This window comes from Streptomyces sp. NPDC044064 (genome assembly GCF_056434245.1).
Window position 1 is genome coordinate 57,672 of record NZ_JBWKFN010000022.1, and the last position, 99,771, is coordinate 157,442.

The following is a 99,771-nucleotide window of genomic DNA, read 5'->3' on the forward strand; positions in this document are numbered from 1 at the left end:
CGAAGGAGAGCCACAAGGTCCGCAGGCAGCGGATGCCCGAGCAGGGTGGCGCAGTTGAGCAGCGATGCCTCCGAGGCCGACGGCTGGAAGACCGCCGGGCCAGGCAGGGCGGTGACCAGTTCGGTCCACACGGCTGGAACGACCTCCATGAGACTGTCCGGCGATCGAGTGTTCAAGCGGCGCCGCCGCCGTGCGCTGGTGCCTCCTGTGTAGCGCGAGGCGCGACTCTACCCAATCGGACGGCAAGTCCGATTGTCGGCGCGTCACGTCACCGGCTTGGGATTCGCACCCGCGGCAGACATCCCCGAAAACCTGATCGAGCTGGAGCGCGCGGCCGAGACGGAGTGTGCCCGCATGGCCGGTCTCTCCGGCGAGGACTACGACGCGCAGTGGCGCCGCTGGCGGGAAGCATCGGAAGCAGCGCAGGCCACGATCACCGCTCACGCCGAGGAAAGCGGGGCCAGCCGCTACGAGTTGGAGCAGTCAGTGGAGAAAGCGGTGCGGCACGCTGGAGAGGGTCCGGCGGAATAGCAGCTCACTGCCCCGGCCCTCGACGGCTGGAAATCGCCCTGGGTAAAGCCGACGAAAAATGTAAGATCATCGGGCTTCTGTGGGGGGTGTGACGGCTGGGGGCCGGGAGCGACTGGGCGGCGCGCATCCCTTCCGTGTTCTCGGGGAGGATCACCTTGGTTCGTCGTGCCTTCAGTCATTCACGCGCGAGACGCGCGGCCGTCGTCCTAGCCGTCTCCGCAGCGCTCGCCGCAGGGTTGAGCCCGCTGCTTCCGTCGGCCTCGGCGACCGGCACACCGCAGGAGACGGTGGTGCCGGCGACGCTGCGCAACTCCTACACGACGGCCTCGCTGCTGTCGCCTTCGACGCACGGCGGTCACGACGGTGTGGGGACGCGAGGCGTCTTCCACCGGATCGAGGGCAGCAACGACCTGTGGTGGACTCCGTTCGGGGGCGGGGATCCGGTCCGCGTGCCGACCCGGACCGCCATCCTGCCGAGGGCCACGGGCACCGATGTCCTCGCCTACCAGCATGCCGATGGGAGGGTGGAATTCTGGGATGCAGTAGACGGCACGTTCCGCACCGTGCAGGTGCCGGACGGCCTTGCCTACCTGACGTCCTACGACAACCTGGTGCTCGCCTTCCGGAACACCACCGCCGAGGACGGCACGACCACGCACGTGATGCACCTGCTGACCCCGGAGGCGGACGGGACCACCCGGGACGTGACGGTGAACGGCGGGCCGGCAAACCTCAAACTCTTGATGCCGGTCGGTGCGGACGCCCGGAGCGTCTTCTTCCGCGCTGCCCTGGACGGCGGGACACGCATGGTGGCCGTCGACCGTGAGACCGGGCAGGTGCAGACCTGGACCGAGCCGCTTCCCGTCATCTACAGCGGATTGCTGGTCTCGCCGGACCACGTCATCGTGGTCGCCTATGACAAGGCCAAGATCTTGGTGCTGCCGCGCGCCGACCTCTCTGCGACCCCGGCCGAGGTCACGCTGGCCGGGACCAGTGACGGACCGAACACCACCCAAGACCTGGCCGTCGTCGGTGACTGGCTGGTGAACGGCATCAAGCAGGTTCGCGCACAGCCGATCACCGGCGGTGACGCGATCACCCTGATGCCGTCGTCGAGTTACGGCGTCGCGGTCAGCCCTGGCGGGACGGCAGTCAAGATCGGCCGTACGGGCACCGACGACTGGGGCATCCAGCGCATCCGGGCTGGCGCCGATGGCAGGCCGGTCGTCAGTATGGTCAAGGCGCTGCCGAAGCCGCCGTACCGGATCCAGGGGCTCTCGCTCGATCAAGGGCGACTGGTCGTCACGGACTACGGCACCAGCTACGGAGCCAACGGTCACCGCACCAGCCGCGTGCGTACCGTCGCCCCGTCCGGCACCCCCGAGTTCAGCGACGCCTCCGCCTTCCTGGACTCCAGCGTGATCGTGCCGCACTGCGCGGACAACGACACCGCCTGCGCCTCGATCCACGGTACGCCCGACGGGCAGATCGCCTGGCTGGAGCGCGGCTCCGCGGGGAGTTCCGACCGCATCAGGGTCTTCGGGGCCAAGTCCCGATTCTGGGAGCGGGGCGTGACCGACGGCGGACGGATCACGGCTGTCTCGGGCCGCTACCTGATCTACACGGGTCGAACCCACCAGTACGTCTACAAGATCGGCAACGCAGGCACCCCGGTCGTCACCCGCACCCCGACCGCCGCCGCCCTCTCCGGCGACGTCCTGTGGACCGCGGCCGCGACCCCCGGCACCCTCACGGCGTACAGCCTGTCGACGAAGAAGACGACCGAGACCGTCACGACCGACGCCGACTGCACACCCACCGAGCTGCAGGCGCTGGGGCGCTGGGTGTACTGGACGTGCGACGGACGGGCTGGTGTCTTCGACCGTACGACCGCCAAGTCCGTCCCCGTCCCTGCCGACGAGGCCGAGCTCGGAGACGGGTACGTCGTGACCCACGACAAGCAGGCCGGAAAACTCGTCCTCACAGTGGTCGCCGACGGCACGCCCGTGAGCAAGGTGGTCGGTGACCTGCCCGACACGGGCGCCTCCCAGCGGGACATCCGCTGGACGGTGGACGAGTCCGGCGCCAACGCTGCCTACGTGGATGACCAGGATCGGGTGCACCTCGTACCGTCGGGAGTGTCCCAGCAGCCGTTGCGGCTCCTGGCGCCGGCCGAGAACGCTGCGTCCGTCACGGCCCGCGAGCCCGACACGTCCTCAGACACCCTGACCACCCTGCTGCTGTCCAAGCCGGCTTCGGGCTGGCGCCTGACCGTGCGCAGCAAGGCGACCGGAAGCATCGTCGACAAGACCAGTGGCGATGCCGCTCGGGGCGAGCTGAGTGTCGGGTGGTCCGGCATTAGCCGCGATAGACGGGGCCTTCAGACCCGGCTGCACAACGGCGCGTACGACTGGACGTTGGCCGTGGATCCCGCCGACGGCGCCGGGCAGCCGCTGGAGGTCCGGGGCACGGTCCAGCTGCATGACGGCAGCCCCGTCCTCCACGACCACGTGGGCAAGGACGGGCTTCCCGACGGAATCGGCGATCTGCTCACCCTGAGCCCCTCAGGCTCTTTCGCCTTCCAGCAGGGCACGGGAAAGGGCACCTTCTCCGGGAAGTGGCCGGCCGGAGGCTGGTCGGCCAAGGCGGTGGCGGTGCCCTTCGGCGATCTGAACAACGACCGCTGCAACGACGTCCTGGTGCGCATGGCCGACGGTTCCCTGCGGGGCTACAAAGTCCCGTGCGGGCAGCCGCTCAGCACGTGGATGCCGTACAAGAAGCTCGGTACCGGCTGGAGCGCGTACAACGTGCTCACCTCGCCCGGGGATCTGACCGGCGACGCCCGGCCCGATCTGCTGGCGCGTAAGGCCTCCACCGGGGACGTGTACCTTTTCGCGGCCAAGAGCGACGGCACGCTGGCGGCCGCGAAGAAGATCCGCTCGGCCTGGACGGGATACAAGAAGATCGTCGGTGCCGGGGACCTGGACGGCGACGGGATCGGCGATGTCCTGGCCCAGGACAAGGCGGGCACCCTGTACCGCTACAGCGGCCGGGGCAACGGCTTGTTGAAGGACCGCGTGAAGCTGTTCTCCAACTGGGGCGGCTCGTACAACGCAGTGGTCGGCATCGGTGACATCACCGGGGACGGCAAGAGCGATCTGGTTGCGCGGGACACCTCGGGCAACCTGTACCTCCACGCTGACAACGGCCAGGGGTCCTTCGGATCCCGGACGAAGATCGGGGACGGCTGGCAGGGCTACAAGGGCATCTTCTAGCCACCTGAAAGACAGCCCCCTTCAACAGACGGCCTGTCACAACTGCTCGACCGGCCCGTGCACCTGTCGTACGGGCCGGTCAAGCAGAGACAACGCGGCGCGAGCGCCGACGGACACACACCGGCCGCACGGCCCGCTGACCCCGTTCCGGGCATTCCGTCACCCCGAAAGCCGCACTTCGTCGGCTGGCCGATACCCCTGGCAGGATCAGCGCAGGCTCATCACTCCCCGGCCCGGAGGCGTCAGCGGACTCAAATCCCCGGAACACCGTCCAGGCTCCCGCATGATCACTGTGTGAAACGTGTACCGAAGCAGGTCAGGCTGCTCTTTGTCGTCCTGGTTGTTGCCTTCCTGGCGTGGTACATCGCACGCTTCCACAAGGTCGACTCTCTGGTCGCCGTGGTCTCCGCGTTCACTGCCCTGCTCACGCTGCCCACCGCAGTAGCCGACGTGTTCCGCTCCAGCAAGACCCAACTGGCGCCCACCCATGTGGGGGACGTGGCCGACCAGCTCGCCCAGGCGGTGCGCCAGCAGTGGGAGGCCGAGGCCCAGCTGCGCCGCCTGAACGACCCCTTCCCGCTGCCGGTCGCATGGGAGGCGGCCGACGCGGAACTCGTCGAATCGTGGACGCAGCTGAGGGAGCTGGCCGAGGACTGGCCCGGCCATTGCCCCGGAGCCGATTCCGCGTGGGCTCGCGGCACGGCAGGGCTGGCCGGCAAGGGGGGCGACATCATCGAGGTCTTCGAGCGCGTCCCCACCCGCCGCCTTGTGGTCCTCGGCGAGCCCGGTGCTGGCAAGACCATGCGCCTCATCCGCCTCGTGCTGGGCCTGCTCGAGCACCGCCCGCCGGGCGGCCCCGTCCCGGTCCTGTTCCCCCTGGCTTCCTGGGACCCGGCCCGGCAGGACCTGTACACGTGGATGGCCGACGAACTCGCCCGAGACCACCCCGCTCTATGCGCCCTCGCCCCCGCCGGCACCCCACAGGCCGGCACCGGCACCCAGGCGCGCGCCCTGCTTGCGCAGCGGCTGGTCCTGCCCATCCTCGACGGCCTGGACGAACTCCCCGAACACCTGCGCGCCCGTGCCCTGCACGCCGTCAACCAGGCACTGCCGGCCCGGCAGCCGCTGGTGCTCTCCAGCCGCACCGCCGAGTACCAAAGTGCCGTGACCACACCAGCAGGGGTGACCGTGCTCCTCAACGGAGCTGCGGGCATCCGCCTCCTCCCGCTGGATCCCGCGAAAGCTGCCGCCTACCTCGAACGCGACGCCGGAGGTCCCGACACGAAGGCCGCGGCCCGCTGGAGGCGGGTCACCGCTTCACTGGGCACCGGCGCCCCCATCTCCCTGGCACTGAGCACCCCGCTCGGACTGTTCCTGGCCCGCACCATCTACAACCCCCGCCCCGACGAACACCTCTCCGACCTACCCGACCTGTCCGACCCCGACGAACTCCTCGACCAAGCCCGCTTCCCCACCCGCCAGGACATCGACACCCACCTGTTCACCGCCTTCATCCCCGCCGCCTACCGCCCCCACCCCGCCCAGCCCACACCTTGGAACACCCAACAGGCCCAGCGCACCCTCGCTTTCCTCGCCCACCACCTCCAACAAACCCTCCACGGCACCCCCAACCTCGCGTGGTGGGAACTCCCTAAAGCCTTTCCCGCATATGGGCGGGCGCTGGCGGTCGGGACCGCAGTCTGGATCACGGTCGGGTTCTCACTCGGCCTCAGGGCCCTTCTCCTGCCCGGGCCCCAGGGCGGGCTCAGGGCCGGGCTCGGAGTCGGGTTCCCGTGCGCAGTGCTAGCGGCCTTCATCACCGCGGCCGCACGAGACAGAAACCCAAGTTCAGGGATCCGTTGGAGCTGGAGAGGTAAGTCCTGGCTCACCTTCGGACTCACCTTCGGCCTCTATTTCGGGCACGCGGTCGGGGTCAATAGTGGGTTGAGGTACGGGCTCCTGGCCGGACTCGCGGGCGGGCTCCCCTTCGCGCTCATGGGCGGGCTCCGGTCGGTACACCCCGACCTCGGCAAAGCGGTGGGACCAGGCACAGTCCTGGCCCGGGATCGGCGCACCTTCTCGGCCCTCACGCTCACGATGGGGATCCTGGGCGCGCTCGCGTTCGGGCTCACTATCGCGCTTAGGTCCCCGTTTTGGTACTGGTTCGAGTCTCTCGGGGCCACGCTCGGGTACGGACTCGGCGCCGGGCTCGCGGTGGGCCTCATGCTTGCACTCGCCCGGTCGGTGTGGATGCAGTTCTTGCTGGCGCGCATCACACGGGGCGTGTGCCCTGGCGCTTCATGAGCTTCCTGGCCGACGCCCACGAGCGACGCGGCGTACTACGCCAAGCAGGAGCCGTCTACCAGTTCCGCCACCTCGACCTCCAACGCCACCTCGCACAACACCACCCATGATCGGCCGCATTGCCGTTTCCCCGGAGTGTTGTCAGTGGTTCCCACTACGGTGGAGTCCGGCCGCCACACGTCGGCCCGACTCCGAGCCAGCTCCCGCCCACGCCGGGGGTGGCGACCGAGGACAGAGGGTCTCCGACTCACGTGCCGCACCTGCCCGTCCGACCGTGGTCACGACGCCTGTGGCGGGGATGCGTGGGATCTCCGCCGTCTGAAGGGGAATTCCGTGGCCAGCGACAAGCAGTTCAAGAAGGCCGCCCGCGCCCTGCGCGACCGTGAGGGCATCTCGTACACCGACGCCTGTTGGCGCCTGCGGAAGGCGGCAGCAGCGCCGACGGACGCGGTCCGGTACGGGTGGCAGCAGATCACGGTCGACGCGCTGTCCGCCGTCGTCGCCGAGCACGGCGTCGTGCCCGTGCGGGTGATCTGGTCCGAGGACACCCGCCGGCCCGCCGGACGCCACACCGGGGAGCGCTGGGGTGTGGCCGAGCCCGCCGCCGACGGCTATCTCATCCGCGAAGTCCCGGCGCCCGTGGGGGTCGTGGACAAGGGCACGCGGATGCCGGTGCCGTACCGCACGGCGGACGGGCGGGTGGAGGTCGCCGCGCTGTGGCCGGTGGTGTGGCAGTCCAACGACGAGCCGTTCTGGCGGTTCGTGCACAACGGCTGGTCCGTCGAGAAGCCCGGCGACTTCCCCGACGGGCTGGACCCGATGTGCCCGAGCCCCGATCTGCCCTACGAGGTACGCGTCTACACCGTCCCGGACGGGATCGTCGGTGAAGACCACTGGGGTGGCGCGCCTCGCTGGTGGACCAAGGCCTGGTGCACCGGCCTCGACAAGGCTCGCGAGCTCGCCGATGCCCTGGTCGCCCACCGGCTGCACACCACCGAGCCTCCGGCCGGAGGAGACTGCGGGGAGCTGCGGGCCGAGGTCTGGGAGCACCTCACCACGGACCGATCCGTGCTGCCGAGCCGGGTCCACCGGGCCGACGCCGACCCCGACCGGTCGAAGGTGCCGCACCTGCCGTTCGACACCTGGCCGCCGGGGCGCCTGGACTCCCCCGTGCCCACGCCTGAACCCGCGTGGTTCCCCGACGAGAAGCACCCGCCGCACTACGAGCTGACGGTGTGGAACGAGCGCGACGGGTGGGTCTCGCTGGCCTGGTTCACCGGCGGCCGCAACCCGGCCGGTATCGCGGCGACGCTGCTGCGGGTCGGCACGGGCGGCCGCTACGCCTTCGCCGACACGTGGGGGCCGCGCCACCCCGACGCCTGGGCGCACGACTGGACTCAGGAAGGCCGGTGCGTGACCGACCACCACCCGGACATGCCCTATGCGGAGGACTCCGCCCGCCTCAAGGCCGAACGCCAGGCGAAGGAGGACCACCTGGTTGCTGCCCTCGCCGAGCGCAGCGGGGGCGCGCTCACCGTCGACCAGGCCGCCGAACGGCTCCGGGGCGGCGGGCCGGAGTACCGGGACTTCCTCCACATCGGGGCCGTCTGCATCGCCGAAGCCCTGCACCGCGCACGCCGCGCCTCCGAGGGCGCCGAACGGCTGCGTCTGCGGGAGGCCCTGGACGCGCTGGAAGGCCGTCACGAGGTCGCCGACTGGGTCACCGACCTCACCCACGCCCACCTCGCCACCGATCCCGACGCCCACTTCGAGGACGGGGCCCGGGCGTTCCGGCGCAGGGCCCTGCAGGAGTTCCTCGCACCCGGCACGACCGCGGACGGAGTCCCCGGCTTGGCCACCGCCTGACCTGTCACGAACCCCAGGCCGCCCCGTCGGCGACTCGCTCGTCCGCGGGGCGTCCTGCGGTGTCACAGAGGTACGCGGCAGGCGTGTTTTTCCTGAACCGATCGGGTCGATTCCTCCTGGGCCTTGGTGCGGGAAGGGCACTTACCGCGACAGCCGACCAGGCCGTTGACCAGGGTAGTTGGCCACAGACGCCGTTCGGCCGTGGCTTTACGAGGACAGAGCCGTTGCAGTCCTTGGCCAGGTCTCCAGCCGCGTCGGTTCAAGCCGAGGTGGTAGCGGCTCCGGCACACAAGGCGTCAGACATGAACTACATCTGGCTGTTCCGGCGCCGGTCCACCACCGCGCCATTGAAAGACGCCGGGGCTCACCACGTCGGACTCCGCAGCGACAACCGATGCCAACTCGTCAGGCCACTGAGTGTTCAAATCCCAGATTGCGTCGAACAGGATCGCGAGAGTCAGGTCCGCACGGATCAGGTCCGCACCGATCAGGATCGCGCCGGTCAGGTCCGCGCCGGCCAGGTTCGCGAAGGTCAGGTGCGCGCCAACCAGGTCCCCGCCCGACAAATCCGCTCCGGAGAGCTCCACCTTTGTATAGCGTCCGCCTTTGGGTTGGCCGAGCTCAGCGGCTTGAGGCACTGGTTCCCGGGGCGTTTCCTCCGCGCGCTGTGCGATGGCTTCAGCGGTTGCGGTGATGGCGGGGAATGGGGCGTCAGGGCAGGCGAGGTAGAGCAGTCCGCGTAGGCGGGCTGCGTGCTCGGCGTGTTCGGATTCCGTCACCACGTCTCCAGGGTGGGGCGGTGGGTCACAGCGCAGATCATTGAGCTTCTTCGAGGTCGCCACCGATCGGATGATGGGCCGTGAAGCGCAACAAGCGAGGCCCCCGGGCTGTTGATCGAGATGTCTGACGTCTCAATCTCGTTGCTTGGGGGCCTCGTTGGTCATCCATCCTGCCGCACTCGACCTGCCGCATGCACTCGTGGAGTGGGTCACCATGCTGATCGTCACCCGTGAGGGCGACCGGCGCTGCAAGCTCCGGCCGTCCCAGCGCGCGATGGTGGCACTGGTGTACCTGCGCGAACACATCACTCTGGCGAAGATCGCCACCGGGTTCGGAATCAGCGAGTCCACCGCCCACGCCTACACCAGCGCGGTCGTCGACCTGCTCGCCGCGCGTGCGCCGGGTCTGCTGAAGACACTGCGCGAGCACGAGCCCGACTTCGTCCTACTCGACGGCACCCTCGCCGAGTGCGACCGGGTCGGCGACGGCCGGGCCGACTACTCCCACAAACACCGGCGCCACGGCGTGAACGTGCAGGTCGTCACCGATCCCGGTGGCCGGCTGTTATGGCTCTCGCCCGCCCTGCCGGGCCGCACTCACGACCTGACCGCCGCACCCACCCACCGGATCATCCGAATCTGCGAACGCCAGGGCGTTCCGATCGTGGCCGATCTCGCCTACCAGGGCGCCGGCCCGTGGCTGACCACCGGCATTAAGCGCAGGCCCCTCCAGGAACTCACTCCCACCGACAGGACCCGCAACCGTGCCCTGGCCGCGGCACGAGCACCCGTCGAACGCGGCGTCGCCCGCCTGAAGTCCTGGCGGATCTTCCGCAGATCCCGCTGCAGCCCCAACCGCATGACGTCAATCGCCAAGGCGGTCCTCACACTGGAGCTGCAACGCTGAAGAAGCTCAATCAGGTCGAATCACCGGACTTACCTTCCATGTCAACCAGGCCCCGGCTCCCAAGCAGGCCTGAGGTCGGCCCACTACTGCCTCTCTCACCACCCCGAAGACGACCCGGACGTGGCGGGTGTTCTCGTACGTGATCACCGGAACCGATCCGCCGCGACATCCACCACATCCCGGTGAGCTTCGTCAGATCGGCCACCGACCGGGCCACGGAGTGCCCGAAGCGAGGCCCTCGGATGTTGAGCGAGATCCCGTGAAGTCTCAACTTGCCAGTCGGAGAGACCTCGTTGGTGACCTATCATCGGGCACTTAGAACTCCTAACGAAAAGCCTTCTCGGCGTCTTCTGGTTCCTCGTGTGTCGGTCCGGCGGCATAGGCCAGCGGGGGTGCGATTGCTTGGGCATCGGATCCCTCGCCGGCCCATAGCCCGATGAAGAGCGCGGCGGTCGCTTCCAGGAGTCCCGCTCGTTCGAGACCGCCGCCTGCCACGGGCTCGCAGCCGACCTGCCGCACCAACTGGTGTACAAGCGCGAGGGCCGTTTCGTCGTCTCCACAGACCGGAACGGCCAGTGGCCGCCCGTCGAAGACGGGCGGCATCATACGCCACACGTCCTCGTGGCAGAGGTTGAATGCCTTGACCACATGGGTTCCCGGTGCCGCTGCGGCCAGTTGCTGTGCGGCTGAGAGGCCGCTCTGTGTCAGCAGCAGGAAGCCCGGACCGACCGGATTGGAACAGTCGATCAGCACCTTGCTGTGCAGGGGCGCCCGGAGTTCCCGCGCCACGCTCGCCCCCGCCCCGAAGGGCAGTGCAGCCAGCACCACCTGACCGAAATCGGCCGCCGCACGCAGACTGGCCGGCTTCGCGCTGCCCCCGAGGCGTGCCGCGAGCCGCTCCGCCTTGTGCACGTCCCGTCCTCCGATGACCACTTCGTGCCCGGCCCGCACCCAGTGCGTGGCGAGCGCATCCGCCATGTTGCCCGTGCCCAGTACACCGATTCTCATCACGCATTCCCTCCCAGGACGTGCTCGGACCGTTCGCAACGACGCTAGAGGGCCTGTCGGGCACCATTTGGTACGTGACGACCGACGCTTTCCTCGCCGATTGCCGCGCCCGCCTCGCCTTCGACCTCCTCTCCAACACCTGGAACGCCGTTGTGCTCTGGGCACTGCGCGACGGCCCCAGACGCCCGGTCGAACTACGCCGTCAGATCGGGGGAATCAGTTCCAAGGTCCTCACCGAGACGCTGCGGCGCTTGCAGTCCAACGGCCTGGTGGACCGGCAGGCACACCCCGGAGCGCCACCGGGCGTTGCGTACCAGCTCACCGCCCTGGGGCGAACTTTGCTGACACCCATCGACGCTGTCGGAGCATGGGCCTTCGAGCATGGCTATGAGCTCATGGCCGCCCAGGAAGCCGAATGCACCGCTACCCTCCAATCCTCCTCAGAGTGAGCGCACGCGCCGCCAGCAGATGAGGGCGCATCCAAGGGTGAGGAAGGCTTCGTGGATGTCGTCGCGGATCTCCCAGCGGATCCGCAGGCGGCGGAACCAGTGCAGATGGGCGAACGTGCGCTCGACGACCCAGCGTTGGGTGCCGAGCCCGGAGCCGTGCACGGTGCCACGGCGGGCGATCAGCGGCTTCACGCCGAGGCCCCAGACCAGGCGGCGGTACTTGTCGTGGTCGTAGCCGCGGTCGGCAAGGAGCACGTCCGGGCGGCGCCGGGCCGGCCGCGTTTGCCGCGCACGGGCGGCACGGCCTGAAGGAGTGGGATCAGTTGGGTGACGTCGATGCGGTTGCCGCCGGTGAGGGTGGCAGCGAGCGGTATGCCGGTGGCGTCGGTGATCAGATGGTGTTTGCTGCCAGTTCTGCCCCGGTCAACAGGGCTTCGCCCGGTCTTGGAGCCCCCTTTAACGCGCGGATGTGGGAGCCGTCGACGGCCGCCCGGGAGAAGTCCAGCGCGTTCGCGCTGCGCAGCCTGGCGAGGAGAGCCTCGTGCAGCCGGGGCCACACCCCGGCCTCGGTCCACTCGGCCAGGCGGCGCCAGCACGTCATGCCCGATCCGAAGCCGAGTTCCTGCGGCAGGTGTTCCCAGGAGATCCCGGTGTGCAGTACGAACAGGATGCCCTGGAACACCAGCCGGTCCGGATGCCGCTTGCGTCCCGGATGCCGTGTCCGCCGCTCCACCTTGGAAAGTAGCGGCTCGATCACCGACCACAACTCGTCATCGACCACCCACGGCTTCGGCCGCGCCACCCCGCACCCCCAGATCATCAATCCCGGAGCGATCCAACCACCTCAAAGATCATTTCGTTAGGAGTTCTTAGGCGGCGTTGTTTCGCACTTCGGGCATCCTGCCCTCCAGGGCCAACAGGAGTCCGGGCCGCAAATACTCAGCTCTGCTTCGCGCACGCCTTCTGCTTCGTCAGCCCCGACACGATCCCGGACACTTCACCGATCACGGCATTCTTGTCCTTGATCCGCTCCGACATCGTGACCTCGGCCGCAGGGCTACGCCCGTACGACAGAACCGTCTTCACCCCGTCGTGGGTCTTCTTCTCGTTTACGACCCAGTCGACCCCCTTCACCGACGTGCATGGAGCCGACTCAGGAACGTCCGAGATGTTCCCGCACCGGAGAGTGACCTCACCGTCCCCCCACACGGCAGTTCCCTTCTGGTCGGAATCGTTGCGTTCATGGCCGCCCAGCTTCTGCGGCGCCTTGCTCACCAGACTGGAGAACGCGGCACTGGCACCCCCCGGAGCTCCCGACACGTTGTAGGAACGCGAGGAGCTCCCGCACGCTGCAAGAGCGGCAGCACATATAGCGATCACACCAACCTGTGCCAGACGCCGACCAGAGGTCATCTTCATGAGAAATCCCTTGTCCAGGTAACGTAGTTATGGGCATTCTTCGGCGAAGGCACCCGGTCGGAGGCGGTACACGGTGCTCTCGTACGGAACGCCGGCCATGCCGGTGACCGGGGTCAGTCCTCGCGGACGCTGAGCAGGTCGCCGGGCTGGCAGTTCAATTCGCGGCAGATCGCGGTGAGGGTGGAGAAGCGGATCGCCTTCGCCCGGTCGTTCTTCAGGACGGAGAGGTTGACCACCGTCACCCCGACCCTGGCCGCCAGTTCGGACAAGGTCATGCCGCGCTCGGCCAGCAGCCGGTCCAGGTGGACCTGAACCCGGTGTTCCTCCTCTGATGGCATCAGACCAACCCCTCAGTGTCGGCGCGGAGCTTCGTGCCGCGCCGGAACACCTCGCCCAGGGCCAGGATGAGGAAGGCGAGCAGGACGTACTCGCCGGTGAAGGTAATCGAGGAGGGGATCTGATCAGCCATGGGGGTGCCATTCACCAGACCCGCCGTGGTGAGCGCCGGCAGCACCGGGGAGAGGACCGCCTGCACCAGCACCGCGAGCCCTATGGCGCTCAGACGGCGGGCGTTGCTCGGCACGAAGACGTCGCCGCCGCGCAGGGTCCTGGCCATCTGAAGGAGGAGCGCCAGGACGAGGAGCAGGAGCAGGCTGCCGATGACCTCGGGCAGCGCGAGCAACAGACGCTGACTCAGGTCGGGGTGAGCGAAAACGAGGTTGGCCTGGTGGGTGCCGGCGAGGGTCATGCCGTGGCCCGCCACCGCGTCGGTCACGGTGCCCGGCACCCGGGTCGCGGTCTCGACCTTGACCTCGCGGGTGTCCACCGGGTCGATGACGCCGACCACCCCGAGGACCGGCAGCAGCACCCCGAAGACGCCGGCGAGCAGAGCCGCCAGGCCCAGAGCCGCCTCCAGCAGCCGATTGTCGGTCCGGCTCCACCAGGACTTCGTACCCACGGTTTCCCCCTGTCACCCGCAGCGCCCATATCGCTTATCGATACTATCGATAAGCGATATGGGCGCTGTCAAGCTCAAGGTGCGGCGGCGGGGCAGGCGGCGTTGAACCACTTGACGATTCCGCAGGCCAGGCTGAGCCTTCCGTTCGGTATCGGGCCCGCACCACGCGGACCCAGAGGTCGTGCCCTGGTCCCGCACCACACAGCAAAACGCCCACGCCAAAGCGCGGGCGGGCACTGCCAACCACGACATCTGACAGCGACGCACACGGCGAAACCGGCTCTCACCTGAAAGCAACAGTCCTGATCGGTTCGGCTCACTGACGTCTTCATGCTGATCCGCTGCCCGTTGCTGCGGGCCAGACGAGCACACGGCCCCTTCATTCAACGAGTGCGAACGACGCCTTCTCCTGCCACTTCGCACCGTCATGCACCAAGAGGTCAACTGACGAGGCCCGGTACGTGATGGGGAGTTTGCTGACCAGTTCGGCCTCAATCTCATCCAGAACTGCCTCGTCCTGACCGTCAGCGACGGTCAGGTGGGGCACGATCTCGGTGAACTGGCCCCCATAGGGACGGGCCTCGGGCCACCGATCAGCGACTCACGAGGGCTTGAGCCAGCTCGCCCCCTGGCGATCGGTCGCCTATCTGCGTGATCTGCTCATTCAGGCCGGAGTCCTGCCACCCGCCGACCGGCACCTGCTGCTGTTCCAGCGATGGCTCGCCGAGAAGCTGTCGACCGTCAATGACGTCGAGCACCGCAGGCTCTTGGAGCTCTTCGCCACTTGGCACGTCCAGCGCCGTCTCCGCACCATGGCCGACCGCAGTCCGCTCACCGGCAACCAGATCCAGCAGGCCCGCAACGAGCTTCAGCTCGCCACCGCCTTCCTCGGCCACCTCGCTCAGCGCGGACACGCCCTCGCCGACTGCACCCAAGCCGATGTCGATACCTGGTACGCAGGCGGCTACACCGCCCGGCGCCTCACTCACGCCTTCCTGCGGTGGGCGATGCGGTCCCAGCACATGCCCACGGTCACCGTCCCGCACCGCTCCACGAGCAATCCGGCCCCGCTCGCCCAGCACCACCGGCTCGCGTTACTACGGCAGACCATTGACCGCGGGGATGACCCACTCCAGGACCGCGTGGCCGCCATGCTCGTACTTCTCTACGCGCAGCCACTCACCCGGATTACGCGGCTCACCATCGACGATGTCCTTCAAGAAGACGGTGAGTTCCCTGGTCCGGCTCGGCGACCCACCCTCGCCAGTCCCGGCCCCTTTCGCCGCAATACTGCTGGGCTATCTGGGCCAACGGCCGAACACCATGATCGCTTCCAACCCGGACGCCCGATGGCTCTTTCCCGGTCGCCGAGCAGGACTGCCTATGACCGCAGAGGCACTCGAACTCCGCCTCCGGCGCCTGGGATTTCCCCTCCAGCGCGGACGCGCGGCCGCGATCCGCCAGCTCGCCCTCCAGACCCCCGCACCCGTGGTCGCCCGCATGCTCGGCTATCACGACGACACCACCGCTCTACTCGCTGCCGAGGCTGGAGGAACCTGGCGCCACTATGCCCCCGGCGACCACTCACGGTGAGCACGAGCCTTCACATGCTGCTGAATAGGCGACTCACGATTACGCGAGGTTGCCAGTTTCATGCCCCCAAGAGGCCGTCGAGCAGAACCGCGGCGCCACGACCTGGGCCAGCGATGCGCCAGCCAGGTTGGCGTCACACGCGACACACGCCCCGGCTGCCGCGCGCAGGCGGGCCTCGTACAGGTGAATGACTGCGTACATCCAGGCGATCGCCACCCGCCCCGCCCACCCGGCGGGGGAACACGTCTGTCTTCGGACCAATCCACAGGGAGCTCCGAATGTCCCAGACCAGACGTTTCCGCACCACCGCCCTCACGACCAGCGCGCTCATCGCCGCCACCCTCCCCTCCGCCTGGGCGGACACAACGCAACCGGCAGTGGCCGCGCGCGCCACCACCCACCAGGAGCCTGGCCACCCCGCCATCTTGTTCCCCGGCCAGACCAGGACGGCGGCGGCCTACTGCCCGGCAGGAACGAAAGTCACTGGGGGCGGCGCGACAGTCGAGAGCCCCCCAGCGACCGACATCTTCCTCAGGGAGTCGGCCCCGGACCCGGACAACAACCGCTGGCGCGTACAGGCCTACAACAGCAGCCCCACCGAGGTCTACACGCTGCACCCCACGGCGATCTGCTCGACCGACACCGACATCACCTACCCGCCCGGGCCGGACGAGCCCCTAGAACCTGGGGAGTCGAACCGGCCCAGCACCGTGTCCTGCGGCAACGACCGGTTCGTGGTCGGCGGCGGATTCAAGGCCGGACCCGAGACCTTCGCCAGCTCGTCGGACTTCTCCACCATCAGGGGGTGGACGTCGCGGGCGAAGTACACGAACACCGACCCGGCGGCCCCGAACTCGTTCGTGCGGGTGATCGCCAGTTGCTCGCTCAACCAGCCGCCCGGCCTCAAATTCAGCGACTCCGCGAAGATGGACCCGGGGGGTTCGGCAACGGCCCATGCGGAGTGCCCCGACAACCAGGTACCGACCGGCGGCGGCGGGTCAGGCGGCCTCGACGTGCTGCTGACCATGTCGGCCCCGACGGCGAACGGCTGGACGGTCCGGGCCACGAACAAGGCGTTCGGCGTACGCACCGTCTTCGCCACCGTCCTGTGCACCAACGCCTGACCCTGCTGTCCCCCTCCCGCCGGCAGCGCCGGGCAACCGGCGCAGACATCGTGGTACGGGATGACCGCGTCACCTCCGATGCGGCGTCTCGAAGGCATTCCGCGGAGTTCGACGAGGCCCCCGGCCCCGAACCGCGCCCACGCCCCGCCGAACTCTGCCGCCCACCCGCCCCTCACCTCTCGACCCCACCCCTCGGCCCTTTCGGCGAGCGTTCAAGGCGTGTGCGTTCCGCTCAAGATCCACTGACGGCGGCTTCTGGGGTTACCTGGGCTGGACCCCTGTGACGTTCGAGGAGGAGGGCGACACTTCCAGCCGCCTCCACCCGCTTCAGCGGCCGAAGTTCGGCGAGCTGCTCACGTACGCGCGGCGGGGTGACACCGTGCACATCTCCGAGATGTTCCGCCTCGTGCGCGGCACCGGGCACATCCTCGACGTGCTCGACGTCCTCCACCGCGACCAGGTCGCCCTGCGGATCCACGACGGCGCGTTCTCCGCGATGGACCCCACCGCCCGCCACCCGCGCACCGGCGAGCTGCTGTCCACGGTGAAGTTCATGGTGCAGACCCTCGCCGCCGCCGGCGAACTCCAACGCGACCTTCAGCGCGAGCTGACCTACGACGGACTGCGGCCGCCGAGGCCAAGGGCAACAAGGGCGGCCGCCGCCCGGCCGTCCCTGCTGGCAAGACCGACGATGTGCGCACCGCGTACCTGGCCGGCCAGTCCATCGCCAGCCTCGCCCGCGAGCACGACGTCAGCCGCGGGGCCATCCGTACCGCCATCGCCGACCTCCTGCCCGAGCACACCGTCGTCGACCTGGACACCCCGGCCCCGGAGCTGCCGGTCCTCCTCGACATGCCGGGCAAGGTCGCCGACTTCCTCCGCGCGGCCGAACTGGAGCCTGCCGAGCGCGCCGTGCTCGACCAGGGGCGTGACTGTACGACGCGGCCAGGGCTACACCCTGCGCGTGAACGCCATCCCGGCGGTACACCGCCAACTCGTTCTCCAGGCCCCCGCACCCGTGATTGCCCGCATGCTCGGCTACCACGACGACACCACCGCCCAGCTCGCCGCCGAGGCAGGAGGAACCTGGCGCCACTATGCCCCCGGCGAGCACGCACGGTGACACCAGCGCCGCGATGACCAAGGATTAGGCGTCAGTCGATTACGCGAGGTCATGTGCCGGCCGACGGGCCTCAGTACACCCGCGTCAGCAGGTCCAGCACCTCCCGTTCCTGAGGCAGCCGCGGTGCGTTCTTCGTCACCGCGTCCGCGATCGCGCCCGCCGCAACGGCAGGCAGCAGGTCACGGTCGGCCCCCAGCTCACGCAGGGGCCGTTTGATGTCCAGCCCCGCGGACAGCTCGCGTACCGCCGCCACGGCTGCCCGCGCCCAGTCGCCGTCGGCGGGCGCCGGTACACGCATCTGTGCGGACTTCGACGGCGAACGCCTCCCGGCGGGCCTGGACCCGGACTGCTGCCGGGGTGACGGCGCGTAGGTCTTGTCGTACGCCTGACTCACAGCTTCGGGACCGAGAAACGGATCCCGTAGCGCTTCTCCAACTTGCGGATCTCCTTGGGTAGTTCCGTGCGCACCTTCATGATCTCCGCGGCGTGTGCGGCACGGAACTTCCTGCTCAGCCGGTCCCGCAGGGGCTCCCGGACGGCTTCCACGGGTTTCATGCAGGTCGCGTAGGCGGCGGCCAGTCTCCGGCCCCCGGCGGTGTCGGAGACCTGGAGACGCTGGTCGACCAGCCCGAAGAACGCGTCCTCGTTCCGGGCGTTCACTTGGTGGTCGGCCAGACAGCGCGCGAAGGAGTCGTAGGCCTTGCGTACCTGGGGATCCCGGTTGACCGGCGCAAGCTGTGCGAACCACTGGGACTGCAAAGGGGCGTAGACCTCCTGCAGTTCGCGGACGACGGGGCGTGTCCGGCCCATGCACCGCCGCAGCTGAGCGCTCGGCGTGGCGGCGGCTTCTGGCGTCCGCCCCTCGGTCGGTGGCGCTCCGGGGACGAAGGACCCGCCGTCGAAGCCGTGGACCCGGAGGAACTCCAGATCCGGCAGCGCGGAGAAGCGGGTGAACATGGGCGGTGGTCCCTCGGGCGGCGTCTCACCGTGTTGGTGGGCGCAGTCGGACAGCGCCCAGGCGGCGGCCAGTTTGCCGAACGCGTCCAGGCCCTGGGTCCCGCGGGACTCCGCTCCGGTCGCCGGGAGCACCATGGACGTGGGGTCCGTGGGCAGGCCGTAGGTCACTGCAGCGGGGCGGACCGACGGGACCGGGCGGTGTGCCGCCGTGTTCTGCGTGGGCTGCGGCGAGCAGGCGCTCAGCAAGGGAAGTGCCACGCCACACGTGAGAGCGAGGCCCAGGCGGGCGAGGCCCCTGGGGCGCCGCGCGAGGCGACGCCCCAGGGAAGCGTCAGTGTGTGATCTCGACATAGTCGCCGCCGTCGTAGAAGCTGCCGACGCCGAACTCACGGCCGGGGGTCAGGTCGCTGACGAGAACGATCGAGCCCAGCGCGTGATACCCGTCGTAGATCGCCGGGTCGCCCACTCGATAGCCGCGCGATCCCTTGGTCCACACACCGGAGGAGTTCTTGTAGTACCCGGCGTAGTAGTCGTGGTCGCTCGTCGCGTCGTTCGAGTAGGTCAGGTTGAGGTCCAGGCAACCGGCGTTGGCCTTGTAGGCCGTGCTGCCTATCCACTGCATTCCCGTGCTGAGCCCGGTGGTGACACAGCCGGAGGCGGAGGCCGTCGGGGCCATGGTGACCAGCGACGCGGCGGCTATGCCGGCGACCGCGAGGGCGGCCAGGGACTTCTTCATCGATGACTCCTTGAGAAGAGCGAAAAGGCGAGAAGGGTGAAATGAAGTGAGAAGAGCGAGCGGTGCGATCGGCTGCTCGCTCTCGGGCCGCGCGAACGGAACACTCAGTGCGTGATGACGACCCAGTCGCCGCCGTTGTACTCGCTGGCGACGCTGAACGCCCGGCCGTTCGACAGGTTCGAGACGAGGACGATCTCGCCGAGGCCGTAGGCGCCGTCACTGAGCAGTCCGGTGTAGCCACTCGATCCCCGGGTCCAGGTCCCCGAGGAGTTCTTGTAGTAGCCGGCGTAGCTGTCCCAGCCCTTGTTGGCCGAGTCGTAGGAGTAGGTCAGGTTGAGGTCCCTGCAACCGCTGGCAGCTTTGTACGCGACCGATCCGGGGCCCTGGTAGCCGGTGGTGATTCCGCTGGACGTGCAGCTTGCGGCGGACGCCGTCGGGGCCATCGTGACCAGCGACGCGGCGGCTACGCCGGCGACCGCGAGGGCGGCGAGGGGCTTCTTCATCAAGGACTCCTTCGGGAGGGCGAGCGCATGGTTCGGCCGCGCGAACGGAACAGTGGCAGCTGTCCCGTGACGGTGTATTGGACGAAAACGAGTTCGAGTTCCCGTTCGAACCCTTCGCTGTTCCGCTCAACCGGCCAGCCAGAAGCTCGACTGCGACCCGGTGGCGAGGAAGCGGCCCGGTGGCATCCCTGTCATCGCCTTGAACTCGCGAATGAGGTGCGACTGGTCGTACAGACCGCAGGCGAGCGCCGTGTCGGCCCCTCCGCGGCCCATGGACAGCATCCAGATGGTGCGGTTCAGCCGCAGCACGCGGGCGAGCCGTTTGGGAGCGAGCCCGATCTGCTCCCGGAACCGGGTCTCCAGGTGACGTACTCCCCACCCGGTCCGCGTCGCCACCTCCCGGATGGAGACGGCGCCCGAGGTGCAGGTGAGAATCTCCCAGGCGTGCAGGACTGCCGGGGCCAGCGCACGGGACGGGTCCGCGTCAGCCGTCCAGCGCAGCAGAGTCCGGTCGAGCAGGGCGAAGCGCTCACGCCAGCACGGCAGGGCGCCCAGTGCCTCGCAGAGGTGGCGGAAACGCCGGCCGAGCACCTCCGCCGGATCGGTCACGCTGTCCGCCAGCTCTCCGAGCGTGGTGCCGACGAGCAGGCGTTGGGCGGCCCAGGGGGCGAGGGTGACCTCCGCGCCCTGGAGTTCACCCTGATGCTCGAGCACCCGGGCGCCGGTGTGCAGCCCGGACAGCACCGAGGTGTGCCGGAAGTCGGTGGCGGGCACCGCCCTCGACCGCCTGCCCATGTGGCGGCCGACGTGTGTCTCACCCTGGAAACCGATCAGCAAGGACACCGTCCCCCGCGGCACGACCAACCGCTCCCGTGTCGGGCCGCCGGCCAGCCGGAATCCCCGGTAGCCGAGGATGCCCGGCCGTAGCCGGGCATCGGGTCGTGCGTAGAACCTGTCACAGCCGCCCTGCGGGCACACTCGATGCTTCACCGTGAATCCCCCTAGGTTCCCGGGACTGTCCCGAGACCGGCCACCACTTTGGAACCGGGCGGGGAGCGCATGCCACGGACGCCGACGTCCCAGGGATGACGCGGGACGTCCCACGCCCCTGACCTGCCAGAACTTGTCGCCGGTGCCTGGCGCCCGGGACGCCGGGACGGCGCTCAGTGGGCTGGGACGGCGTCGAAGCGGACCAGGCCGAGGAGCAGGCGGCCGAGCGCGTGATGTGGAGCATGGTGCGTGCGGCGCTGGGGATCTGACGGGTCGCCCGGGCCGGGGCAGCCTTGAGGTCTTCCCACGGAAGACTGCTCAGTACCGCTGAGCTGCGCCTGCGTCGGGCTGGTCGTGCGCGCAGTGGCGCCGTTCTTCACGGCACGGGGCCGGCACTTCCTCTTGGTGAACCGTGCCACGATCAGTGGGGCGGCGGTGGACGAGGGAGTCGGGCAGGGGTCGTGCCAGCCAGCTCGGAACCGTCTACCGCAACCGCGCGCACCCTGCGCCCTACCGCGCACGATGGGCTGCAGTCCGAGAAGGAAATGAAGAGACCGCACTCGACGGCCACACCAACACGGTCCGTGCGTTGTGCACGGTGGCACTGCCCGAAGGAGGCATCCTGCTCGCCTCCGCCAGCAACAACAGCACGGTCCGGCTGTGGAACGGCAGTACAGGTTGTCTGATGGCGCATATACCTGTGGGAGGCAGTCCCACCAGGCTGATCGCTATGGATTCAGTCCTCGGAATTGGGCTCCCACACGGCATCCTCGCTGTGAGCAGCGGCCTTGCATGAACACTGCTACAGCTCGCTCTCGATGTGCTCCACGTCGGTGAGCTCCACGGCCAGGCTGTGGGAGCGGCCCTGCCGTGCGGTGCGGACACAACCCGGCCCCCGATCAGCGCATGCTAGTGCAGGAGTGCCGGGGCAGCTGCGCGTAGCGCTGCTCCTCCGCGGGAGGTACCTCGGTCAGGCACGCTTCGTCCTGGGCTTGTTGTTCCTGTTTCTAGAGCCGAAGGACCGTAGCGACCTTCCTCCTGCGGCGTTCTTCTTTCTGCTCCCGCAGCCTGGCCTGCCGTCGGCATTCCTCGAGCCGTTCGTCTTCCACTCAGCGCGTCCTCTCCTGTGGTGTTGCGATCGGGTCGATAGTCAGCGCACGCCGAGGCCGAGGGTCTGCTGGGCTTGCTGGACGTTTTGCTAAGCCTCGTCCACCGCGGTTGGCGTACCAGCCCGGCGCGGACGGGATCCAGACTGAGTCCCTGAAACCATGGCGCGGTCGACCGCATGCACGATCTAGTGTCTCGGCATGCGGCGCACAGATGTCACTCGGGACGACGGCACATGGACGGGCTTGTCTCTGGCGGTACAGGCACGTCGCCAACCAGGCCTACGCCTATTCTGCGCCGAACGGCGGATGCTTCTGGCCCAGCAGTCGCAGCCCGTGCTCCTTGTCGCCGTCGACGAGGATCTCTGTGGAGTTGAGTTCTGGCGCACTGAGACCTACCGCTCTCCCATTCCCCCGTTGCGTGCCGAGACGGGACGGGCGTTGGCTGGCAACCTGGATCGCTGGGCGTACCGCTTCGTACAGCACCTGTTCGATTCACCGGGCAGTCCTCTGCATGACGGCCGATGGCTGCTCTCCCGCGAGAGCCCGCTCCTGCGCTGGAACCACGGCCGCCAGCCGCAGGCCGAGTACTGGAACTCGATGCTCATCGACGGCCATCCGGACGGATACATCGACTGGTTCATCCATGCCGGCTCGTGGGAGATCCTCCCGTTGCGACCGATGCCCGATGCGAGCGACGGCCGGGTCAAGGCCTACCGCAAGCAGGCTCGTGACGGAACGCTCCCGCCCGTTCTGCTGTGGTGGGTCAGCGGATTGGACTGCCATCTGATTCTGGATGGCCACGCGCGGCTCGCTGCAGCCATCGCCGAGTTGACCCCACCCCCGCTGCTGCACTTGCACCGCACTGCACCGAGCGATGAGGTGACCGCAGGCACAGTGCGGGCGGTGCACTTCTACGAGGACGAACTGGCCCGCTTCACCGAACTCCGCGCCCTCCATGGCACCGCTGTCCCAGATGGTGCCGCCCTCGCGGGACCGTCCCTTGCCCGCCGTCTCCAGGAACTCCACACAGCGCAACGGCCCACCTGGGCCTGGCCCTTGCCAGGCGGGAAAGCCCAGTGGCGCCAGGTCGCACATGAGGTGACTGCCGGCCAGTGGGCTACAGACGGGGGATCATCTGCGTGACCGCGGCCCAGATCACGACAACGGGGAGTGGGGCAACCTCTCCGCGGACACCATGTTGGAGAACGTCGTCGCGGCCGCACCCTCTACACCCTCTCGTTCATGGAGGAGGTCTTCGCCCGCCGCGGGTGGGCGTGGGAGCCGCGTGAGGCGACGCCCGGCAAGCGCCCGGTCATGGAGATCGCGGGTATCGACCGGCGGCTGATCGGCTGGCAGTCGCCCCGCCAGCAGATGGCGGACGTGTGGTGATCAGCGGGGTGGAAGTCCTTCAGCGCTGTCACAGACGCGCGGGAGCGGACTGTCCCTGGCTCCCGCCGGCGCGCCTCGGCTGCGGAAACCGACCCTCGCCCGGAACCGGCAACGTGCGCTTCGATGTCCGCCGGTGCTCGGCCAAGGAGATCGTGACCATCCACTCGCCCCGTTGCAGACTGCTCCGGCACCGTCCGACGCAGAGACTCGGCGCAGGCGGACCTACGGATGCCACTGGCTCAACTGCCCTCAGTCCACAGACTCCACCGCCAGATGTGATGACCTGTCGTGTTGTGGCACTCCTGTGATGAAGGGTCCCTTTCCTCCCACGCAGACTCACCAGCGCAATAAAAGCGACATTCTGCGTATGTGTTGCCCGCGCGCGGCAGAGAAGAATTCCTCGCCAGACGTGCCAAGGGCTGCCGGCAGGCCGCCACTGGATTGGGGGGACATGCCCGAGGAGACCGCGGACGCGGGTGCCCTGGCACCGGTGGGTGCAGAACTGTTCCGCTTGACGGCACTTCGGCCGCCGAGTCCGGCTTCCGGGCGGGTACCGCGGGTGGTCCTGGCCCCCGCCGAGTCCCGTTCTCGCGGCGCCGGTCCCGGACTCGTCACATCAGACACCGGACGGCTGCGCGCGCTGAGCGTGGCCATCGGACAGACCGACGCCGAGTTCCCGTTCCACGACCTCGACATGCAGTTGACCCAGCGCCGCGACCGCTGGTCGGCGCACGACATCGACAGCTGGGTGCACGACCGGACCGGCCACCACGTGCGGGACTTCGTCGGCGCCGCCGCATGGACCACGCACCGTCAGGAGGTGCACACCGGACTGGTAAACGCGATCACCAGCACGGCCGGCGGCGCGTTGGCCAATCTGGCGATGGCGACCGCGCTGCTGCGGGTGTGCCGGCTAATCGGCATGCTGGAGGCGGTGGCCGCGGCCGACCCTGCAGTACGGACGGCGGCAGCCGTACATAACTACCTGGCCTATTCGACTGTGCAGTTACCGGACGGCATCGCGACGGCCCGCCCATCGCCGCTGGCCCGGCCCCCCGCCGTAGCCGACCTCAAGGTCGTCAAACTCGGGTCCGCCACATACGAGGCGAGCGACATCGCGTACATCGAGAACGTCATGGCCCGGGAGAAGCGGAAGCGTACGTTCACGGTGCACACCGAGGACGAGACGACCATGACGACCACCACGCAGCGGACCGAGGAGAACGAGCACGACCTCACCACGACCTCCCAGGTCCAGATGCAACAAGAGGCCTCGCAGATCATCCAGTCGACCACCGACCTGGAGGCAGGCCTGCATGCCAGCGCCTCATACGGCCCGACGGTCAGCGTCTCGGCCGACGCCCGGGTCGCCCGGCACGACAGCTCGGAGTCGACCAACCGGGAGGCCGCCAGCTACGCCAACTCGATCACCCAGCAGGCCCGCCAGCGGGTGGTGGAGAGCACCACCGTCACTCGCGCCGAGCGACGGCTGCTGGTGACCGACGACTCAAACGTGCATGGCTTCGACAACACCGCCGGCAAGGAACACATCGTCGGGGTCTACCGCCACGTCGACCAAATCCAGGACGCCTGGATCGAGAACTACGGCAAGCGGCTGATGCTGGAGTTCCTGGTGCCCGAACCCGCGGCTGTCCTGCAGTGGGCCCTGACGGCCACCCCGGACGGGGACACGGACCACGAGCCCCCACGGCCAACCGACCCGGAGGACCCAACCCAGCCCCTGCTGCCCAGCCACATCAACGAGGCGAACTACCTGAAGCTGGTAGGTACGTACGGCGCTTCCGACGTGTCGCCGCCTCCACCGGACAGCACCGAGCTGGCCGTCACGTTCCAGGGCGACCGTGCGCAGAACGAACTCTTCGAATTCAACGACAGCAAGACGATCAAGGTACCCGTCGGCTATCGCGCAACGCATTGGGTCGCGCAATGCGTGACCTGGGGAAAGGACGACGGACCGGACCCCAACTCATGGATGGTCGGCGTCGGGCAGGACGCCGCGCCCACCGAAGAGAACACTGATGCGCTGAACAAGTTCCTCAGCGGCGACCTCGACGCTGCCGAGAACTCGATCATCCCAGTGGTCATGCAGGGCCGACACCTGGTCAACATGTCCGCCTCGGTCCGGATCCACTGCGTGCGGACGGTTGACAACCTCAACGACTGGAAGCTCAAGGTCTACCAGAAGATCATGTCGGCCTGGACCACCGCGCATCAGGACTGGGCGGCCCGTGTTGCCCGCGCGCAGGCGCTCGCCCGCGCTGACAAGGCGAACTCACCACTGCAGGGCAGCACAGACGCGGACGCCAACCGCGTGGTCGAACGGCGTGAACTGCGCCGCGGCGTGATCCACCTGCTTCTGGGCGGTCCGCAGGACTCGGGCCTGTTCACGCCCGCACCGGTCAGCTACCCGGCCGACGGCGAACGCCCGGTCCTCGATCTGGACGCGGCTGCCCGGGAACGCGACGCGATCGCCTTCTTCGAGCAGGCCTTCGAATGGGCCAACATGACCTGGCTGCACTACCCCTACTACTGGGCCGCGGGCGAACGCTGGGCGCAGGACATCCGGCTCAGCTCCGCAGACCCGCAGTGGGCGGCGTTCCTGACCGCCGGCGCCACGCGCGTCGTCGTGCCGGTCCGGCCCGGATTCGAGTGGGCCATCGGGCTCTACCTGAGTCTCGGCGTGATCTGGTCGGGCGGCGCTGTCCCGACCGTCGGCGACCCGGCCTACCTGGGCATCGCCGAGGAGATCGCGGAAAGCCTCGGCACTGGGCAGGTCGACCCACAGGTCACGCCTCTGCAGCCGGTACGCCTGCCCACCACGCTGATCTGGTTGCAGCCGACCTCCACGCTCAACCCGACCCCGGAGGCCTCCCGATGAATGGAGGAGAGCCTCCCGCCGGTACCCCGCCGGATTCGGCGGAGAACGTGCTACGCGCCATCATCGACGGCGCGCTTCTCTTCAGCGGATCGCCCAGCACGAAAGAAGACGCCTCAGGCGGGGTGCAGCCTTCCCGGATGCTCGGCGACTTTTTCGAGCAGGCGCTGAAGGGGCTCTACGAGGCCACCGGCGCCCGCGCGGACGTGACGACCTGGCTCGCCGACGCACTCGGGGTGCGCACCTCATACCGCGCCGACGTAGTGCTGGCGCTCGCGCGGCTGCTCGACGCCAGCGGCAGCGAGCCAGGCCCCGAGTTCGAGGTTGCGCTGATGAGCCCCGACGAGGACCAGGCAGACCTGGAGACCTCCAGACGGGCCGCCGACGCCTTCGGCGCGATCCCCGACGGCCTGACCACCGAGACGCCATGACCAAACTGATGCCGCCGACCCCGCCGGGCTGCCGGCCCGCCCCCAAGGTCGTCTCGCTGACCGGACGCTTCGACGAGGAGCTCGAGATGCGCCGCGCGCTGCGGGTCAGCGCCGACGAAAGCGTCGATGGCCGGCTCGCGCCGGGCGACCGGCGACACGTGCGGCCGAGCCTGCGCATGTACACCACGGACCTGAGAGCGGTGCCGCGCGATGCCCGGGCCAGCGAGGCGGTCTTCGACCGCTGGCGCCGGGCCTGGTTCCAAGCGCTCGCCGAGGAGGCGCAGCATCTGCCACTGGCAGCCCTGCTCACCGCACTGGGCGAGCCGCTGCTGTGCCGCTCGACCAAGCCGGACGGGCAGCTGCTCGCGTACATCGTCGGACGATTTGTGCATCTCCGCATCATGCAGGCGTACCGGGCCGAGTACCGCGGCAACCGCATCAGCTGCGACGGCCGGGTGTTCTTCCCGACCGGCGCCTCGGAACGGCTGTCTACTTTGGCAGTGCGCAGTCCGCGCAGCGAGTACGGCGTGCTGAACTGGTCACTGGCCGGGCAGAGGGCCGACATCATCGACTTCGACCGGCACGAGATGTGGGAGATCAAGCCAGCCGGCCTGGCGTCGCGGGCGCTGCTCCAGGTGTTCAGCTACCTGGACAACTACGAGGCCGCCCGGGTGGTGCAGCACTACATCGGTCCAACCCCGCCACCCCTGGCGCCCGGCTCTCCGGCCACACTCCCCGATCGCGTGCTCAAACCCTTCGAGCTGGAGATCACCGAAGAGACGTCGCTGACCGTCGCACCCTACGTAGTCCCCGAGCTGCCCGGACTGATCCTCTACACCGTCCGGGTACGCACGCGACGCCAGCCAGATCAGGCCGCTGCGCGGCAGGTCGTCGCGGCCACCAGCTCGGACGTCGAGCAGGTCCTCGTTGCGGCACGCCGCGACATGCAGCAACTGATCGAGGTCCGCGACGCCGAAACCCGGCGGCTGCTCGTGTACGCGGCGCTATTCGTGATCTGCCTAGGGGCGACAGCGGTAGCCGCCGCAGCCCTGCCCGCCACGGTGATGGCGCCCGTACTCGTGCCCACCGCACTCGAGAGTGCTGTAGCGGCTGAGGGCGTGGCGGGGACCGTCGCGGGCGTCACAGGGGCGGAGGGCCTCGCTGGCGAGGTCATCTTCCTGGACTCGGCCCGAGCCGCGCAAACTGCGGTCAAGACGATCGCAGCAGCTGTGGCGCCGCGCATCGCGGCTTCGGTGACCGTGTACTTCGCCGGTCGGCAGTTTGTGCTGCCGCCCGAGACGCCGGGGCTGTGCATCGGTGGAGGCTGCGAACTCGGCGACGCGGTCACGCGGCAGAAGCCCTGAAAGAGCGTTTTGCCCCTGCGGGGCTGCTGGGTCGAGGTTCAGGTGTCGCGCCAGTTCGGGGTGGATTCGCGGGTGAGGCGTCGGCTTATGAGGTCGATCATCGCGACGCGAATTATGGCTTCGGAGCGGTGAGGGTGAGTCTCGTAGTCGCGGGCGAGTCGACGGTGGTGCGTCAGCCAGCCGAAGGTCCGCTCCACAGCCCAGCGTCGGGGGATCACTTTGAACCCTTTGGCGCCGGGGTCGCGTTGGACGGCTTCGACGTCGATGCCGAGGCGAGCTCCGTGGTCGATGGCCTTGGTGCGGTAGCCGTTGTCGGCCCGCGCTTTGGTTACGCGAGGGCTTGTGGTGGCGATCTGGGAGAGCAGGTGGATACGGCCGGTGTTGTCGGAGACGCTGGCTGCGGTCACCCAGATAGCCAGGAGGAGGCCGCGGGTGTCGACGCCGAGGTGACGCTTGCGACCTGCGATTTTCTTGCCGGCATCGATACCTTGGGTGGCCGCGGCCTCGGTAGCAGAGTCGAACCTGCCAGGGTGGATGCCGGTGTCGACCTGACGGGTCGTGGTGCTCATCGTGACCGACAGATCCGTGTTCATCATGATTTTCTCTGAGTCCCGTCACACCCGCCTTTTCGTCGCAGACTTTGTGTCGCCTGGATCCCGGATATGGGGGGGCTTATCCGGCACCCATGACCGGGACCGACTCGCCGAAGAGGCCCGCAGCGGCTCAGGCCCCTCGGCGATCACCGGCCACGTCCCCCGGCCGCGGCTACCGCCCTCCCACGTCCCCCGCAAACGGATCCGGCGTCACCCCGAACCGCTCGGCTCAGGTGCGATCAGCCCCTGGCGATAGGCGATCGCCACCGCCTCTGTGCGGCTCGCGGCGCCCAGCTTGGCGAGAATGTTGGAGACGTGCACGCTGGCGGTCTTCCCGGTGATGAACAGCTCCTCGCCGATCTGCCGGTTACTGCGCCCGCGCGCGAGCAGCCGCAGCACGTCCTGCTCCCGCGCGGTGAGCGCTGCGGCGCGGTCCTCGCCGGGTGAAGGGACCGCGCGTATCAGCTGGTCGACGCGCTCCAGGAGGGGTACGGCACCGAGCGCGGCCGCCGTCCGCCGGGCCTCCCGCGCACACTCCACCGCTTCCGAGCTACGGCCGGCCGCCATCAGGGCCTGCGCATGGCGCAGCCGGCACCGGGCCTGCTCGTAGCTGTCGCCGTACGCGAACGCGGCGACCGCCTTCTCCCAGGCCGCCGGATCCGGCCCCGACACGGCGGAGGCCCACTCCGCCTCGGCGCGGGTCAGCCACGCCTGCCCCTCCGGCCCCTGGGGACGGCCCTCCTCGTCCCGCCCGGCCGAGCCACGCGCCTGCTCCAGCAGCTCGGTCCCGGTGTCCGTCCAGCGGCGCAGCTCCCGCTCGTCCCCGCCACGGCGCAGCTCGGCGGCGCGGTCGGCGACGGCCGCGAGGCAGAGGGCGGCGAGCCGGACCACCACGTCGGGCTGCCGCCCCGAGTCGTCGCCGAGCGCCGTCAGCGCCGCCCGCATCCGCTCCACGGCCGCCTCCGGGTCGCCGCGCAGCGCTGCGGCGTCGGTGAGGACGATGTCGGCGACCAGCGTGCCCATCCAGTTGAACGGGCCGTCCAACAGGGCGTGCGCCCGCTCGACTGCTCCGAGATCCCCGCGTGCCACGGCCACGTACAGCGCGGGTCCCGCCGCGAAGGCGCCCGTGGCGGGCAGCACCGCCTCGGCGTCGGCCGCCACCCGCAGGCACTCGTCCCAGCGGCCGAGCGTGTACATCGTCAGCAGCTGCAGATACCGCATCGCCAGCGGATGGGGCGAGGACAGCAGGCCGGCCCGGCGGGCTCGCTCCAGCGCCTCGGCCAGCAGCGGCAGACAGGCCTCGAGCTCGCCGGCCTCGAAGCGGCTCATGGCCTGGCTGTACAGCGCGCGCATCTCCACGGGGCCGTGCCCGGCCCAGCGTGCCAGCTCCTGGGCCCGCCGCAGCCTCTCCTGGCCCTGCGCCGAGCGTCGGCCGCCTCCTTCGATGTTGGCCAGGGAGACCAGCAGATCGGCCTGGGCGTCGGCCATGCCCAGCTCCTCCGCGACCCCCAGGGCGCGCCGGGCGATGCTCAGGGCCGTCTCGTCCTCACCGAGGTGACGGGCCGCCATGACATGTGTGGCCGCCGCCCACACCCAGGTCCGCGACGGCGGCTCGGCCGGGATCAGCGCCAGCGCCTCGCTGCTGTACCGGAAGGCGGCCTGCAGCTGGTCCACGGTGAGCAGGTTCCCGGCGAGGGTGTAGCGGATCCGGGCGGCGAGTGCGGAGTCGGCGTCCTGGCCGACCTCGGCAAGCGCGGCCCGGGTGAGGGAGACCGCACGGTGGGATTCCCCGGCGTGCGCGGCCGCGGCCGAGGCGCGCAGCGTCAGAGTGACCGGGTCGACCCCGTCGGCACCGGGCCGTGCCTCGGCCGGCACCGAGGACCACAGGTCCAGGGCGGTCTCCAGGTGCCGCAGCTCCTCGGCCGGGGCGCCCAGCCGCTGGGCGTGGTCGGCCGCCTCCAGGGAGGCGGTCAGCGCCTCGGGCAGGGCATGGCTCTCTCGGTAGTGGTGGGCGCGCTCGGCGGCGGTCTCCGCAATGTGTCCGCGCGAGGCGAGCAGGCGGGCGTAGGCGCCGTGCAGCCGGGACCGCTCGCCGGGCAGCAGGTCGGCGTAGACCGCCTCGCGCGTGAGGGCGTGCCGGAAGGCGTACGTGTCGCCGCCCCCGGGGACGAGCAGCTGCCGCCCGACGGCCTCGCGCAGCGCCGACTCCAGCTCGTCCTCGGGCAGCCCGGCGGCCTCCCGCAGCAGATCGTGCCCGACCCGGCGGCCGGCCACCGCGGCCGTCCGCAGCACCTGCTGGGCCGTCTCCGACACCTGCTCGACCCGGATCAGCAGGAGATCGGCCAGCGCGCTGGGCACCCCGTCGGCGTCCGCACCGGCCGCCGCGACCAGCTCCTCCGCGTAGAAGGCGTTGCCCTCGGCACGCGCCACGATGCCGCGCACGGTGGCCTCGGGCAGCGGGCGCTCGGGCAGCGCCCGCACCAGCCGGGCGACCTCCGCGTCGGGCAGCGGCCGCAGTTCCAGGCGCTCCACGGCCGGCAGTCGCACCAGCTCGGCGAGCAGGGGGCGCAGGGGATGGCGCCGGTGCAGATCGTCGGCGCGGTAGGAGGCGAGCACCGCGAGCCGCCGGCCGGGCCCGGGCCGGTGCAACACGCCTCGGCTCAGCAGGAAGCGCAGCAGGTCGCGGGAGGACTGGTCGGCCCAGTGCAGGTCCTCCAGGACGAGCAGCAGCGGTGCGGCGGCGGCCAGCTCGGCAAGCAGTCCGGCGACGTCCTCGAACAGCCTGAGTCGACCGCCCGGGTCCCGTGCCGGGTCCGCTCCCACGCCCAGCAGCCGGTCCGCCGCGGGGTGCGCGGCCAGCACGGCCGCGTACCGCTCGTCGGCGGCGAGCACACCGAGGATCTCGGTGAACGGCAGATACGGCAGACCGACGTCACCGAGGTCCACACAGTGCCCGGTGACCACAGTTGTGCCGGCCCGCGCCGCCCGCCCGGCGACCTCGTCCAGCAGCCGGGTCTTGCCGACGCCCGCGTCCCCGGCGATCAGCATCGCCCGCGCCGCACCGCTCCGGGCATGCTCCAGTACGCCCGTGAGCCGGGCCAGTTCCCCGTCCCGGCCGATCAACGGTGGTGTAATGAAGGTGGTCTGTGACACGGCCCCATCCTGACACGCGGCACCGACAACGTCCGCGTGCCTGACGTGCGGGCGGGCAGCAGGGGGCGTTCATGGCACGTAGACCAAATCTGGCACCGCTAGCAAGCGGGCCAGCGGTTGATCTGCTGCGAAGGGCACTACCCAATTCTGGTTGCATCGGGCGGCTCGGCTGCTCGGTGTGACGGCCGGGGTGGAAGGCATGGGTCCATGACCTGAAGGCTGCCCGAACCCATGCTCGCTGCCGCGGTGCCCGACCCGGTACTGCCCCAAGGCTCGGCCGCAGAACCGAAGTGGGACGGTTGGCGTGCGTTGTTGTCCGTTGACGCCGGGCGAATCGTGCTCCGCTCACGCAAGGGCGCCGACCTCAGCCCGGCCTTCCCGGAGCTCCAATCCGCGAGCACCCAACTGTCGGACGCGACCGCCATGGACGGAGAACTGGTCGTATGGGAGTCCGGGCGCTTGGCGTTTGAGCGTTTGAGCCTTTGCAAGAGGTGGCGCAGGTGGGCACGGGCATGGCGGAGCCATTTGGCCTCGGAGGTGTAGCCGAGTATGGCCTGCATCGTGGCGAGGGTGACCAGTTCGGCATCGCTCAGGTGGGGCGTAATGCCGACCGGCGGGCGCCACGGCGCCAGCGCGGGATGCTCCTTCAGCATGTCGTCGGCCGTCGCATAGAGTCATGTCGCGAGGGTGTCCACGTCGTTCGTCAAAAACGATCTTGGACACCCTCGTTCTCGTCTCCGCAGGCACCCCTTGGACCACACCACCAGGAGGAACCAGTGTCATACCCGCAACTGCTCACCCCCGAGGGGAAACTCGCCGACGCGAAGAAGCTGTTGGGCCTCCCGCGTATCGTCGTGATCTGCGGCTCCACCCGCTTCATGACCGAGATGACCGAGGCCGATCTGCGGGAGACCAAAGCCGGAAAGATTGTCGTCAAACCGGCCTGTGACATGAAGTCGCCGCGCGAACTTTGCTCCGATCCTGTCGAGGCCGAGGCGCTGAAGGTGCGACTCGACGATCTGCACCGGGCGAAGATCCGGCTCGCTGATGAGGTGCTCGTAGTCGGCGACTACATCGGAGACAGCACCCGAGCCGAAATCGCCTACGCCCGGTCGCTGGGCAAGCCCGTGCGGTTCACGCACCCCGAAGTCAACCCCGACGCCTGACCGCCCACTGCCACCTCGACAACCAGGGCCGGCAGCCCGCCGCCTGACCGTCTTGCGGTGGCTTCGGCCGCCGGCCACCCCACACCCCCTGCAGGCATCTCCTGGAATTGATCATCTGGTGCGCGGCGCCGACTGTGTCAGAGTCGCACAGGCAGCCTGGACGGCTCAGTGGTCGCCCATGGGCGGGCGCACGAGGCGTGGCAGTGGCTGATGCCAGTCGCCCAGCCTTGTGAGGAGAAACTGGCGACCGAGAGAACGAATGTCGTCCCACGCCGAATCTGTGGCCAGAGCGTTGCCCCAGAGGCCGACGCGGCGGGTGGCATCGATCTCGCCGATACGACGGCCGATGGCCCCAAGATGACGCTGATCCTCAGGCTCGAAGGCGCCGCGCTCCGCGAGCCCTTCGGACACGCGACACATGAGCTCCACCTCTTCAACGACGTCCTTCGTCTCCAGCTCACCCTCGCCCAACCAGGCGAGTTGATCTTGGATGTCGGCCGCCAGGAGCGCCGCAACGCGCAGCGTCCAGGTGCGCAGGTTCGCGTCGCCGAGATGATTCATCCATGCATGATCGCACCCAGCCCTCGCAATCGCGTTCGGGGGCCTGGAGGGCGGCAACGGCCTGCGTGCCGGTCGCGAAGGGGCTGAAGCGGAATTACTACCGCTGCAATCGCACAGTCCCAGACGGCGGCGCCTCCCATAGTCGTGAACATCTGCTGTCCGTTCTCGGCTCTGTCACAGATCTTGGGGAGCGGTCGCGGAGTGTCACTGGTGTCCATTCAACGGCTCAGGAAATTCTTGGCCACGGGGCACGGCATGGCTATCTCCTGTCGGCAGCGCTCCAAGAAGGCGTCACCCGCTTTACCCATCTGCATGGCCACGTCGTGGGCTCGTGCGCCCCGATCGACCGGTTCAGTTACCTGCTCGGCGTCAGCAAGGTCACGTAGGTAGTCGTTTCCTCCATGCCAGCCAGCGAGCCACATCTGGTGAGCAGCGGTGCGCACCTCGTCCGTGGCGAAGAGAGCGACTCGGTTGTAGGCCTTGCGGAATGCCGTACGCAGCTCTCGGCGGCAGCCCGCTGCTCGCGCCCTGAGGGCGTGGCGAGCAACGGTAGTTCGGCGCGGATGAACTGGAGTGCTTCCTCCCCGGCGATGGAGAGCTGGGCATAGGCGTTCAGCCGTTCGTCACGCAGCCAATGAGCATGCTCTGCGGCGCGGCGCATGGCTTCAAGCTCGCGGGCGTCCCGCCCCCGGCGCCGTTCCAGGTATGAGTTCGCCAAGAAGGTCAGCACAGCAGCGCTGAGGGTTGCGGCCACCGTGATCACCTGCGTCGTCGTCTCCACAACACCCCCGCCTTGTCCGCCAAGAGCCTTGTGACTCATCCCCTTGCGTCGTGTCTGAGGCAACAGATGAGTGGGGTACAGAGTGGAGGACTCGTGGAACGGTCTCGGCAAGGACCACCGGAGCCGGCACGCGCCACTCCCTGAACGGCCATGCAGGCGTGGATGAAGTACGGGCTGCCACTCTCCCGAGAAACTTGATCCCGGCAGCCCACAACCGGCCAGATCAGACCGACAGCCAGGCAGCGTTCACGGCACACTGGCTGTCGGTCCGCTTGCAGAGCGGAAAGCGCCCCATCTCTCCTGCGTGCTCGTGCGTCACCTGGAAGGGCTGGCGCAGGCCCTCGGGCCAGGGGCAGAGACGTAGCGTCCGCACGTACCCCCTGCGCCACCAGCAGCGCCTGCCAATATGCCGCCCGGTACGCGTCTCGAGCCGTGTGTCGGGGAGCTGAGCAGTACTGCGTGGACCGGCTCGTGGCCTCATTGTCAGTGGTGGGAGGCAGTATGCCGGTCATGACTACACCTGCAGCAGTGATCGTGGATGGCGCCGCCTATGCGCAGGCGGTCGAGGATGCAGTACGGGCGGCGGCCGCGTACTACGAGGGCGGCACCTCGGCGCTGGACGATGATGCCTACGACCGGCTGGTGCGCGGGATCGCCGTTTACGAGGCCGAGCACCCCGAGCAGGTGCTGCCCGACTCGCCCAGCGGGAAAGTTGCCGGCGGCGCGGCCGAGGGCGATGTCCCGCACTCGGTGGCGATGCTGAGCCTGGACAACGTCTTCTCCGCGGAGGAGTTCACCACCTGGACGGTGTCTTTGGCGCGCCGTATCGGGCACGAGGTCACCCGCTTCAGCGTCGGGCCGAAGCTGGACGGGCTAGCGATCGCCGCCCGTTACACCGGCGGCCGCCTGACGCAGCTGATCACCCGCGGGGACGGGACGGCCGGGGAGGACGTCTCGCACGCGAAGAGCACCATCGAGGGGCTGCCCGAGCAACTGGCCGAGCCGGTAACCGTGGAGATTCGCGGCGAAGTCCTCATGACGAACGCCCAGTTCGAGCACGCCAACGAGGTGCGCACCGGTCATGGTGGGCAGCCGTTCGCCAACCCGCGCAACGCCGCGGCGGGCACGCTGCGGGCCAAGGAGCGCCTCTACACCGTGCCGATGACGTTCTTCGGCTACGGCCTGCTGCCCCTGCCCGACACCGACCGTGTCCTGGCCGAGCGGCTGAACGCATCCGCGCACAGTGACCTGATGGACCAGGCGGCCAACCTTGGCGTGCACACCAGCGCCCACACCACGGTCCCGGACACCGTCGCCGGGAGCGTGGAGCAGGTCCTGGCCCGGGTGCGCGAGATCGCCGCGCTCCGTGCCGAGCTGCCGTTCGGCATCGACGGCATCGTCATCAAGGCCGACCTCGCCGCGGACCAGCAGGCCGCCGGATCCGGCTCCCGTGCGCCACGGTGGGCTATCGCCTACAAGCTCCCGGCGGTGGAGAAGATCACCCGGCTGCTGGAGGTGGAGTGGAACGTCGGCCGTACCGGGATCATCGCCCCACGCGGCGTCCTCGAACCGGTCGTCATCGAAGGCTCCACCATCACCTACGCCACCCTGCACAACCCGGCCGACATCACACGACGCGACCTGCGTCTGGGCGACCAGGTCATGGTCCACCGCGCCGGCGACGTCATTCCCCGGATCGAGGCTCCCCTCGCCCACCTGCGCACCGGCAACGAACGGCCCATCGTATTCCCCCAAGTCTGCCCACGCTGCGGATCAACCATCGACAAGAGCCAGGAACGCTGGCGGTGTACGCAAGGCCGCAACTGCCACCTGGTCGCCTCCCTCTCCTATGCCGCCGGCCGCGACCAGCTCGACATCGAAGGGCTCGGCGGCTCGCGCGTCGTCCAACTCGTCGACGCCGGCCTCGTCACCGATCTCGCCGACCTGTTCACCCTCACCCGCGAGGCATTGCTCGCACTGGACCGGATGGGCGAAACCAGCACCGACAACCTGCTCGCCGCGATCGGCAAGGCCAAACAGCAGCCACTGTCGCGGGTGTTGTGCGCGCTCGGGGTGCGAGGCACCGGCCGCTCCATGTCCCGCCGTATCGCCCGCCACTTCGCCACCATGGACGCCATCCGTGCCGCCGACGCCGACGCGATGCAGCACGTCGAAGGCATCGGCCCGGAGAAAGCTCCCTCGATCGTCGCGGAACTGGCTGAACTGGCCCCCCTCATCGACAAACTCGCCGCCCTGGGCCTCAGCATGACCGAGCCGGGCGCCACCCCGCCCCCAGCCACAGGTGAAGCCAGCCCAGCCGCCGGCGAAGCCAGCCCTGCCGACGGGACGCCCGCGGCCGCGGCGGAAGGTGGCCCGCTGGCCGGCATGGCAGTGGTCGTCACCGGCGCGATGAGCGGGGCCCTGGAGAAACTCTCCCGCAACGAAATGAACGAGCTCATCGAGCGGGCCGGCGGCCGCTCCTCCTCCAGCGTCTCCAAAAAGACAACGCTCGTCGTCGCGGGCGACGGCGCGGGCTCCAAGCGCACCAAGGCCGAACAGCTCGGCATCCGCCTCCTTACCCCCGACGAGTTCGCCACCCTGATCGCCGACCTCCTGACCTGAACCACCAACCCCACACACAGGAGGGGGCGATACCCGTGCAGCACAACCCCCCTACGCGCCCGATACAACCGGCCGCGGCGCATGATGGGACTTCGCGGGTTGCCTCACCGCCTCTCGACGTCTTCGCCTCCAGCCGGACCACCCAGGCCGACGGCGCCGCAAAAACTGGTCCGGCACCGCCTCACTTCCGACTCTCCCGTGAACCATGGCTGTTCGACCGCTTCTGCTGGCGGCTCCGTGAAACTGCGCAGCCTGCCGGGCTAGGCCCAATGCCTTTGCGCTATGAACCTGCGGGTTGGGGTCTCGTGATGAGGACGGCTTGCGCGCCGCCGTCTTCGACCTCCTCAACTCGCCCCCGATTGGACCAAGGTCGTCGCCTTCGGCACTGACTCCTTCTACACAAGCCGATCCAGGGGGATGATTTGCGTGCACCAGGCATTGCTCGGCCCAGCCGCTCTGCGGAGGGACCCTTTGCGGGGTCCGTCACTACAATGCTTACCGGGCCGGTAATGACGCGGAGGGGTCACGGTGTTCACCACGGGATCGGACGATACTGACGGACCGCGTCGCGAAGAAGCGCTCCGACGGGCAGCGCAGGCCGACGATCCCGGCGCCTGGATCGGGCTCGGCCGGTGGCTGTTAGAAAACGGAAGATCGGCACGTGAATACGGTCCCTGGCTCCGCAAGGCAAGGGCCAGGCGGCTAGGCGGACTCGACTATCAACTGGAGCTTCAACTCGACGACCTGGTCGCTTCGGGAAGGTTCCAGGAGGCGTTCGAGTCCCTCTTCCTCTCGGGAGCCTCGTCTGAAGTGGACGCTGTCCTGAGGGTGGTGCTGCGCGTAGAGCGGTACCACCCGCAGCAGGCCGAAGAGTGGTACCGGCGTGCCGCCGACACTGGGGAACCCGCCGGACTCATCGCCTACGGGCGATGGCTGGAGAAGGCCGGCCGGGGCACCGAGGCCGGGCCCCTCTACGACGGGGCACATGCCCGAGGAGACCTGGAAGGCTCCCTTGCTGCGAGCCGTTGGCACGCCGCGCGTGGCGGACACCAGCGGGCCCGATCGGATGCCCGGTACGCGGTGCAGAGCGTCGAGACCGAGTTGCGCCGCCTGCGGCAAGTCCTTCGGCGCACGCTGTTCCAGGCGGGGGACGTGGCGTTCCTTTGCGGCGACACGGAGGGCATGGCCGAGTTGTACGGTCGCGCCGAAGCCATCGAACCAGAGGAATCACCACGGGCACCCGGTTGGGTAACAGCGGTGACCTCGGCCACCGTCGCCGTCGCCGTAGTCCCCTTCGTCCAAGCCCTAGCGGGCCAAGCCGCACAGGACGCGCACGAGTCCGCACGAAAGGTCCTGCGCAGGATGTTCCGACGCAGCAGCGACTCCCGTGACACACTCGCAGACCCCAGTCAACGCATCCTCATCGCCGAGGACTTCAGCCATCAGCTCACACTGCACATTCCTACCGAAGCGGCGAACGAAGCCCTCGACGCCCTGTCTCGGCTCGAGCTCTCCCCGGACTTGCCGGAAGGCCACCGGGGAACGCTCCATTGGAACTCCTCCCTTCGCAGATGGGAGCTTCGCCCCTGACCGGAACCGGGCCAGCAAGGAGTCGGCCGGAATCTCCGTGATCGGCGGCGGCACTCGCTGACCTGGGAAACCCCGCCACGGTGATCCGGTTGATGAAGGCCTCCAGGCCTATGCAGGCGTCCTCGCTTGCTCCTTGTCGACGGCCACATGCACGGCGCTGGACCAGCGTCCCAAGAACGCGGTCACCCCGAACGCCTGTTTACAGGCCTGTCCCCGACGCGGTCCGGACATCTGACGGACTGGGACCGCACCTTGCGGGCCGGTAACCATCCGTACACGACCCCTACGACTATTGGCCGCGGCCCAGCTCGGCCGCTATCTCGCCGAGCACTCGTCCGACCCGGACGCCGACCCTGCGGCCGATGATCCGGGGCGCGGTCGACCAGCATCCCGATCAACTGCTCGTCCGACACCGCCTCCGCAGCCAACTCGGCGACCGCCTCCCCCACGGCCTCGGCTCGGCGATCGTCTCGCTCATAAGGCGTCTCCTTCATCGTCGGATCCGCCGTCGATTAGACACTCCCGTTGGCATGCCCGGGCGGCGGTGACGCGCGCAGGGACAAGCGAGTGCGCGTGAGCAGGCCCTTCACCACGGCTTCGGACGGTCCTTGTTCGCTCAGCAGCCGATTGCAGTGCAGATGCACGAAGCTGCCGCACAGCGAGGTCAGAGGCTGGGTGAGCCGGTGCTCGGCGGCGAGCTGCCGCAGCCGGGCGGCCGAGGACTTCAGGGCGGCTCTCATGTCGGAGAGGATCTGGTTCAGAGGGTCGGGACGTGCAGCAAGGGCGGCCGCTCCGGCATCGTCGAGCAACCGGCGAAGTGCGATCTTTCGGGACCGGTACTCGGGTCCACTCTGCCGTCGGACGTCCGGCGCGACCTGTAACAACTGCAGCAGATCCGGCTCGGCGAGTCCGAGACCGGTGAGCAGTTCATCCACGCTCAACACGGCCAGCTCGGTCCGGTCCAGGCCGAGTTCCGTCGAACGCTCCGCCGACAGCAGCTCACTGACGGCGAGGCTGTCCGCGGCAAACACGTCCTCCGCGATGGCCATGCCCGCGACGCCGCCGTAGCGGGAGATCTCCCGGTTATAAGTGTCCAGGCACAGCCGAGTGCACAGCTCGCGGTCCGTCAGGTGCCGGCCCCAGGCGAGGATCTGCGGCAACAGGTCGTTCACCAGGCGATCCGGCTCACCCTTGAACCTGAGTCGAAGGTGCGGGTCGGGATCCCAGTAGCGCAGGAAGAACCAGGAATCCGCGAGGCCCGACAGCACCGCGGACGCGCAGAAGGCGCGCAAGGGTCCGGCGATGATGTCCTCCGTGAACACCGCCGGGGTGTAGATCTTGACGAACAGCCAATCGGAACCAGGGAGTCGGAGCCGGTCCGAGGCCATACCGTCCACGGCGAACGTCGTTGCCGGCGACGGTGGTCGAACCGCCGTCGGGGCGGGGGCGGGTTGCACTAATGACACCACTAGATCCGCAAGGTGTCGGCCGTCCGGCCCGGGCAGCCACGCATCCTCGTGTGCAGGGAGTGCTTCCTCGAGCGCGAGGGAGCGGCCGTCGCGCAACTGCCGCAGCTCCCGGCGAAGCTCTTCCCGCTGGTCCTCGTCCTCCAGGTCCAGGAGCAGGCGATTGTCGCCAGCACTGAGGTACACCCAGCGGGGGACGTGGGCCTCGCTGCGCCAGGTCGCCGGGGCGGCGTCGAATGCGGCCGGGTCCGCAAGCAGGCGTTGGGCCAGCGGATGGTCGATCCGCCACCGTGCGAGAGACAGCACGATGCGACCGGACTGGACGCGGGGCAACACCGGGCTGAGGCCAGCCGGCCCCCAGTCGAACCCGTAGAGCTGGACGAGACCATCCTGCCGTATGTCGTCGAGGAACCGGCACACCTCCGGCGCCTGATGGTTGTTGAGCATGTGACCGGAGCAGGCACTCACGAGCATGTTCACGCGCGGCCAGCGCACATAGAGTCGCGACTCCGACACGCCGACGACCAGTTCGTTCAGTGGTACGACGCGATCCGGCGGCACGGATGCGGGGGTGCCCACGGGGATCTGGTGCGGGCGCACCTGCGGGCGCAGAACGACGTTCGCGGAACGGGGTTGCACCGGGAGGTAGACGAGCTCAGCGAGGAGGTGGTCGGGGCGGTGCTCGGATTCGGTCCGGTGGATCTCCGCGAGGGTCTCCTCGGCCGCGGGGCCGAGCAGATCGGAGAAGCGGCCGAGGACGCGTCCTGCGGCCGACGCCCCGAGGTTCGGCCCGATGACGAGGCGGTAGTCGCCGGCGTCCATCGCCTGAGCCGACGGTGCGGCGACGTGGACGAACAGGTCGAGGGACAGCGGCGCGATCTCCGGGGTCGGCCGACAGGTCTCGAGTTTCCGTAGAGCGGTGCGATCCAGCTCCACCACCATCCGGCCGTCATCCACGGCATCGGCCGCCCAGTCCCGTAGCGCCTCGTGCCGGGTCGGCGGGCCTGGGGGCGGCCCGGTCGCGTATGCCGCGGTCGAGGGCGATCCAAGGCCGAAGGCCGGGTCGAGCAACTCGAGCAACGGCACCTCACCTGCCGTGCCGTATCGGGCCTCGAAGGCGTGCCGGTACTTCGCAAGGTGTGGGAGGCCGGCGGGCAGCGGGCTGATCCGCAGCAGCAGCTCGGCTGCGCGTATGGTGTCGGCGGCGACGGAGGCGGCCACCGCCCGGCCGCCCACGGACAGAGCCATGTCGACCTGGGGCACGGCGTCCTCCGCAGGAGGGCCTGCTGCCTGCGCGCCGTCGATCAGCCCTCGGAATTCTACTGCGGCTCGGTCGTCAGGCAGATCGTCCCAGGCCGCCATCGCCGCGAGCAGGTCCGTCAGGCGCCGGGCGCTGCCATCCGCGCCGGGGAGGAGCCGGAGCCGGTCCGCGACATACCGGCCGGGGTTCGCCGTGGTCAGCGGGGGACGCAGATCGGTCAGCAGGAAGCCCTGGTGGCACAGTTCGTCGAGCAGACCCTCGGCCTTCTCCTCCGTACCACCGGGGCGTTGCAGCAGGACCTCGACCAGGCGGCGATAGCCGATCGGCTGTCGCGCGAGCTCGAGGGCATGCTGTATGGCCCCCGTCGCCCGTACGGACACGGGGTGGCCCTGCGCCGGACGCGGCAGGAACAGTCGATCCCCGCGGTGGTACACACCGGTGTGGGTCACCAGGTTGAGCTCGCGCCTGACTTCCGGCCTGTCTTCCAGCGACGTCACGAGGCCGAGCAGCCAGGACATGTCAGGGCGGGTCCGGGTTGCGTGCCGCCCCGTCAGGGACAGCGTGGTGCGCTCGCCCCATTCCGCGAAGGCGACGCCGGCGAAGCAGCCGTAGGGGGTTGGGCGGGTGGACATCCGGATCAGGTAGCGGAGCAGTTTGCCTCGCCTGCGTGCGGCGTCGCGGTCGGACGTCGTCGGGCGGGAGAGGGCGGCAGGGAGGTCTCCGGCGCCAACCTGCAGGGCGAGTTGGACGCGTGAATCGTCGGTGGCCGACCAGGAGTGCTTGCGTTCGCCGTCGTCGTGCGACGGTGCGGACAGCGCCGCGTACGCGTCCACAGGCAGGAGCGGTGCGCGGACAAACACCTTGTTCACCACGCGATAGAGCGGGCCGGCGGTCATGACAGGAGGAAACATCGGTCCCACCGGGGCGGGACGTCGGATGCGGCCGCGAGCAGAGCGAGGGCGACGCCCACCGCACCGTCGAGCAAGCCCGGCTGGTCCACCCGCCGCCCGTCCGGCTCGAGGTCCCGGAAGCCGAGCATCGAGTCGGGCTCGTATGCCTCGTCCAGGAGCTGATCGGTCAGGTCACGGGCCGCACGCATCAATTCCGGGGCACCGGTGTCGACGGCGAACCTCACCACTATGGCTAGCAGGCCGGCGACGCCGTGACAGAACGTCGGGGAGTCGATGCGCCGTTCGGCGACCGGCCGGCGCATGACCGCAGCTACGGACTCGACAGCGAGGTCCCGAAGCTCCGGCCGGTCCAGGGCGAGGCCAGCCAGCCACAGCGCGCGAGCGATCCCGGGGCTGCCGTAGCACCACGCCGTACGGCTGGTGTCCTGCCGGCCGGGAGCGAGAGCCTGGCCATCCGGGATAGCCACGACCGTCGGCCAGTTCGGCCCCCAGCGGTCGTCGCTGCGGTGCTCCTGCAGCCATCGGGCCATGCGCTCGAGGCCGTCGGTGACTCCCGGCAGCGGCGGGCCGTACAGGTGGGCGAGAGACAAGAACGCGACCGGGCCCGGGACGCCGTGCGCAAGGCCGCAGTTGAGCACGCCGCGGGGGTACAGCCGCGCGAGGCTCTCGTCCGCCAGCAGCCGCGGTGGCGTGTGCCAGGCGGGCAAGTCGTCGTGCTCTTCGCTGAGCGCCACCAGGGCCCGCGATACCTCCGACATGCCCCGGTGGCCGTATCCGTCACCTCTCGCCAGCAGATATCCGCCGGTCCCGCTCAGCCCGGAAATCAAGTCGAACGAACTCACCGGCACGCCGCCCCGTCCGTCGCCGCAGGCGTCGGCCGCCGCTGCGGTCATGGGCACGAGAGCTTCATCGAGTGCCGTCAGCATCCGGCGGTAGCGGACGCCACCGCGTGCCAGGCTCAGCGCGGCCGTGCCGACGCCTGCGAGCCCGCCGAAGAGCCCCGGACCGCGGCCGGGTGATTCCTGGGCGGCGCTGCACGCACTGTTCAGATAGTGGTGGCCTACGACATCCCAGCCCTGGCTGGGAAAGCACGCATCGAAGTACGAGCAGGCCAACGCGATGCCTGCGGCTCCCTGCGCCAGATCGGCACCGTCCCGGCCACCACCCCGCGGATAGCCGGTCTGCGCCACCGCCGCGGCAGCGGCAGCTCGGACCACAGAGGGTTGTCGTACGCGCCGCGCCACGTCCAGGGCCACGTGCCGCGCCCAACGCTGTTGGGTGACGGGCAGCACGGAATGCCACGACTCGCGGGACCGCACCGGTCGAGCGCTGCCTAGCATTGGCGCCCGCAGGTGGGGATGTGCGGATTCCGCGTCTCGCAGTCACAGGTGCGCTGACAATCGGTCGGGCACGTGTTGCACGTGGCCTGGCCGCAAGCGGTGTCGCAGGTACCGCAGGTCGCCTGCTCGCACCGGGTGAGGCAGGTGTTGCAGGTCGCCTCGCACGTCGGCTGACCGCATTGCGTCCGGCACGTATCGCAGGTCGCCTGACCGCAGTCCGTCCGGCAGGTCTCGCAGGTGACGCATGTGTCGCGGCACGTGCGCCCGCGACAGGTCTGCGCGACGCAGGTGCCGTCACAGGAGCGGCACGTGCCGACCGTACAGCCGGCCTGTTCGGTGCCTGGGCACCGGCACGTAACCGCGGTGTCTTCGCAGCCCTGGCACGTACCACTGGTCAACCCGCAGCCGGGGCAGGTGAAGAAGCAGGTGCCCGCCGTACAGTCGTCGCCTTGCACACAGGTGGCGCCACCGCAGGTGTCGTCCGTGGCCGCGCGGGCCCGACCTGTCGCGCCACGGCCGCTGAAGCGCACGTCGATGTCGAACTCGTCCAGCGCTCCCGGCGTCCGGTGCCACGTGTAGTTGACGGCCGCGTCGCGCCGCAGCGACACCCGGCTGCTGTCGAGTCCCGCGAACGGCAACGCGTCTGGTGACAGTCGCTGTACGTCAAGCACGTCATCGGCGCGGAACTCGGCGAAGTAGTCCAGGTCGCGGGTGAAGTAGATCCGGTGGTACCCGGGGCGGTCGCTGGGACCGAGCAGACCAGCGAGGTCCAGCGTCCTCAGCGGAGGCTCTGCGGCATCCGGCCGCATGCGCTGAACGAAGGGATCGGCGGCGAGCCACCCACCGGTCTCGCTACTGACCGGGGCGTCGTCGCGCGGCGAACCGGTGGTCTCCGCGTTTGCGGAGCTGTCATCCGGCGCGGAATTCGCCGGCTCGCTATCGGTCATGGTGGCTCCCTCGGTGCTGCCTCAGCGAAGGGCGCAACCAGTGTGTTGGACCGCACCACTGTGCGGTCAATGGTCAGGGTCCACGGTACGTCGAATATCGGTATCAATTGCTCTCATCGACGAGTACCCGAGACGGAGGGGCCCTCACCCGTGAACACGAGCCGTAAGGCGATATGCAGCTCGCGGTGTATGAAACAGCGGCCGGTTTGCCCGAAGGGGCGCGTGGCAGTGAGCGAGGTGTACGACCGCGGGCCACACGGTCTCTCCACCGCCGCCTCGTACAACACCCTCCGCCTCTGGGACGTCTCCACCCGACACTTGATCCGCACGCCCGTCGCCAGTACCGACGGCATCAGCCGCGTGGTCTTCAGCCCCAACAACCACAGCTTCTTGGTCACCGGACGTAACGGAAAGATCCAGCAATGGACTGTCCTCGCGCAGGCACAGCCGGAAGCCCCTGCCACAGCAATCTGCGTCCAGGCCAGCCGACAGCTGACCAAGGCCGAATAGGGCCACTACGTGAAATACACCCCACTATCAGTGGATCTCCTCCACGTCTTGATACGGTCGGCTCCGCCGACCTGCCCTGCCCGACCGAATGGGGCCGGGCTGCGCGGGACGGGCGTGGCGGCGGCCTGTGGGCGGTCGCGCGCCGGGGGCCGCAGGGGGCGGGGGCGGGTTAGGGGCCCGACGTACGCAGGAACGAGCAGCCCCGATCTCGTCGTAGTGCCGCAGCGTCCGGGACGTCGCCCCGGACATCCGGGCCATGTCCGCGATGGACCAGGCCATAGCCGTGCCTTTCATCGCCAGGGCCGGTCTCTGCGGCCACACCGATGACCGTAGGAGTTGACGTAGCGGAAAGCGCACGCAAGAGACACCGACCGGCATACCTGTCCCCCACTTCGGCCTTCCGTCCCCACACAACCGTGGCGAGGTCTGGCACGTCTTGCGTGTGCGTGGCATCCACCAGATCTTCGTGCCGCACCCCACCCGCACCCGGCGGGCGGCGAACCGGAAGGGGCACACGGCGACATGTCGAAGCGAAGAACACAAAGGTACCGACATAAACCTAGAGAATTACGGGCGTACAGCCTCCTGGCCCTCATCGTCTCGCTCGCGCTGCTGCTGACCGGGACCGCCGGACCAGCCGCCGCTGCCGCGAGCGCGAAGTCCTCGGCCCAGCGGACCGCGCCGGTCGCGCTCGGCGCGTCCGGCACCGCCCGCGCGTCGCTGGTGAGCGACGGCGACGGCGACCTCGCACTCACCCTTGACGCGGGCACTCCGTACGATCCCCAGGTCATGCAGCGTCAGCTGGACGAGGACGTCAGTCAGCACCGGCTCCTGAGCGACACGATCCGGCAGGAGATCGACGAGGAGCTTGACGGCATCTCCGACGACACGAAGTGGGCGGACTTCGACGGCACCGTGAGCATGGCCGGGAACACCGGCCTGACCCTCACCGTCCCCGCCGCGAACGTGCAGACGGCGGCGACCTGGAAGCAGCAGTTCTTCGCGATGGGCGTGGGTATGCTCGCGAAGTACCTGACCCAGGCGGCCTGTTTCGTTGTCCTCCCCGAGGCCGCCCTGACATGCCCCACGATCGGACGGTTCACCGGCGCTCTGGTCAAGGGCCTGGTGCTACAAGCCTTCGACCATGAGCTCAAGGACCCGAAAGCGTACGCCAGGACGTTCGTCGACGCGCTCAAGGCAGCGCTGTGGAAGAACGCGAGGGACAGCCTGGTGGCATGGCTGAAGACCAAGTTCCCGGGAGTTCTGGCCCTCATCGCCGCGTCGATCAAGTCCCAGGTGCTCTCCTGGGTCCAGGACGCGGCGAACTGGATGGCCGCAGTACTTCGGGACATGGCCGACCTGCTGCCGGACGGGATCGCCGAATGGGGGCCGCCGCCGACTACGACCAACGCTCCCCCGCTGCGCGTCATGGTCGTGGGAGATTCCATGACCGAGGGAATGGAGGGCGACTACACCTGGCGCTACCGACTGTGGCAGTGGTTCCAGGACCAGAACGTCGCCGTCGACTTCGTCGGCCCGTACAAGGGGACCAAGCAACCCGACCCGGGCGGGCCACCGGCCCCGCCTTCGTTGCAGGGCGAGATCGAGAACCCGTCGGCGACGCCCCCGCCCGTTTCCGGCGCCTACGCCCGAGGCGTTTCCCCGAACTTCGACAGCGACCACTTCGCCGTGTGGGGCCGCCAGGCCGCCCAGGACAAGGATCTGATCGGGCCCATGGTCGCGCAGTACAAGCCCGACCTGGTCCTCTTCGGCCTCGGTTTCAATGACATGGGCTGGTTCGTGAGCGACGCGAGCGGCACCTTGGACAGCATGAAGACCCTGGTCGACCGCGCCCGTGCGGCCAAGCCGGACATCCGTTTCGCCGTGGCGAACGTTCCCCAGCGCCTCTTCATCAACGGCCGCCAGGACCTGGTGGACAAGACCAACCAGTACAACGACCTGCTCAAGGCGGCCATCCCCTCCTGGAGCACCTCCGCCTCCCCGGTGAAGCTGGTCGACTGGGCAGCGGCCTACAGTTGCAGGCCCACCGCCTGTCCAGCCGGCTACGACGGCCTGCACCCCAACGCCCTGGGCGAGTTCCAGATCGCCTATGCCTACGCGCGCACCCTGCAAGAAGGGTTCGGCATCGGGCAGTCCACGCCCAGCAGTCTCGGCAACGTTCCCGAGCGGCTGACCTACCCGGTGTCGGGGCTCAAGGCGGAGTCCGTCCCCAGCGGTGTGAAAGTGAGCTGGGATCCGGTGTTCGGCGCACGCGGGTACACCGTCCGCTACCGTCTCGTGGGGGCGAGCGCGTGGCAGGAGACCACGGTGTCGACCAACTCGTACTACACCACCTGGACCGAGGACGGCTGGACGTGGGAGTACCAGGTCCGCACCGACAACTACACGGACGGGACGTCGTCCTGGTCCATGGCCAGTGCGACCGCGCATCCCGAAACGGCAGCCCCGCCCAAGAAGATCGTCACCGCGGCAACGTCGACGGGTGTCGACGTGTCCTGGGACGCGGCACAGGGGCCACACACCGACGCCATCGACCGGTACCAGATCATCACCTGGGACAAGGACGTACCGGGGGCGTACATCAGTGGCACGGCCGTGCGGGGAACCGCCGCGCACATCGACGGACTCACGCCGGGACACCACTATCTCGTCGCGGTGGCCACCTGGAACCGGGCCGGCGGCGGCATGCCGGGGGTCGCCCGGTCCGTGACCGTGGGCAGGGGCACACCGCCCGTACCGACGAACGTCACGATCAAGTCCCTCGACGCCACGACCGTCCAGCTGAACTGGCAGGGCTCTCCCGAGGCGGCCGGGTACCGGGTGTGGGTCCGCAACGTGAACGCACCCGGCGGTTCGACGGATCCGGACCCGTACATCACGGATACCCCGGATCACCAGATCGCCTTCCTCTACCCCGGCAACTGGAACTTCGAGTTCTGCGTCACCGCGATCAACGGCGCACTGGAGTCGAGCCGCTCCGACTGCGTCCGTGTTCCGCTCCCGCCCCCTTCGACCGGCGTGTCCAAACGGCCGCCCTCCGCGCGTAGTCACGGATCGATGTCGAACCGGGTCGAGACGTCCCCGTTCGTCGACGGCCGACTGACCGAGCGGCAAGGGGACTTGACCACTGCCGTGCCCCGCGGCTGAGCCCAGCCGCAGTTTGCTGTTCCTGTGGGCCGCCCGAGCCCACAGGAACAGCTCCCACCGAGACGTCGTCTCACCGCTCGCCCCCGAACAGCGGTCAGGGTGTGTCGCCGGAGCAGTGGAGGCGGCAGCTCACACCCGTTTCCCGGGCTCGGCCATGGTGGGCTCCGTTCGAAGAGGACGGTGTGCTCTTCACGCAGGCTGCGTCGTGATCGCGAGGCCATCAAGCCGAAAGTCAGGTGTGGTGCACGGGGTGAGTGAAACTGGTGCGGAATCCTCGTTCACCGTCCCGCCATATGGGAATCAGGCTGAGGAGGTCAGCGCCCGCTCGCTGCCCGCACAGCACAGCACCAGCGTGACCCGCGTACCCGGGTGGTCCCACAGGCTCTGCAGGTACTCCAGGCACGGCACGGGCAGGCGCTGCGCCTCATCGACCACCAGCACCCACGCCTCTCCCAGAGCCCCCGCGACCGCGCCGTCGGCCAGTGCAGATGTGTGCGGGAAGCGGCCCGGCAGCGCCAGAGCGTCGAACACCGCCCGCCTCATGGCGGCCACCGACGGGCGCACCGGCACCGGCACCGGCACCGGCACCCATGTCACCTTCCAGCCCGCAGGCACTTCATGGAGCGCCGTCCGCACCGCGACGGTCTTGCCCCGGCCCGGGTCGCCGAACACACGCCGCGCCCTGAACCGCCATCGCGTGACCGACCGCCTCGGCCACCGCCCGCACCGAAGACGTCCGCGTCAACTGCGCTCCCGCCGGGAACGCCACACCCACCGGCGCAGCGCCCTCCCCCGACGGTCATCCCCCGGTCGCCTCTGGTACCAGACGCCGTGGCGGTAACGCAGACGCCTTCGCCGCGCCGCCCTCACACGGCCTGGCCAGGGCGAGTTCCGAAGTGCCTGCCGCGTTTGCTGCTCCTCCCGCGCCCGCCGCCCTCGAACTGATGGAGCAGTACGCGGCACGGATGCGCCGGAAGCCCACGCGGACGACCTTCGCCGACCTGGGCCGGCCACCGACTCTCGACCAGCGGCGCGGGTTCGCAGCAGCCTGCCGGTCGCGGCGCAGGGATACGCCCACGGCATCCTCGCCATCGCCCGGCCGGCCCTCACCACCGACAACGACTCCTACGCCCGCGTCCTTCAAGACCTGCAAACGCGCGGGGTCTTCCTCGCCTACCTCCCCACGGCAGATGCGCTCCGGTGGGCGGTGTGAGCGGGCGTGGCGAGGCGGCTGAGCAGTGCGTGGGATCGTCGGGTCGTGGTCCTGGCCTCCGCGGTGTGCCCCGTGGCGTCGAGAGCGAGCGCCAGCACGCCCATCGTCTCCGCCAGCTCGGTCATGTGTGTTCCGGGGGCACGGGCGGCCAGGCGGCGGCGTACGGCGAACGCTCGGCGTGCCATGCGCAGGGCCTCATGGTGGCGGCCCGCTGCCGTGAGGGCCAGGGCCAGTACGTGCAGGGCGGCTCCGAGTGCGATGCGGTGCTGCGACGCGTCGTCCTGCGGGGGCGCCAAGGGCGCGGTGAGTGATCTGAGCACGCCGCGGGCCAGTCCGAGCGCCCGGGGCCATGAGCCGTTTTCCAGCAACGTCCAGGCCAATGAGGTCAGGGCTTCGTCCAGAGCGAGGCGATCGCCGCCCCGAGCGGGGATCGCTTCACCTGCTGCTTCCTTCGCGTACAGCAGTACCAGGTGCTGGCAGGCGTCCACTGCCGCTTCGGGGCGCCCGGCGGCCGACTGCGCGGCGGCGTACAGGTGCAGCGCCTGGCAGTACCCGTCCCTGCGACCCTCGGCGGGGAGGCCTGGCTGGTCCTCGTGGTGTCGGACAGCCTCCTCGGCGGCGGCCAGCGCCTCGGTGTCGTCCGCCTGTTGCAGCACTGCGGCCAGTTGTACGAGGAGTGCGCCCTCGTTCGCCTTCTCGTCCTCCTCGGCCTCGCTCGCCTCGTCGTCGTCCTCCTCGGCCCGGTCGTCGTCGTTCTCGCCCTCGACCACGCTCTCGCTCACGCCCCGTCGCAGGGCGAGGGCCTCACGCACGGGATCGACGGCCTCGGACGGTCGCCCCGCGTTGCACAGCACGTCGGCGAGACGCGACAGATCCCCGGCCAGGGAGAGGCGGTGGTCGGCGTCTTCGGGGTCGGAGTCCAAGAGCCGGCGGCGCAGGTCGACCATTTCCCGTACGCAGTCCGTCGCCTCCTCGTGACGGCCCAGTTCCTCGAACGCCGATATCCGGTGCCCCAGGAGTTCGAGCAGGGTGTCAAACCTCTGGGGATGTTCCTCGGCCGAGGGCTGGCGGCACAGGGCCAACGCCTGCTCGGTCCGTGTCAGGATGTCCGACCAGCGGCTCAACTGGTGCATGTAGAACACCAGGTTTCCCACGACGCGGACGAACTCGTCGACGAAGGCCCCGGGTTCCTCGGCCACTGCGGCCGAGAACCTGTCGTACGCCTCCGTCGCCGTGGCCAGGGCGGCCTCAGTGTCTCCTGAGTCGTACAACGCGTAGGACTGAAGATCGAGCACACGGGCCAACTCCGGTCCGTGTGCGGCGGGCAGCCGGTCGGCGAGGGGACGCAGGACGGCGACCGATTCGCCGAAGGCGCGCAGCGCTTTGGAGTACTGCTCGGCGTCGGCGAGGGCGTTGCCGAGTGCGGCGCGAGCGAGGGCCGGGGCGGATCCGTGGGCACCGGGGGTCGAGGCCTCGGTCTTTTCGTAGATCGCGACGGCTTCGCCGAGCAGGTCGATCCCCTGCTCCGGAACATGGTGGGAAAGTGCGATCAGGGCGTTGGCGAGCGACGGTGCCGCGGTCGGGTCGTGTTCGACCAGGGGCCGCAGCAGTTCCACGGCTTCCTCCGCCGACGCCTGCGCCCTGTCCGCGTCCCCGTGGTCGTCGAAGACGGCCGAGGCGTCGGACAGCCGCTCGGCCAGGTCTTGGGTGAAGCGGTTCGGGTCATGTGCGGCCAGGCGCCGGGATTCGGTCAGGCACTCCTCGACCGTGTCCACCGCCTCTGCGAGCAGGCCGGCTGTACGGAGGAGTTCGGCGTGGTTGCCGAGGACCTCCGGTATGCGTGGACGGTATTGGTCTGGCCACCGAGCGGCGAGGTCAAGGTAGAGGTCCCTTGCTCTGCGGGCGCTGGCCGTTGCCGCCCCGTGCTGCCCGAGCGCACCGTGGATCCGGATGAGGTTGTACTCGGACAGGGCGACATCGGGGAGGTGGGCCGGGTCGGCGCAGGCAAGATCGTGGTGGAGGTCGCGGGCGGTGAGTGCCCCTTCCAGCGCTTCGTCGAGCCGGTCCGCGTCGGCGAGTCGGTTCGCGTGGTTGTTCCAGGCCATCGCCAGATCGGCGGTGTACGTTTCGGGATCCCGCGTCGCCAGGTCCTCGTAGTACCGCAGCACGTCCTGGGAGAGCGACAGCGCTTCTGCACCGGACCGATCCTGGTCGGTCACCAGGGCCAGGGTGTTCAGGGCCAGGCCGAGGCCGCTCTCGGCTCCCGGCCAGCCGTGCGCGGTGAGTGTGTGCCACAGGGCGACGGACTTCTCGGCAGCGGTGCGGGCTGCCGGGATCCGCCCGATCTCGACCAGCCGGACGGCGTGACGGTGCAGCCGCCGAGCCTGTTCGGCCGACACCTCGTGAGGATCCAGCGTCGTGGGTCCCGGTGGTTGTCGGGCCAGCAGGCCCGAGAGGTCCGCCGCCCATTCGTCGAGGGCCAGCGTGGGAAGCGGAACCGCGTTGTACAGCCGCTGTGCCAGTGATCCGCACTGGTCCACAGCGCCCGTGATCTCGTCCAGTACGGCGGCCAGGGCCTGCCGGAGCGGGGCCGGGTTCTCCACCGCGACCACGGCGTCGACGGCCCGTAGGGCGAGTGGATCGGGGCGGGCGGTGACGACGATCCGGAGTGGTTCGGTGATGTGCGACTGGTGGAGCTGGGCCCGGGACAGCAGGTGGAAGGCGGCCGAGGTCTGGCGTTCGGTCGTGTCGGGCAGCAGGCGACCCAGCAACTCGGGATCCTCCGCGAGGACACCGCCCAGGAGATGTTCGCCCAGCCGGTCGGGCTGGAGGGGACCCCAGTGGTCGTCGTCGGATGGATAGAGGTTGGACAGCCAACGTCCGCAGCGCACTGGGTCCGGCAGCGGCGTCCGGGGTTCCTCGATGTGGCCGGTCGGCCGGAGCCTGCTGAGGACGGCCAGGGCCTGCTGTTCGTCCTCGGCGGGGCAGAGTGTGGCGGCAGCGACCATACGGCGGTACTCGAAGAGCGGTAGGTCGCCGATGCCGTGGCTGTACGCGGTGCGCCTCCAGACCTTCTGCTCGTGACGGAGGAGGACAGCCTCATGGCGTTCGCCGTTCGTGACGCGTACCGGGTCCACAGCCTGCAGCAGGGCTACAAGGGCGGCCATTTGGAGGTTGAGGGCGCCGGAGTAACGGACCTCGGTGACGGACGGCGGCACTGCCGCGCGTATCGCCTGCCGTGCCTTCGGCCCCGGGTACAGGGTGGTCAGTCCGTCTTCGAGGTCGGCCATGGCGTCGCGAACGGCGGTGGCACGGAGTGCGGCGGTGGGCTCCAGGGGAGGCAGCGGGCGTACGGCGGTGTCGCGCGGGACATGCGCGTGCTCGCGGAGTCGGCTCCACCACTGGCCGGCCTTGCGGGCCAGGATCAGGAGCCGCACCGGATGGCAGCGGTCTGGGACGGACTGGCCGAACACGTCGAGAAGGTCGTTCATCTGTGACTGGCGGGTCTCGGCGTAGTCCACGACCAGCAGCAAGGGAGTGTCGAGGGTGGCCAGGCGGGGCAGTGCCCGGATGTCGGCGCGTTCGGCGAGGAATCCAGCCGTCCAGCCGTCTTCCTCGGCGGCGCGGACTGCTTCCAGGGCCACCCTCGTCTTGCCCTGGCCACCTGGGCCGGTGATCAGGAGCACCGAGTCGCCGGCATCGGAGTGTCGCCAGTTCGCGAGGTCGCGGAGGGTTTCCTCGCGGCCGTGGAAACGGACCGCGGCCGCTTCCGGCCTGAGGAGTGAGATGGGGGTGAGCGTCGGACGCCCGGTGGGTCGGTGCAGCACCCTTGCGAGTTCGGCCGGCCGAGGGCGGACCGCCTGGAGACCGAGCAGTTCGCGGGCCTCGGGATCCTCCCACAGGGGTGCCGTCTCCTCGATCTCGACGCCGTCGAGTGCGTCGGCGCGCACCACGACCCCCACGAGCAGGCCGTCGCACATGACGGCTGCACCCGACATGCCATCCCAGCGGGTCCTCTTCTTCTCGTTCGGCCCCGCGGCTCCGTCGGGCAGTGGCGGCACGGGTTGGGCGACGTGGACAACGTGCCGTGATCCGAGGGCGTCCGAGGAGACCAGGGTGCCGCTGATGTGGGCGGTGTCCCGCATCACGGTGGCCAGTTGTGGGCCGCCCCGGTCCTCGTACACCCTGAGGCCCGCGGGAAAGCCGGTGGCTTCGATCCGTGCCGAACAGGGCCGGGTGGCCAGCCGTCCCCAGCGCACCGGTGGCAGCGCGGACAGGCCGGGCGCCCCGGCCTCGTCCTCGACGCGCAGCACGGCGAGGTCCCTGGGTCTGCGGTGTCCTTGACCCTCGGGCGCGTCCGGGTCCGAATAGCGGCGCAGCAGTACTCGGCAGCGCAGCCACGGGCCCGTCCCGCCGGGGCGGATCCACACCTCGCCGGTACCGGGTGTGGGCACGGTGTGCGCGGCCGTGATCACCAGTCCGTCGTGCAGCAGATATCCGGACCCGGCGGTGTGGGTTCGCGCACCGGGCCGCAGCGACGCGAGTTCGACCACACGCGGGTCCGCCGCCACGGCACGTTCACTCATCCGCTCTCCCACCCGTCGGCTGCACGCACGCTCCCGCGGCACATCCTGACAGACTGTGCGGGACAGTGTGACGGGGCGCTTCCGGTGGGTAACGATGGGGTTGACCGACGCAGTGCGACAGGGGGATGACATGTCCGACCGAGACTCCGCCGAGAATTTCGTCGAACTCGCGCAGGCCATCGGGTCGTTGCGCAATCAACTCGACACGGCCCGGCGGCTGGCGCCCGAAGGGGGGCTTTCCTTCGAAGTCGGGCCGGTGGAGCTGGAGTTCCAGGTGGCTCTGTTGAGCGGCAGCGAGATCACCGGGGGTGCCCGGTTCTACGTTCTGTCGGGCGGTGGGGCCAAGCGGCGGGAGCGGACGTCCACGCACACCATCCGGCTCACCCTGACACCTCGGGGACCGGACGGTGGGCCGCTCGAAGTATCGGACACCACGGAGAAGTTGCCGCAGAGGTGAGCTGGACGATCCCACCCGTCGCCCGGCGGGTGGTAGAGGTCTACCGGACCTCGGACGGCGGTCGGCACCGGATCGCCACGGGCCATCTGCTGGATGACCGGCTGGTGTTGACGGCAGGTCATGCCGTCCGTGGCGCGACGACGGCCCGTATCCGGTTGCTCGACGGCGGCTCGGTCTGGAACTGCTCGGTGGTCTGGCGTCGCTACGACAGCGCGGCGGGGACCGGGATCGACGCGGCGTTGCTCCGGATCGACGATGGCTCGTTCCGGGAGCCGGACGGGCTTCCACCGCTGGTGTGGGGACGGCTGGGTACGGGCGCCCGCCGTCCCGTCGAGGCGGTCGGGTTCCCGGCCGGTATGCGGGTGCGTGAAGAGGGTGCGCCGGCCTTCAGGGACACCGCGCACATTACCGGCCACATCGCGCCGGGCAGCAGGCTCAAGGCCGGCCGTCACGAGATCAAGGTGGACAACCCGGTGCCCGCCGTCGTCCCCGTGGGGTGCGCCGGAGAGGGCGCCGGGAACGTGTCCCGTTGGGGCGGGATGTCCGGGGCGGGGGTGACGTCCGATGGCGTGCTGGTGGGGCTGGTGGTGGTCGACCCCGCCCCGGGCTCGGCCGGCGGGGCGCTGACCGCCGTGCCGTCGACCTCGCTGCTGGAGGACGAGCAGGCGGCCGCACTGCTGGGGAGGCCCCGCATGAATGACGTCGCGCTCGCGGGCGTCCTTCAGCCCCCGCCCTCGCCCGCCCGGTCACCGGCGGGTCTCCTGCGGGCCGAGGTCAGCCCGGTCGGTTTCCACGGCCGGGAGTCGTTGATGGACGGGCTCGTCGAGTGGTGCCAGGCTCCGGGTCTGTGGTCGCTGAAGCTGCTGACCGCGCCGGGAGGTCAGGGCAAGACGCGGGTGGCGGCCGAGCTGGTGGATCGGATGGCCCGCCGGAACTGGAACACCGGGTTCCTGGACGACGACCCCGATGCCGACCTGGGCGCACTCGGTGAACTGTCCGCTCCCCTCCTGCTCGTCGTGGACTACGCGGAGACCCGTCTCGATCAACTGCTGGAACTGCTGAGGCTGTTCGGGACGATGGCCGGGACGGGGGTGGGACCGCCGGTCCGTCTGCTGATGCTCGCCAGAAGCGACGGGGAGTGGTGGCAACACGTGTGCCGGAAGAGCCGGGCACTGCGGGAGCCGCCGCCCGGCACCGTGGAGGAGCTGGGGCCGCTCGCCGACGATCCCGCGACCCGGTCCGAGGCGTTTCGCCACGCGGTCGTGGATCTGGCGCACGCTCTGGCCCGGTTGCCGGAGCTTCCCGCGGCGCCGCCCGGTTTTCGACCGGAGTCGGTGACACCGCCACGGCTGTCGGACGAGCGGTTCGCCAGGGCCCTGGAACTGCACAGTACGGCGCTGGCCGCGCTGTTGCAGCACCTGTTCCCGGTCCCGGCCGCTTCCCGGGGGCAGGGCATGGAACTGCTGATGCGGCACGAGGAGGCGTACTGGACGCGGACCGTGTCCGCCCACCGGATCGGTCACTTGCACACGGAGACCCTGCGGCAGCTGGTCGTCACCGCGACGCTGTGCCGGGCCCGTACCCCCGACGAGGCCAGAAATCTGTTGGAGGGGAGCGGGATCCTGCGCGGGGAGACCGCCAACACGGTCCTCGGCGCGGCGATGTGGCTCAACGAGCTGTACGGCGGCCGCGACGGCTACTGGGTGGGACTGGTGCCCGACCTGCTGGGCGAGCATCTGGTCGGTACGACCGCGCGGGCCTTCCCCGAGCTGCTGTCCGCGCTCACCGAACTGCCCGACGCCCAGCGGGCCGGTCATCTGCTGCGCGTGCTGTGCCGGGCCGGACAGAGCTTCCCGGAACTCGACGAGCGGATCGTCGGCCTGATCGCCGGACGCCCCCGGCCGCTGGCGCCCGTCGCCGTCGAACTGCTGGCCCGGGAGGGGTACGGCGTCCTGGGCCGAGCGGTGGACGCGGTGCTGGATGGGCCGGACGGGCGGGGTCCGCTCTCCGCCGAACTGCTCGCCGCGGTGCCCCGCCACACCGTGGTGCTCGCGGGTCGCGCGGCCCGGATGGCCGAAGAGGCCGTGGCGCATGCCCGGGGTACGACGGGCGCACCGCGGGAACTGGCCTCCGCACTCCATGCCCTGGCCTACCGGCTCGCCCGGGCGAGCCGGTATCCCGAGGCGCTGGAGGCGTGCGAGGAGGGTGTCCGACTCCGGGGAGGCGACAGCCTCGATGCCGCGGTGGATGCGGAGTTCATGGACGTCCTGCTGGGGTACGGCGCTCGGCTGGACGAGGTCGGCCGTCCGCACGACGCGGTCGCAGTCGGCGAGCGTCTGCTGGCCGCGCTCGGCCCGGGCCATCTTCCGGACACCCCCGAGGCTCAGGGCCGCCGGGCGACCGTACTGCACCAGCAGGCCCTGTGGCTGTACCGCGCGGGCCGCCACGACGAGGCCCTGCTGCTGGGGGCCGAATGCGTACGGCTGCGCGAACGGCTCCTGCGCCGGGACCCGGGGTGGCCGGCGGTGGAGATGGCCGACGCACGCCTGCACCTCGCCCTCTACCTCCACCAGGACGGTCGTGTCGCGGAGGCGGCCGAGGAGACCGCGCGTGCCGTGGCGATCCTGCGGGTGCTGGCGGAGGAGCACCCGGACGCCTACCTGGTTCGGCTGGCGGAAGCGCTGCACAACGAGGCCCGGACACGTGCGGCACTGAGCGAGCACGGGACGGCGCTGGGCCTGGCCGAGGAGGCCGTCGCCATCCAGCGGGGTCTGCTGGACGACGAACCCGCCCCCTCCCAATTGGGGCTTCTGGCCCGGTTGTTGAGTGGACTGGTCAGCCGGCTGACGGCGATGCGCCGTCTGCCCGATGCCCTGGAGGCCGCAACGGAGGCGGTGCGCCTGCGACGTACGCTCGCCACCGGGCGAGACCCCCGGGCTGTGGGTGAACTGGCCTGTGTACTGGCGGATCTGGCGCTGTCGCTGCGTCGTGTGGGTGACGACGAAGGGGCGGTGGTGGCCTCGGAGGAATCGGCGGTGGCTCTGCGCGAGGCGACCGGAGGCGGTGGGGCTCCGGTGGGCGGGGAAGGCGCCCGCATTCTGTGCGTCCATGGTCTCGTACTCGGCTCCCGCGATCCGGAGCGGGCCCTGAAGGTCCTGGAGGAGGCCGCGGACGTGGCCCGAGCGGGGCGACACACCGTGTTGCTCCGGCGATGCCTGACCGAAATTGAGCGGCTGCGCGCCAGTTTCTGACCGTCAACTGACTTTGATGGACCGAGAGGAGACTCAAACCATCACTGTCGGAGCACTCCGGGAAAGAGGCGATCACCGCACCTTCCGGGCGGGGACCATTCCGGCATACCGTCGCCTAGGCTGAAGCCAGCGCATCCCCCTGTGAACGGTCGTCCCTGCAAGGGAGTTCAGACATGCCCAAGAAGCCCAAGACGTCGGAGCAGGACGGCAAGGCCGCCCCCGCACCGGAATTGTCGGCGGCTCGGCCTGCCCCTTCCGCGCAGGATGCTGCCGGTCTCACCCCGCAGGACGCGGATCTCGACCTGAACAGCGAGACTTGGTCCAACTTCTCCGAGGTGGACGACGAACTCGACGGGCTGCCCGAGCGGTGACACCACCCGGTCCGGCAGCCGTCGACCACCGCACGGACCCCCGTGTCGTCGAGGTCTACAGCAGCAGGCCGGACGGCCGGGGCGGCGGCACCGGCTACCTCCTCGACGACGGCCTCGTCCTGACCGCCGGCCACGTCGTCAGCCGTGGCGACTGGCGGCAGGCCGAGGTGACGGTGAAGTTGCCGGGCTCGAAGGACTACCTGCCGTGCGACGTGGAGTGGTACGGCTACGAAGCCCATGAGCCCGTCGACACACGGATGGACGCCGCCGTCCTGCGGATCTCGTCGCCGCTTCCGGTGCCACCGGACGGCGGTTCGCCCCCATTGCGCTGGGGCCGCCTGGTCACCGGGCTGACGGAGGTTCCGGTCGACCTCGTCGGCTATCCGTCCGGCATGAACGTACGGCGCGACGACGACATGGGAAGGCTGGTGCTGCGGGATACCGTCAGGGTGCGGGGAACCGTCAACACCGGAACAGCCGTCAAGGCCAGGCGCTACCACATCGTTCTGGGGCAGCCGATCCCCTACTCGCCGGCCGCCGCCGTGTCCCGTTGGGAGGGAGCCTCCGGCGCGGCGTTGCTCAGCCATGATCTGCTGTGCGGTGTCGTCGTCACGGCCAAGGACGAGCCGGGGCACGGTAGGGCCCGCGCGATCCCGGCCGAGGAACTCCTGGCAGACCCCGGCTTCCGCGCCCTGTTTCCGAATGCCGTCACCGAACCGGTCGAACTGCAGCCGCTGCTGGAACGGGAGTCGGTCCGGCCGGTCAACACCCCCGTGTCGCTGCTCAGGCCAGACGCTACGGCCGTGCCGTTCACCGGACGCCGGGACGTCCTGGCCCGCCTGAGCGCATGGTGCGAGCAGCCCGGCCGGTTCTCCGTACGGCTCGTCACCGGACCCGGAGGCCAGGGCAAGACCCGACTCGCCGCAGAACTCGTTCGCCGTCTGCGGCTGCGGAACTGGAGTGCCGGATTCCTGGCCGCGGGAGCCTCCCCGGCTCTCCTGCCCCTGGTCACTGAGACCCGTACCCCGTTGCTGCTCGTCGTCGACTACGCCGAGACGAGGGCCGAGCAACTCCAGACCCTCCTCGATCTCGTCGACCGACACGAGCACACGGACACCTTGGCGCTGCGACTGCTGCTGCTCGCCCGGGACGAGGAATCGGGCGACTGGTGGGAGAACCTGTGCAGCGAGGCCCTGCCCCTGCGCGACCCGCCGCCGGGGACGGTGCTCCCGCTGCCCGACCTCTACGGCGAGGATGAAGAACCACCGGACGACAACACCTTCCGCATGATCGGTGAGAACCTCGCCGAGGCACTGGCCGGGCTGCCCACCGTCACCGCGCCCTGGGATCCCGCCGTCCTGCGCACCCTGCCCGTGCCCGACCTGGACGACCCCCGTCACCACCGCGCCCTGGACCTCCAGATGGCGGCCCTGGTCGCCCTGCTCCAGGCCCTCGACCCCGAGGACGGCCCGGCGGACGAGCCGTACGAGGGCGTACTGCTGAGGCATGAGCAGAAGATCTGGAGGCACACCGCGCACGACCGGGGACTGGGCGTCCTGACCCTGGGTGCCCGGCGGGAACTGGTTGCCTCGGCCACGCTGTGCGGCTCACCCGCCGACCGGGACCAGGCCCGGGACGTCCTCGCGCGGCTGTCGACGCTCACGACCGACGCACCGGACGTCGCGGACTCCGACGCCACCCCCGACGTGGTCGGCGCCGCCGCGGAATGGCTCGCCACCCTCTATCCCGACCCGCACACCTTCTGGGGGCCGTTGCGCCCGGACCGGATCGGGGAATATCTCGTCGGGCTCGCCGTCGACCGACGCCCGGCGCTGCTGGACGAACTGCTCGCCACGGCTCCGACCGCCCAGGCCACCGACGCACTGAGGGTGGCCGCCCGAGCGGCACCCCGGCACTGTGGGCTCGGGCCGCCCCTGCACGCCGTCGTGGTCCGCCACCCCCGGCGGCTGGCCGGACCGGCCGTGACCGCGGCGACCACCAGCGGATCGGAACCGGGCCCCCTGCACACCGCCCTCGCCGAGGTCGTACGCGATCACCCCGACGATCAGACGCTCCTCCGGAGCATGTTCACCCGGCTGCCCGCGCACTCCCGCAACCTGTCCGTGTGGGGAGCTGACCTCGCCGGGGCCCTCGTCACGCTGGCCGGAGGAGCGCTCGGCGAACAGCCGGACGACACCGCCTGGGCACGACTGGCGGCCGCCTTCAACGACCACGCCCACTGGCTGACCGCCGTCGGCATGCACGACGAGGCACTGGAACGCGGCGCGATGGCGGTCCGGCTCTACGAGGGCGTCGCCGGCCGGGAACCCGGCCGCTACGCCCACGACCTGGCCACCGCGCACGAGGGCTACGCCCACCAACTCCATCTGCAGGGCAGGCGGGAGGACGCGTTGGCATCCGCCGAGCGCGCGGTCGCCCTGCGGCGCGAGCTGGCCGACGGGCCCGTCGCCCGCGCGGCGCTCGCGGTGGCGCTCACCGGGTACGCCCACCATCTGTCCAGCCTCGGACAGGACGTGGAGGCCGCCGGGGCGAGCGGCGAGTCCGTGTTCCTGTACTCCGGACTTCCCCCCAGGACACTGTCGGCCCATGAGGACGAGTACGCCGCCGCACTGCTGGCCCATGCCGTCTGCCTCGCGGAGCTGGCCGAATACGACGACGCCATCGACGCCGTGGACCGGGCGATCGTCCACTACCGCCGGCTCTCCCGCCGTTACCCCGATGCCCATCTACGACCTCTCGCTGCCGCGTTGGCGACTCGGGCCGACCTCCTGGTGGACACCGGATCCTACGAACGCGCCCTAGACGATGCCGGGTCGGCGCTGAAGACGTACGAACGTCTCGCCGCGGGCCCGGTCGACCTGTACACCGGTGAACGTGCCGCCGCGCTGCACTGCGTCGCCCGCTGTCTGGGGCCCCTCGGCCGCTGGGAGGAGGCGGAACGACGGTCCCGGGAGGCCGTCGAACTCTACGACGAGCTACGGCGGGCCGCGCCGCGGACGCACACCTTCGCCTGGGCCCGGGCAGCCGACGGCTGGGCCATCGCTCTGTCGGAGTCCGGTCGCGACCGGCAGGCCGTGGAGGTGAGCCGCGGCGCCGTCGACGCGCTGGAGGAACTGCACGCCGACGGCGACCCCGGGACGCAGAGCGCGCTGGCCGACGCGTCGCGCAACCACGCGGTGATCCTCTTGGAGCAGGGGCGGGCGGCCGACGCGGAGCCCTTCGCAGCCCGGGCCCTCGCACTCTGCCGGGAGACAGCCGTCCACGACGACGGGGCCTTCGCCTACGAGACGGTGCTGTCCCTGCTGGTCCAGGGCATGGTGCTGGCCACGCTCCGGCCCCGCGAGAGCGTACGGCCGCTGCTGGAGGGACTCGGCCGAGCCCAGGAGGCCGATGACCAGGAGACGGGTGCGCGGTTGGCAGCGGTGCTGGTCGACGCCTACCGGGCGGACCCCGCCGTGGCCGATCTGGTCCACGAACTCACCGGCGCCGTACCCGACTGGCTTCGCGCCTGACCCGGGCGCCGGTCAAGGGCGGGGCGGCGGGAGGAGGCCCTGGATCCGGGTGTTCTGGAAGGAGACGAGTTCCCAGCCGTGTTTCCGGTGGGCGGCGGTTCATCAGCGGACGATCTCCCAGCCCCATGACCGAGCTGGGGTGGAAGTCGGTGGGCCGCTCGTGGATCAGCTCCGCACCGGTGGCCGGCTCGTCCAGCCGATCGGGCAGGGCGGGCAGGAGCGCCTCGAGCTGTACGAGCGGCAGGCCCACAACCTGATGCACCGCAGGACGGTCACCGCGGCCCGGTTCGTCCGGCTGTACGGTGCCCATGGCTATGACCAGCGGTGACGCGCTCAGCGCTGGTAGGTCCCGACCAGGGTGCCGGAGGCCAGCTCCCTGCCCTTCAGGGCACGGTGCACGTCCTCGGCGCCCGGGTGGCCGTGCAGCGGCAGCGGCTCGGACAGGGCGTGCAGGCGGAAGAAGTAGCGGTGCGGCCCGTGCCCCGGTGGAGGCATCGGCCCTCCCCAGCCCACGCGGCCGAATCCATTGGGCCAGGGCAGGCCGCCCTGCGGCTTCTGGCCCTCCGCCGTCCCGGTGGTCCCCGGATCGAAGCCGGTCACCAGCCAGTGCAGGAAGGTCGTCCCCGGCGCGTCCGGGCCCTCGCACAGGAGCACCGGCTCCGTGGCCTCCTGGGGCACCCCCGACCAGGTCAGAGGCGGTGAGATGTTCTCGCCCTCCCCGCTGTACCGACGGGGGATCACCGTTCTGTCGTCGAACGCGGTGCTGCTGAGTTCAATTCCGCTCATGCGCGCCGCCATACCCGATCTGGTCTCGCACCGGGTGCGGAGACCCTTTTGGGGAAGCGCGGCGGAGGACAACGAGGAAAGCAGCGGCGGCCGTGGACAGGGTGATGTCCCGATACCACGCTTCGTAGCCGCGCACTTGACAGTGAAAGCATGCCGGTGCGTGGCCCGCGGTGCGTGCGGTGCTCGACCCTGATGTGCGCGCAGGACACCTGCGGGGCCGCAATCCTCGGCCTGCGCGGCAAGCCCCGACAGGAACCGGTGTGGAACTATCTCACCGACGCCTGGACCGCTGCGCGGTTGTGGGAGGCGAGCTGCGATGTGAGCGGTGTCGGCTTCCGTACGTTCCCGGGACAGCCTCACGGCACGCACTCGTCGTCCGGGGAGTTCGAGACTGCGACGGCGTCCATGACGGCTCCCCCGCCGCAATGACGTTGGTGACGGCGCGCACTGGCCCGGCTTTCACCGTGGCCGAGCCGAATCCCTGTCCCCTGTGCTGGATGCGCTGGATGTGCACACCTCACGGCACTGCTACCCCTGGCGTCAGTACGCGGAGTTGACGTTGTCGATGGAACCGTAGCGGTGCGCGGCGTAGTTGGCGGCCGCGGTGATGTTCGCCACCGGGTCGGTGACGCTGTGAGCGGTGCCGACGACGTGGTAGGCGTTGAAGGTGGGGTCGATCACCTGCAGAAGGCCCTTGGAGGGGGTGCCCTTCTGCGCGTTGACGTCCCAGTTGTTCTGGGCGTTGGGATTGCCGCCCGACTCACGCATGATGTTGCGGCGCAGGCCCTCGTAGCTGCCCGGGATGCCCTTCTCCTTCATGATGGCCAGGGACTTCTTGATCCAGCCGTCGAGGTTCCCCGCGCTGCCGCTGGCGCCCTTGGGTTCGGTGTGGCTGTCGCGGGCGGGCGCCGCGATGCTGTGGGCGGCCTGCGGCGCCTCCGCGGCCTGCGCGGAAGCCGGCATCAGCGTGAGAGCAGCGGCCGCGGCGCCGGTGGTGGCGATACCGGTGAGGGCGAGAGTACGCAGGCGGGCAAGGCGGCGGGGGGCGGTGATCGCGGTCATGAGAATGGGACTCTCCTGTGAGACGTCTTAGAGGCGCCGGCCGGTGTCGGTCGCGGCCTGTAGGGCGTCGGGGCGAGGCCCCGTGCTGCGCGGCGGGAACGGACAGGCCTGGCGTTGAACGCCCGGTCGGCCTCGCAGCTCCCGGCAACGAGAAACATGATTAGCGGCGGCCAGAAACAGGCGCAAGAATGTGACGTACTACCCCACTACGGAGAAATGCCCGAAATGAGCATTTCGGTGGGTTCCCTCCCTGCTCGCAGCGAAGCCCGCCTACGATCCACGATAGGATGTGACGTGGGTCCTATGGGTGGCGTCACGCCCCAGCCCCCATTCGCCCCCGGCAAGAGCAGACCACAGCCCGACCGCCGCACATCCCGCCACGGACCCCACGACGACGGGGCCTGGGCGCCACGAAAGCCCAAGGTCGATCAGCACGCGGCGATCCACTGCGACGCCAGGACCCACGTGCCCACGCCCACCGTCACACGGAACCACGGCGGCAGCTTCAACACCGTGCAGCAAACTCTGATCTGGACCCCGGGCCCGGCCACAGCACGGCGGAGTGCCCCGCTGTGCGGCACACCGCCCACCGCTTACCCCGGTAGCCGGACCTCAGGGCCCTGGACGACATCGCCCGGGTGGCTTTGTTCACGAGAACGGGTGTCTGGCACAGCTTCCGTGCAGCGGACACTCTCGACCGCCCCCCAGTCCCACCGCGCGCCCTGTCCGAGGACGCGCCGCGAGCGGTACACCCCTGGTGCAAGCCGAGACAACCTGAGGCGTCTGGTGAACCCAGAACGCGCCGGGTGATCACCATGAGTGTTGGTAACCCGGGCTGTCAGAAGCTGCGGAATGCCCGGTGCCCTCGGCATCGGCCGAGGGCAGTGGCGGCTCAGTGGTCGCTGGAGAAGATCTCCTTCCCTTCACGCGCGGCGTAGTAGACCAGGGCGTAGCCAGTGGCCGGGTCCGCCCACCACCACCCGAGGGTGGCGTTGAGGACGAGGCCGAGCAAGACAGCCACGGCCAGAAGGCCGTCGATCAGGGTGACTTGGCCCTCGGTGTCGAAACCCGTGTTGTTGACCGCGGAGCCGAGGCGAGCCTTACCGCCGGCCAGGGCGAACTCTCCCTGGTCCTCCTGCTGATCATCTGCAAGCATGGGACAAACTAGGTCGCCTCGGGCGACAACCTCACGGAGCTTGTCCACCGAGGGAAGGCTGCCCACCTTGCACTACAGGCTCGGTTCCTGCACCGGGTGGGCGAACAGATCAGCCCCGCCGACCAGCACCCACCGCCACCGACATCCGCCCGTGGTGCCGGGCCACTGACACAGCCGACCAAGCCGACGGCATCATCGTCGAGTCCCGGCACGCCGAGTCGATGTACACGGAGTGGCGCACCCAAGTCCGCTCCGACCTCAAGGCACTGCAGAGTCGCGAGCCACACCTGTTCCAGGACACAGAACTCTTCGGCATCTGCTCCGCATCCCTGGTGCCCGGCCTCCTGCAGAGCAAGGGCGAGGCCGCAGGCGTCCTCGGGATCAGCGCCCGCTTCCGGGACGTGCCCGTGGACAACAGCGCTGAAGCGGCCCGGATCCGTGTCGAACGCAGCCGCATCATTCAGGAGCCGGGACTCCGACTGGTGGCCGTCATCAAGGAGGCGGTACTGCGCTATCAGGCGTGCGAGGCCGACGCGATGGCGGCACAGCTCGGGCACCTTCTCACCGCCGGGACCCTTCCCCAGGTGTCTCTCGGCAATTTCCCCATGGCGACGGCCGGAAGAGAACCGTGGCCGCGCGAGACCTTCCACGTCTGTGACGGCTGCCTCGTCGGCATGGAGCTGGTCTCCGCACGCGTACGAATCACACAGCCATCCGAAACTGCGCTGTACCTGCAGGTCTTCGAGTAGCTGCGCGGCATGGCTGTGTATGGCGCCGACGTTCGCGCGCTGATCGTGAAGGCTATTGACGCGTTGCCATGACGCGGAAGTTTCGCCCACTTCACGCACCGCCACCCGCCCTGGAGCCCCCTGCGGCTCCGTGTTCGACGCCATGACGCTCATGGCCGCCTCGCGGGCGCGCTACATGCGGTGATCAGGCAACGCCAGGCCATCGCCGACGATCCATGGGAGTTGAGCCGACGCGGCGGAACTCCTCAATCACGGCCCCGCTCCAGGTGGTCGCCGGTGTCGACGGCCGGATCGACTGGAACCCCCTCCGTCCCGCTGATGACCCGACGCCTGGCTTGTCCCGTTGGTCAGCGGCCAGGCCGATGGCGAATGCTTGCTCAGGCGCATCGGTTCGGCGGTGCATTCGGCCAAGCCCGAGGCGGTCCGCGGTGCCCTTCCATAAAGGGCACTTGAGGGGCACTCAACAATTACTTATGGAAAGACGGTTTCATGTGACAGGCGTCTCTGGTTCTGAAGGAACCAAAAGCAGTCACAGCTCGTCCGCCCGCGCACCTAAACCTCCTTGCCTGCATGGCCAGTTCATGTAAAGCCCGTTCCGAATGTTGAGATATCCTTCTGCCCCGGATGCCCCGCTCATCGCGGGTGCACCGTTGATTGAAATCGTCAACGACAGGGCCTTCCTCCGCGCCGGAGCGGCCCCACTCGTCGTACCGCCGTCGGCTCTTTCCATTCCGACGGTTCACGCCTTCGAGCAGGAATTGATGCCCGTTCAACCACTCGCGGAGCTCATACGCTTCGCGCGCCACAACTCGCCTTTCTACCGTGAGCTCTACGCTCACCTGCCCAGTCATGCGGCACACCTCACGGACCTTCCAGTGGTGCCACAGGCGGACTTCTGGCGGGCCAACTCCCCCCGCGACAACAGGCTGCTGACCGCCCCGCTCCACGAGGCGGTCGTCTTCCGCAGCGGTGGCACCACGGGATCCCCGAAGTTCTCCTACTACACCCGCACGGAGTGGCGGGAGTTCACCACGGCGTTCGGCGCCGGACTCGTCAATGCCGGGCTGCGACCGGGCCATCGGGTCGCCGACCTGTTCTACGCGGGTGATCTGTACGCCAGTTTCAGCTTCGTCCTGGACTCACTGCACCGTTCCCCGGCAGCCAACGTCCGCCTCCCCATCGGCGGCGCGACGCCCTGGGAGTCCACCGCGGCCACCCTGGAGGAATTCCAGGTCCAGGTCGTCGCCGGAACGCCCACCACCCTGTGCTCCCTCGCCGAGCGCCTCACCTCCGCCGGCCAGTCATTCCCGGATGTGGAGCTGCTGTTCTTCGGCGGTGAATGCCTCTTCGGCGACCAGCTCCCCCTGCTTGCGGGCGCGTTCCCGAAGGCACAGGTGCGCTCCCTCGGCTACGCCAGCGTGGACGCCGGGCTGCTCGGAGAGGCCGTGCCCGGCGGCGACCCGCGCGTGCACCGCGTGTTCACCCCGTACACGATGGTCGAGATCCTCGACGAGGAGACCGACCGGCCCGTCAACGGCGACGGCGTTCCGGGACGGCTGGTAGTCACCGACCTGCGCCGACGGCTCATGCCGGTGCTCCGCTATCCGGCCGGTGACCGGGCCGAGTGGGTGGATCGGAACGCCGGTGTCTTCCGCATCCTGGGCCGCGCCGAGGAGGGCGTGCGGGTCGGTCCCGTCTCCCTCTACAGCCAAGACGTCCACGACATCGTCATGGCTGCCGACACGGCCGGTGAGGTGACGGGGCTGCAACTCGTGGTGCGCCGCAGCAACGGCCGCGACGGCTTGGTACTGCGGCTCGCGACGGGTGAAGCCGACGACGGGAACACCGCGTTGGCAGATGCCGTCGCCAACGCGGTCCTGGCGCAACGCCCGCTCTATCGGAGCGCGACCGCCGCCGGTCATGTGAACCCGCTCACCGTCGAACGGGCGCGGCACCAGGACCTGGCCGTCAACTCCCGTACGGGCAAGCTCATCCGCGTCGTCGACGAACGGCCGCATTCATGAACGCGGTGGAATCACGCGCACGCCGTCTGCCCCTCGTGCTGCGCAACGCGTCGTTCGGCCGGGTCTGGGCCGGTCAGCTCCTCACCCAGGCCGCGAGCAGGATGTTCCAGGTCGGCGCTGTCTGGTGGCTGGTCGGATTCGCGGGCGGCGGGCACCGCGGGCTCGACTCGGGCCTCTTCCTCATGGTCAGCGCGCTGCCCGCGGTAGCGCTCGCACCCGTGGTCGCCCGCATCGTCGCACGTCACGCTCATCGGACGGTGCTGGCCGGCGCGGCGGCCGTAGCCGGCGCGGTGGCGACGGTGGCGGCCGTCCTGGCGCAGTCAGGGCCACTGCCGATGGCTGTGATCTACGTGGTGGGGCTGGCACTGGCTGCCTGTCAGTCGCTCTTCGACCCGTGCCTGACGACATCGGTGCCGGAACTCGTCGAGGACGCCGACATCGAAGCGGCCACTGGATTCGAGCTGTCCACCCAGTCGGTCGCCGGGCTCGGCGGAGGACTGCTCGGACCGCTCATGGTCGACGCGGGCGGACTCCCGGGCGTCGTCGCCGCCTGCGCGGCCGCCTACCTGCTCGCGGCCCTGCTGGTCCGCTCGGCGCACTTCCCGCACGGCACGGCCCAGGCGCACGGACCGGAGAGCGGCACGGCACCCGCATCGCGGACGCTGCGCCAGGTCCTGGCCGGGCTGCCGTTCATCCGCCGTGTGCTGGTCTGCTTCGCCGCCGCCAACGTCTTCACCACCGGTGTCTACGTCGTGATGCCGCTCTACACGCGGGGTGTGCTGCACTCCACCGGCTCGACCGTGGCCTCGCTGGAGGCCGCCCTCGGTGTGGGCACACTCGTCGGATCCTTCACCGGTGCCCGCGTTCCGGGGCGTCCCGTCACCGTCGGCACCGTGAGTCTGACCGTGATGGCCGCAGCCCTCGGACTGCCGGGCCTGGCCCCCGGGCACGCCGTGGCGTTCGGTGCCCTGGCCGTCGTCGGCTGGTGCGTCGGCGTGATCGGCGTCCGGTTCGTCGCGCTGTTCCAACGGCTGGTGCCCACCGACGACAAGCCGGAGTTCTTCGCAGTCATGCAGGCACTGCTCGGTGCCACGTTCCCCGTCGCCTCACTTGTCTTCGGCGCATTGGGTGACCATCTGACGGCCCGCACGCTCTGCCTCGTGCAGGGTGCAGGTCTCGTACCGGTCGCGCTGACACTGTGGTGGGTCGGCGGACCGACGGACGCCGACGGACCCCGGGCGTCCGCGACGCAGCCCCTCGCCCGGGCGGGAGAAGCGTGATGAGCGTCGTCGTCTCCCCCACCGCGGTCCAGGACATCGCGGAACTGAGGCAGTTGTACTTCGAGGTGTACGGGCACGGCTACCCGGTACCGCTCGGCAGTGACCCGGCCGTCATGCGCCGCCTGATCACCGACGGCACCGCCCACTGGCTCACCGCCCGCACACACCGCGGCGGCCTCGTCGGGTCCGCCGTCGTACAGACCGATCCGGGCAGCCGCATCGGCAAGCTCGTCGGACTCGCCGTGCATCCCGGCCACCGGGGCGGCGGGCTGGCTTCCCGGCTGACCGGTGCCGTCTGCGAGGAAGCGTTCGCCACCGGCCACCTCGACTCGGTGTACACCACCGTCCGCGTCGTCACCGAGGGCCCCCAGCGCGTCGTCGTACGCAACGGCTTCCGGCCGCTCGGCCTGATGCCCAACGCGGTCGAGGTCGAGGGCTGCGAGAGCCTCGCGCTGTTCGCCCGCTACGCCGACGGCGTGCTGGACCGCCGCGCCCCCGTCGAGCACGTGCCGGAACGGCTGTCGGCCCTGCTGTCCGCCGCCTCCAGCGGCATCGGCATCGACTACGGCGCCACCGGGCTCGTCCCCGGTGGCGGCGCGGCGCGCGCCACCGCGGTTGCCGCACCGATCGAGCTGATCAACGCCCCGGCCTTCGTCCGCCGCCGCTTCCTGGAACGGTTTCCCGAGGCGGACGACCGCTTCTTCCCGCTGCACACCCCGAACGCGCTCCTGGTGGCAGCCGACGGCGGCTTCGAGGCGTACGCCGACCTCGACCCGGTGGCGGGCAGCTGCGCGCTGGTCGCCGTCCATCCGCGCCCGGCCGCGGTGACCGGCGCGCTGGAGGCACTGATGACCAAGGTCACCCGGGCCGGCGCTGACTACGCCGAGACGCTGCTCCCACTGGCCGACACCGAGGCCCTGGAGGTCTATCTCGCCTCGGGGTTCGTGCCGAGCGCGGTCTATCCCGCCATGCGCCGCATCCACGACCGCTTCCACGACTACGTGGTGCTGTCCCGCACCAGCCGCCAGATCGACTTCCGGACCGCGGCCGTCAGTCCCTTGCTCCAGCCGTACCTCGGCGCCTATCTGAGCGCCTGGACCGCCACCTACCTGCCCCTTCACGAGGTGTCCCGATGAACCCCCATCTCGCTCCCGTCAAGGTCCCCGACCCGGCGGCGCTCGGCCACGTGCAGCGGCTGTGCGACCTGGCGGAGCCGTACGCGGCCGGCGCCGGCACCGACGAGCTGTTCACCGCGGCGATGGCCGAGATCCATGCCTGGCACGCCCAGCGCTCCGCGTTCTACGCCGCCCTGCTCCAGGACGCGCCCGAGGTCCCGGCGCCCACGGTCGGCGCCGGAGTGCGCACCCCCCTGGTGCCCGCCGCCTTCTTCAAGCGCCACGAGGTGCTCTCCATCCCTCGCGAGGAGGTGTTCCTGCACCTGACCTCCTCGGGTACTACGGGCCAGAAGTCGCAGATGTTCTTCGACGAATGGACGATCCGCTCGGCGCAGCGCATGGTGGCCCGGATCTTCGACCACTACGGCTGGATCACCCCAGACCAACCGGTCAACTACCTGCTGTACAGCTACGAGCCCGCGCCGTCGCTGAAGCTCGGCACGTCGTTCACCGACAACTACCTGTGCGACTTCGCCCCGGCCCGGCACACCGCACACGCGCTGCGGCACACCGGCTCCGGCCACGAGTTCGATGTGCACGGCTGCATCGCGGCGCTCCAGCGGTACGCGGACGACGACGTGCCGGTGCGCATCCTGGGCTTCCCGGCCTTCCTGTACTTCACCCTGGAACGGATGAGGGCCATGGGTCTGCCGCCGCTACGCCTGCCCGAGGGATCACTGGTGGTGCTCGGCGGCGGCTGGAAGGGCCATGCCGACCGGCAGATCGGCAAGGACGTGTTCTACGCCGAGGTCACCGAACGCCTCGGCATCCCGGGCGACCGTGTCCGGGACACGTTCGGCTCCGTCGAGCACTGCGTGCCGTACGTCGAGTGCGCACACCATCGGCTGCACGTGCCGGTGTGGTCACGCGCCGCGGTCCGCGACACGGCGACGCTGCGTCCGCTGCCGTACGGAGAGCGCGGCTTTCTTCACCTGGTCAGCCCTTACATCACCGCTGTTCCGGCGCAGAGCGTCGTAATGGGCGACCTCGCCTCGCTGCACCCGGGCGAGGACTGCCCCTGCCCGCTGTCCACCGACTGGTTCACCGTGCACGGCCGTGCCGGGGTGAGCCGCAACCGCAGTTGCGCGGTCGCCGCCGCCGAACTGATGAAGGGAATGTCGTGACCACCTCCGCACTTCACCTCTGGCAGGGCGAGTTCATCGACGACACCGAGGCCGGCCGACGGCTCACCGGGCTCTCGGAGTTGACCGGGCGGGTCCTGGCACGTCCGCTGCCCACGGACGTGGTGCTCGGCGCCTGCGCCGCGGTCAGCCGTGACCTGGCCGATCCCGGCTCCGACCTGTACGGCCGGCTGGCCGGACAGCTGACCGCCGTCGAGGCCGCGACCACCTTGGCCGAGCTGGCCGGCGCGCTCACCCGGCAGGCGCTGGAACGCAAGCTGCGCCGGGAACTGGGCGGGCTGCGGCCGGAGCGGCTGACCCGGCCGGACGGCCGCGAGACGGTGTACGAGTCCTGGGCGCCCGTGGGCCTGCTGGTGCACATCGCGCCCGGAAACGCCGCCGCCGTGGCACCCCTGAGCGTCGTCGAGGGCCTGCTGGCGGGCAACGTCAATGTCCTGAAGACCAGCAGCTCCGACACCTCACTCGCCCAGGACGTGCTCGCAGCCCTCGGGGCCGCCGACCCGACCGGGCTGATCTCCGAGCGCGTGGTGGCCCTGCGCTTCCCCTCATCGCGGCAGGACTGGATCCAGGCGCTGTGCGGGCAGGCCGACGCAATCGCCGCCTGGGGCGGAGAGGACGCCGTACGCGCGGTGAGCGACATCGCACCGCCGGGCTGCCGGATCGTCGAGTGGGGGCACCGCATCTCCTTCGCCTACCTGACCCGCGCAGCAGCGACCGACGACAGCACACTCGACGCGCTCGCCGAGGATGTCTGCCGCTTCGAACAGCAGGCGTGCTCCAGCCCTCAGGTGATCTATCTCGACACCCCGGAAGCCGACGACGTCTTCGCGTTCGCCGGGCGGTTCGCCGAGCGGCTGGCTAAGGTGTCCGACGCCCTGTGCGCGCCACCGTCCGGACCGGCCGAGCAGGCGGAGATCACCACCGTGCAGCAGCTGGCCCGGCTCGAACAGCACCTCGGCCTCACCCGCGTGTTCGCCGCCGACGACGGTTCGTGGCGGGTCATGGCGGACACCCGGTCGGCGCTCGACGCCTCCCCGCTGCATCGCAGCGTCTGGGTGAAGCCTCTCCCCCGGCACACGGTCACGGCGACGCTGCGGCCGATGCGCCGCTATCTGCAGACCGCGGCCGTGGGCGGCAGCCCGACTGACGTGGCCGAGCTGTCACGCGCCCTCTTCGCCGCGGGGGTCACCCGGGTCACCCCGGTCGGCTCCATGCTGGAGGGCTACGAGGGTGAGCCACACGACGGGGTCTACGCGTTGCAGCGCTACAGCCGTCGGGTGAGCGTGCGTGCGCCGGGCGATGCGTTCCGCACCGTCGCCTGCCTGGACGACCTGGTGGCGCCCCCGGTCCTGCCCCCGGCGCCCAAGGCGCCGCTGCTCGGAAAGGAAGGCGTGCAGCGCGCTCTCGTCTCGCTGGACCCGCGCCACGCTCACCTGTACTTCCGCAGCGGGGGCTCCACGGGCACGCCCGCCCTGTCAGTGTTCACTTGCGACGACTACGACAACCAGATGCGCGCCGCAGCCGACGGGCTGCTCGCCGCCGGCTTCGACCCGGCCCGTGACCGGGCGGCCAACCTGTTCTACTGCGGCGGGATGTACGGGAGCTTCATCAGCTTCTTCTCCATTCTGGAACGCCTGAACGCCACCCAGATCCCGATGGCCGCAGGTCCCGACCACGCCATGACCGTCGAGGCACTGGTCACCCACGGGGCGGACACCCTCTTCGGCATGCCGTCCTACTTGTGGCAACTGTTCCACGCCGAGGCGGACCGGCTGCGTGCGTACGGCGGGATCAGGAAGGTGTTCTACGGCGGAGAGCACTTCACCCCTGAGCAACGCCGAGTACTGACCGAGGAGTTCGGCGTCGAGGTCATCCGTTCCGCCGCGTACGGCAGCACCGATCTGGGGCCGCTGGGCTACCAGTGCACGGCGGGTGAGGGGTCGGTCCACCATGTGCTGACCGATCTGCACACACTGGAGATCCTCGATCCGGACACGGACCGGCCGGTGGCACCGGGCGAGCCGGGACGGCTGGTCTTCACCTCCCGGACCCGTGCCGGACAGCGGCTGGAGCGCTACGAGATCGGTGACCTGGGCCGAGCGGTGGAGGGCGCGTGCACGTGCGGCAGCCACGTGCCGAGGCTGGAACTGCTGGGGCGCTACGGCGACGTCGTGCGCGTCGGCACGTACTTCGTCAACTACCGGCGCATCCTGCGGGCCGCACAAGAACGCCTCGGCTACCACGGTGAGATGCAGTTGCTGGTCGCGTCCGGCTCCGGCCGGGACGTACTGACCGTCCGGCTCGACGAGCAGTACGCGAGCGACCCCGAGGAAGCGCGGCAGGCCCTCCTCGCCGAGGTGACGGAGCTGGCCTCGGCGGGGGCGGAGGGTCTGCTGGCCTTCGCCGTGGAGACCATGCGGAGGGAGATGTTCGAGCGCACCTCCAGCAGCGGCAAACTGCGGACGGTCGTCGACCTGCGCCAGTACTGCAGTGCGACTTCGTGATCCGGCTAGGCGTCGAGGTAGTGGTAATCCCCATCCGGGAGGCCGATCACCAGACCGCCGTTGTGGACCCTCCACTCGCTCATGCCGTCGACGTCGTGGCTGACCAGAAACAGCCCCCGGGGCCTCTCGTCGTACTCGTCATCCTGGTAGGAGGCCGGGATCCGGGCGATCTGACGCAACCTCTCCTCGAACCAGTCGAGGGACACCGCGCGGATGTCGCCCCCGTAGAAGGCCCACCTGACGTCGTTGTACTGCCGGGCGGGGAAGGCCCAGCCCCCGCTGTAGGTGTGCTCCGGATCGTCTGCTTCCACGATCTCCTTGATCTGAGCCAGCTGTCCGTCGTCACACTGCAGCCAGCCCCTGACCGAGACCATGGTTCCCACGGCGGTTGCTCCTCATTCGTGTGGCGCGCTGCCCTGGCGCACGGTTCCTATGCCCTTGCACGCTAGGGGTGACCTGCTCGGTCGCGCAAAGGGATTGACAGGTGGATCAGCCGCCGCGAGCGAGAGCGCGCAGGTGTTCTGATGTGGGCTTTCGTGAAGTCGAAGTGGGGTGACCTTGTTTCGGCCGAAACAAGGTCGCGAATCGGGCCGCGTGCGACTTCCAACGTGGCCTGCGGTACGGATTGCACGGTGAAGTGCCGTCGTCCCCGCCACCGCCTCGCCCTGGGCCGACAGGATCTGCGGCGACTGACGGCACGGTGCCGGGCGGGAGTCAGCGGCTCCCGCCCAGCCCTGGCAGGTTCAGCTTCAGCGGGCCGCAGCCGAGGCGGGCAGCCTCGGCTGCGACGTAGCGGGGGAAGAGGGTACGCACGTCCGCGCTCGCCCCGCCCTCGTTGGCCTGTACGACGAATACCGTCTCGCCCGCCTGGCAACGGGCCTGGAAGACGCCGAGGTTGGGGCTGAGGCCGCCGTAGCCGGCGGCGGAGCGCACCCGGTCGCCCTCGTACAGCGCCATTCTCGTGAAGATCCCGGCCAGCCGCGGGTCCTCGACGGTCATCAGGCGCTGCTTCGGCTGCGAGCCGGTGATGCCCCGGTCGCAGGTGCGCACCGGGCCGTGCCCGTCGGTGATCATGGGGTACTGGTCCGCCTTCCGCTTCTTGCCCAGGGTCAGCCCTTTGATGCCGCAGAGCGCGTTCGGCTTCTCCGTGCGGGTGTAGCGGGCGGCCTTCGGCAGGCGGTCGACCGGATCGGCGATCGTGCCGGTGCAGCCCAGGTCCGCGCTGACCTTGTTGACGAGCTTCACGACCATGCGGGCCATCCCGTCCCGCTCCTTGGTACGCGGCTCCATGTCGGTGATCCAGTTGCCCTGGGCGATGTCCACGACGGCCGGCCCGTCGAGGTCGTCGGGGCGGCCCAGGCAGCCGTCCGGGATGGCGAGCCAGGCGCGGTTGTCCGAGGCCATGCCCAGGAGGCCGCCGCCGAGCGGGGTGAGACGGGCGGAGAGGAACTCGTCGGCCCACTTGCCGTCGTCGCCATTGCGGTCGTCCAGCCGGTGCACCCGGGCGGTGAGCGCCCATGCGTCGCCGTCGCTGTTCGTCAACTGGCAACTGCCGGTGGGGCCGTCCATGGAGCGCTCACCGTGCAGCACGGGCGCCTCGACCGCCTTGACGTCCTCCGGCTTGCGGAACGTTGCGGCGAGGTCGTCGCGGGACAGGGCGCCCCAGCACACCTCGTCCGGCGCGAACGGCCCGGCCTGCGTCTGCCAGGCCATCCCGCCGGCGCCGAGCAGCATCCCGGCGAGACCTGCGGCCAGCAGTGGCCGGACCCGTCCGCGCAGCAGTCTGCGCCAGTGCCACCGGGGCAGGCGCCGTTCGCTGAGCAGTTCCCGCTCGGCGGGCAGGGGCTGCTCGTATCGGTTCGGCTCGTTGGCAGTGCTGCTCACCGGGCGGCTTCCTTGGGGGCGATGGGGGCGCAGCCCAGGCGGGCGGCGGCCGCGTTGGCGAAGGCGGCGAGGTGGCCGGGGTCGGTGGAGGCGCCCATCAGGAAGGTGGCGGGCCGGCCGGCGCAGTCGGCTCGTACGATCGCGTGCTTCTCGCCGATGGTGCCCGTGCCGCGCCAGCCGCGGGCCGCGGGGCGTTCGCCCGCGATGCCGTCGAACACCGCGGCCAGCCGGGGCTGCGCGACCATCGCCAGCTCCAGGTACGGCACACCGTCGCGATCGCCGCGGACGCTGCACGTCTGCAGGTCGCGGGTGACCGCGCCGGTCTGGTCCTCGATGTCCTCCGTGTCGAGGTGCAGGCCGCGGATTCCGCAGACGTCGTCGGAGGTACCGAAGATGCGCCCCCGCTTGCCCGGCAGGTCGTAGACCGGCGAGCTGACCTTCAGCGGCTCGTCCGGTGCGCAACCGGCCGCTGCCATCCCGCGGTTGGCCGCCGCGACGAGAAGCACCGCCGCCTCCCGGGCGCCACCCAGGTCGGCCGGATCGTTCTGGGTGTACGAGGGGCCGCTGGTGTACGTGCCGGACGCCTCCATCGTGACGACGGTCCGCCGGCCGTCCTTCGCATCGCAGGACTTCGGAAGCACCAGCAGACCGCCGCGCCCGTTCACCGTGCCCGGCAGGCCGTCCGGGAGCGGGACCATGTCGCCGCCCAGGAAACCGTCCTGGACCATCGCCAGCCGGGCCTCCGCGGACTTGGGTACCGGGCCGTACTCAACGGACACCTGCTGGAGGATGGAGACCTTGTCGCCGTCGTAACTGCTCTTGTAGTCGCCGGCGATGGAGACCTCGCAGCTGCCGGTCGGGCGCTCGCGGGTGGGCGCTGTCTCCTTGCCGGTGCGTGAGCCGTCGTCATCGTCGCCAAAGGCCTCGTCGCCGAGGAAGTCCGGGCCGCTGCCTTCTTCCCAGGCGCCCCAGCAGTAGCGGTTCTTCGGCCACGGCCAGGTGTCCGCCGCCCACGTGCCGAGCCCGCTGCCCGCAAGCACGAGCACCAGCGTGGATATCAGCAGCAACCGGCCGCGCCTGCTGTGCGGCAGCGCCCGGCGCAGCAGACCTGGCGCCGCGGGCGCCTCGTCCATCTCACTCACCCCGTGATCCCCTCCGGCGGAGGAGTGTATCCCCGTCATCAGTCAGGAGCAGCCCGCCGCGTCCATGGGATCCTGCCGTTCCGCAGGTAGCCGTCCGCGGCGGGCGTCACGCAGCTGCCATTGTCGAAGGCCTGCCGGCGGGGGCGCCAGATGATGCCGAGGCGTTCGAGGGCCTGGGCGCGTGCTGGGTCCAGGGCGCCGGTGGTGTGGAGGGGCCCCGGCTCGTCACCTCGAGGGCGTTCAGCGCCCGGTGGCCACGGTCTCCGCATCGCTGAGCGAGATGCGCTCTTCCGCGCCGGCCAGCCAGAAGAAGACCGGGGGGAGGCTGAGTTCGATCACCGCCAGCACGGTCTGAAACCACTGCGGCCAGCCGTGCGCGGCGAGCGAGAGCAGCCGGCCCATGCCGCCCAGCAGGAAAACGCCGGCCAGCCACCGCACCGCCCGAGCCGGGATCGGCCGCTGCCGTGCGGCCCACAGCCACGCCAGCCCATAGCCGACGAAGCTGGCCCCCATGAACCGGCCCCAGCTGTCGACCGTCGCGCCGGCAGAGCTGGCTCCGGGGATCGCCGCGTTACCGAGGACCACGTGGTACAGGCCGATCACCACGCTGGACCAGCCCATCAACTGTGTGAGTGTACGCAGAGTCCTTGCCATGATCCCTCCGAGCTGTCCCGGTGGAGCTTAGTTGACATGTGCCTACTAGGCTGGATGTGCTAGTAGACACATGTCAAGTAGTCTTCGTTCGTGCCTCCCCGCCAACGACTCAGCCCCGCCGACCGCCGCGCCCAGCTCCTCACCGTCGGAGCGCGGCTCTTCGCCGCACGCTCGTACGACGACGTCCTGATGGAAGAAGTCGCCGAAGAGGCCGGCGTCTCCCGAGCCCTGCTCTACCGTCACTTCCCCAGCAAGCACGCCCTCTTCGCGGCCGTATACCAGCAGGCTGCGGACCAGCTGCTCGCCGAGACCCGGCTTGACCCCGCCGACTCCTTGGTGGAGCAGCTCATCCAGGGCATGGAGGTCCATCTCGACTACTTCATGGCGAACCGCAACGCCGTCCTCGCCGCGAATCGGGTTCTCGCGGGCGATCCCGTGATCCAGACGATCATGACGAACGAGCTGGACGCACTTCGTACGCGACTTCTGGCCGTACTCCCACTCGCGGACGAGAGTGCTCGTGAGGCCGTGTCCGGCGTCCTGAAAAGCTGGCTGGTCTTCGTCCAGGTCCTCTGTGTCGACTGGCTCACCCACGAGACCTGCACCCGCACCCAGTTGCGCGACGTCTGCATCGGCGCGATTCTCGGCGCTCTCCGGCCGCTGCTCACCGAGGACCCCGCCCCCGAGTGGCCGCCACAGCGACCCAACGCGGGCGCGTAGGGTCAGCCGTACGACGAGGGCGGGGTACCCGATACAGTCCCGGTCGGGCTCGAACGTCCGAGTGGGGAAACTGACGCTGCCGGTAGGGAATTGCGTGGCGTTCCACAGGCCTGACCTGGGGGCAACGGACAGAGGCTCGGCATCGTGCTCCAGGGCGCCCAGTCCACCTCAGCCAGCTGGCCGGCACATGTCCCCTGGTGTCCGAGCTGGGATTCCAGTGCCGTTCCCCTGCGGGCGCCTCGCGCGCTCCGTTTCTCGGACCACTCGGGGTGGTGGCCTTCAGCTCGCGCGTATGCCGTAAGCTGGGCGTATCGACGCGGGGTGGAGCAGCTCGGTAGCTCGCTGGGCTCATAACCCAGAGGTCGCAGGTTCAAATCCTGTCCCCGCTACTAACAACACCGGCCCCCCTCGACACTGACGTCGAGGGGGGCCGGAAGTATGTGGGGCGCTGGGCCTAGGGGGCCGGCGAGACCGCGGCCGGCCGGGTGGCGATGCGCACCCGGCCGCCGTCGTACTCCGCCACTTCACCGGGCAGGATCAGCAGCCCCGGCTCCCCGTCCCGCCACGCTGCGCCAATCCGGCGGACCTGGACGGCCGGACCCCGCGCGCCGGTCATGAATACCGTCGGATCGACCTCCCACCCGTGCTCGCCGAGCCACTGCTCCAGGGCCGCGGAGTTCTCGCTGCTCGCTTCGCGTGGCCATTCGAAAGTACTCGTCACAACTTCCCCCTGTCCGTGAACGGATCACCGGGCCGATCCTGCCACCGGGCACTGACATTGATGCTGATACTCAGGTTCCGGTAGTCGTGGCTCGGGCACTGACTGACGCCCTGCTGGGTTGTCCTCAAGCTGTTCTGTCCGACGACCCGGACCTGTTCTTATGGCTCCGGCCGGGCGGAACATGACCTGATAGGAGCCTGGCCGGAAGCCTCCTCAATGTCCTGTCTGCGCCCCCGGCCGGTGTCGCCACCGACTGGAATGCGTCATCGGCATGACATCAGCGGTCGCAGCGGACACCGCGGACCACTACGTGTTCGGCGGGGTCGACTCCCATGCCGACACCCTCCACGTCGCGGTCATCAGCGACAACAGCGGCCACCTCGCGGGCGCCGAGTTCACCACCACCGCCGCGGGATACGCGGCGGCCCTGGCCTTCCTGGACGCACACGGCCAGGTGATCGCGGTCGGCGTGGAAGGCACCTCGTCCTACGGAGCCGGCTTCATCAGCGCCGCCGGCTCACATGGGCACCCAGTCGTCGAGGTCAACCGTCCCGACCGGGGCGAACGCCGCCGCATCGGCAAGCCGGACCCCATCGACGCCTACGCAGCCGCCCGCGCGGCTCTGTCGGGACGGGCCTCCAGCATCCCGAAGAACGACCGTCGCCGGCATACGCGCTCTGCACAACGCCGCCCGCTCCGAGGGCAACCCGGCCGCGTACGCCGAAGCCCTCATGTTGTGGTCCACGGTCCGGCAGAGGCGCCTGCGGGGGCGCCTGCGTCCCCGGCGGTTCAAGCCCAACCACCGCCGCTGACCCGGCAGACGCGGTCCAAGCGGGCCAACAGCCCGTGCGCCGTGCCGCAGCTGCTGTTGCACGGGCGCGATGGACGCGGCTTGCTCGGGTCGACGCCTTCGCCGGGGCGTCCGTTGCCCTTCGTGCCGTCGGGTCGCGTGGGGCGGGCCGGCTCACTGCCACCGCATTTGAGATCTTTGAACGTCCCGCCTCGGAGCGGCCGAAGCGTCCATCTCAGCCGTGCGCGGAGGGCAGATCAACGTTGATACGGCCCACCAACGAACCGATGATCGGAAGGCGGCTAGACGCCACCGTCCGGGCTGGACGCCCGGGCCGTGCGGCGGAAGGCGGCCCGGTAGGCGCTCGGGCGGTGGCCGGTGTGGCGGGCGAAGAGGGCAGCGAAGGTACCGGGGTCCCGGTAGCCGACGGCCGCGGCGACGGCGGCGACGGTGCGGTCTGTCGTCTCCAGAAGATGGCGGGCGCGGCGGACCCGGGAGGCCTGCAGATGGGCCAGCGGGCTGCGTCCGGTCTCTTCGGCGAAGCGGCGCAGCAGCGTGCGGGTACTGACCCGAAAAGACGCCGCGAGCGCGGCGAGGTCGTATCGCTCGGCGAGGTTCTGGTCGAGCCGCCGCATGACCCGCTGAGAGAACTCCCGGCCGGGCTGCGGGAGGAGCCGCGGGTCGACGTACGGGGTCTGAGAGGTCCGCGCGTCGTCGACGAGCGCCAACCGTGCGGTGGTGCGTGCCACCCGGGGGCCGTTGTGTCGGCGGATCAGGTCCAGCGTGAAGTCGTACATGGCGCTGAAGGCGGCTGTGGTCGTCACCCCCGTGTCGGTGACGACCAGGTGCTCAGGCCGCACGTCGGCGTCCGGGCAGCGCCTGGCCAGTTCGCCGGCGTGCAACCAGGAGGTGGTGGCCCGGCGCCGGTCGAGGAGCCCGGCCTCGGCGAGCAGGAACGCACCGACGCAGAGGGAGACGACGGCGGTGCCGGCGGCGGCCTGCGCGCGGATCGCCGCGACCTCGGGGGCGAGCCGCGCGAGCCGCCCGTCGAGGTCCGTGTCCGGGCTCAGTTCGAAGCCGGGGACCACGAGGACGTCGACCTCGCGCAAGGGACGCACGTCAAGGCTCGCGCCGCCCGAGGCGGTGACCCGGCGGCGGGGCGATACGACCGACACCCGGTAGCCGGGCGCCTCCGGTCCGGCGACATGTCCCGCCATCGTCAACAGGTCGGGGACGCCGAACACTTCGGACGCGAAGCAGTCGGGGTATGCAAGGACCCCGACCCGCAGCGCACTCGGTGCGGCGCCCGGACCTGCACCGTGCTCCACCTGCCGTGCCGACTCCGCCATCGCTCCCGTCCCCCTGCTGTCCCCGGCCCCGGGGTCGCCGACCGCGTACCGCTCGCCTCCCTCGCGTGTGGCGAGATTACCCCTGCCCTTGGCGATCTGGCCCCTCACCCGGTGGACCACCCCGGGCCCAGGCTGGCCCCATGAGCGACAACGATGCGATCACCGACTTCATCCGCCGGAGCGTGGCCGTGGAGGGGGTGGTGAAGACGGTGTACATGGCCGGGACTGGGCCCGCGGTCGTGGTGATGCCCGAGATGCCGGGCATCAGTCCCGACGTCCTGAGGCTCGCGCGCTGGGTGCGGGACGCGGGCTTCACCGTCCATGTGCCCTCCCTGTTCGGGACGGACGGCGCCTTCCCGACGGTCGAGGGCGGCCGGGAGGTTGTCCGCCGCGCCTGTGTCAGCGCGGAGTTCCGCGCCTTCGCCGGGGGCGGCACCAGCCCGGTGACGGTCTGGCTGCGCGGCCTGGCGCGGCAGGCCCACATCGCGTGCGGTGGGCCGGGGGTGGGCGCGATCGGTATGTGCTTCACCGGCAACTTCGCCCTCACCATGGCCCTGGAGCCGGCGGTGATCGCCCCGGTGGTCAACCACCCGTCGCTGCCGCTCGACGACCCCGGCGGACTCGAACTCGACGCGGCGGACGCACGCGAGGTGCGCGACCGGCTCGACCGCGACGGACTCACCGTCCTCGCCTACCGTTTCGAGGGCGACCGCTGGTGCACGGGGCAACGCTTTGCCGCCTACCGCGCGCTGCTCGGCGACGCCTTCGACGGACGCGTCCTACCGGACAGCGCCGCCAACCCGGCCCCACCGCCCTTCTTCGCCGACCTGGTTGGCACCCCACACAGCGTCGTCACCGCCCATCTCGTCGACGAGGCCGGCCACCCCACGGTCCGGGCCCGCGACGAGATCCTCGCATTCCTCACCGACCGCCTGCGCCCGCACGGGAACCGACCGCTGCCCGCCGCCTGACCGGGCCCCGTGGTCCGCCAGACACCGCAACCTCGCCGCCATCGCCCTCTCATCGACGACAGCGAAAGGTCGGCCCCCTTGAGATTCTTCGCATTCGCCGTCCCGGCCGGTTCCGAGGATCTATGGCAAGCACGAGGACACAACGCGGTCGAGTTCGTCCTGATCTACATCGGCGTGAAGAACTTTGGGTCAAATGGCCTCTCTGGCCAGCCCACAAAGCGGCTCCGTCCGGTCACGCTGCCGACGGGCGTCCGTCCCTCGCGTCGGTGGGCGCTCGGCCGTTTGTGAGGAGCGGGCGTGGGTCGGTGAACGTCAGCGCTCGCGACGCAGGGAGACGTGCAGGGCCCCATTTTCGTCCCTTCGGCAGTCAAGTCCTGTTGGACCGCTCCGTAGACGGTTCCGACCTGGCTGTTCTCGATCCGGCCCGCGGTGCCGGTGTACTGGCGCTGCCTGCCCGCCGACGCGGTGCCCTTCTTCAGGAAGCCGGTCTCGTCGACGATCAGCACACTGTTGTCGGCGCCGAGGTGCTCGAGGACGTAGGCGCGGATGTCGTCACGGACCACGCCGGCGTCCCAGCGGGCGCTTCGTAGTAGCCGCTGTATCGGGCCGGGGCGGGCGTGGCCGGATTGTTCGGCCAGCCGCCAGCAGTCCTTCCGCTCGACGCAGGACAGCAGTCCGAGCACGAAGGCGCGGGCTGTGTCACGGGTTCCACCCGCTTGAACCGACCCGCGATCCGGTCCATGGCCTGGTCGAACATCGCCCGCCGGCGGGCGTTGTCCATGTTGTGGCCCGCGGCCGCCGCGTGATCGTATGAGTCCACATAGCTCTTGATGATCACGCGGTGGCCGTTCCCGTTCGCTCCGGGTCCGACGCAATCTTGCGTCGTCACCTCGGAGTGCCAACCGGTGGGCCGTCGGGTCAGCTCCAGCGGCCTGCGACGGCAGCCTCGGTGACGAAGTCCTCGAACGATCGGGGCTGTCGGCCGAGTGCCCGCTCCACACCGTCGGAGACGCCCGCGCCCCGGCCGTCGCGGACTTCCACGAGCAAGCCGGTGAGGAGACGAGCAACGTCGGCCGGCACGCCTTCGGCGACCATACGGTCCACGAAGACGTCCGGGTCGACATCGAGGTGACGGACCGTCCGGCCGGTGGCAGCGGCGATCAGGTCAGCCGCCTCGCCGAAGCCGATCGCCCGCGGGCCGGTCAGCTGGTAGGTCTGTCCGCTGTGGCGGTCCTCGGCCAGTGCCGCGGCGGCGACCTCGGCGATGTCCTCGGCATCGACGAACGGCGTGCTCCCGTCACCGGTGGGCAGGAAGAGGGTTCCGGCCAGGACGCCCGGCAGCCAGAAGGACTCACTGAAGTTCTGTGCGAACCAATCGGGTTGCAGGATGGTCCAGTCGACGCCGGAGTCACGAACGGCCTGTTCGGCGACCTTGAGCGGGTGGCCGTTGTCGGCCCGGCCGACGCCGTGGGCGGAGAGCAGCACCAGCCGCCGCACGCCCGCGGCGACCGCATCGGCCACCAGGCGCGGGATGCGCGCCTGCCGGTCCACGCCGGGCTGCAGGTTGGGCTCCACGAGATAGACGGCGCCGGCTCCATCGAGGGCGGGCGCCCAGGTCGCCGGGTCGTCCAGGTCGAAGTGGACGTCGCCGCCGGTGCGGCAGGCCGTACGGACCGGCAGGCCGTCGGCCGTCAAGCGGCGGGCGATGCGGCGGCCGGTCGTGCCGGTGCCGCCGAGAACGAGGATGGTCTTCATGCCCTCCAGACAACCGCGGTGGAGACAGACGATCCATGGGAGACCGTCGCCAATCCCTTTGTAATCGTCTAGCGTGGCCGACGTGGACGTCCTGAGCGATCTGCTGCACCGGGCCCGAGCCAGGAACGCGCAGATCCGGCAGCTGATCCAGCGGCCACCATGGTCCATGACCTTCGCCGACGCCCCTCCGCTCACGGTCGTGGCCACCCTCGGCGGCCACGCATCGGTCCGGCTCGACGACGACCCGCAGGCCGCGCCGGTCCGGTTGGCCGCCGGGGACATCGCCCTGATCAGCGGCACCACCCGGTACACGATCGCCGACGCCCCAGACACCCCGCCGCAGGTGATGATCCGTGGCGGAAGGAAGCACGTCATGGACACAGGGACGGCGGCCCGGCAGAACCTGGCACCCCGCACGTACGGCGACGGACTGCCCGGCGCCACCGCCCTGCTCCGAGGAGCCTACGAACTCCGCGGCGACGTGGGCGAGCGCCTGCTGGACATGCTCCCATCGCTGGCCGTCGTGCCCGCTGGGCCACGCACTCGGGCGGCGCTGGACCTGCTCGCGGCCGAGGTGGCCCACGAGGAACCCGGCCAGGACGCCGTCCTGAACCGGCTGCTGGACCTGATACTGGTGCTGGCGATGCGCAGCTGGTGCGCTCGGTCGCAGGCCGAACTACCCTCCTGGTACGGGGCGCTGGCCATCCCGGCCGTCGGCGACGCTCTGCGTCTGTTGCACGAGGACCCGGCGTACCGGTGGACAGTCGCCGAGTTGGCCGCGCGAGTCGGCCAGTCCCGGGCCACCTTCGCCGCACGCTTCACCAGCGCGGTCGGCGAGCCTCCCCTCACATACCTCACCGGCTGGCGGATGGCCCTGGCGGCGGACCTGCTGCGGGACACCGAGGAGACCGTCGCCGCAGTGGCGCGCGAGGTCGGATACGAAGATGCGTTCGCGTTCAGTGTGGCGTTCAAGCGGGTGCGCGGGCTCAGCCCGTCGGACTGGCGGCGGAAGGTGCGGCCGGAATGGCGGGTCAGTCCATGACGGGTGATCGTGTGGGTCGGTGCGACACCGGCCAGGACCGCACAACCCAACCGGCACCCCCGCAGCAGAGCCCGATCGACCTGACCGTCCCGGAGATCCGCCACCTGCTCAGCGCCTTACTGACCCCGCCGGCAACGTCCCCGCACAAGCTGCTGAACCGGTCGGACTGGCGCAGACACCAACTCCCCCACGCTGCCTTCACCCGACGGTCACCCCGCCGCAGCTTCGACCGGCTCTGTACGCCGGCCTGACGACCGTTCCATGGGCTTCCACCGGGGCATGAGGTCGGCAAAGGCCCTGACCGGGCTGGCCGGCGCCCGCAACCAGCGCGGTCGGGCCCGTTACGTCCGACATGGACGGACTCGGCGATCCCGTAGCCAGCATGCCTCAAGTTCACGAACCGCGTCCGGCTCTGTTCACTCTCTCGGAGGCTCACGAGTTGCTGGACGTCCTCCACCACTTCGGCACGACGGACCATGACTGGGGAGCGCAAGCGTGGCGCTTCGCGGCCGAACTCGCAGCCCGCGTTCCTTCGCGCGACGCCTGACATGACGTCGCGGTCTCGGGGATGAAGCTGACCATCTGCGCCGCCGCCGGGCTGATGTGGGCCACCTCCCGGATCGGCGCCATCGCCTGGGCCGCCCTGGTCCTCAATCACCACCCTGGCCACCCGCTATGACCACGCCCTGGTCACTCGCCGCACCCAAGGCGCGCAGGCGGCTGCCGCACTGCTGCGCTGAAGGAAGACTGCCGCTGGGCACTGGGCAGCAGCCATCCACTCATCCAGGCGATCATCGCAGCACGTGACTGTTGAGGCCGCGCCCACCCGCCGTGCCAACAGGCCGAGTTGAGGGAGGGCCTGGAGTCGCCGCAAGTTCAGCGCTGCCTTGCGGCGGCGCAGGTTGGTCAGCGTTGTTGCGGGTCAGGAGGTTGTTGACGCGCGTCCGCCAGGCAGCACTGAGACGACGAGATCTGCCAGACGGAGGAGGTCGTTGCGCCCGAGGCCCTGGTTTGACTGCGCGGATAGTCCGTGCCAGAAAGTTTGAAGCGACGCAGCGAGTGTGGCCGGGTCTGTGTGCTTCGGGACTTGCCCATCCTTCTGAGCTTGTTCGATGCGCTTGTGCAGCAGGCGCTGGTTCGACGCGTAAAGGTCGTCGAGGTAGGCGCGAGTGTCGATCGTATCCGGACTGTCCGTCATCGCAGCGCTGCTCACCAGGCAGCCCGGGTGCCCTGAGTTGGGCTGGGTGAACTCTTCGACGGATCGACGGAACAATTGGTCGAGGGTGTCAGCGAAGTCGGGTTGCGCACACGCATCCTGGTAGATGATCCGGTACCGCTCGGCGTACGTTCGCACCGCTTCCTCGAACAGCCCCGCCTTGCTCCCGAACGCGGCATAGATGCTCGAAGTGGACAGCCGAAGCGCGGCGCTCAGTGCCCGCGTGGACGTGCCGGAGTAGCCGCGTTGCCAGAAGAGCCGTGCCGCTTCGAGCACAACCGTGGCTCGATTGAACTGGGGGGGTCGTCCTGCTCGACTGGGATGCATACTTGCATTATAGAGCGGATGCTCCATAATGCACGTTATGGAGCAATCGATACAGAAGAAGGTGCCGCGTCCTGACGGCAGTTGGGTGAGCGTCGACATCTACGGCGATGCGGCGGAGCCGGGGCTGCTCATGATGCCCGGCGTGATGAGCGATGCGCACAGTTGGCGGCACGTTGCTCGCTCTCTTGAGGCGTGGCCGTCGGTGTCTATTGTCAATCGCCGGGGGCGAGCACCCTCAGGACCGCTCGGAGGCCAGTATTCGTTGCGAACTGAGGTCGACGACCTATGCGCAGTGATCGAGGCCGTCGGTGAGCCGAAGGCCGTCTTCGGTTGGAGCTACGGGGGCCTGGTCGCCCTGCTTCTTGCGTGCGAACGTCCGATGAGCCATGTGATCGCTTACGAGCCGGTCGACCCCAGCTTCGGCAACGCCGCGCTGCCTTCGCTCCGCGCCGCAGATGCTGCACAGGATTGGGATCGAGCGGTCGAGATCGTGAACGAACAAGTGTCAGGCTTTTCCGCGGAGTACGTCGATGCGCTGCGCGCTGATCACGGTGCGTGGTCGACGTTGCGCAGACTGAGCGAACCGCTCTACTCGGAACTGCAGGCGCTATCCGATGCCGAACTTGGCGCAGATCTCGGCTCCCACGCGGCCGTCATCGACCTGATCGTCGGCGAGCGGAACGTCGGCGCGGAGCCGTACGGAACCTCGTTCCAGCGGGTCGTGAGCAGACTCCGCGGTTGCACGGTCCATCCACTGGCCGGCCAAGGACACCTCGCCCACCTCGAAGACCCCGCCGCCCTGAGTAGGCTCCTCGACAAGCTCGAAGACTGATGGGAGTGCGACGGGTACATGCAAACGCTCCGCTCACCGTGGAGGGCCGACATCGCCTGATCGAACGCTGCAAGACCCGACCGATCGCGCATGTTGCCGCGGAGATGGGAATCTCGCGGGCTTGCGCGTCGAAGTGGGTGAATCGGTGGCGCAAACACGTAGATGTCGGACTGCTGGACCGGTCGTCGACCCCGCGCCATCAGCCTACGGCCACTAGTGCAGACACGGTGGCCAAGATCGAGGCGATGCGACGCGAGCACAAGTGGTCAGCGGCTCGGATCGCGTTTGAACTCAACGAGACTGGCGTTAGCACCAGCCGTCGCACCACGAGCCGAATCCTTGCCCAGCTCGGGTTGAACCGTCGTCGATGCATCGACCCTGACGGAGACTCCAACCGAACGCCCCGTGTGATCGTCGCGAAACGGCCTGGGCACATGGTGCACGTCGACGTGAAGAAGGTCGGGCGGATACCTGACGGTGGCGGGTGGCGTGCCCACGGACGAGATTCAGAACAGGCGCTGGCCGCAGCGCGGGCAAAATCCAAAGGGAGTCGGCGCGGGTATGTGTACCTGCACTCCGCCATCGACGGGCACACCCGGATGGCCTACACCGAGCCCCTGCCGGACGAGAAGGCAACAACTGCAGTCGCGTTCGTGCACCGAGCCCGGGCCTGGTTCGCCGCACACGGGATCACCCATATCGAACGCATCGTGACCGACAACGGAGCCTGCTACCGCGCCGACGCCTTCACGCGCGCCTTGCTCGGGGCCAGGCACAAGCGGACCAAGCCCTACGCGCCCAAACACAACGGCAAAGTGGAGAGGTACAACCGGATCCTGGCCGAAGAACTTCTGTACGCCCGTACCTGGACTTCCGAGAGGCAACGGTCAGATGCCGTGGCCGTGTGGAACGTGCACTACAACTACCACCGACCCCGCAGCACCGCCGGCGGCCAGCCGCCTGCTTCCCGTGCTCCGGTTGGCGTCACCAACGTTATGGCCTCATACACCTAGTTAATGATTTCGGTGCGGTCATCCAGACGGATTGCGGCGAGCCGGTCTCGCCACATCTGGAGAGCTTCGGGTGTCTGTCGCGTCCAGTCGGTGACCTCGCCAACGATCCGGAGTGGTTCCCTGCTGCGATAGGAGCGGGTGGGATTGCCAGGGAACTTCCTGTCGGTGACGTTGGGGTCGTTCTCGAACTCCCCGGTCGGTTCGACGACATACACTCGCGGGGTCTCGTCGCCAGCGGCGAGTTCGGCGGCGAGTCCCGCACCGTCGCGCAACGCGGTGAAGTAGATGTGGTTCATCACGATTTCGGGCCGGTAGTTGGAACGGAAACCGGCGGTGAGGTGATCTCCGACCTGCAAATCGGCCTTTGTGCCGTGAAAGAACGGCCCCTCGTCCAACACCTCGTCCATCGCCACAGGTTATCAAACCGAGCTGTCGTGACGGTGAGCCATCCAGGACGGCTCGTTCGCCGGGATCACACCAGCCACAGCAAGATCATCGAACCCTGACGCTTCCGAGATGGCTCTGTTACCGCCCGGACTCCGATCGTTCCTGCATCCCCTCCAGGCCAGCTCCGCGGGACGGCGTGACGCGTGACAGTACGGTTTGCCGGGCGGGCCAGGGTCATCAGCTCCCCAGAGGTCGAGGCGGGGACCATCCCCGCGGACGCGGAGAGCACCGACCGCCGCATCCCTCGATGGACGTGTCATTGGGAATATCCCCGCGCCCGTCCCGGCAAGACGTCAAACATCACCCCAGAGTGCCGAGCCTGGATCAAGAAGGAGCTGCTCGACAACTCGGACAGCGTCGACGCCACGGCTGGCGGGGACGCCTGCGGCTACCTGTGCAAGGACGCACTCGTGAAGGCCGTCGACGACGTCACCAACGATCTGACGCGGCAGGGCGCCACGTCCTCGTCATGAGCGCTGATTGCGCGCAACCGGGCGACGGGGCTCGGCAGAGAACTCACGCGTGGCCCCGTCTGTCCGCCGACTCGGTTGCCCTGGCGATAAAGCACGGTGGTCACCGGACAGGGGGCCTCAGCCTCTTGTGGAGGCCCGAACACCGGTCGCTGCGGGACTTCCTGGACGGGCCTGTCAGCGGCAGCCGAGCGGGGCGTCCTTCCTGGTGCTACGGCGCTTCCGGCATCGGCCGTGCCAGGCAGCTCACCGCGCTCGCCCGCCGCAACGGGCGAGCCCGCCGGCTCGCCGAACACGTCGTGCTCGGCTCCATCACCGATCACCGGCGCCTCTCGGCTTCCTGGGCCTCGCCAGAGGTCGAGGACGACTTCGGCATGACCGACAAGCACTGAGCTGAGAAGACCGCGAGTAGGCGAGCAGTGCCGCAGCAACTCGCTCATGACATCGGCGGGATCTGAAGCCCGAGCTCGGCAAACCGGCAGGTGGGCGGGCTTGAAGTCGGCGGACGTCACGGCGGCCGGGTGGTTGACGTACAGGGCGTGGGACAGGCCGTTGAGTACGCCGCTCAGCCCGTACCCGGCCTCAGCGGCGGCGACGTCCTGCTGCTGTTGCGGCAGATGAGCAGACCGGGCTGTGCAGGGGGGTGCGGCGGCGGTAATAATCCGCCGCCACCTCCCCCCACCTCCACCTCCCGGCAGCTCGTGCGCACCTGGCCCACCCAGGCCGGGCGGCCCTGCCCGATTGAGAAGCCGAAGCTCAGGGTCGGCGCGACGTCGGCGGGGCGGTGAGGGTGCCTCGCCGTTCTCGTCAGGTTCTTCCAGCACGTCGGGGGCGTGAGGCGCGGCTGGGTCGCCTGGAAGGTGATGCCGTGCCAGAGACCAGTACCGGGGATCACTGCCCGACATCGGCAGCGTCGCCCCACGCCTTCCTCCACCAATAGGCCAGGTTGCGCTGGGTGGTGAGGGTGTCGGGATGGTCTGGTTCCAGCACCCGCAATTGACCGTCGAGGAGTTTGGCGTAGGTGTCCGTGGCACCGGCCGCATTCCCGGCCTTCCCGAGCCAATGGGCGAGGCTGTCCAGGGTGGCGAAGGTGTCGGGGTGGCCCCGGCCCAGCATCCGCGACTGGCCTTCAAGGAGTTCGGCGTAGGCGCTGGCGGCCTTGGCCGCATCCCCGGCCTTCCCCAGCCAATGGGCGAGACTGTCCAGGGTGGCAAAGGTGTCGGGGTGGCCCCGGCCCAGCATCCGCGACTGGCGGTCAAAGAGTTCGGCGTAGGCGCCGGCGGCCCCAGCCGCATCCCCCGCCTCCCCGCGCCAATGGGCGAGGCAGTGCCAGGTGTCAAGGGTGCTGTAGTGGTTCCGGCCCAGCATCCGCACCTTGTCGTGCAGGAGTTCGGCGAAGGCGTCGGCGGCCCAAGCCGCATCCCCCGCCTCCCCCCGCCACCAGGCCAGCCATTGCCGCGCGATGAAGGTGTCGGGGTCGTCCGGGCCCAGCACTCGCAGCTGGTGCTCGAGGAGTCCACCGAAGGCGTCGGCGGCGCCGGCCGCGTCCCCCGCCTTCCCCCGCTGGCGGCCGAGGCTGTACCGGGTGGCGAAGATGGACCAATTGTCCTGGCCCGGCATTCGCAGCTGGTGCTGGAGGATTTTGGCGTAGGTGTCGGCGGCTCCGGCCGCGTCCCCCGCCCTGGCCTGCCACCAGGCGAGGCCTTGCCGGGCGGTGAGGGTAGAGGGGTGGTCTGCGCCGAGGTGGCGGGTGGTGGCTTCGGTGAGCCGCTCGAAGTAGTCGCGGGCGGCAGTTGTCTGGAAGGCCTCGCCGAGGCTATGGCCTGCCTGATAGAGCACGGGGTGGGCGTCGGGCTGGTACAGCGCGTCCTCGGCGGTGGTGCTGAGGGCGGCGGTGTTGGCGCGCAAAACTGTGGCGAGAGCGGTGTAACGCTCGGGCTCGGGCCAGACGCAGAGGAGGGCGTCGGCGGCAGTGTGGGCCAACTGGTGGTGCTGGGCGGGGGTGAGGGTCTCGCGGACGGCGCGCTGGACGAGCTGGTGGACGCGGACCGCTTGATGGGGACTGTCGACGGTGTGGTCGATGAGGCTGAGCCTGCGCAGCGCCCCCAAGGCCAGTTCGACCTGTTCCGCCGTGACCGGACCGGCGCCGGGGCTGGAGGCGGCTAGGTGGCCGGTCAGATGGGTGAGGGCGGGTTGGCTGGTCAGGACGGTGGCGGGGATGCCGTTGGGGCTCAGGAAGGAGGCGAGCTGGAGTACGGGGCGAGCCAGGCCGGCCGGGCGCAGGATGTCGGCGCGTTCCAGGGACAGGGTCCAGGCGGCGGCTACCGTGTGGGTTTGGTCGTCGGGCAGGGTGTCGGGGGCGGCGTCGGCCAGGGCGCGGGTGCGGTCGCGGAGCAGGTCCCGGTAGGTGCGACAGCCGCTGCCGGTGTCGATGAGGTAGGCGACGGCCTGCGACAAGGCCAGCGGCAAATACCCTAGATCCTCCGCGAGGGCGGCGAGTTCCTGCTCGGGCTCGTGGCGGCCGTACCGGGCTAGGGCGCTGGTGAGGTAGGCGAGGGCCTGAGCGGGGGTGAACAGGCCGATCTCGATCAGACGCCGGCCGCCTCCGGTGAGGGCCGCGTCCTTGCGACGGGTGGTGGCGACGGTGCGGCCCTGCGGGCTGGCGGGCGGCCACAGGCCGCGCAGGTCGGCGGGATCGGCGATGTCGTCCAGCACAACCAGCCACCGGCACGGCCGCTGCTGTGGTTTGGGTTCCAGCCACGCCAGGAATCTCTGTGCCGCCTTTGCCGGGCCGCCCTTTTCCGGGCCGTTCGGGTCCGCTCCGAGCAGTTCCACGCCGGCCTGCCCGTACCCGGTCACGGCGGCGGTGCGGCTGCTCGCAGTGATCCACACCAGCACGTCCAGCTCGCCCTGCTGCCACGCGGTGCGGGCGTAGTGGGCGGCAAGCTGGGTCTTGCCGACCCCGCCCATCCCCACCAGCACCCCGCCCACCTGCGCCTGGTCAGCGGATTCGACGACCGCTGTCCCGCCCGCGGCCAGGACCTGGGCCAGCCGGTCGGTCTCGGCTCGGTCCTGGAACCACTGCGCCCGGGGCGGCATCACCCCGACCTGATGCGGCCACGGGGCGGGCGTGCGCGGCGCGGCATGATGGTGTTGGTGGAGTTGGCCGATCCTCTCGGCGGCGACGCCGCCGGCCGTCGCGATGATGATTCTGCCCGAGCGGTCGTGCGGGGCGCCGGGCGGGCTGGTGGATTTGGTGCCGGGTACGGTCAGCCCTGATCCGGGCCCGGCCGCCGAGGGTCTGGAGCAGACCCGATCGTTACGTCGCCCATCCTCAGCGCGGCGGCCGAGCCTCCCTCCGCCTTGATGTCCACGCTGCCGGCGATGGCCTGGCCGTCGCCACCCGCCGACACACCACCGGACGTGGCCGCCGTCCCGGTGGCCTGCAGCTGCGCCACCAGGGTCAGCAGGGCCTGAGTGAACTCCGGGTCGTGCTCGGCAGCGTCCTCCAGGGAGTCAGTCAGCCGACGCCGGGTCCGCTCCGAGGGCTCACCCTGCCCAGATCCGGCCTCCTCTGCGGCCCGCTCCAGCGCGGGATCGCTCCCCAACTTGCGGCTCACCAGGTCGTGAAGCCGTTCCATGCCCGCGTCCAGCCCTCGGTCCACCTCCGCGTCCGCCCCCCGCATCACCCGCCCGGCCTTACGCACCAGCCACGCGAAGACATACCCAACCGCGACCTCGATGCCCGTCATCCGCCCCCCTCACCGAGCTGTGACCGTGCATCAGACACTAACCCTCCGCCGGGCCCGCGTGGTCGAAACCGACCCGCACCGGCCTGCCTGTCAAGAAGACCACTGGCACGCAGCGGAAGCCTGCCGGGGCGGCACGAGAACATTCCAACCGCGACGCTTCGTACACGGGTGCGAAGAGTTCCGACAGAGACACTTCAACGGGGTCACGTGCCTTACGTGCCAGAACAGGAACCACCGAGTGTGACCTGCATGTCCATTGCCATAGCCCCAGAAAGCTGCAGCGGCAAGAAGCCTGGTGATCCGGCGGAGCAGCTCGGCGACCGTGCGCAGCCGCTTGTCGTAGCCGGGCTGCTGGGGCAGGTAAGGGACGAGATGCCGCAGGTGGCGGCGAGCATGGCGGAGCCACTTGGCCTCGGCGGTGAAGCCGAGCACGGCCTGCGTCATCGTGAGCGTGATCAGCTCGGCGTCGGTGAGCTGATCTTGAGTACCGCGGATGTTCACCAGAGATGACGTCGCCCAGCGGCGATGAGGATCGTTGAAACTGGGTCTGGCCGTAGTTTCGTGAGAGAACTTGGAGCGCCCTGCCCTGGCAACAGGGGTGAGTAGAAAGCCTCGGCCTCCACGTCTCCGCGCGACTACTGTGCTGCTGGTAGATCGTCGTGACCAATGATAAGGAGCTGAGTTGTGCTGACCACTACGCACCCGCCGTAGGTGCCTCTGGAAAGTCCAGAGGCCGTACGGAGGCTCTCGATGTCCCGAACTGTCCGCACGACTCCCAGGCGATTCCGCGTCCAAGAGGGCGCATCGGAGTCCATGTCGCTGTACGACCTGCGCTATGCGACTGCTGAACTGGCCCGAGCTGCCCGCGAAGGCCGTCGCTCCGCCCCGGCGAAGACGCTGCGCCGGCTCACCTCTTGGCAGTGGATGGTGCTCTACTGCAGGAAGGGCTCGTTTTCCGCCGAGATCGCGACGGCTGAGGGCCGCGCCCGGCTTCGGAGTCGACTCGAAGCCCAGCGGATCCGCGAACTGCACCGCGCCGGCCACGAACTTGACGACGCGGACATACCGCCGGTCCGCCACCGTCATGGAGTGCTCTGGAATGCCTGGTAGAGGCGAAGCGCCCAGGACTGACCGGCACTCGCGAGCGTAGGAGATGCGCACTGGTGGCGGCCCTCCGGCCTTGGCGGGCGCTTCCGTCCGCGCCCGGGTGGTGGCGAGTCGGTAGGAGTCGGTGCCGGTCTCGATGATGGTGCCGTTGAAGGTCAGGCGGTCGACGATGACCGCGCAGAGGCGGGGGTCGGTGAAGGTCTTGGTCCAGCCGCCGAAGGACTCGTTGGAGGCGATGGCGGCACTTTCTTCTCCTCGCGCTCGGTCAACACCTGGAAGAGGAGCTCGGCGCCGTGGCGGTCGAGTTCCAAGTATCCGAGCTCGTCGATGCAGAGCAGGTCGACTCGGCCGTAGCGGGCGATGGTCTTGTTCAGCTGCTTCCCGTCGGCGGCCTCCACCAACTCGTTCACCAGGTTGGTGGCGAGCGTGTAGCGGACCCGGTAGCCCTGCATCGCGGCCTCGTTGCCCAGGGCGATGAGCATGTGGAACTTGCCGGTGCCGGAGTCGCCCGTGTGACCGGCACTGCTCCCGGCGCCCCGGGCAGCGGCACCGGGCCTGTGGGTCTCAGGTGGCGGTGGGCCAGGTCCGCAGCAGGGCGGCGATCTTCCCGGCGGTGCAGGCGGGGTCAAGGAGCAAGTCCTTGAGGGCGACGGCATCCTCGCGTGCGGGCTTGACGGGAATCCCGACGGCTTCGAGGTACATGACGCCGGTAGCGGCGGCGACCGCCATGTTGGAGCGCTCTAGCCAACGGCACCGGCCCAACGTGTGCACCAGGGCGGCGGCCTTGGCGTAGGGGCCGTCGTAGACGGGCTGCTCGAACAGCTCGGCCCGGTGGCGGGCGACCGCTGACAGCGGGACGCCGTAGTCGTCAGGGGTCGGATCGTTGGCCCCGGCCGCCTCAGCGACCTGCAGGATCCAGGGAACGTCGATGTGCAGATCCATCAGGCGGCGCGCGTTCCCCGGGCCGTCTGCTGGGCTTCCTCAGCGTCGTCGAAGACATCTTGGTGGTCGGCCAGGAAACGGGCGGCCGCGTCCACCGCACGGGTACGCAGGCCGCTGGCGTCATCCTGCACGAGCCTGGCGAGGTAGTCGCCGATACTCAACCCGAGGTCGGCGGCACGCTTCTTCGCGAGTTCCGCAACGTCCGCGTCCACGCGCGCACCCAGCTGTGTCTTCGCCATACCGGCATGGTAACAGCTGTTACCACGGCGCGTGGGTGAGATCAGCAGAAGCGGCGCTCCATTGACAGGACCTGTGTCTTTGTTCAGGCCGGACAGTTGCATGGAGCATCGCCTCAGGGCTGCACCAAGAGCGTCACAGCCGCTGTGCCCCCGCCCCGCGGCACCGGGCCGCGGGACGGGGTACAGCACGGACCAGGCCCCGGAACAGCTCCCGGACCTGCGACCGCACAACTTCAGGCGGGCGTGATGTTCTCTGCCTGCGGGCCCTTCTGGCCCTGGCCGACGTCGAAGGTCACCTTCTGGCCCTCCTGAAGCTCACGGAAGCCGCTTGCGTTGATGTTGGAGTAGTGCGCAAAGACGTCCGGCCCGCCGCCGTCCTGGGAGATGAAGCCGAAACCCTTTTCGGCGTTGAACCACTTGACGGTTCCGCTGGCCATGCTGAGCCTTCCAATCGATATCGGACCCGCACCGCGCGGACCCGGGAGTGCGTGATGTCCTGGTCCCACACTGCACAGCAAAGAACCCGCGCCGGAGCGCGGGCGGGGAACTGCGAACCACGACATCTGGCAGGGACGTTACACGGCGACACCGGCTCTCACCAGAGAGCAATAACGATCACCTATCACCGCTGTCAGGCGCTCGCAGACGCCTCGCCAGGAAATAGGTGGTCCCTGCGAGGTGGCTCCGGTGGGCCTCCTCCCGGCCCACAGGCCCCACGTGGCAGAGGTTCGAGCACCCATTTCCCTGCGTGCCCGGGCCGGTGAGGTGCCACAGGGCCGGATCACGCAGCCGCAGGCAAGGAAGCCTGCGTGGTGTGCAGCTGCCCGAACTCCTCCTTGGTGTTCGCAGCGGCCAGCCACAGACCGGGCACGCAGCCACGGGGTGGCCACGAACAAGAGGGCCGAGATGGCGTGCGTGTGCAGGTGTTCCAGCACCGGAGAGGGGTTGGCCAGGTGCACACCCGGTAGTGGGTGCCCGCCGGGACCACTGTGGCGCCGAATGAAGGCGTCGGTCAGCATCTGTTCCAGCCAGCGGCCGTCATCGTTGATCTGTTGCTGACTGACGGCTGGCTTTGTCCGCGAGTCCGGACAGCACTTCAGCACCGGTTCGGGAGGCGCTTGGCCATCGCGGTCGGCTCGCGATGTTCACGAGTTCCGACAGCACTGGGCCTTCCGCCCGGGCCGAGTGTGGCCGTCGCTTCCCGCAGCTATCGAGGAAGGGGCTGAAACTGACGACCTCGCGTAATCGAGAGTCGCGTATTCCTCAGCGGTAAAGGAGCTCGGTTACCGTGCGTGGCCGCAGGGTGCTTGGTGGCGCGAGGTGCCGCCCCAGATGATCTAGAGTTCCCGCGGCGGGCAGTTGACACTCCGCGCAGACACTCGACTCAGGGGTGGGGATTGATCACTTCAATATCGGCTGCTACTCCGCAGCGGCACAGTCCCTCGGCTGCGCGGCGCGCCGCCGCGGCGGTGGCCGGGGGCATGGCGCTGGTGGGCGTGGGGCTCACGGCGCCGTCCGCGTACGCGGACGACAGTGACATCTCGTTCTCGAACGTCGTGTTCAACAACGGCAAGCCCATCGTCGTCGGCATCAGCGCCGAGGTCGAGGCCCCGTTGACGTACACGGTGAAGAGCAACGTGACGCTCGACAGCTGGTGGGTTGAGGCGTACCGGGGCACCTACGGGACCAATGAGTACAAGCTCGCGGTGTTCACGACCCGGTGGAGCTGCAGCCAATCCTCCGCGGGCGGCTACACCTTCCACGGCTGCGACGAGACGATCACCGTGGATCCCGACAACATGCCGGGCGGCAATGGCAACAAGCTGGTCAACAGTGACGCCGCCAACTGGAAAACTGTCGGCACGGCCATCAAGAAGGGCGGCGGTTACGACACCGACCTGCTCTCCGCGACGGTCCGCCTCCAGCGTGCCTCGCGCATCCAGAACATGAACGCCTCCCCCGAGCCCGTCGCCAAGGGCAGTCCGATCACCGTCACGGGCACGGTGCAGCGCGCCAACTGGAGTCTGCACCGCTACGACAACTACGGTGGCCGACTGGTGAAACTGCAGTTCAAGCCCGCCGGTTCCAGCACGTACACCACGGTCAAGGAGGTCACCGCCAGCAGTACCGGCTACCTGAAGACCACGGTGACCGCCTCCCAGGACGGCACATGGCGCTGGCGCTACAGCGGCAACACCACGACCGGCGACAGCAACTCCTCTGGTGACTACGTAGACGTGAACTAAGTCTCCTGGGCGCCCTCGACCTGCGTCTCGGTCGCCGAGCCTGACCGCGCAGGGAAGGCCCCGCTCCGTCGGGGCCTTCCGCACACCGGAACACGATGCCCACCCCTGCCCGAGTGGCGTGCCGACCACCGGGTGCTGCCCGACTCGTGAACATCGAGCGGGGCTGGGATCGAGTGCCGCCCGAAGTGCTGAACAACCGCTATCGGCACTCGTGAACAGAACCAGACGGCTCTTCTCAGCGACGATTGAGGGCTCAGGTCAGGCAAGTGCACCGAACGCTGGGCAGTGGCAGCCCTGCGGCTCCAACAGGAGAGGACGCTCAAGCGGGACGTCGCTCCACCGACGGGGTATGCATTGGCTCCAGCGATAGCCGCGAGACGAAACCTGTGAATGGTGAGGGCTCCATGCCGCAGTGGCACTTTCCGGACGGTGATGGCGTTCCAGCGTGTCAGCTTGTAGAGGGGACCTTGGCTCCCATCGTCCTTCTCGACGCGCAGCTGCGTCATCTGTACGTCAATCCGGCATGGGTCAAGGTCAGTGGCCGGCCCGCCTCGGCGTTCCTGGGACGAACGCTCGGGGAAGTGCTGCCGGATCTCCAGAGGCCGGACGACGTTCTGTGCGAGGTGCTCGCGGATGGGCAACCTCGGGAGGCGACCATCTCAGGAACGACAGGGGTCTCCTCGCCTCTGGGGCAACGGCTCTGGCGAGCGGTCTATCACCGCGTGGATCTGCCAGGACGAGGTCCGTGTCTGTGCGGGATCAGCGTGGAGATCAGTAATCTGCGCCGCTATCTGGACGATCTGGAGACCGCGCATCAGCGGCTGGCCCTGCTGGATGCCGCGGCCACGCGCGTCGGCACCACGCTCGACATCGAAACTACGTGCCAGGAGCTGGTCGACCTCCTGGCTCCCTCATTGACCGACGTGGCCGCGGTGGCAATCGTCGAAGAGGACTTCACCGGCGCTCCCCCGCCTCCTCCCGGGTTCCTGCGGCTGCGCAAGACGAGGGGGGTGGCGCCCCCTGGGATGGAATGGTTGCTGCGCCAGCTGGGCGGACCAGGACCATATGTTGACGTTCCCCGCGGCGTCGCCACACGGCGTTGCCTGGACACCGGGCGACCGTGGCTGGGCAACCTGGCCTCGGACGAGCTGTTCCAGAAGGTGACCGTAGACCCCGAACGAACCAAGCTCTTCCGAGCGGCCGGCGTCCACTCACTTCTCATGGCTCCCCTGATCACGGCCGGCCGCCCCGTCGGCGTCATCTTTTTGGGAAGGGCCGGCGCATCGCGCCTCTTCAACGACGACGACCTCGTGACGCTCCAGGCGCTGGCCGACCGGGCCGCACTCTCCATCGACAGCGCGCGCCGCTACAGCTACGAACACACCATGGCTCTGGAACTCCAGCGGGCCCTGCTGTCCGAACCCAGGACCCCCCACCCTGCTGTGGAAGTGGCTGCCCGCTACATCCCCTCCGGCCACAGTGTCCTCGTCGGTGGGGACTGGTACGACTCGATTCCCCTGCCGGACTCTCGCACCTTGCTGGTCATGGGCGACGTGATGGGCCACGGCTTCCAGGCCGCTGTCGCCATGAGCCAGTACCGCTCACTGCTCCGCACCATTGCCGCTTCCGGCAGGGCCGTCGACAAGGTCCTCAGCGAGTTCGACCGTCAGGTCGCGGAACTGGGCCTTGACCGCCTGGCCACCTGCCTTCTCGCGGTCATGGATCCGCGGGCGGGCACCTGCACAGCGGCCAGCGCAGGGCATCTGCCGCCGGCCGTCCTGCGACCGAGCGGCGGCGTCGAGGTCCTCTGGCTCCCGGTCGGGCCGCCCATCGGCACCGGAGTCGGTGGCTACCAATCGCTCACCGTACGCATGGACCACGGCGCCACGCTGCTCCTCTACACCGACGGACTGGTGGAAAGACGCGGCACAGACATCGACGTCTCGGTACAGGCGCTCGAGGCGCTGAGCCTGCCGGCGGACGGCCCTCTGGACGCCATGCTCGACACGTTCCTGGCCCGCCTGGCCAACGGTGCGTACGAGGATGACGTCGCCATCCTCGCCGCCCGCCGGCGCGCCGAGAATGAGTGACCCGCGCCATGCAAGGACTCTGTCACCAACCGCAAACGGCGGTGATCTTGTAGCGGTGTCACCCGTGTGGGTGAGCCCGGGGTCGTACAGCGGCGCGGGGCCCCTGGGGCGCGCCAGGTGTCCCGTCGCGCTGAACATGGAGCCGGGGCGTAGCCGCATCGGTTCAACTCAAACGATCACGGGATTCGCGCCGTTCTTGATCAGCGCTGAGGCGTAGAAATGCCGCAGATCGTGAAGCGTCGCGCCCTCGGGGGCACGAACCTTGTTGCCTGACTTCTTCAGGTTGGTGTTCGCCCGCTTGACGTTCCGGGCCCACACTTTCGCCCAGCTATTACGCCGGATCGCTCCGCCGGTCTGGCAGGCGGGCATGGCGCCACACAGGCGTCCGCGGGTTCGTCCGGTCCTCGATGTAGACGACCTGCGGCGGGAACTCCTCTCGGTGCCGTGCGATCGCGTCTATGACCGGGCGCCCTTGAGGAACAGACCGATAGCTCTGCCTGGTCTTCGCCTCCCCGAGGCACGGCACCCCCTTGTCGGGACCGATCATCTGATGTTTGACCGTCACGGTCTCGGCAGGGTCTCCGTCCTCCAGACGGCTCAATCGTCACTGCAGGCTCAAGGCTCGCTCAAATCAGGCGTATCCCACGGGCAACAGGCGCATACTCCCTGACAAGGCACAAGCGCTCATGGGGAGAACGCGCATGAAGACCTTGCTCACTTTCATCCGGGACATCGTCTCCGGCCGTCGGCTTCTTGCGAAGTACGGCGGCCCCGAGGCCCACCGCCGCCACGACCGGGATGCCGGCCTCGACCGCCACTACATCCCGGCGCAGCAGTTCCCCACGTCAGGGTTCGGCGGGTAATCAGGGCAGTGGTCGCGGGGGGGGGGGGGGGGGGGGGGGGGGGGGGGGGGGGGGGGGGGGGGGGGGGGGGGGGGGGGGGGGGGGGGGGTGGAGTGGGGGGGGGGGGCTCTGGCGATGGTGTGTTGTTTCT

Annotated in this window: 82 protein-coding genes, 1 tRNA gene and 9 pseudogenes (1 of these 92 cut by a window edge); 45 read left to right on the forward strand and 47 right to left on the reverse strand. The window is 69.5% G+C overall.

What is annotated here, in order from left to right; genetic code table 11:
* A protein-coding gene (locus AC07DS_RS30975) for an SMI1/KNR4 family protein (protein WP_479150597.1) crosses the window boundary here: on the reverse strand, nt 1–149 show its 5' end (the start). Its footprint begins 295 nt before the window's first position; 149 of the gene's 444 nt are visible here — the first part of the coding sequence; it begins with the start codon at nt 147–149; the stop codon falls past the left edge of the window.
* Between the two features lie 127 nt (nt 150–276).
* Between AC07DS_RS30975 and AC07DS_RS30980 the strand changes: the two genes are divergently transcribed.
* The 4 genes from AC07DS_RS30980 (at nt 277) to AC07DS_RS30995 (ending at nt 7,976) form a co-directional block, all read left to right on the forward strand.
* Nucleotides 277–531: a hypothetical protein gene (locus AC07DS_RS30980; protein ID WP_479150599.1), complete on the forward strand. Its 255-nt coding sequence runs from the start codon at nt 277–279 to the stop codon at nt 529–531.
* 290 nt (nt 532–821) lie between these two features.
* Nucleotides 822–3,806, forward strand: coding sequence for an FG-GAP-like repeat-containing protein (locus tag AC07DS_RS30985; RefSeq protein WP_479150601.1), 2,985 nt, complete (start codon nt 822–824; stop codon nt 3,804–3,806).
* Nucleotides 3,807–4,100: 294 nt separating this feature from the next.
* Nucleotides 4,101–6,110, forward strand: coding sequence for an NACHT domain-containing protein (locus tag AC07DS_RS30990; protein ID WP_479150602.1), 2,010 nt, complete (start codon nt 4,101–4,103; stop codon nt 6,108–6,110).
* 333 nt (nt 6,111–6,443) lie between these two features.
* Nucleotides 6,444–7,976: a hypothetical protein gene (locus tag AC07DS_RS30995; RefSeq protein WP_479150604.1), complete on the forward strand. Its 1,533-nt coding sequence runs from the start codon at nt 6,444–6,446 to the stop codon at nt 7,974–7,976.
* Between the two features lie 296 nt (nt 7,977–8,272).
* Here the strand turns inward: AC07DS_RS30995 and AC07DS_RS31000 are convergent, their stop codons facing one another.
* Nucleotides 8,273–8,818 carry a pentapeptide repeat-containing protein gene (locus tag AC07DS_RS31000; RefSeq protein WP_479150606.1) on the reverse strand — a complete coding sequence of 182 codons (546 nt, stop codon included), beginning with the start codon at nt 8,816–8,818 and terminating at the stop codon, nt 8,273–8,275.
* A gap of 94 nt (nt 8,819–8,912) precedes the next feature.
* On the opposite strand from AC07DS_RS31000, the gene AC07DS_RS31005 reads away from it, so the two are divergent.
* A complete protein-coding gene (locus AC07DS_RS31005; protein ID WP_479150750.1) occupies nt 8,913–9,662 on the forward strand; it encodes a transposase in 750 nt (249 codons plus the stop codon).
* A gap of 324 nt (nt 9,663–9,986) precedes the next feature.
* Here AC07DS_RS31005 and AC07DS_RS31010 read toward each other — a convergent pair whose 3' ends face one another.
* Complete coding sequence (locus AC07DS_RS31010; RefSeq protein WP_479150607.1) at nt 9,987–10,670, reverse strand: NADPH-dependent F420 reductase; 684 nt, start codon at nt 10,668–10,670, stop codon at nt 9,987–9,989.
* A gap of 74 nt (nt 10,671–10,744) precedes the next feature.
* Between AC07DS_RS31010 and AC07DS_RS31015 the strand changes: the two genes are divergently transcribed.
* Nucleotides 10,745–11,119 carry a winged helix-turn-helix transcriptional regulator gene (locus AC07DS_RS31015; protein ID WP_479150609.1) on the forward strand — a complete coding sequence of 125 codons (375 nt, stop codon included), beginning with the start codon at nt 10,745–10,747 and terminating at the stop codon, nt 11,117–11,119.
* Here AC07DS_RS31015 and AC07DS_RS31020 read toward each other — a convergent pair.
* From AC07DS_RS31020 to AC07DS_RS31050, 7 genes and pseudogenes are all read right to left on the reverse strand, one after another.
* Nucleotides 11,111–11,939, reverse strand: a pseudogene (locus AC07DS_RS31020) (IS5 family transposase). The gene AC07DS_RS31015 and the pseudogene AC07DS_RS31020 overlap by 9 nt on opposite strands.
* 119 nt (nt 11,940–12,058) lie before the next feature.
* Nucleotides 12,059–12,538, reverse strand: coding sequence for a DUF3515 family protein (locus tag AC07DS_RS31025; RefSeq protein ID WP_479150611.1), 480 nt, complete (start codon nt 12,536–12,538; stop codon nt 12,059–12,061).
* 113 nt (nt 12,539–12,651) lie between these two features.
* Complete coding sequence (locus tag AC07DS_RS31030; RefSeq protein ID WP_030938482.1) at nt 12,652–12,876, reverse strand: helix-turn-helix domain-containing protein; 225 nt, start codon at nt 12,874–12,876, stop codon at nt 12,652–12,654.
* On the reverse strand, nt 12,876–13,496 hold the full coding sequence (locus tag AC07DS_RS31035) for a DUF2975 domain-containing protein (RefSeq protein ID WP_479150613.1): 621 nt from the start codon (nt 13,494–13,496) through the stop codon (nt 12,876–12,878). Before AC07DS_RS31035 ends, AC07DS_RS31030 begins: the two co-directional genes overlap by 1 nt.
* 379 nt (nt 13,497–13,875) lie before the next feature.
* On the reverse strand, nt 13,876–14,043 hold the full coding sequence (locus tag AC07DS_RS31040; protein WP_479150615.1) for a hypothetical protein: 168 nt from the start codon (nt 14,041–14,043) through the stop codon (nt 13,876–13,878).
* 46 nt (nt 14,044–14,089) lie between these two features.
* Entirely contained in the window at nt 14,090–14,485 is a 396-nt protein-coding gene (locus tag AC07DS_RS31045; RefSeq protein WP_479150617.1) for a hypothetical protein, read from the reverse strand.
* Nucleotides 14,486–14,593: 108 nt separating this feature from the next.
* Entirely contained in the window at nt 14,594–14,716 is a 123-nt protein-coding gene (locus tag AC07DS_RS31050; protein ID WP_479150618.1) for a hypothetical protein, read from the reverse strand.
* A gap of 163 nt (nt 14,717–14,879) precedes the next feature.
* Between AC07DS_RS31050 and AC07DS_RS31055 the strand changes: the two genes are divergently transcribed.
* The 3 genes from AC07DS_RS31055 (at nt 14,880) to AC07DS_RS31065 (ending at nt 17,336) form a co-directional block, all read left to right on the forward strand.
* Complete coding sequence (locus tag AC07DS_RS31055; RefSeq protein ID WP_479150619.1) at nt 14,880–15,089, forward strand: hypothetical protein; 210 nt, start codon at nt 14,880–14,882, stop codon at nt 15,087–15,089.
* 278 nt (nt 15,090–15,367) lie between these two features.
* Complete coding sequence (locus AC07DS_RS31060) at nt 15,368–16,213, forward strand: hypothetical protein (protein ID WP_479150620.1); 846 nt, start codon at nt 15,368–15,370, stop codon at nt 16,211–16,213.
* A 280-nt stretch (nt 16,214–16,493) separates the two neighbouring features.
* Nucleotides 16,494–17,336: a recombinase family protein gene (locus tag AC07DS_RS31065; RefSeq protein WP_479150622.1), complete on the forward strand. Its 843-nt coding sequence runs from the start codon at nt 16,494–16,496 to the stop codon at nt 17,334–17,336.
* A 70-nt stretch (nt 17,337–17,406) separates the two neighbouring features.
* Here the strand turns inward: AC07DS_RS31065 and AC07DS_RS31070 are convergent, their stop codons facing one another.
* The 5 genes from AC07DS_RS31070 to AC07DS_RS31090 form a co-directional block, all read right to left on the reverse strand.
* Nucleotides 17,407–17,634, reverse strand: a complete 228-nt coding sequence (locus AC07DS_RS31070) for a hypothetical protein (RefSeq protein ID WP_479150624.1) — start codon at nt 17,632–17,634, stop codon at nt 17,407–17,409.
* Between the two features lie 92 nt (nt 17,635–17,726).
* Complete coding sequence (locus AC07DS_RS31075; RefSeq protein ID WP_479150626.1) at nt 17,727–18,551, reverse strand: hypothetical protein; 825 nt, start codon at nt 18,549–18,551, stop codon at nt 17,727–17,729.
* A gap of 73 nt (nt 18,552–18,624) precedes the next feature.
* On the reverse strand, nt 18,625–19,029 hold the full coding sequence (locus AC07DS_RS31080; RefSeq protein ID WP_479150628.1) for a hypothetical protein: 405 nt from the start codon (nt 19,027–19,029) through the stop codon (nt 18,625–18,627).
* Nucleotides 19,030–19,133: 104 nt separating this feature from the next.
* Nucleotides 19,134–19,532, reverse strand: coding sequence for a hypothetical protein (locus AC07DS_RS31085; protein ID WP_479150629.1), 399 nt, complete (start codon nt 19,530–19,532; stop codon nt 19,134–19,136).
* A 126-nt stretch (nt 19,533–19,658) separates the two neighbouring features.
* A complete protein-coding gene (locus AC07DS_RS31090; RefSeq protein WP_479150631.1) occupies nt 19,659–20,522 on the reverse strand; it encodes a helix-turn-helix domain-containing protein in 864 nt (287 codons plus the stop codon).
* 1,415 nt (nt 20,523–21,937) lie between these two features.
* Between AC07DS_RS31090 and AC07DS_RS31095 the strand changes: the two genes are divergently transcribed.
* The 5 genes and pseudogenes from AC07DS_RS31095 to AC07DS_RS31115 all read left to right on the forward strand — a co-directional run bounded on the left by AC07DS_RS31095 (nt 21,938) and on the right by AC07DS_RS31115 (nt 27,711).
* Nucleotides 21,938–22,774 (forward strand): hypothetical protein, encoded by an 837-nt coding sequence (locus AC07DS_RS31095; RefSeq protein WP_479150633.1) that lies wholly within the window; start codon nt 21,938–21,940, stop codon nt 22,772–22,774.
* Nucleotides 22,767–23,011: pseudogene (locus AC07DS_RS31100) on the forward strand (relaxase domain-containing protein); the annotation flags it as partial. The gene AC07DS_RS31095 and the pseudogene AC07DS_RS31100, both read left to right, overlap by 8 nt.
* A 460-nt stretch (nt 23,012–23,471) precedes the next feature.
* Nucleotides 23,472–25,919, forward strand: a complete 2,448-nt coding sequence (locus AC07DS_RS31105) for a hypothetical protein (RefSeq protein ID WP_479150635.1) — start codon at nt 23,472–23,474, stop codon at nt 25,917–25,919.
* The gene (locus AC07DS_RS31110; RefSeq protein WP_479150637.1) at nt 25,916–26,347 is read left to right on the forward strand and encodes a hypothetical protein; all 432 of its coding nucleotides are present in this window, start codon (nt 25,916–25,918) and stop codon (nt 26,345–26,347) included. Before AC07DS_RS31105 ends, AC07DS_RS31110 begins: the two co-directional genes overlap by 4 nt.
* Nucleotides 26,344–27,711, forward strand: a complete 1,368-nt coding sequence (locus tag AC07DS_RS31115; protein ID WP_479150639.1) for a hypothetical protein — start codon at nt 26,344–26,346, stop codon at nt 27,709–27,711. The genes AC07DS_RS31110 and AC07DS_RS31115 overlap by 4 nt, the downstream gene beginning before the upstream one ends.
* 38 nt (nt 27,712–27,749) lie before the next feature.
* On the opposite strand, the pseudogene AC07DS_RS31120 reads toward AC07DS_RS31115, so the two are convergent.
* Together AC07DS_RS31120 and AC07DS_RS31125 are read right to left on the reverse strand one after the other, a co-directional pair.
* Nucleotides 27,750–28,226: pseudogene (locus AC07DS_RS31120) on the reverse strand (transposase); the annotation flags it as partial.
* A gap of 288 nt (nt 28,227–28,514) precedes the next feature.
* Nucleotides 28,515–31,457 (reverse strand): helix-turn-helix transcriptional regulator, encoded by a 2,943-nt coding sequence (locus AC07DS_RS31125; protein ID WP_479150641.1) that lies wholly within the window; start codon nt 31,455–31,457, stop codon nt 28,515–28,517.
* A 231-nt stretch (nt 31,458–31,688) separates the two neighbouring features.
* Between AC07DS_RS31125 and AC07DS_RS31130 the strand changes: the two genes are divergently transcribed.
* Entirely contained in the window at nt 31,689–32,000 is a 312-nt protein-coding gene (locus tag AC07DS_RS31130) for an ATP-dependent DNA ligase (RefSeq protein WP_479150752.1), read from the forward strand.
* On the opposite strand, the pseudogene AC07DS_RS31135 reads toward AC07DS_RS31130, so the two are convergent.
* Nucleotides 31,934–32,110 (reverse strand): annotated as a pseudogene (locus AC07DS_RS31135) (IS982 family transposase); the annotation flags it as partial. The gene AC07DS_RS31130 and the pseudogene AC07DS_RS31135 sit on opposite strands and share 67 nt — an antisense overlap.
* 123 nt (nt 32,111–32,233) lie before the next feature.
* On the opposite strand from AC07DS_RS31135, the gene AC07DS_RS31140 reads away from it, so the two are divergent.
* Entirely contained in the window at nt 32,234–32,623 is a 390-nt protein-coding gene (locus tag AC07DS_RS31140) for a hypothetical protein (RefSeq protein ID WP_479150642.1), read from the forward strand.
* Nucleotides 32,624–32,788: 165 nt separating this feature from the next.
* On the opposite strand, the gene AC07DS_RS31145 is transcribed toward AC07DS_RS31140, so the two are convergent.
* Complete coding sequence (locus AC07DS_RS31145) at nt 32,789–33,184, reverse strand: hypothetical protein (RefSeq protein WP_479150644.1); 396 nt, start codon at nt 33,182–33,184, stop codon at nt 32,789–32,791.
* A 355-nt stretch (nt 33,185–33,539) separates the two neighbouring features.
* Nucleotides 33,540–33,965: a hypothetical protein gene (locus AC07DS_RS31150; protein ID WP_479150646.1), complete on the reverse strand. Its 426-nt coding sequence runs from the start codon at nt 33,963–33,965 to the stop codon at nt 33,540–33,542.
* Nucleotides 33,966–34,475: 510 nt separating this feature from the next.
* Here AC07DS_RS31150 and ligA point away from each other — a divergent pair.
* Together ligA and AC07DS_RS31160 are read left to right on the forward strand one after the other, a co-directional pair.
* Entirely contained in the window at nt 34,476–36,587 is a 2,112-nt protein-coding gene (ligA, locus tag AC07DS_RS31155) for an NAD-dependent DNA ligase LigA (protein ID WP_479150647.1), read from the forward strand.
* A gap of 528 nt (nt 36,588–37,115) precedes the next feature.
* Entirely contained in the window at nt 37,116–38,177 is a 1,062-nt protein-coding gene (locus tag AC07DS_RS31160; protein WP_479150649.1) for a hypothetical protein, read from the forward strand.
* 512 nt (nt 38,178–38,689) lie between these two features.
* Here AC07DS_RS31160 and AC07DS_RS31165 read toward each other — a convergent pair.
* The 3 genes from AC07DS_RS31165 to AC07DS_RS31175 all read right to left on the reverse strand — a co-directional run bounded on the left by AC07DS_RS31165 (nt 38,690) and on the right by AC07DS_RS31175 (nt 44,102).
* On the reverse strand, nt 38,690–41,800 hold the full coding sequence (locus AC07DS_RS31165; RefSeq protein ID WP_479150651.1) for a lantibiotic dehydratase: 3,111 nt from the start codon (nt 41,798–41,800) through the stop codon (nt 38,690–38,692).
* Nucleotides 41,797–43,032, reverse strand: coding sequence for a lanthionine synthetase C family protein (locus tag AC07DS_RS31170; protein ID WP_479150653.1), 1,236 nt, complete (start codon nt 43,030–43,032; stop codon nt 41,797–41,799). Before AC07DS_RS31170 ends, AC07DS_RS31165 begins: the two co-directional genes overlap by 4 nt.
* A gap of 116 nt (nt 43,033–43,148) precedes the next feature.
* Nucleotides 43,149–44,102: a hypothetical protein gene (locus AC07DS_RS31175; RefSeq protein ID WP_479150655.1), complete on the reverse strand. Its 954-nt coding sequence runs from the start codon at nt 44,100–44,102 to the stop codon at nt 43,149–43,151.
* A gap of 228 nt (nt 44,103–44,330) precedes the next feature.
* On the opposite strand from AC07DS_RS31175, the gene AC07DS_RS31180 reads away from it, so the two are divergent.
* Nucleotides 44,331–44,612 (forward strand): hypothetical protein, encoded by a 282-nt coding sequence (locus tag AC07DS_RS31180; RefSeq protein WP_479150657.1) that lies wholly within the window; start codon nt 44,331–44,333, stop codon nt 44,610–44,612.
* Between the two features lie 176 nt (nt 44,613–44,788).
* On the opposite strand, the pseudogene AC07DS_RS31185 reads toward AC07DS_RS31180, so the two are convergent.
* Nucleotides 44,789–44,891: pseudogene (locus AC07DS_RS31185) on the reverse strand (MerR family DNA-binding transcriptional regulator); the annotation flags it as partial.
* Between the two features lie 243 nt (nt 44,892–45,134).
* Between AC07DS_RS31185 and AC07DS_RS31190 the strand changes: the two are divergent.
* Nucleotides 45,135–47,780 carry a fibronectin type III domain-containing protein gene (locus tag AC07DS_RS31190; RefSeq protein WP_479150659.1) on the forward strand — a complete coding sequence of 882 codons (2,646 nt, stop codon included), beginning with the start codon at nt 45,135–45,137 and terminating at the stop codon, nt 47,778–47,780.
* A 300-nt stretch (nt 47,781–48,080) separates the two neighbouring features.
* On the opposite strand, the gene AC07DS_RS31195 is transcribed toward AC07DS_RS31190, so the two are convergent.
* The gene (locus AC07DS_RS31195; RefSeq protein WP_479150661.1) at nt 48,081–48,452 is read right to left on the reverse strand and encodes an ATP-binding protein; all 372 of its coding nucleotides are present in this window, start codon (nt 48,450–48,452) and stop codon (nt 48,081–48,083) included.
* A gap of 501 nt (nt 48,453–48,953) precedes the next feature.
* Nucleotides 48,954–53,579, reverse strand: a complete 4,626-nt coding sequence (locus tag AC07DS_RS31200; RefSeq protein ID WP_479150662.1) for a hypothetical protein — start codon at nt 53,577–53,579, stop codon at nt 48,954–48,956.
* Between the two features lie 130 nt (nt 53,580–53,709).
* Here AC07DS_RS31200 and AC07DS_RS31205 point away from each other — a divergent pair, with 130 nt between their 5' ends.
* The 5 genes from AC07DS_RS31205 to AC07DS_RS31225 all read left to right on the forward strand — a co-directional run bounded on the left by AC07DS_RS31205 (nt 53,710) and on the right by AC07DS_RS31225 (nt 61,519).
* Nucleotides 53,710–54,036, forward strand: a complete 327-nt coding sequence (locus AC07DS_RS31205) for a trypco2 family protein (protein ID WP_479150664.1) — start codon at nt 53,710–53,712, stop codon at nt 54,034–54,036.
* Complete coding sequence (locus tag AC07DS_RS31210; RefSeq protein ID WP_479150666.1) at nt 54,033–57,287, forward strand: tetratricopeptide repeat protein; 3,255 nt, start codon at nt 54,033–54,035, stop codon at nt 57,285–57,287. The genes AC07DS_RS31205 and AC07DS_RS31210 overlap by 4 nt, the downstream gene beginning before the upstream one ends.
* A gap of 173 nt (nt 57,288–57,460) precedes the next feature.
* Nucleotides 57,461–57,658, forward strand: coding sequence for a hypothetical protein (locus tag AC07DS_RS31215; RefSeq protein WP_479150668.1), 198 nt, complete (start codon nt 57,461–57,463; stop codon nt 57,656–57,658).
* A complete protein-coding gene (locus AC07DS_RS31220) occupies nt 57,655–61,191 on the forward strand; it encodes a trypsin-like peptidase domain-containing protein (RefSeq protein ID WP_479150670.1) in 3,537 nt (1,178 codons plus the stop codon). Before AC07DS_RS31215 ends, AC07DS_RS31220 begins: the two co-directional genes overlap by 4 nt.
* Before the next feature lie 139 nt (nt 61,192–61,330).
* Nucleotides 61,331–61,519 carry a hypothetical protein gene (locus tag AC07DS_RS31225; RefSeq protein WP_479150672.1) on the forward strand — a complete coding sequence of 63 codons (189 nt, stop codon included), beginning with the start codon at nt 61,331–61,333 and terminating at the stop codon, nt 61,517–61,519.
* Between the two features lie 5 nt (nt 61,520–61,524).
* On the opposite strand, the gene AC07DS_RS31230 is transcribed toward AC07DS_RS31225, so the two are convergent.
* Entirely contained in the window at nt 61,525–61,977 is a 453-nt protein-coding gene (locus AC07DS_RS31230; protein WP_479150674.1) for a YbhB/YbcL family Raf kinase inhibitor-like protein, read from the reverse strand.
* A 146-nt stretch (nt 61,978–62,123) separates the two neighbouring features.
* On the opposite strand from AC07DS_RS31230, the pseudogene AC07DS_RS31235 reads away from it, so the two are divergent.
* Nucleotides 62,124–62,406: pseudogene (locus tag AC07DS_RS31235) on the forward strand (hypothetical protein); the annotation flags it as partial.
* Between the two features lie 111 nt (nt 62,407–62,517).
* Here AC07DS_RS31235 and AC07DS_RS31240 read toward each other — a convergent pair.
* Entirely contained in the window at nt 62,518–63,039 is a 522-nt protein-coding gene (locus AC07DS_RS31240; protein ID WP_479150675.1) for a transglycosylase SLT domain-containing protein, read from the reverse strand.
* A gap of 892 nt (nt 63,040–63,931) precedes the next feature.
* Complete coding sequence (locus AC07DS_RS31245; protein WP_479150676.1) at nt 63,932–64,195, reverse strand: hypothetical protein; 264 nt, start codon at nt 64,193–64,195, stop codon at nt 63,932–63,934.
* Between the two features lie 221 nt (nt 64,196–64,416).
* Here AC07DS_RS31245 and AC07DS_RS31250 point away from each other — a divergent pair, with 221 nt between their 5' ends.
* The 6 genes from AC07DS_RS31250 to AC07DS_RS31275 all read left to right on the forward strand — a co-directional run bounded on the left by AC07DS_RS31250 (nt 64,417) and on the right by AC07DS_RS31275 (nt 73,069).
* Nucleotides 64,417–64,944: a Scr1 family TA system antitoxin-like transcriptional regulator gene (locus AC07DS_RS31250; protein WP_479150677.1), complete on the forward strand. Its 528-nt coding sequence runs from the start codon at nt 64,417–64,419 to the stop codon at nt 64,942–64,944.
* A gap of 761 nt (nt 64,945–65,705) precedes the next feature.
* Nucleotides 65,706–66,968, forward strand: coding sequence for a phenylacetate--CoA ligase family protein (locus AC07DS_RS31255; protein ID WP_479150678.1), 1,263 nt, complete (start codon nt 65,706–65,708; stop codon nt 66,966–66,968).
* A 5-nt stretch (nt 66,969–66,973) separates the two neighbouring features.
* Complete coding sequence (locus AC07DS_RS31260) at nt 66,974–68,248, forward strand: MFS transporter (protein WP_479150679.1); 1,275 nt, start codon at nt 66,974–66,976, stop codon at nt 68,246–68,248.
* Nucleotides 68,248–69,384, forward strand: a complete 1,137-nt coding sequence (locus AC07DS_RS31265) for a GNAT family N-acetyltransferase (RefSeq protein WP_479150681.1) — start codon at nt 68,248–68,250, stop codon at nt 69,382–69,384. The genes AC07DS_RS31260 and AC07DS_RS31265 overlap by 1 nt, the downstream gene beginning before the upstream one ends.
* Entirely contained in the window at nt 69,381–70,547 is a 1,167-nt protein-coding gene (locus AC07DS_RS31270) for a LuxE/PaaK family acyltransferase (protein WP_479150683.1), read from the forward strand. Before AC07DS_RS31265 ends, AC07DS_RS31270 begins: the two co-directional genes overlap by 4 nt.
* A complete protein-coding gene (locus tag AC07DS_RS31275) occupies nt 70,544–73,069 on the forward strand; it encodes an acyl-CoA reductase (RefSeq protein ID WP_479150685.1) in 2,526 nt (841 codons plus the stop codon). The genes AC07DS_RS31270 and AC07DS_RS31275 overlap by 4 nt, the downstream gene beginning before the upstream one ends.
* 5 nt (nt 73,070–73,074) lie before the next feature.
* Here AC07DS_RS31275 and AC07DS_RS31280 read toward each other — a convergent pair whose 3' ends face one another.
* The 4 genes from AC07DS_RS31280 to AC07DS_RS31295 form a co-directional block, all read right to left on the reverse strand.
* The gene (locus AC07DS_RS31280; protein WP_479150754.1) at nt 73,075–73,443 is read right to left on the reverse strand and encodes a hypothetical protein; all 369 of its coding nucleotides are present in this window, start codon (nt 73,441–73,443) and stop codon (nt 73,075–73,077) included.
* Nucleotides 73,444–73,783: 340 nt separating this feature from the next.
* A complete protein-coding gene (locus AC07DS_RS31285; protein WP_479150687.1) occupies nt 73,784–74,953 on the reverse strand; it encodes a hypothetical protein in 1,170 nt (389 codons plus the stop codon).
* On the reverse strand, nt 74,950–76,086 hold the full coding sequence (locus AC07DS_RS31290; protein WP_479150756.1) for a hypothetical protein: 1,137 nt from the start codon (nt 76,084–76,086) through the stop codon (nt 74,950–74,952). The genes AC07DS_RS31285 and AC07DS_RS31290 overlap by 4 nt, the downstream gene beginning before the upstream one ends.
* 249 nt (nt 76,087–76,335) lie before the next feature.
* Nucleotides 76,336–76,749, reverse strand: a complete 414-nt coding sequence (locus tag AC07DS_RS31295) for a DUF4345 domain-containing protein (protein WP_479150689.1) — start codon at nt 76,747–76,749, stop codon at nt 76,336–76,338.
* Between the two features lie 90 nt (nt 76,750–76,839).
* On the opposite strand from AC07DS_RS31295, the gene AC07DS_RS31300 reads away from it, so the two are divergent.
* Together AC07DS_RS31300 and AC07DS_RS31305 are read left to right on the forward strand one after the other, a co-directional pair.
* A complete protein-coding gene (locus tag AC07DS_RS31300; protein ID WP_479150691.1) occupies nt 76,840–77,469 on the forward strand; it encodes a TetR/AcrR family transcriptional regulator in 630 nt (209 codons plus the stop codon).
* A gap of 315 nt (nt 77,470–77,784) precedes the next feature.
* A tRNA-Met gene (locus AC07DS_RS31305) sits at nt 77,785–77,858 on the forward strand.
* A gap of 65 nt (nt 77,859–77,923) precedes the next feature.
* Here AC07DS_RS31305 and AC07DS_RS31310 read toward each other — a convergent pair.
* Entirely contained in the window at nt 77,924–78,190 is a 267-nt protein-coding gene (locus AC07DS_RS31310) for a hypothetical protein (protein ID WP_479150693.1), read from the reverse strand.
* 271 nt (nt 78,191–78,461) lie between these two features.
* Between AC07DS_RS31310 and AC07DS_RS31315 the strand changes: the two genes are divergently transcribed.
* Nucleotides 78,462–79,247 carry an IS110 family transposase gene (locus tag AC07DS_RS31315; RefSeq protein WP_479150695.1) on the forward strand — a complete coding sequence of 262 codons (786 nt, stop codon included), beginning with the start codon at nt 78,462–78,464 and terminating at the stop codon, nt 79,245–79,247.
* A gap of 35 nt (nt 79,248–79,282) precedes the next feature.
* On the opposite strand, the gene AC07DS_RS31320 is transcribed toward AC07DS_RS31315, so the two are convergent.
* Nucleotides 79,283–80,437, reverse strand: coding sequence for a GlxA family transcriptional regulator (locus AC07DS_RS31320; RefSeq protein ID WP_479150698.1), 1,155 nt, complete (start codon nt 80,435–80,437; stop codon nt 79,283–79,285).
* A gap of 32 nt (nt 80,438–80,469) precedes the next feature.
* On the opposite strand from AC07DS_RS31320, the gene AC07DS_RS31325 reads away from it, so the two are divergent.
* Entirely contained in the window at nt 80,470–81,300 is an 831-nt protein-coding gene (locus AC07DS_RS31325) for a dienelactone hydrolase family protein (RefSeq protein WP_479150700.1), read from the forward strand.
* A gap of 398 nt (nt 81,301–81,698) precedes the next feature.
* Here AC07DS_RS31325 and AC07DS_RS31330 read toward each other — a convergent pair.
* Nucleotides 81,699–82,042, reverse strand: a pseudogene (locus AC07DS_RS31330) (transposase); the annotation flags it as partial.
* A gap of 176 nt (nt 82,043–82,218) precedes the next feature.
* Nucleotides 82,219–83,055, reverse strand: coding sequence for an NAD(P)H-binding protein (locus tag AC07DS_RS31335; protein WP_479150702.1), 837 nt, complete (start codon nt 83,053–83,055; stop codon nt 82,219–82,221).
* Nucleotides 83,056–83,137: 82 nt separating this feature from the next.
* Between AC07DS_RS31335 and AC07DS_RS31340 the strand changes: the two genes are divergently transcribed.
* Nucleotides 83,138–84,097 (forward strand): AraC family transcriptional regulator, encoded by a 960-nt coding sequence (locus AC07DS_RS31340; protein ID WP_479150758.1) that lies wholly within the window; start codon nt 83,138–83,140, stop codon nt 84,095–84,097.
* Between the two features lie 922 nt (nt 84,098–85,019).
* Here the strand turns inward: AC07DS_RS31340 and AC07DS_RS31345 are convergent.
* The gene (locus tag AC07DS_RS31345) at nt 85,020–85,640 is read right to left on the reverse strand and encodes a TetR/AcrR family transcriptional regulator (protein WP_403967152.1); all 621 of its coding nucleotides are present in this window, start codon (nt 85,638–85,640) and stop codon (nt 85,020–85,022) included.
* 37 nt (nt 85,641–85,677) lie between these two features.
* Here AC07DS_RS31345 and AC07DS_RS31350 point away from each other — a divergent pair, with 37 nt between their 5' ends.
* Both AC07DS_RS31350 and AC07DS_RS31355 read left to right on the forward strand, forming a co-directional pair.
* Nucleotides 85,678–86,472 carry an alpha/beta fold hydrolase gene (locus tag AC07DS_RS31350; RefSeq protein ID WP_403967155.1) on the forward strand — a complete coding sequence of 265 codons (795 nt, stop codon included), beginning with the start codon at nt 85,678–85,680 and terminating at the stop codon, nt 86,470–86,472.
* On the forward strand, nt 86,472–87,485 hold the full coding sequence (locus AC07DS_RS31355; protein ID WP_479150704.1) for an IS481 family transposase: 1,014 nt from the start codon (nt 86,472–86,474) through the stop codon (nt 87,483–87,485). The genes AC07DS_RS31350 and AC07DS_RS31355 overlap by 1 nt, the downstream gene beginning before the upstream one ends.
* Here the strand turns inward: AC07DS_RS31355 and arr are convergent.
* A complete protein-coding gene (gene arr / locus AC07DS_RS31360) occupies nt 87,482–87,892 on the reverse strand; it encodes an NAD(+)--rifampin ADP-ribosyltransferase (protein ID WP_479150706.1) in 411 nt (136 codons plus the stop codon). The genes AC07DS_RS31355 and arr overlap by 4 nt on opposite strands.
* A gap of 183 nt (nt 87,893–88,075) precedes the next feature.
* Here arr and AC07DS_RS31365 point away from each other — a divergent pair, with 183 nt between their 5' ends.
* Nucleotides 88,076–88,405, forward strand: coding sequence for a hypothetical protein (locus AC07DS_RS31365; protein ID WP_479150708.1), 330 nt, complete (start codon nt 88,076–88,078; stop codon nt 88,403–88,405).
* Nucleotides 88,406–88,530: 125 nt separating this feature from the next.
* Complete coding sequence (locus AC07DS_RS31370; protein WP_479150710.1) at nt 88,531–88,794, forward strand: hypothetical protein; 264 nt, start codon at nt 88,531–88,533, stop codon at nt 88,792–88,794.
* Between the two features lie 499 nt (nt 88,795–89,293).
* Here AC07DS_RS31370 and AC07DS_RS31375 read toward each other — a convergent pair whose 3' ends face one another.
* The 3 genes and pseudogenes from AC07DS_RS31375 to AC07DS_RS31385 all read right to left on the reverse strand — a co-directional run.
* Nucleotides 89,294–91,501 carry a tetratricopeptide repeat protein gene (locus AC07DS_RS31375; RefSeq protein ID WP_479150712.1) on the reverse strand — a complete coding sequence of 736 codons (2,208 nt, stop codon included), beginning with the start codon at nt 91,499–91,501 and terminating at the stop codon, nt 89,294–89,296.
* Between the two features lie 170 nt (nt 91,502–91,671).
* Complete coding sequence (locus tag AC07DS_RS31380; protein ID WP_479150714.1) at nt 91,672–92,154, reverse strand: hypothetical protein; 483 nt, start codon at nt 92,152–92,154, stop codon at nt 91,672–91,674.
* Between the two features lie 282 nt (nt 92,155–92,436).
* Nucleotides 92,437–92,643, reverse strand: a pseudogene (locus tag AC07DS_RS31385) (IS982 family transposase); the annotation flags it as partial.
* A gap of 324 nt (nt 92,644–92,967) precedes the next feature.
* Between AC07DS_RS31385 and AC07DS_RS31390 the strand changes: the two are divergent.
* The gene (locus tag AC07DS_RS31390; protein WP_479150762.1) at nt 92,968–93,264 is read left to right on the forward strand and encodes a hypothetical protein; all 297 of its coding nucleotides are present in this window, start codon (nt 92,968–92,970) and stop codon (nt 93,262–93,264) included.
* A gap of 96 nt (nt 93,265–93,360) precedes the next feature.
* Here AC07DS_RS31390 and AC07DS_RS31395 read toward each other — a convergent pair.
* The 4 genes and pseudogenes from AC07DS_RS31395 to AC07DS_RS31410 all read right to left on the reverse strand — a co-directional run.
* Nucleotides 93,361–93,770, reverse strand: a pseudogene (locus AC07DS_RS31395) (ATP-binding protein); the annotation flags it as partial.
* A gap of 55 nt (nt 93,771–93,825) precedes the next feature.
* Nucleotides 93,826–94,203, reverse strand: coding sequence for a fic family toxin-antitoxin system, toxin component (locus AC07DS_RS31400; protein ID WP_479150716.1), 378 nt, complete (start codon nt 94,201–94,203; stop codon nt 93,826–93,828).
* The gene (locus AC07DS_RS31405) at nt 94,203–94,442 is read right to left on the reverse strand and encodes a hypothetical protein (protein ID WP_479150718.1); all 240 of its coding nucleotides are present in this window, start codon (nt 94,440–94,442) and stop codon (nt 94,203–94,205) included. The genes AC07DS_RS31400 and AC07DS_RS31405 overlap by 1 nt, the downstream gene beginning before the upstream one ends.
* A gap of 233 nt (nt 94,443–94,675) precedes the next feature.
* Nucleotides 94,676–94,879 carry a cold-shock protein gene (locus AC07DS_RS31410; protein WP_381659069.1) on the reverse strand — a complete coding sequence of 68 codons (204 nt, stop codon included), beginning with the start codon at nt 94,877–94,879 and terminating at the stop codon, nt 94,676–94,678.
* A 960-nt stretch (nt 94,880–95,839) separates the two neighbouring features.
* On the opposite strand from AC07DS_RS31410, the gene AC07DS_RS31415 reads away from it, so the two are divergent.
* Together AC07DS_RS31415 and AC07DS_RS31420 are read left to right on the forward strand one after the other, a co-directional pair.
* Nucleotides 95,840–96,688 (forward strand): hypothetical protein, encoded by an 849-nt coding sequence (locus AC07DS_RS31415; protein WP_479150721.1) that lies wholly within the window; start codon nt 95,840–95,842, stop codon nt 96,686–96,688.
* A gap of 467 nt (nt 96,689–97,155) precedes the next feature.
* Nucleotides 97,156–98,778 carry a PP2C family protein-serine/threonine phosphatase gene (locus AC07DS_RS31420; RefSeq protein WP_479150724.1) on the forward strand — a complete coding sequence of 541 codons (1,623 nt, stop codon included), beginning with the start codon at nt 97,156–97,158 and terminating at the stop codon, nt 98,776–98,778.
* A 168-nt stretch (nt 98,779–98,946) separates the two neighbouring features.
* Here AC07DS_RS31420 and AC07DS_RS31425 read toward each other — a convergent pair whose 3' ends face one another.
* Nucleotides 98,947–99,147, reverse strand: coding sequence for a hypothetical protein (locus AC07DS_RS31425; protein ID WP_479150728.1), 201 nt, complete (start codon nt 99,145–99,147; stop codon nt 98,947–98,949).
* 332 nt (nt 99,148–99,479) lie between these two features.
* Here AC07DS_RS31425 and AC07DS_RS31430 point away from each other — a divergent pair, with 332 nt between their 5' ends.
* Nucleotides 99,480–99,641 carry a hypothetical protein gene (locus AC07DS_RS31430; protein ID WP_479150732.1) on the forward strand — a complete coding sequence of 54 codons (162 nt, stop codon included), beginning with the start codon at nt 99,480–99,482 and terminating at the stop codon, nt 99,639–99,641.
* Nucleotides 99,642–99,771 lie beyond the last annotated feature (130 nt).

What these genes read in the sequence shown, in the direction of transcription:
- AC07DS_RS31280 (WP_479150754.1), bottom strand. Translation starts at nt 73,443, where the DNA reads ATGGTCTCGGTCAGGGGCTGGCTGCAGTGTGACGACGGACAGCTGGCT.
- AC07DS_RS31335 (WP_479150702.1), bottom strand. Translation starts at nt 83,055, where the DNA reads ATGAAGACCATCCTCGTTCTCGGCGGCACCGGCACGACCGGCCGCCGC.
- AC07DS_RS31405 (WP_479150718.1), bottom strand. Translation starts at nt 94,442, where the DNA reads ATGGCGAAGACACAGCTGGGTGCGCGCGTGGACGCGGACGTTGCGGAA.
- AC07DS_RS31390 (WP_479150762.1), top strand. Translation starts at nt 92,968, where the DNA reads ATGTCGCTGTACGACCTGCGCTATGCGACTGCTGAACTGGCCCGAGCT.
- AC07DS_RS31030 (WP_030938482.1), bottom strand. Translation starts at nt 12,876, where the DNA reads ATGCCATCAGAGGAGGAACACCGGGTTCAGGTCCACCTGGACCGGCTG.
- AC07DS_RS31325 (WP_479150700.1), top strand. Translation starts at nt 80,470, where the DNA reads ATGAGCGACAACGATGCGATCACCGACTTCATCCGCCGGAGCGTGGCC.
- AC07DS_RS31430 (WP_479150732.1), top strand. Translation starts at nt 99,480, where the DNA reads ATGAAGACCTTGCTCACTTTCATCCGGGACATCGTCTCCGGCCGTCGG.
- AC07DS_RS31085 (WP_479150629.1), bottom strand. Translation starts at nt 19,532, where the DNA reads ATGAAGAAGCCCCTCGCCGCCCTCGCGGTCGCCGGCGTAGCCGCCGCG.
- AC07DS_RS31175 (WP_479150655.1), bottom strand. Translation starts at nt 44,102, where the DNA reads ATGACCGATAGCGAGCCGGCGAATTCCGCGCCGGATGACAGCTCCGCA.
- AC07DS_RS31345 (WP_403967152.1), bottom strand. Translation starts at nt 85,640, where the DNA reads ATGCATCCCAGTCGAGCAGGACGACCCCCCCAGTTCAATCGAGCCACG.
- AC07DS_RS31145 (WP_479150644.1), bottom strand. Translation starts at nt 33,184, where the DNA reads ATGAATCATCTCGGCGACGCGAACCTGCGCACCTGGACGCTGCGCGTT.
- ligA (WP_479150647.1), top strand. Translation starts at nt 34,476, where the DNA reads ATGACTACACCTGCAGCAGTGATCGTGGATGGCGCCGCCTATGCGCAG.
- AC07DS_RS31290 (WP_479150756.1), bottom strand. Translation starts at nt 76,086, where the DNA reads ATGGACGAGGCGCCCGCGGCGCCAGGTCTGCTGCGCCGGGCGCTGCCG.
- AC07DS_RS31215 (WP_479150668.1), top strand. Translation starts at nt 57,461, where the DNA reads ATGCCCAAGAAGCCCAAGACGTCGGAGCAGGACGGCAAGGCCGCCCCC.
- AC07DS_RS31240 (WP_479150675.1), bottom strand. Translation starts at nt 63,039, where the DNA reads ATGACCGCGATCACCGCCCCCCGCCGCCTTGCCCGCCTGCGTACTCTC.
- AC07DS_RS31270 (WP_479150683.1), top strand. Translation starts at nt 69,381, where the DNA reads ATGAACCCCCATCTCGCTCCCGTCAAGGTCCCCGACCCGGCGGCGCTC.
- AC07DS_RS31245 (WP_479150676.1), bottom strand. Translation starts at nt 64,195, where the DNA reads ATGCTTGCAGATGATCAGCAGGAGGACCAGGGAGAGTTCGCCCTGGCC.
- AC07DS_RS31205 (WP_479150664.1), top strand. Translation starts at nt 53,710, where the DNA reads ATGTCCGACCGAGACTCCGCCGAGAATTTCGTCGAACTCGCGCAGGCC.
- AC07DS_RS31410 (WP_381659069.1), bottom strand. Translation starts at nt 94,879, where the DNA reads ATGGCCAGCGGAACCGTCAAGTGGTTCAACGCCGAAAAGGGTTTCGGC.
- AC07DS_RS31095 (WP_479150633.1), top strand. Translation starts at nt 21,938, where the DNA reads ATGCTTCTGGCCCAGCAGTCGCAGCCCGTGCTCCTTGTCGCCGTCGAC.
- AC07DS_RS31200 (WP_479150662.1), bottom strand. Translation starts at nt 53,579, where the DNA reads ATGAGTGAACGTGCCGTGGCGGCGGACCCGCGTGTGGTCGAACTCGCG.
- AC07DS_RS31130 (WP_479150752.1), top strand. Translation starts at nt 31,689, where the DNA reads ATGCTCGCTGCCGCGGTGCCCGACCCGGTACTGCCCCAAGGCTCGGCC.
- AC07DS_RS31110 (WP_479150637.1), top strand. Translation starts at nt 25,916, where the DNA reads ATGAATGGAGGAGAGCCTCCCGCCGGTACCCCGCCGGATTCGGCGGAG.
- AC07DS_RS31080 (WP_479150628.1), bottom strand. Translation starts at nt 19,029, where the DNA reads ATGAAGAAGTCCCTGGCCGCCCTCGCGGTCGCCGGCATAGCCGCCGCG.
- AC07DS_RS31165 (WP_479150651.1), bottom strand. Translation starts at nt 41,800, where the DNA reads ATGACCGCCGGCCCGCTCTATCGCGTGGTGAACAAGGTGTTTGTCCGC.
- AC07DS_RS31025 (WP_479150611.1), bottom strand. Translation starts at nt 12,538, where the DNA reads ATGAAGATGACCTCTGGTCGGCGTCTGGCACAGGTTGGTGTGATCGCT.
- AC07DS_RS31295 (WP_479150689.1), bottom strand. Translation starts at nt 76,749, where the DNA reads ATGGCAAGGACTCTGCGTACACTCACACAGTTGATGGGCTGGTCCAGC.
- AC07DS_RS31105 (WP_479150635.1), top strand. Translation starts at nt 23,472, where the DNA reads ATGCCCGAGGAGACCGCGGACGCGGGTGCCCTGGCACCGGTGGGTGCA.
- AC07DS_RS31230 (WP_479150674.1), bottom strand. Translation starts at nt 61,977, where the DNA reads ATGAGCGGAATTGAACTCAGCAGCACCGCGTTCGACGACAGAACGGTG.
- AC07DS_RS31400 (WP_479150716.1), bottom strand. Translation starts at nt 94,203, where the DNA reads ATGGATCTGCACATCGACGTTCCCTGGATCCTGCAGGTCGCTGAGGCG.
- AC07DS_RS31265 (WP_479150681.1), top strand. Translation starts at nt 68,248, where the DNA reads ATGAGCGTCGTCGTCTCCCCCACCGCGGTCCAGGACATCGCGGAACTG.
- AC07DS_RS31115 (WP_479150639.1), top strand. Translation starts at nt 26,344, where the DNA reads ATGACCAAACTGATGCCGCCGACCCCGCCGGGCTGCCGGCCCGCCCCC.
- arr (WP_479150706.1), bottom strand. Translation starts at nt 87,892, where the DNA reads ATGGACGAGGTGTTGGACGAGGGGCCGTTCTTTCACGGCACAAAGGCC.
- AC07DS_RS31055 (WP_479150619.1), top strand. Translation starts at nt 14,880, where the DNA reads ATGACCGCAGAGGCACTCGAACTCCGCCTCCGGCGCCTGGGATTTCCC.
- AC07DS_RS31350 (WP_403967155.1), top strand. Translation starts at nt 85,678, where the DNA reads ATGGAGCAATCGATACAGAAGAAGGTGCCGCGTCCTGACGGCAGTTGG.
- AC07DS_RS31375 (WP_479150712.1), bottom strand. Translation starts at nt 91,501, where the DNA reads ATGCCGCCCCGGGCGCAGTGGTTCCAGGACCGAGCCGAGACCGACCGG.
- AC07DS_RS31255 (WP_479150678.1), top strand. Translation starts at nt 65,706, where the DNA reads ATGCCCGTTCAACCACTCGCGGAGCTCATACGCTTCGCGCGCCACAAC.
- AC07DS_RS31250 (WP_479150677.1), top strand. Translation starts at nt 64,417, where the DNA reads ATGTACACGGAGTGGCGCACCCAAGTCCGCTCCGACCTCAAGGCACTG.
- AC07DS_RS31425 (WP_479150728.1), bottom strand. Translation starts at nt 99,147, where the DNA reads ATGCCCGCCTGCCAGACCGGCGGAGCGATCCGGCGTAATAGCTGGGCG.
- AC07DS_RS31380 (WP_479150714.1), bottom strand. Translation starts at nt 92,154, where the DNA reads ATGACGGGCATCGAGGTCGCGGTTGGGTATGTCTTCGCGTGGCTGGTG.
- AC07DS_RS31315 (WP_479150695.1), top strand. Translation starts at nt 78,462, where the DNA reads ATGACATCAGCGGTCGCAGCGGACACCGCGGACCACTACGTGTTCGGC.
- AC07DS_RS31355 (WP_479150704.1), top strand. Translation starts at nt 86,472, where the DNA reads ATGGGAGTGCGACGGGTACATGCAAACGCTCCGCTCACCGTGGAGGGC.
- AC07DS_RS31190 (WP_479150659.1), top strand. Translation starts at nt 45,135, where the DNA reads ATGTCGAAGCGAAGAACACAAAGGTACCGACATAAACCTAGAGAATTA.
- AC07DS_RS31060 (WP_479150620.1), top strand. Translation starts at nt 15,368, where the DNA reads ATGTCCCAGACCAGACGTTTCCGCACCACCGCCCTCACGACCAGCGCG.
- AC07DS_RS31010 (WP_479150607.1), bottom strand. Translation starts at nt 10,670, where the DNA reads ATGAGAATCGGTGTACTGGGCACGGGCAACATGGCGGATGCGCTCGCC.
- AC07DS_RS31070 (WP_479150624.1), bottom strand. Translation starts at nt 17,634, where the DNA reads ATGCGTGTACCGGCGCCCGCCGACGGCGACTGGGCGCGGGCAGCCGTG.